We start from the raw sequence: 112,780 nt of genomic DNA, 5'->3' as shown, positions 1-112,780 counted from the left end.
TGCGGCGGCTGCAAGGCCGCGCTCACCCAGGACCTGGTCGGCGCCGAACCCGGCGAAGGCGGCTTCATCGCCGACTGGATGTCGCTGTTCGACGAGGCCCGCGTGCCGGTCGTCGCCGAGCACGGCACCCATGGCCGCGAGGCCGAACGGGCGATGGAACTGGCCGGGGTCAAGGCCAGCCTTGCCAACCTCCGCACCTTCCCCTGCATCCGCCGCAAGGAGCGCGACGGCGACCTGCGGCTGACCGGCGCCTTCTTCGCCATCTCCGACGGCCTGCTCCACGTGCTTGACGAGAGCACCGGGGAATTCAGCCCGGCGCAATAAGCCGCTGGCATGACGGATAACGAAAAAGGGCGGCCCTTGCAGGCCGCCCTTTCCTTTGTCCGTCAGGTTGGCCGGATCAGCCGCCCTTGGCCTTCTGGGCCGCGTAGATCGACCACATCCGGGCGATCGGCTGGCGGATCCCGCCCACCTTGGCGAAGGTCGCCTGGGCTTCAGCATATTTGCCCTGATCGAACTGGGCGATGCCGAGGCGGGTGAGCGCGCGATCGGCATCGATGCCGGGCTTGGCGAGGGCGATCTGGTAGAGCGCCTCGGCCTTGGCCGCATCGTCGTAGCTGAGGAAGGTATCGGCCCCGGCCATGACCACCGTCCCGGTCGCCGCCGGGGCGCGGGCATCGCGCTCCAGCGCGGGCAGACCGGCGCGGTCCGCCGCGAGACGGGCCTGGGCCTGGGCGCGCCCGTCGGTCACGAAGACGTCCTTGGGCGACAGCTTGCCGGCGGTCACGCCCTGGTCGATCACCTTGAGCACCTCGCCGGGAGAACGGCGCGGGTCGGCGGCCTGGATGTATTCGGCATAGTCATTGGTGTCGCGCAGCGAACCGGTGCGCCGGCCCAGCCGCATGACGTCGAGCGTTTCCTGCGCCTGGTATTTGCCGGCGGCGCGGGCCAGGCTGATCGTGTCGCCCCAGTTGTCGGTGCTGGGATTGACCGCGACATTGCCCATGGCGAAGCGGAAGGCCTGGTCGTACATCTTGGACCGGTAGGCGATCGACAGGCCGCGCAGGTACCATTCCTTGGGCGCCGGGTTGCCCGCGGCGGCGCGGGTCTCGATCGCCTTCCACAGGGTGTCGAGCCCGGCCTGGACCTGGTTCTGGCCGAAGTAGGTTTCCGACAGGAGCGCCGGCAGGTCGGGATCGGTCGCCCCGGCGGCCTGCGCCTTGAGGAGAGCGGCCTGCGCGCCGGCATAGTCCTTGGTGTTGAGCTTGGCCGCGCCGAGGAAGAAGGCGAACTTGCCGAGATCCGCGCCTTCCAGCCGGCCGGAGTTGACCGACAGTTCGAGTGCGCGCGCCTGGAGCGCCTGGTCCTTGGTGAGCTGGCTGATGCCGATGCCGAACTGGCCGGCGAAGAACTGGTCGTCCGGGGTCTTGGCGGCGGCGACCAGCGCTTCCCAACGCGGCAGCAGGGCGGCGGCCTTGGCGGCATCGCCGGCCTTTTGGGCCGCGCCCAGTTCCGTCTGGAACGGCCCGGCGAGCGCCACGAATTCCTTCGACAGCTTGGGCGGGACCGGCTTTGCCGCCGGCGGAGCCGCCAGGGCAACCGAGCCGGCCGCGCCGAACGCGCCGAATGCGAGCGCCGCCGCCAGGGCGGTGCGGGCGATGAGCCTGGATTTACGGACCATTATGCCTTTCATCTCCTTTCGCCGGGCGCCCCTCCGGAGCGAACCGGCCGGACTAGCCCCAGAAACTTCCGCCCCCGCAGATGCCGGGCAAACGGCAGTTTGGCAACCGCGCTTGCGCTAATCGCGCATGGTTGAACGCCGATTGAATGGCCGCCGTGCCCGATATTCACGAAGCGGCCCGCCGCGCGCGCGCCCGCACTGTCCGCAGGCGGGCAAGAGGTGTGGAAAAATGGGCCTGCGCGCCCTATCCGGCCGGCACGCCGCTGGCCTTGGCCGGCGGCATGGCCTAGGCAGACCGTTCCGCCATTTCCGTCCGAACAACATAAAGATCCCGCGCCCGTGAGCGACACCACCGACATCATCGATCCTGCCGCGCAGCCGGGTGGCCAGCCGGGCGAATTCACCCGCGTCGACATCGTCGACGAGATGAAGACCAGCTACCTCGACTACGCGATGAGCGTGATCGTCAGCCGTGCGCTCCCCGATGTGCGCGACGGGCTGAAGCCGGTCCATCGCCGCATCCTGTTCGCCTCGAACGAGGGCGGGTTCGTCGCCGGCAAGGCCTATCGCAAGAGCGCCAAGATCGTCGGCGACACCATGGGTAACTACCACCCCCATGGCGACGCCTCGATCTACGATGCGCTCGCCCGGATGACCCAGCCCTGGTCGATGCGCGTGCCGCTGATCGACGGCCAGGGCAACTTCGGCTCGATGGACCCCGATCCGCCGGCCTCGATGCGCTACACCGAGGCGCGCCTCGCCCGCGTCGCCAATTACCTGCTCGAGGATCTCGACAAGGACACGGTCGACTTCACCGAGAACTACGACGGCTCCCGTCAGGAGCCGACCGTCCTGCCCGCGCGCTTCCCCAACCTGCTGGTCAACGGCGCCGGCGGCATCGCGGTGGGCATGGCCACCAACATCCCGCCGCACAACCTGGGCGAAGTGATCGACGGCTGTCTCGCCATGATCGAGAACCCGGCTATCACCACCGAGCAACTGATCGAGATCATCCCCGGGCCGGATTTCCCCACCGCCCCGCTGATCCTGGGCAGCGCCGGCGCGCGTTCGGCCTATCACACCGGGCGCGGCTCGATCATCATGCGCGCCCGCCACGAGATCGAGGAAGGCCGCGGCGACCGCCGGTCGATCGTGCTCACCTCGATTCCCTACCAGGTCGGCAAGTCGGGCCTGGTTGAAAAGATCGCCGAGGCCGCGAAGGACAAGCGGATCGAAGGCATTTCCGACATCCGCGACGAATCGAGCCGCCTGGGCGTGCGCGTGGTCATCGAGCTCAAGCGCGATGCCACCCCCGAGGTCGTGCTCAACCAGCTGTGGCGCAACACCCCGGCCCAATCGAACTTCCCGGCCAATATGCTGGCGATCCGGGGCGGACGGCCGGAAATCCTTTCGCTGCGCGATATCATCGCCAGCTTCATCACCTTCCGCGAGCAGGTCATCACGCGGCGCACCAAGTTCGAGCTGAACAAGGCGCGCGACCGGGCGCACATCTTGCTCGGCCTGGTCGTCGCGGTCACCAACCTCGATGAAGTGGTGAAGATCATCCGCGGCGCCCCCAATCCGGCCGCCGCGCGCGAAGCCCTGCTCCGCCGGGAATGGCCGATCGGCGACATCGCGCCCTATATCCGCCTGGTCGAGGCGATCGAGCCGAATGCCGAGCAGGAGGGCGGCACCTATCGCCTGTCCGAAGCCCAGGTGAAGGCGATCCTCGACCTGCGCCTGCACCGCCTGACCGCGCTTGGCCGCGACGAGATCGGCGACGAGCTGAAGGAACTGGCCGCCGCGATCGAGGAATTCCTCGCCATCCTGGCCGACCGCAAGAAGCTCTATGCGGTGATGACCGAGGAGCTGAACCAGGTGAAGGGGCTCTACGCCACCCCGCGCCTCTCGGAAATCGCGCCGGCCTGGGACGGGATCGACGACGAGGACCTGATCGAGCGCGACGACATGGTCGTGACCGTAACGCTGGATGGCTACATCAAGCGCACCCCGCTCTCCACCTTCCGCGCCCAGGCGCGCGGCGGCAAGGGCCGCGCCGGCATGGCGACGAAGGACGAGGATGCGGTGGCGACCATGCTGGTCACCTCCACCCACACCCCGGTGCTGTTCTTCTCCACCGCCGGCAAGGTCTATCGCCTGAAGGTGTGGAAGCTGCCCGAGGGCGGCCCGGCCACGCGCGGCCGGCCGATCGTCAACCTCCTCCCCGCGCTCGACAAGGACGAGACCATTGCGGCGGTCCTCCCGCTGCCCGAGGACGAGGCCGAGTGGGGCAAGCTCCACGTGGTCTTCGCCACCGCCAAGGGCAATGTCCGCCGCAATTCGATGGACCTGTTCACCAACGTGCCCAGCAACGGCAAGTTCGCCATGCGGTTCGAGCCGAATGAAGACGGAAGCCCCAGCGATGATCGCCTGATCGGCGTCGCCCTGCTGGAGCCGACCGACGACGTGCTGCTGGCCAGCCGCCAGGGCAAGGCGATCCGCTTTGCCGGCGACGACGTGCGCGAGTTCCAGAGCCGCACCTCCACCGGCGTGCGCGGCATGGCGCTCAAGGGCGACGATGAGGTGATCAGCCTCTCGATCCTCCACCGCGTGGGCACCACTGCGGAAGAGCGCGAGGACTATGTCCGCTTCGCCCCGTGGAAGGGCGAGAAGGAAGGCGAACCGGCAATCTCCGCCGAACGCATGATCGAACTGGCGCAGCGTGAGCAGTTCATCCTCACCGTCTGCGCCAACGGCTACGGCAAGCTGTCGAGCGCCTATGAATACCGCCGCACCGGGCGCGGCGGCCAGGGCATCACCAATATCGACAATATCGGCCGCAACGGCCCGGTGGTCGCCAGCTTCCCGGCCACCCAGGCCGACCAGCTGATGCTGGTGACCGACCAGGCCAAGCTGATCCGCCTGCCGCTCGAAAGCCTGCGGGTGATCGGCCGAGGCTCTGCCGGCGTGCGCCTGTTCAACGTGGCTGAGGGCGAACACGTGGTCAGCGCGGTGCGGCTGGACGAGCAGGAAGAGCCGGAAACCCCCGCCGAACAGGAAGCGGCGGAAGCGACGGCCGCCCTGCCCGGCGGCGATGAAACCGAAACGTCGAGCCACAACGACGACGCTATCGGCGAGGCCGAGGGCGAGTAAGGCCAATTTCTCCCCGCTCGCGGGGAGGGGGACCGCCGGAACGGCGGTGGAGGGGGGCTCCGGCCGGCGCATCGCCTGGCCGACAGCCCCCTCCGTCAGCCTGCGGCTGCCACCTCCCCACGAGTGGGGAGGACTGGATAATGGCGAGGACCAATCGAACCGATGCCCCACCCCACAATCGCCTACAAGGTGCTGACCGCCGAGCAATGGACCCGGTTCCAGCAGGACGGCCAGTTCACCGGCGCCCCGGTGGACCTGGCGGACGGTTACATCCACCTCTCCACCGCCGAACAGGTGGACGAAACTGTCGCCAAGCACTTCGCCGGTCAGAGTGGGCTGGTGATCGCGGCGGTGAACCTCGCGGCGTTGGGCGATGCGGTAAGGTGGGAGCCTTCGCGCGGCGGCGCGCTGTTTCCGCATATCCACGCGACGCTGCCGCTCTCCGCGCTCATCGTCCATGCCCCACTAGAATGGCTGGACGGCGAAGGGGTTCGCCTGCCCGAATGAGCGGATTCGGGGCGGCCAACAAAGGCCGCCCCGATCGCCTCACATCACGTCAACCGCCTTGCTGACGAGGATGTTCACCGAGACGCGGCGGTTCTGGGCGCGGCCTTCGGGGGTGGCGTTGTCGGCCGCGGGATCAGCCTTGGCCATGCCGGTGGGGGTGAGCATCCGGTAGGGCTTCCAGTGGCAGGCCTGCTGGAGATAGTTGATCACGCCGGAGGCGCGCTTTTCGCTCAGCGTCTGGTTGTATTCGTCACCGCCGACCGAGTCGGTGTAGCCGACGACCAGCATCAGGGCATTGTCGGTGCCCTCGGCCTGGGCGGCGACGTTGCACAGGTCAGCCTTGGCGCTGGGCGAGAGCGCATACTTGCCGGTGTCGAAATAGACGTTGGTCGTGCCCTTGACGTTGTACTTGTCGATATCGCCCATCCGGCCGCGCAGCGCCTCGGTGGCGGCGGCCTGTTCGTCGAAGCGCTGGGCGGTGCCGTTGTGGATCATGTTGGCGGTCTTGAAATCGCCGTTCTTGAAGGTGACCTGCGCGGCGACGAGGCCGCTCGGTCCCTGCAGGGTCTTGACGGTGACCGGCAGGCCATTGAGCAGCGAGGCCGGGCCGATATTGGCGTTCTTGCCGCCGAACAGCCCGCCACCGGCCTTGACCTTGGTGAACTCGGCGATGGTGATGGTCTGGGCCGTGCCATCGGCGGCGGTGACCTTCATCCTGTCGGCATTGCGCGCGGTGATGATGCCCTTGACCTCAGGCCCGGCGGGCAGCTGCGAGGGATCGGGCAGGCGCTCGCCGGTGACGACGATATTGGGATCGGCAACACCGGGCTGCTGGGCCGAGAGGGCGCCGGCGGCCGGCAGGGCGAGCAGGGCGAGCAGGAGGGATCCTGAGGTTCGGGAAATGACGCGCATCGGGCTTGTCCTTGAATAACTGCGACTTGCGCTGCCGCCTGTTCAGGTCGGCCTTGCTGGTACATGAACGCACCGGGCCGTGTCATGGTTGCCGCGGGCAAGCGGACCGGCACTTGCGGTGAGTTGAGCCGTGCAGGATGCGGGGTGGGCATCGGCGCGCGAAAACGGTAACGGCGCTGGCCATGGCACATGACATCCACATCATCGGCGGCGGCATGGCCGGAAGCGAAGCGGCATGGCAGCTGGCACGGCGCGGCTGGCGGGTGCGCCTGTCGGAAATGCGCGGAACGGGCGAGCGCTCGCCCGCCCACCAGACCGACCACCTGGCCGAGCTGGTCTGCTCCAATTCGTTCCGCTCCGACGACAGCGAGAAGAACGCCGTCGGCCTGCTCCACCACGAGATGCGCGAATGCGGCTCGCTGATCATGGCGGCGGCGGAAAAGGCGCGCGTGCCCGCCGGCTCGGCCCTGGCGGTCGACCGCGAGGTGTTCTCGGCCGAGGTCGAGGCCGCCCTCACCGCCCAGCCCGGCCTCGAGCTAGTGCGTGAGCGGGTGGATGCGCTCCCCACTGCCGGCCTGACCATCGTTGCCACCGGCCCGCTCACCGCCGAGGCGCTGGCCCACAGCATCGGCGCGGCCACCGGGGCCGACAGCCTGGCCTTCTTCGATGCCATCGCCCCGATCGTCTACCGCGAGAGCATCGACATGGATGTGGCCTGGATGGCCAGCCGCTGGGACAAGGGCGCCGAGGCCTCGATCGCGCTGGGCGGCGACGGGCGCGATTACATCAATTGCCCGATGACCAGGGACCAATATCTCGCCTTCCGCGAGGAACTGCTCGCCGGCGACAAGAGCACGTTCAAGGAATGGGAGGCCAATACCCCCTATTTCGATGGCTGTATGCCGATCGAGGTCATGGCCGAACGCGGGGTCGATACCCTGCGCTTCGGGCCGATGAAGCCGGTGGGACTGGATAACCCGCACTGGGCCACGCCCGAGCACCCCAATGGCCGCTGGCCCCATGCCGTGGTCCAGCTGCGCCAGGACAACGTGCTGGGCACGATCTGGAACATGGTCGGCTTCCAGACCAAGCTCAAATATGCCGAGCAGCAGCGCATCTTCCGCACCATCCCCGGGCTGGAGAACGCCGAATTCGCCCGGTTCGGCGGGCTGCATCGCAACACCTTCCTCAACAGCCCCACCCTGCTCGACCGGCAATTGCGGCTGAAATCGGCGCCCCACGTGCGCTTTGCCGGCCAGATCACGGGCTGCGAGGGCTATGTCGAAAGCGCGGCCGTGGGCATGATCGCCGGGCTGATGGCGGCGGCCGAACTGGCGGGCCGGGAATGGAGCGCCCCGCCCCGCACCACGGCCCTCGGCGCACTGCTTGCCCATATCACCGGCGACGCCGAGGCGGAAACCTACCAGCCGATGAACATCAACTTCGGCCTGTTCCCGCCGCTCACCGAGGTGAAGAAGAAGCAGCGCAAGGAAGCCTATACCACGCGCGCCAAGGCCGAACTCGCCCCCTGGACCGCCACCCTGCCGGCCTGACGCCCCAGCCTGACGCCCAAGCCTGCTCCTCCGGGGGCTTTCCCACGAACGTCCTGACTGGCGCCGATCCGGCGTACGGTCGATCCGTGCCCGGCTTGTGCAAGCAAAGGGGGTGACAGTTGGATAATAAATTAATAGAGTAAATTCGCGTGACTTTGCCGCGACCCGCGAAGTCCCACACCGAACAGGGAGGAATTCATGAGGAAGTTTGTTCTCGCGTCACTGGCAAGCATGGCCGTGGCCACGCCGGCGCTTGCTGATGATGGTAGCTGGACCGGGGCTTATGGCGGCATTTCAGCAGGTTACAGCAGCGCCTCCTCGCGTTCGGAGGCGAGCCTGGGCGGCCAGTGGACCCTTATGCCGGCGGCCCAGGCCGCTCAGGTGACCAGCAACCTGTCGACCAAGCAGACCACCCACAACGGCGCGATCGGCGCGCACATCGGCTACAACTACCAGACCGGCGACGTGGTCCTGGGCGCCGAACTGGAAGCGACGACCCTTGGCGGCAGCGCCGTCCGGTCGAGCGGCCTGGTCACCTACAGCGCCACCCAGAACTACACCTTCACCAATTCGGTCGATCCCAAGAACCTGGTCGCGCTCAAGGCGCGCCTCGGCGTCGCCATGGGCGGCACGCTGGCCTATGTCGCCGCCGGCTGGGCCTGGGTCGATTCCTATCAGAGCGCGGGCATCACCGGCACCGATCTCAATGGCCTGGGCCTGCTCGCCAACGGCAGCTACCGTAAGCTGGGCGAAAACCAGAAGACCCGCAACGGCGTGATCGTCGGCGTCGGCCTGGAGCAGCGCCTCAGCTCGCGGTTCTCGATCCGCGCCCAGTATGACTATACCGACCAGGGCACGATCACCTACGCCACGGCCTACCTGCCCAACAGCCTCAACACGGTTCCGGCCTACACCGAAACCATGAACCAGAACCTGCGCGTCCACCTCGTCCGCGCCGGCGTCAGCTACCACTTCTGAGCAGGTGATCCTGCCCGGCGGGGATCAGGGTGCCTGATCCTCGTCGCCATCGTCAGCGCCGGCCCCGCCCCGTGGCGGAGCCGGCGTTTTCGTTGTGCCCGGCGCGCATTTGCAGGCTGGCCTCGCGTGCGGTCGGGGCTTGGTCGCGGCAAACTCGGTCCGGTCAAGCTGGCCGTCGCCATTGACATCGGCCCCCTTGAAGCGGTTGGAACTGCGAACCGCCCATTCGTCGAAGGTCAGCAGGTTGTTGCCGTCGACATCGAGCTTGCGGAAGGCCGCGGCGCGGGGGGTGAGCATTTCCACCCGGCTGATCCGGCCATCGCGGTTGCGGTCGAGCCGGTCGAAGCGGCGCTGCTCGCGCGTGGCCTCGCTGGCCTCGGGCAGGGCCGGCCCGCTGAGACCCCGCCCGTCGGCCGAGGGCAGTGCCAGGTCGCCGCCGGCCGGCCCGGCCAGGGCCAGGACCGGCAGCTTGCCCGGATCGATCGCCGCGCGCCCCTGCCACCAGAACAGGCCCGCCGCGACCAGTATCAGCGCCCCGAATGCCCCCAGAACAGTCCGGTTCATCACCCACACCCCCGCAAATATACCTAAGGCGGGGTGTTAACCGGAAATCGATTGGCGGGCCACACCGCTCTTGGCCCTGGCGCGGTGTTCAGCGGCCGAGCAGGCCCAGTCGGACGGCCGCGAACCAGGCGCCGGGGCTGTAGAGCCGCGCCGCATCGCCCCGCCGCGCCGCGCGCAGGGTCACCCCGGCCAGCACCGCCAGCGGACGCATGGCGCGATCGATCGGGGCGAGCGGGCCATCGCCCGGCAAGCGGCCGGCAGCGCCATGGGCGGGATCAAGCGCAAGCTGCGCCAGCGACCATTCGCGCGCCATGCCGGCAATGCCATGCTCCGCGCTGCCGAGATGCCGGGCCAGACCGGCCAGCGCCGCCGCGCGCCCCTCGGCGAAGCGGGCGAAGGCCGCCTTGTCCAGCGGCGGCTCGCCCAGCAGGGCTTCCCAGCCATCGACCAGCGGCACAAGGCCCGCCGGGTCGCGCCAGCCGGCCAGCCGCGCCAGCAACGGCTCGCCCCGGGGCCAGCCGGCCGGATCGGCGGCGAGCCGGTCACGCCACCAGGCCAGCTTCAACTGGGCGAGGATCGGTTCGCGCGCGGTGCGGACCACGCCCGCCAGCCGCGCGTCGAGCGCCAGCAGGGTCAGCCAGCCATCGCGCGCGCGCGGCGGCGCATAGGCCAGAGCCAGCCGCGCCAGCGGGTCCAGCGCGGCGGCCGGATCGCCCGTACCTTCCGCGTCCTCAGCGATAGCAGACCTGCCGGACGGCCCTGGCGATCCTGTCGGCATCGATCAGCGCCGCCTTTTCGAGGTTGGCCGCATAGGGCAGCGGCACGTCCTCGTCGCAGACGCGCAGGACCGGGGCATCGAGATCGTCGAACCCTTCGGCCATGCAGATCGTGATGATCTCCGAGGCGATCGAGCAGACCGGGAAGCCTTCCTCTGCGACGACCATGCGGTTGGTCTTTCGCAGGCTGGCCAGAACAGCCTCCTTGTCGAGCGGACGCAGGGTTCTGAGGTCGAGCACTTCGGCCTCGATCCCCTCGCCGGCGAGCTGCTCGGCTGCTTCCAGCGCCAGGCCCACGCCGATCGAATAGGATACGATGGTGACATCGCGCCCTTCGCGTACGACCCGGGCCTTGCCGATCGGCAGGACGTGATCGTCGAGTTCGGGCAGCTCGAAGGAGCGGCCATAGACCAGTTCGTTCTCGAGGAAGATCACCGGATCCTCGCTGCGGATCGCGGCCTTGAGCAACCCCTTGGCATCCGAGGAATCATAGGGCGCGATCACCACCAGGCCGGGCACGCTGGCATACCACGGCGCATAGTTCTGGCTGTGCTGCGCGCCAACGCGCGACGCGGCCCCGTTCGGCCCGCGGAACACGATCGGGCAGCGCATCTGTCCGCCAGACATATAATTGGTCTTGGCGGCCGAATTGATCAGGTGATCGATCGCCTGCATGGCAAAGTTGAAAGTCATGAATTCGACGATGGGGCGAAGCCCGCCCATCGCCGCCCCGGTGCCGATGCCGGCAAAGCCATATTCGGTGATCGGCGTGTCGATCACCCGCCTGGGGCCGAATTCATCGAGCAGGCCTTGGGTGACCTTGTAGGCGCCTTGATACTGGGCCACTTCCTCGCCCATCACGAAGACCCGGCCATCGCGGCGCATTTCCTCGGCCATGGCATCGCGCAAGGCCTCGCGCACGGTGACAGACTTCATGTTGGTGCCCGCGGGAATGGCCGGATCGGCCACCGGCGCGGCGACGACAACCGGCTGCACGGCAATGACGGGCACCGCGACCGGAGCCGGAGCCGGAGCCGGCTCCTCGATCACGGCGGCAGCGGGTGCGGCAGAAACCGGCGCGTCCTCGCCGGCCATGGCCGCGATCACCGTGCCGACCTTCACCCCGGCGGTGCCTTCGGGCACGAGAATCTTCTCCAGCGTGCCTTCGTCAACCGCCTCGAATTCCATGGTCGCCTTGTCGGTCTCGATCTCGGCGATGATGTCGCCCGAACGGATCGTGTCGCCTTCCTTGACCAGCCAGCGGGCCAGCGTGCCTTCTTCCATCGTGGGAGAAAGCGCGGGCATCTTGAGTTCGATTCCCATCAGTAGCGCTCCACCAGGACGTCGGTGTAGAGTTCGGACGGAGCCGGCTCGGGCGAATTCTCGGCAAAGTCGGCCGCTTGCGAAACCTGCGCGCGGATGCGCTTGTCGATCTCCTTGAGCCGGTCCTCGGCCACGCCGCGCGCCATCAGCTCGGCCTTGGCGGCTTCGATCGGATCGTGCTTCTCGCGCATTTCCTGAACTTCCTCGCGGGTGCGGTATTTCGCCGGGTCCGACATCGAGTGCCCGCGATAGCGATAGGTGTGCAGTTCCATCAGCACCGGCCCGTTGCCGCCGCGCACATGGGCCAGCGCCACTTCGGCCGCGGCGCGCACTTCCAGCACGTCCATGCCGTTGACGTTGATACCGGGAATGCGGAAGGCCGTGCCCCGACGGTGGAAATGGGTTTCCGCCGAACCGCGGGTCACCGCCGTGCCCATGGCATAGCCGTTGTTCTCCACGACGAAGACAATCGGCAGGTTCCACAAGGCGGCCATGTTGAAGGTTTCATAGACCTGGCCCTGGTTGGCCGCGCCATCGCCGAAATAAGCGAGGCACACGCCGCCGTCCTCACGATACTTGTGCGCGAAGGCCAGCCCCGCGCCAAGCGGCACCTGGGCGCCGACGATGCCGTGGCCGCCGTAGAACTTGTGCTCGGTGCTGAACATATGCATCGAGCCGCCCTTGCCGTGGCTGATCCCGGCGGCGCGGCCGGTCAGTTCGGCCATGATCACCTTGGGATCGATCCCGTAGGCCAGCATATGGCCGTGATCGCGGTAGCCGGTGATGACGCTGTCATGCCCTTCGTTGAGCGCTGATTGCAGGCCCACCGCCACGGCTTCCTGGCCGATGTAGAGGTGGCAGAACCCGCCGATCAGGCCCAGGCCATAGAGCTGGCCGGCGCGTTCCTCGAAGCGGCGGATCAGCAGCATCTGTTCGTAGAAGCGCAGCAGTTCGGCCTCGCTGGCGTCGTAGCGCTTCGTCGCCTCGAAATTGTCCTGCAGGGCGCGCAAGGCCGGCAGCGAATCATCCTCCGCCTCGGGCCGGCCGCCTTGCTGGGCGGTGCTCTTCGCGGGCTTTGCGGTGGCCGGCGCGGCAGCGGTCTTGCGCGGCGCGGCGGCCTTGGATGCGGGCTTGGCCAAGTTCAAATTTCCCCCGGAGGCTGGGCTGACTATGCGGGGTCTATAGAGAATTCCCGCCGAACAGGGAAATCCTCCATACGTATTTTGTTATCAGCGCGCGCAACATTCAATCCCGCACCGCAGCAGAGGCCCAGTGCGCCGCATGGCGCGGTTACCTCAGCATCATCACCATCTCGTCAGGGTGGACGACGTTGAGATTGCTGCGGAGCAGTTCGCCGGCCAGATCGGGATCGGCATGGCGCGGATCGAGCAGGGCGACGCGATTCTTCAGCTCGTCGCGCTTGAGGGTGAGCTGCTCCACCTGCTTCTGCCGCTGGTCGAGCGTACGCAGGTTTTCGCTCCACGCCAGGAGGCCGCTGGGGCCGGCCACGCACCAACCCGCCATCAGCACCAGGGCGGCGATGGCCACGCCCATGCTGACCCGGTCACGGGCAAATTTCGGTTCGGAGCGGCTGCGCTTCATGTTGTCACAGAATCACAACACCATCCTGCTGACAAGCGATTTCAACACGAAATCGCAACCAACCCCCGATCCCGCTGCGATCAGGGCGTGCCAGGCGCCAGTTGATCGCCGCCCAGCACGCGGTAGAGGGTGATCCGGCTCCGCACGCTCGCCAGCCGCGAGGCCACCTCGGCACGCTGCGCGGTATAGAGGCTGCGCTGGGCATCGAGGCTTTCCAGCGACGAGGCGACCCCGCCGCGATAGCGCGCCTCCACCAGCAGGGCGGTGTCGGCCGCTGCCGCCGTGCGGCGTTCCACCGCCGCCAGCTCGTCGGCCATGGTCCCCTGCCGGGCCAGGGCATCGGCCACTTCGCGGAACGCGGTCTGCACCGCCTTCTCCCAGGTGGCGAGCGCGGTCTCGCGCTGGGCCTGGCTCACCCGGACATTGGCCCGCGCGCTCCCGCCAGAGAACAGGGCATAACCGGCATTGCCCCCCAGCGTGCTGGTCAGCGCGCCGGGTTTGAACAGCCCCTCGAACGAATTGGCGGCAAGCCCGACCAGCGCGGTCAGCGAAAGGCGCGGGAACAGCTCGGCCCGGGCCACGCCAACATCGGCATTGGCCGCGCGCAGGCGGTATTCGGCCGCGATCACGTCGGGCCGGCGCAGCAGCACGTCCGAGCTGGTCCCCGCCGGAACCGAGCGCACCGAGGCGCCGACCGAGGCGAGATCACCCGGCAGCAGCGCCGGATCGACCGGCGCGCCGACCAGCAGCTCGACCAGGTTGCGATCCTGGGCCAGCGCGGTGGTCTGGGCGGCGAGGTCGGCCTCGGCGGTCGCCAGCACCTGTTCGGCCTGGCCCACGTCGCTCCGCGCGGCCACCCCGCCGCGCAACAAGGCCCGGTTGAGCGCGACCGAGCGGCGCGCGGCCACGGCGGTCTGCTGCGCGATTCGCAACAGTTCGGCGTCGGCGGCGTGATCGGCCCAGGCATTGGCCAGATCGGCGACCAGCCCCAGCCGCACGGTCCGCGCCGAGGCCTCGGAGGCGAGCGCCGTCTCCTGTTCGGCGCGGGTCGCATTGGCGAGGCGACCGAACAGGTCGAGCTCGAAGGCGCTGATCCCGCCCGAGGCGGTCCACGCCGTAACCGGCCCGCCGGCCTCGGTCGAGCGGCGGGTGGCCCCGGCGCCCACGCCAACCTGGGGCAGCTGCGCCCCGCGCTGCACGTCAACCCGGGCACGCGCCGCTGCCAGGTTGGCGGCGGCCACCCTGAGGTCGCTGTTGTTGGCCAGTGCCTGGCCGACCAGCGCCTGAAGCCGCGCGTCGGTGAACACCTCGCGGTAGCTGACCACCGGCAGGGCCGCCTCGGTGCGCGCCAGGTAGGCATCGCCCACCGGCCAGGAATCGGGCACCGGTCGCGCCTCACGTACGTATTTCGGCGCCAGCGAACAGCCGGCCAAGGCCAGGGCCAGCACGGGGGCCAGCACGGGGGCCAGCACGAAGGGAACCGCCCGCCTCATGCAGCCGCCTCCGGCCGGCCGCTGCCGAACCGCCGCTTGAGCGCGCGCAGCCCATCGCGCACCCCGCGCCGCACCAGCACGAAGAACAGCGGGATGTAGAAGATCGCCAGCAGGGTCGCGCTGAGCATTCCGCCGATCACCGCCGTGCCGATGGCCACCCGGCTGTTGGCCCCGGCCCCGCTGGCCAGCGCCAGTGGCATGACCCCGAAGATGAACGAGAAGCTGGTCATCAGGATCGGGCGCAGGCGGATGCGGGCGGCGGCCAGCGCGGCATCGATCACCCGCGCGCCCTTGCGCTCGGCCTGTTCGGCGAATTCGATCATCAGGATCGCGTTCTTGGCGGCCAGGCCCATGGTGGTGAGCAGGCCGATCTGGAGATAGATGTCGTTCTGAAGCCCACGCAGGGTCACCGCCAGAACCGCGCCGATGAGGCCCAGCGGGATGACCAGAACCACCGCCACCGGGATCGACCAGCTCTCGTAAAGCGCGGCCAGGCACAGGAACACCACGACCAGAGACAGTGCATAGAGCAAGGGCGCGCGGCCCGAACTCAGGCGCTCCTCATAGGAGGCGCCGGCCCAGTCCACGTCGGTGCCGGGCAAGCGGGCGGCGATTTGCTGGATCGCGTCCATCGCCTGGCCCGAGCTTACCCCCGGCGCAGCCTGGCCCTGGATCTCGAAGGCCGGAACGCCATTGAAGCGCGAGAGCGAATTGGGCGCGGTCGCCCAGCCCAGCTTCGAGAAGGCGGAAAACGGCGCCATGGCGCCATTGCCGGTCCGCACGTACCACTGGCCCAGGTCCTCGGGCCGCGCGCGATACTGGGCATCGCCCTGGACGAAGACCCGCTTGACCCGGCCCTGATCGACGAAATCGTTCACGTAGCGGCCGCCCCAGGCGGTCGCCAGGGTGGTGTTGGCATCGGCGGGACTGATCCCGTAGGCGGTCATCCGGGGCGGATCGACCGCAATGCTGAGCGTCGGCTGGTCGGGCAGGTCAGTGGCGCGCACGCCCTGGAGCCGGCGGTCGGCGGCGGCATCCTGCAACAGGCGATCGCGCGCGGCGAGGAAGGCGGCGCGATCCATCCCGCTGGTGTTGAGGAATTCCATGGTGAAGCCGTTGCTTGCTCCCAGCCCGCGCACCACCGGCGGCACCAGCACGAAGACCTGGGCATCGCGCAGGCCGCCGAAGGCCTTGGTGGCACGCTGGGCGATCGCCTCGACCCCGCCCTCCTTGCCCGGGCGATCCTCCCACGGCTTGAGATTGAGGAAGCCCTGGACGGTGTTCTGCCCGCTCGGCCCGGCGGCGCCTCCGCCGACCAGGGTGAAGATGCCGGCAGTGGCCTTCTCCTTGCCGACGAAATAGTCCTCGATCGATCGCGCCGTAGCGAGTGAGCGCTCGGTGGTTGCGCCGGCCGGAAGCCGTCCCTGGAGCATCAGCACGCCCTGGTCCTCGGTCGGCAGGAACCCGCCGGGCAGGCGCGTGAACAGCACCACCAGCACCAGCACGACCAGTCCGTAGATGCCGAGGTACCGCCACTTGGCGCCCACCACCGTGCCGATGGCGCCGACATAGCGCGCGGTGCCCTCGCGCAGGGTGCGGTTGAACCAGCCCAGCCCGCGTCCCACGCGCGCATGAACCGCCGGCAGACGCGCGGCCAGCGCCGATGGCTCGCCCTCGCCCTCGGCCACGGGCGGGCGCAGCAGGGTGCTGGTCAGCGCCGGACTGAGGATCAGCGCCACCAGCACCGAAAGCACCATGGCCGAGATGATGGTGAGCGAGAATTGGCGATAGATCACCCCGGTCGATCCGCCGAAGAAAGCCATCGGCAGGAACACCGCCGACAGCACCAGGGCAATCGCCACCAGCGCCACCTGGATCTCGCGCATCGACTGGATGGTCGCCTCGCGCGCGGTCATGCCCGGGTTCTCGTGCATCAGCCGCTCGACGTTCTCGACCACCACGATCGCATCGTCGACCAGGAGGCCGATCGCCAGGGCGAGGCCGAACAGGGTCATGGTGTTGATGGTGTAGCCGGCGAGATAGAGGATCGCGAAAGTGCCCAGCAGCACCACCGGCACCGCGATGGCCGGAACCAGCGTCGCCCGCCAGCTTTGCAGGAACACGAACATCACCACCACCACCAGGGCGATCGCCTCGAGCAGCGAGACCACCACCTCGTGGACCGAGAGCTTGATGAAGGTCGTCGTGTCCGAGACATAGTCGACCCTGAGGCCGTCGGGCATCTCCTTCGACAGCTCGATCACCTTGGCCTTGACCAGTTCGGCGGTCCGCAGCGCGTCGGCGCCCGGTGCCAGCGAGATCGACAGGCCGGCGGCCGGATGACGATCGTAGCGGCCCACGGCGCTGTAGTTTTCCGCGCCCAGTTCCACCCGCGCCACGTCCTTGATCCGCACGCTGGAACCATCGGGCAGGGTCTTGAGGATGATCGCGCCGAACTGGTCGGCGGTCTGGAGCCGCGAACTGGCGGTGAGCGTGGCATTGAGCATCTGCCCCGGCGGAGAGGGCATCCCGCCCACCTCGCCGGCGGCCACCTCGGTGTTCTGGGCGGTAATCGCGTTGACCACGTCGCCCGGCATCAGCGAAGCGGCGGCGAGGCGCTGCGGATTGAGCCAGATCCGCATGGCATGGGGCGAGCCGAACACGGTGACATCGCCCACGCCTGCCACGCGCGAGAGCGGGTCCTGGAGGTTGGAGGACAGGTAATCGGCCACGTCGCGATTGGAACGCTGGTCGGTCACGTCATAGACCGACAGCAGCAGCAACTGGTCGGCGGCCGACTTGGTGACCCGGACCCCCTGCTGCTGCACCTGCTGGGGCAGGCGCGAAAGGGCGGTGGCCACCTTGTTCTGGACCTGGACCTGCGCGGTATCGGGATTGGTGCCCTTGGCGAAGATCGCGGTGATCGTCACCAGCCCGCGTGAGCTGGATTGCGACGAGAAGTAGAGCAGCCCGTCAAGCCCGGTGAGCGCCTGTTCCAGCGGCTGGGTGATGCTGGTTTCCAGCGTCTGGGCCGAAGCGCCCGGATAGCTGGCGCGGACATTTACCTGGACCGGCGCGATGTCGGGATATTGCGAGACCGGCAGCGACAGCACGGCGCCCAGCCCCGCCATCATCACCACGATCGCCAGGACCCAGGCGAAGATCGGCCGGTCGATGAAGATCCGCGACATCGCCGCCGCTCAGCCGCGACCGGCCGCGCCAGCCGCGCCGGCCCCACCAGCGCTTGTCGGCGGCTTCAGGCGCTCGGGGCTGGAGGCCGGCACCGGCTTGACCGTCATGCCATGCTTGAGCGCGGCCACGCCCTGGACGATCACCCGGTCACCCGGGTTCAGCCCGGCGGTCACCACCCAGTCGGCGTTGAGCGTGCGGTCGGCGGTCACCTTGCGGCGCTCGGCCTTGTTGCCCTTCGCCACCACGAAGACGAAGGCATCGCCGCCGATATCGCGCATCAGCGCGGAATCGGGCAGGATATAGGCCGCCGGGTTCACCGCCTGGTCGAACCGCGCCTGGACGAACATCCCCGGCAGCAGCAGGCCTTCGGGATTGGGAAAGCGCGCGCGCAGGGTGATGGTCCCGGTCGCCTCGTTGACCATCATCTCGGAAAACTGGACGATCCCGGCCAGGGGATATTCGCTGCCATCCTCCAGCGCGAGGTGGACCGTGGCGCTCCCCGCGCTCACCCCGCCGCCGGCCAGCGCACGCTTGAGCGCAAGCAGCTCCGCGCTCGATTGCTGGACATCGACATAGATCGGATCGACTTGCTGGATCACCGCCAGGGCATCGGCCTGGTTGGCGTTGACCAGAGCGCCGGTGGTGAACAGCGAACGGCCGATCCGCCCGGAAATCGGCGCCGGCACCGTGGTGTAGCGCAGGTTGATCCGCGCCGTTTCCAGCGCCGCCCCGGTCTGGGCGACAGCCGCGCGGGCCTGGCGCGCCTGGGCCAGGGCATCGGTATATTGCTGGCGCGAGATCGCTTCCATGTCGGCCAGCGGACGGAACCGCTCGGCCTTGACCGTGGCAGCCTCGGCCCCGGCGCGGGCCGCTTCGAGGTTGGCGCTCGCCTGGTTGACCGCGGCGCGGTAGAGGCTGGAATCGATCTGGAACAGCGGCTCGCCCTGCCGCACCGTGCCGCCCTCGGCGAACAGCCGGGCGCGGATCACCCCGCTCACCTGCGGGCGCACCTCGGACGTGGCAAAGGCAACCGTGCGCCCGCCAAGCTGGGTCTGCACCGGCACCGCGGCAGGCTGGACAACAACATAGCCAACGGTCGGATCGGGGCGCTTGTGCTCGTCCCCGCCCTTGCCGCACCCCGCCAGCAGCGCCAGCGCGGCAGCGGCAATCAGCCCGGCGGTCCGCCGCCCGCCGGCTGCCCGCATCCCCGGCATTTTTCCGATCGAAGGCTGCAAACCCTTCATCCCCCACGGTTATTCAGGATCATCGGCCCTTGCGCCGGATGATGCCCGCGGCAGTCCTCTAAGCGCCATTCGTCTGGTTTGGAAACAGCTTGTTTGGCGCCGGCGACACTTTGCGACACGCCCCGCCCCCTTGCCCCGCCCAGGGGCACGGATCATGCGGCACGCCGGGCGGCGCTGGCAATCCGTTCGTAATCGGCGAAAAGGCGGGTGAAATGCTCGGCCATGGTCACCACCGGCACCGGCTCGCTGCTCAGCGGCACCGCGCCGGCGAACAGGTCAAGGATCGCCTGGGCGGCGGCCTGGGCATTGCCCGCGGCATAGCGCACCCCGGCCCCGCCGCCGGCATGGTCGGCCGCGCCGCCGCGATCGGGCACGATCACCGGAATGCCGCTGGCCCGCGCCTCGGCGGCGGCCATGCAGAAGGTCTCGGCCTCGCAGCCGTGGATCAGCGCGTCGGCGCTGGCGAGCAGGGTGGCGAATTTCACCCGGTTGCGCTCGGGCGAAAGCAGGCGGATGTGCGGGTTGCCGGCGATCTGGGCCAGCAGGCGCCGCTTCTGGCTGCCCGCCCCCAGCACGATCAGGCCCAGCGGCAGGCTGTGGCTTGCCGCCTCCACCGCATCGACCACCATCGGCAGGCGCTTTTCCGGCGCAAGTCGCCCCACGCTGATCAGGAGATGGGCCTCTTCGGGCAGGTCGCACAGGGCCAGCAGGTCGCGCCGCACGGCCGCACTGCGCCGCTCCGGCCCGAACAGGCCGGCCTCGATCCCCATCGGGTGGAGCACGGCATTGGCCACCCCGCCCTCGAGCAGCCGCTCCTGCAATTCGCGGCTGGCGCAGACCACGGTATCGAAGGCCTGGCCGAGATCGCGCAGGTGCTCCCAGAAGCGCTCGAACCGCCGGTCGATCGTCTCGCGGCTGAGCACCCCGCCAAACCAGCGATAGGCATAGGCCGAAAGCGGGTCGGCGTGCATGATCAGCGCGCGCGGCGCCGCGCCCGGCCAGCGCCCGACCATTGAGGCGCTGCGCCAGGGTGAGCTGGCCTCGAGGAAATCGGGCGCCTCGGCCGAGATGGCGGCATGGAGGCGCGGCTCGTCGTCGAAATACCAGTACTTGCGATCAAGCGGAAAGCGCGGGCTGGCCAGCTTGACCACCCGCGCGCCCGGCCCATGGCCGATCACCTCGTCATGGTCGCCCGGCGCGATCACCACGATCTCGTGGCCCAGCCGGGGACCGATGGCGAGCTTCTGCTCGATGTAGGTCTTGACGCCCCCGCCATGCGGCGAAAGGAACGCGCAGACATCGACGATCTTCATGGAGACCGCCCTTAGAGGCCGCTCACTTCTTGTGCAACGGCGCGAAGGACATCAGCCCCGAGCGGTAGTTCATCACCACGGTGATGCGCGAAAGCCCGGCGGCGGTGACCACCACGCTGGCCCGCGACGCCTTGGGCTTGCTCACCCCCAGCCGGGGATTGCCGGAAAAGCCGATCCCGTCGACCGAAAGCCCGAACTTGCGGTTGCCGTCGCGGTCATGCAGCACCGAAACGGCATAGGTGCCCGGCCCGGGAATGCGGACGCACAGCTCCACCGGATTGCCCGCTCCCACCGGCTGCTCCACCCGGCGGAAGACCTTGCCTTCCGCAACCAGGATATTGTCGTCCTGGAGGAAATCCTTGTCGTTGGCCGGATAGACCTCGAGCTTGAGGTTGCCGTTGTGGTCCTTCAGCCCGTCGATCCGCACCAGCAGGGCCGGCCCGGCCTCGCCCGAGCGGCAGCGCCCCTCTGCCTTGCCGAGATCCGGAGTGGACGGAATGATCGCCCCGGCCGGGGCCAGCGGCACCAGCCCCGCCAGGACTGCCGCCGCACCCGGGGCCATGAGCCCTTTTGCGAACATCCTCTTCACTCAAGCCCTCCTTCGCGTCTCGACCAGCCCGGCCAGTCCCGAAACCACGCCGGCGACCACGTGGCTGCCCAGCGTGATGGCGGCCATCAGGGTCATCAGGGCGGCGATCTCCAGATCATGGCCAAGCAGGAAAACTGCGATCCCGGCAAACACGATATCCTTGTTCGGCAGGAAGGGAAGACGCGATACCAGCATCCGCAAGGTTGCCAGCACCAGCCACAGTCCCAGCGAGACCTGGTGCAGGACGAGGTGCCAGAGCAGGGCTGAAAACAGGATGAACAGCACGGTGCGGATCACGTGCAGCCCGGTGATGAACCACAGCTCGCGCCGATCCAGCGAAAACAGCTTCTTGCGGAACAGCAGGATCGCGCAGGAGGTGAGCAGCACCACGCCCAGCGAGAGGAACACCTCGCGCGTCGGCAGGCCAAGCTGGCCCGAGGCGATCAGCGGCCAGGCGAAGACCAGCATGACCAGGGTGACGCCATTGCCGGTCAGCGCCGAAAGGATCGCCACGTCCTTGACCGCGCCGAAGGGCGCCGCCGCCATGGTCCCGCGCGCCCGCGCCCAGGCGTAGAACTGGGCCTCGCCCAGATAGCCCAGCACCAGCTCGTTGCTGACCTGCTTGCGGACCAGCGCGGCCACGCCCGACAGGAAGGGAATGTCCCAGAGCCGGCGGAAGATCACCCATTCCAGCAGCGGCGCCTGCATATAGAACACCAGGTAGACCACCCAGAACAGCGCCGTGCGCGGCAGCATGGCGCTGACCGTGTCCAGCCTGAGGTCGCGGTAGGCAAAGGCCGCGGCAAAGACCACGACCGCCGAGAGCACCACGCCCACCAGGCCGAACATTCCCCGGCTGGCCGACGGGCCGGCACCTTCGCCGGCGGCCGCGGCCGATGCGGCGAATTCGCCGGGCGAAAAGCCCTCGGGATAGCCCGGACTGTCATGAAGAGCGGGTTCGATGGTCTGCATATCCCGATGTGCCACGCTTGCTGCGCCACATAACCCGGTGACGAGACCCGCGGCCGTACCCCGTCCGACCTGCCCTTGCCGACAATCCCCTCCGGCATCGGGCGCGTTGCTGGCTCGCGTGCAGCGAATTACAGCGCCGGTCTTTAGTGCCCGGGGGGCGTTGTGCAAGCGGCAATCAGCGATGTAGCCCCAAGGTTGCCGCGAGTTCATCCCCGGCTGACCAGCCATGGACTTGGCGGAAAAGGAAAATCCTCAGCGTCGCAGATCGGCGTAGCGCGCGGCCGGGCGGCGGCGGGCGAAGCTGGCGAAGGTCCGGCCGATCGAATCCACCAGGGCCGGCACCGTGGTATCACCGGGATGAACCGCGATCCGCGCCACCGACAGCCCATGAAACGCCGTGCGCGCCAGCGCGGCGACCGCCAGCGAACTCAACTGGCGCGGCACCGAGCGGCTCGCCCAGGTCACCACCGGCCCACGTGCCAGAACCGCGCCGCTGCGCGGATCCCAGACCTTCATGTGATCCTCGGCCAGGGGGAAATCGCTGGCTGCCAGCGCCGCCAGCGCGCCCGGCCCGTAAAGCCAGGCCGGGGCGATGAACCCGGCGCTCGCGCGCCCGATCGCATCCTCGATCAGCGCCCGGCCATCGGCCATGCGCCGGGCGGCCTCGTCCTGCGACAGACCCAGGAACTCCCCTTCCCCGGCGGTCATGTGCCGCGCCTTGAAGCTGGTGAGGCCCGAATGGTCGGCCATGTCCTTGTGGAACCAGCCGTGGACGAACATCTCCACACCCTGATCGGCCCAGCCGCGCAGCCGCGCCCGGAAGGCCGCCGCTTCGCCCAGCGGCGCCAGCCCCCAGTGATCGGGCACCACCAGCATGGCAAAACGCCCCTCGCCCAGCACGCCGCCGAGCAGGTCCACCAGCCGGTCCACCTCGCTCTCGAAGCGCGGCCCCACATCGTGGATCGAGGCGAGCAGCAGCTTGTCCACGAAGATCAGGCCGCCCCGGCGAAATGCCAGCGCAGCGTCTCGCCGGCCAGCCAGGGCACCACCGCCCCGCCATCGGCGGCGATCCGCTCGGGCACCAGGCATTCGGCCCGCTCCAGCCGCACCCGGCCCTCGTTGAGCGGCAGGCCATAGAACCTTGGCCCGTTTTCCGAGGCAAAGGCCTCCAGCCGGTCGAGCGCACCCTCCTCCTCGAACACGGTGGCATAGCTTTCCAGCGCATGGGGCGCGCAGAAGATGCCCGCGCAGCCGCAGGCCGATTCCTTGGCGGCAACCTGGTGCGGCGCGGTATCGGTGCCGAGGAAGAACTTCGCGCTCCCCCCTGTCGCCGCCGCGCGCAGGGCCAGGCGGTGCACTTCGCGCTTGGCCACCGGCAGGCAATAGGCATGGGGCCGGATGCCGCCGGCGAACAGCGCGTTGCGGTTGATCATCAGGTGGTGCGGGGTGATCGTCGCGCCCACGTTCGGCCCGGCGCTCTCCACGAACTGCACCGCCTCGCGGGTGGTGATGTGCTCGAACACCACCTTCAGCGCCGGGAAGTCCTTCAGCACCGGCCCCAGCACCCGCTCGATGAACACCGCCTCGCGGTCGAAGATGTCGATCTCGCCATCGGTCACCTCGCCGTGGACGAGGAACGGCATCCCGATCTCCTGCATCCGGTCGAGCACGGGATAGATGTTGCGGACATCGGTCACGCCGTGGGCCGAATTGGTCGTGGCGTGGGCGGGATAGAGCTTGGCCGCCGTCAGGATGCCCAGCGCGAAACCCTGCTCCAGGTCAGCGGGATCGGTTCCGTCGGTAAGATAAAGCGCCATCAACGGGCCAAAATCGCTGCCCTTGGGCAGGGCGGCCATGATCCGGTCGCGGTAGGCGGCCGCCCCGGCCGTGGTGGTCACCGGCGGCGCCAGGTTGGGCATGACGATGGCGCGGGCAAACTGGCGCGCGGTATGGCCCACCACGTCGGCCAGCATCGCGCCGTCGCGCAGGTGAACGTGCCAGTCGTCCGGGCGGCGGATGACAAGCTGGGCGGGCATGGCAGGCGTTTCGGCACTCATGCGCGCGCCCTTAGCGCAGGACGCCGCCAAAGGCCAAACCTCCATCGCCGCCCCGATGCCCGGCGCGGTTTTCCGCGGCGCCCCGGGCTGCTAGGAGCCAGGGATCAGGCGGCAGGAAAAGCGCCGCCAGAAAAGATCGGGAGAGCAGGATGAAGGCCGTCATCATCGAGGAATTCGGCGCGCCGGTGCAACTGCGCGAGGTCGAACCCCAGCCCGTCTCCCCTTGCGAAGTGCGAATCGAGGTCGGCGCCAGCGGCATCTGCCATTCCGACTATTCGATCGCCAGCGGCCAGTATCCGGCCATGACCATCCCGCTCGTGCTCGGCCACGAAGGCGCCGGCCGGGTGATCGAGGTCGGCTCCGCCGTCCGCCGCGTGGCCCCGGGCGACCGGGTGATCTGCACTTTCGTTCCGGCCTGCGGGATCTGCTGGCAATGCCTGAGTGGCCGCTCGCACCTGTGCGAAACCAACGGCAAGGTCGAGAAGCCCAAGCTGATGTACGATGGCCGGCTGATCGCCGCGCTTTCGGGCCTTGGCACCATGGCCCCGCTGATGACCGTCCACGAAACCAACGTGGTCAAGGTGGAGACGGACCTGCCCGATGAACAGCTCGCCCTGATCGGCTGCGGCATCACCACCGGGGTCGGATCGGCGCTGTGGACCGCGCGGGTCGAACCCGGGGCCAGCGTGGCGATCTTCGGCTGCGGCGGGGTCGGCCTTGCCGTGCTGCAAGGCGCGCGCATCGCCGGCGCGGCCGAACTGATCGCGGTCGATCCCTTCGCCTCCAAGCGCGAGATGGCCCTGGCGATGGGCGCCACCCACGCGATCGATCCCACCGCCGAAGACCCGGTCGCCCGGATCCGCGAGATCACCCGCGGCCGGGGCGCCGAATATACCTTCGAGGTGATCAGCACGCCGGCCACCATGCGCCAGACCTATGACGCGGCCTGCAATGGCGGCACGGCAACCATGGTCGGCTCGCTCTCCCCCTCGCTCGAACTGGCCCTGCCGGCCAATGGCATCCACCTCACCGGCAAGCGCCTGCTCGGCTCGGCCTATGGCTCGGCCCAGGTCCAGCGCGATATGCCGCGTCTGGTGGCCCTGGCCGAGGCCGGCCGGCTCGACGTCGGCTCGATGGTCTCGCGCCGGATCAGCCTTGGCGAGGTCAACGAGGCGTTCGATGCGATGAAGCGCGGCGAGGTCGTGCGCTCGGTGATCACCAGCTTCTGATGGGCATCGCCGCGCTCCCTGCTCGGGAACGCGGCGTTGACTTGGCGCGCGCCGGATCGATAAGCGCGGCCAAGGAAAAGGAGCCAGCCGCCATGCCGATCACCATCGAACACCAGGGCGCGGTGGCGCTCATCACCATCGATCGCCCCGAACGCAAGAACGCGATCACCCTGGCCATGCGCGCCGAGATCGAAAGCGCCTTCCGGGCGGCCGACGATGATCCGGCCGTGCGCGCCATCGTGCTCACCGGCGGCGGCGGCGATTTCAGCGCCGGGGCCGACGTGTCGGAAATGGGCGAAGGCGGGATCGGCCGCTCGCTCTACCGGGTGGGAATGCTCCACCGCATGGCGCGCGGCGTGGCCGGCACCGGCAAGCCGGTGATCGCGGCGGTGCGCGGCGTGTGCATCGGGGTGAGCTGGTCGCTGGCGCTCGCCTCCGACATGGTCATCACTGCCGCCGACGCGCGGTTCCAGTTCGCCTTCCGCCACATCGGCCTCGCCCCCGATGGCGGCGCGGCCTTCCTGCTGACCCGCTATCTCCCGCTCCAGCGCGCCAAGGAAATCATGTATTCGGGCCGCTTCGTCTCGGGCCAGGAAGCGGTCGATCTCGGCCTCGCGCTCGAAGCCCTGCCGGCCGATGATGTCCTGCCCCGTGCCCTCGAACTCGCCCAGTCGCTGGCCCAGGCGCCCACCCTCGCGCTCACCATGGCCAAGCGCCAGTTCGACGCCGCCCCGGTGCAGACCTATGACCAGGCGCTGGAATTCGAGAAGTCGATGCAGGCACTGATGCTCGAAAGCCGCGATTTCCGCGAAGGCAGCAGCGCCTTCAAGGAAAAGCGCAAGCCCAGCTATACTGGCGAATAACCGCACCGGGCCGGCGATCCCGTCAGGGTTCGCAAGGCCGGCTGGCCGCCCGAGCTTGTGCGTGGCAAGCCAAGGTCGCGGATGCGACCGCCCGGCGTTTGAGGGCAATAGGGGAATGGTGCGCCCGACGGGATTCGAACCCATGGCCCCCAGATTAGGAATCTGGTGCTCTATCCTGCTGAGCTACGGACGCCCGCGGCCCTCATAGGCACGACCGCCGGGCATGGCAACGGGGGCAAACGCGGCGCTAATTCGCCTTGTCGGGCGGCACCACCGGGAACAGCACCGGGGCCACCGCGATGCCTTCCTCGATCAGCTCGCGCGCCTCATCGGCGGTGGCCTGGCCGTGGATCGGGGCCTGGTCCTCCTCGCCATAATGCATGGCGCGGGCCTGCTCGGGGAAATCGTCGCCCACCCATTTCGACGCCTTCAAGGCCTCGGCCTGGGCGGCGGCATAGGCGCGCAGCAGGGCGGCGGCCTGCGGCGGCAGGCTGGGGGCGCCCGTGGCGACCGGCGTCTTGGGCTGCGGGGGTGCGGACGAACCGCCCTCGCCCCGGCTCTCGCGCGCCTGCACCGGCATCTGGTTGCCCTTGCGCGGCACGGCCGGGGCCATCACCGCCTTGGCAACGTCCGCCGCGCCGCAGACCGGGCATGACAGCAGCCCGCGCTCGCGCTGCTGCTCGAAATCGGTCGAGGAGCCAAACCAGCCCTCGAACCGGTGCCCCCCTGCGCGGCATTCGAGATCGTAGACAATCATGCGCCAGCCTATGTGGCGATCGGCCGGCGATTGGCAAGGCTCGGCAACTGGGTGCGAACCTCGGCCACACGCGCAAGGTCGATTTCGGCAAAGCCCAGCCCCGCCCGGCCACCATCGTCGGCCCCGCCCATGTCGAGCAGGACCTCGCCCCACGGATCGATCACCAGGCTGTGCCCCCAGGTTTCGCGCCCGTCCTCGTGCCGGCCAACCTGGGCTGCGGCGATGACATAGGCGCTCGCCTCCACCGCCCGGGCGCGCTGGAGCAGGTGCCAGTGGGCCTGGCCGGTGGGCACGGTGAAGGCGGCGGGAATGGCGATCACATCGCACCGGCGCTGCCCCAGCGCCTCGAACAGCGCGGGAAACCGCAGGTCATAGCAGATCGCCAAGCCCAGCCGGCCGACCGGCGTATGCTCCACCACCGCCAGGTCCTCGCCCGGGGCATAGGCACTGGATTCACGCCAGGATTCGCCGGTGGCCAGGTCAACGTCGAACATATGGATCTTGTCATAGCGCGCCCGGATCGCGCCGGCCGGATCGATCACGAAGGCGCGGTTGGCATAGCGCCCATCGCCCCGGTCGATCGCCAGCGAGCCCAGCGCGATCCACAGGCCGCAGCCTTGCGCGGCCTCGCGCGCGGCCGCCAGCACCCGATCGTCGTCTTCGCCCACGATCGCCCGCGCCGCCCGCTGGCGGTCCCGGTCAATGATGTTGGTCATCTCGGGCGTGAACAGCATCGCCGCGCCGCCATCCGCGGCCTCGCGCGCCGCGGCGGCCACGCGGGCGGCATTGCCGGCGGGATCGATCCCGCTGGTCATCTGCAACAGGGCAACCCGCGTTGCCACGGCGCTCAAGCCGCCAGCAGGGGATCGAGCTTGCCGGCCCGGTCCAGCGCATGGATATCGTCGCACCCGCCATAGGCCACATCATCGATGAACACCTGCGGAACGGTGCGCGCGCCGGGATTGCGCGTGGCCATTTCGGTCCGCTTCCTGGTGTCCATGGTCACGTCATATTCGGTATAGGCCACCTGCTTGCCATCGAGCAGGGACTTGGCCCGAACGCAGTAGGGGCAGCCCCACTGGGTATAGATTTCCACCTTGGCCATCGTGCTCCTTCGCTCCCGCCGCGGGAGCCGATCCTGGCCCGGCGGGAACCTGCCCGCCCGGGTCTTGAAACGCGGCTCGGCTACCATATCTCCCCAGCCGTGTCATGCACCGGCCAGCCCGTCGCGAACGAGGGCGAAGCGGGCATGATGCGCTGCCGCGATGCCGATCGGGTCGCGGCAGGCCTGAAATTGCTCACCTGAGGATTTTTGCCATGAACCGTCTTGATTTCACGCCCTACCGCCGCAGCACGGTCGGCTTCGACCGCCTGTTCGACCTGCTCGAGAATTCCTCGCGGGCCGGCACCGGCGACAATTACCCCCCCTTCAACATCGAGCGCCGGGGCGAGGATGCCTATCGCATCACGCTCGCCGTCGCCGGGTTCAAGCCGGCCGATCTCGAAATCACCGCGCAGCAGAACCTGCTCGTGGTCCAGGGCCGCAAGGCCGAGGAACAGCCCGCCGGCCAGTTCCTCCACGTCGGCATCGCCCAGCGCGGCTTCGAGCGGCGCTTCGAGCTGGCCGATTTCGTGCGGGTGGACAATGCCGGCCTCGAGGATGGCCTGCTGGCGATCGATCTGGTGCGCGAAGTGCCCGAGGCGATGAAGCCGCGCAAGATCGCCGTGAACGCCCAGCAGCCGCTGAGCGTGGTCGCCACCCCGCCGCACAGCGAAGCGGCCTGATCCGGCGCGATCTGAAGAAAGCCCTGGCCGGCATGGCAGCCGGCTGGAAAATATTCGGGGGCGGGTCTGGGAGGACCCGCCCCCGCGACGCTTGCGCGCCGCCCGGTCCCTTCACGATCGTCCGGGTCGCATAAGACGATCGATCGAGGACAAGCCAAGATCGATGGCCCCATAATGGGCCTCCCGAACAGGGCCTGCCGTTCCCGTTCGACTATTTGCATTGCACCGGAACTTCAAGGCGACCTGTCCCGGGCGGTAAAACCGATTGCATCGGCTGTCGTTGGCGCAGGGATTGGCGTTGCTAAGCCTGCTTGGCAAGCCCTTTTCAACCATCTCCACGTGAATTTACATTTGCAGCTCAGCCCGCTCCCTATCGGACACAGACCTTGCCGAAGGATTGCCCAGCGATTACCGGGATTTGCTTAGCCTTGCGCGGCAAATACTTGACAATACTGTCAATTGCCCGCGCCGATCAGACCAGCCGGGCCTGGAGCAGCGCCGCCCCGATGAAGCCGGCGAACAGCGGATGCGGATCGAACGGCCGGCTCTTGAGCTCGGGATGAAACTGCACGCCCACGAACCACGGATGGTCCGGGCGCTCAACGATCTCAGGCAGCAGGCCATCGGGCGACATCCCCGAAAAGACCAGCCCGCCCTGCTCCAGTGCCTCGCGGTAGCCGCAGTTCACCTCGTAGCGGTGGCGGTGGCGCTCGCTGATCTCGGTCGTGCCGTAGATGCTCGCCACGTGGCTGTTGCCAGCCAGCTTGGCCGGATAGGCGCCCAGCCGCATGGTGCCGCCCAGGTCCCCGCCCTCGGCCCGCGTCTCCAGCCCCTCGGCGGTCATCCATTCGGTGATGATACCCACCACCGGCTCGTCGGTCGGGCCGAATTCGGTGGAACTGGCCCCGGCAATCCCCGCCGTGTTGCGCGCACCCTCGATGCAGGCCATCTGCATCCCCAGACAAATGCCCAGGAACGGCACCTTGTGCTCGCGGGCGAAACGCACCGAGGCGATCTTGCCCTCGGTCCCGCGCTCGCCGAATCCGCCGGGCACCAGAATGCCGTGCATCGGTTCGAGATGGGCGGCGATGGTGCGATCGTCCTCCTCGAACAGTTCGGCGTCGAGCCAGCGGATGTTGACCTTGACCCGGTGGGCCATGCCGCCATGGACCAGCGCCTCGTTGAGGCTCTTGTAGGCGTCCTGCAGGCCGACATACTTGCCGACCACGCCGATCGTCACTTCGCCTTCCGGGTTCTGGAAGCGATCGACGATGTCCTCCCAGCGGGCCAGCTCCGGCGCCGGGGCGGTCAGGCCGAAGTGGCGCAGCACCTCGTTGTCCAGCCCCTCGGCATGATACTGGAGCGGCACCGAATAGATGCTCGAGGCATCGAGCGCCGGAATCACCGCTTCCTTGCGGACATTGCAGAACAGCGCGATCTTGGCACGCTCGCCATCCGGGATCGGCTTCTCGCAGCGGCACAGCAGCAGGTCCGGCTGCACGCCCAGCGCGGTCAGCTCGCGCACCGAATGCTGGGTCGGCTTGGTCTTCAGCTCGCCAGCCGCCGCGATATAGGGCACCAGGGTCACGTGGACCGAACAGGTCTGCTCGCGGCCCAGTTCGTTGCGAAGCTGGCGCAAGGCCTCGATGAACGGCAGGCTTTCGATGTCGCCCACCGTGCCGCCGATCTCGCAGAGCACGAAGTCGAGGTCGTCGACCTCGGCCACGGCGAATTCCTTGATCGCGTCGGTCACGTGCGGGATCACCTGGACCGTGGCGCCCAGGTAGTCGCCGCGCCGCTCCTTGGCGATGATCTGCTGGTAGATCCGCCCGCTGGTGATGTTGTCGGACTGGCGCGCCGAAACCCCCGTGAACCGCTCGTAGTGGCCCAGGTCAAGGTCGGTCTCGGCGCCGTCGTCGGTCACGAAGACCTCGCCGTGCTGATAGGGGCTCATCGTGCCCGGATCGACGTTGAGATAGGGGTCGAACTTGCGAATCCGCACGCGATAGCCGCGCGCCTGGAGCAGCGCCGCGAGGCTTGCCGCCATGAGACCCTTGCCGAGCGAGGAGACCACGCCGCCGGTAATGAAAATGAACCGCGCCATGGGAATCGAGCCTTAATCCGTTGGGGGGGAGCCGGGCAAGCGGGCGGAGACGGTTTGCGGGGGTAAATCCACAAGTCGTCCGATCCGGGTGCGCCTCTGGCTGCGCCCCGCGCCGGTCTTCCGATTGCAATCAGGTGCCGGACGGGCCGGCGAACGAGTTGGGCCGGAGCTTCAGTTCCGCGCCGGAGCCGGAGCCGGCGCGTTGGCCGGCGCCTGAGCCGGGGCTGCCGCGTTCGGGGCCGGGGCCAGCGGGTCGAGCGGCGCCTGGACCGGCGCCTCGCGCTTGAGCGAGGTATCGATCGAGCGCCCGCCCGAGGTATTGGCCGCCAGCGCCGCCAGCACGATCGAGAGCACCACGAAGGCGCCCGCCAGGATCGCGGTGGTGCGGGTGAGGAAATCGGCCGCGCCGCGCGCCGACATGAAGCCGGTGGGGCTGCCGCCGGTCCCCAGGCCACCGCCCTCGGACTTCTGCATCAGGATGACGCCAACCAGCAGCGCGGCGACGATCGCCTGGACGACCATGAGAAAAAGGAACAGCGACATGAAACCCACGCAGGTAATAGGGAATGGGGGCCGTCTAGGCGCGCGCGCCGCCCGGCGCAAGTCACGAGGACAGAACCTGTCCTCCCGCGCCGCCCGGCCCGTGCCGGAACGACAGAAAACGGGGCCGAAAACCGGTCGGAAAAACCGGGCCGGCTCAGGCCTCGGCCGCGATCCCCGCCGCCGAAACGATCGCCAGGAAGCTCTCCGCGGTCAGGCTCGCCCCGCCCACCAGGGCGCCGCCCACGCCTTCGGCCGCCAGCAGGTCGCGGGCATTGTCGGCATTGACCGAGCCGCCGTAGAGAATCCGCACACCCCGGCCCACTTCGCCGTAAAGCTCGGTCAGGGTCGCGCGGATCGCGCGATGCATGGCCACCACGTCGGCCACCGCGGCCACCCGGCCGGTGCCGATCGCCCAGACCGGCTCATAGGCCACCGAAATCCGCCCCGGCGCGATTTCGCCGGCCAGCTCCGCCGCCGGCATCGAGGCCCGGACCTGGGCCTTGACCACGGCCTCGGCCTCGCCGGCATCGCGCTGCGCCAGGGTCTCGCCCACGCAGACGATCACCCCCAGCCCGCAGCCCAGCGCGGCCTCGGCCTTGGCCTTGACCAGTTCGCTCGTCTCGCCATGGTCGGCGCGGCGCTCGGAATGGCCCAGGATGGCGAAGCTCGCCCCCGAATCGTCGAGCATCGCGGGCGAGATATCGCCGGTATGGGCGCCCTTGAGCGCCACGTGGCAGTCCTGCCCGCCGATCCCGATCGCCTGGGCCTCGCCGGCCATGGCCTGGATCAGGGTGAACGGCGGGGCCAGCGCCACCTGCACCGCCGGGTAGCGCCCGGCCGCGCGGTCGATCGCGCGCGCCTCGGGCAGCATCGCCCGGGTGCCGTTCATCTTCCAGTTTCCAACGATATAGGGCCGGTGAGGCATGACGATTCCCTGTGTGTGCAAGCCGGTCTGGCGGCGCCAGACCCCCCGGCCGGCACAGCCCGGGGCGACTCCCGCCCGGCGGTCTTGGCGCGCTGCTAGTCCAGCCGTGGCCGCCATGTCAAAAACGAAAGGCCATCGTTTTCCCCGGTCGGGTCCGGAAAACTTGTCGTTTTGCGACAAATGACCGATTCGCCCCGGCCCCGCCGCGCATTTGCCGCCGCTCCGCCCGCGTCGCGCCCATGCGGTTGCGAACCGGGCGATTGGCTCCTAAAGCCGCCCCAATCGCGAGCGCGCACGCCCGCATCCTGCACAGCCGAGGCGACAGACCGCTCCATGCTCAAGACTCTCCGCTCGCTCAAGAACTCCAAGCTCGGCATCGTCGCCGCGATCGCCTTCCTGGTGATGATCGGCCTGTCCTTCGCCGCCGGCGACATTTCCAGCAGCCAGCAGTTCGGCGGCGTCGCCGGGGGTGACCGGGTGGCCACGGTGGGCAACCGCAAGCTCTCCACCGCCGAGCTGGCCAGCGCGGCCACCAATGCCCTCGAACAGCTCAAGCAGGAGAACCCGCGCCTGTCGATGAAGGCCTATGTCGCGGGCGGCGGGATCGAGAATTCGCTCACCCAGCTGATCGACCGCGCGGCGATCTCGGTGTTCGGGGCCAGCCACGGGGTGATCCCCAGCGAACGCCTGGTCGATAGCGAGATCGCCAAGATCCCGGCCTTCCAGGGGCCGGACGGCAAGTTCAGCGAAGCCGCCTACAAGGCGCTGCTCGCCCAGCGCGGCCTCAACGACAAGGCCGTGCGCCAGGATCTCACCGATGGCCTGGTCGCCCGCCAGTTGCTGGTTCCCGGCGCTTTCGGCGCGCGGATGCCGACCGAAGTGGTCCGCCGCTACGCCGCACTCCTGGCCGACCGCCGCTCGGGCGCCATCGCCCTGCTGCCCGCGGTCGTCTTCGCACCCAGCCAGGAGCCGAGCGCCGCCCAGCTCGCCGCCTTCTACACCGCGCACCGGGGCGCCTATATCCGCCCCGAACGCCGCACGATCCGCTACGCGGTGTTCGACGAGAGCGCGATTCGCAACGTCCCGGCCCCCACCGAGGCCGAGATCGCCGCCCGCTACAACGCCAACAAGGCGCTCTACGCCCCGAGCGAGGATCGCCGGCTCTCCCAGCTCGTCCTCCCCTCCGAGGCCGAGGCCCGCGCCGCTGTCGCCTCGGGCCAGAGCCTCGAAGCCCTCGCCGCTGCCCGCAGCCTCGCCGTCGCCCCGCTCGGCCCGATCGGCCGCGCGGCGCTTGCCGCCCAGGCCAGCCCGGCCGTGGCCGATGCCGCCTTCGCCGCCCAGCAGGGCAAGCTGGTCGGCCCGGTCCGCAGCCCGCTCGGCTGGATGGTCGTGCGGGTCGATGCCATCGCCGCCCGCCCCGGCAAGACGCTTGACCAGGCCCGCGCCGAAATCACCGCCGATCTCGCCGCCCAGAAGAAGCGCACCGCCCTGTCCGACTTTTCGGCCAGGATCGAGGACGAGTTCGACAAGGGCGGCTCGCTGGCCGACGTGACGAAGGAGCTTGCCCTCCCGATCAAGGAAGCTGGCCCGCTGACCGCCGACGGCAAGGTCTATGGCGTCGCAAACCAGTCCGCCCCGGCCGAGCTCGCCCGCGTCGTCGCCACCGCCTTCTCGATGGAGCACGAAGGCCAGCCGCAGCTTGCCGAAGTGGTCCCCGGCAAGACCTTCGTGGTCTTCGACGTGACCCGGATCGTCCCCTCGGCCGCCGCCCCGATCGCCGAGATCCGCGCCCAGGTCGTGGCCGACTACAAGCTCGAACAGGGCAACACCGCCGCCAGGGCCGCCGCCGAGAAGCTGCTCGCCGCGCTTCGCAAGGGCACCGACCTGCAAGCCGCCCTCGGCGCGCTCGGCCAGCCCGGCCTGCCCCCGGCGCAGAAGCTCGAGATCAGCCGCCAGGAACTGGCCCAGCAGGGCCGCGGCACCCCGCCGCCGCTCGCCCTCCTGTTCTCGATGGCCCAGGGCACGGCCAAGATCCTCGCCGCGCCGCAGGGCCAGGGCTGGTACGTGGTGAGCCTGGCCAGGATCGTCCCCGGCTCCGATGCCGCGGTCGCCCCGGTCCTGGCCGATGCCACCCGCGAACTGTCGGGCGTCACGGGGCGCGAATATGCCGAGAGCCTGCGCGTCGCCATGCGCGAGGAAGTTGGCGCCAAGCGCAACCCGGCCGGCATCGCCGCAGTCCGCCGCCAGCTTGGCGGCGAGGGCAACTGATCGCCGTCCGATGACCGACCTTTCCGACAACGCCCCGGAAAATTCCGCTGCTGCCCTCGCCCAGCTTGCCGCTGGCCAGCCTGCGCTGGTCTGGCGCAAGCTCATCGCCGATACCGAGACCCCGGTTGGCGCGGCGCTTAAGCTGTTCGAGGACGGACGCGGCGATTTCCTGCTGGAATCGGTCCAGGGCGGCGAAGTGCGCGGCCGCTATTCGCTGCTGGGCCTTGCCCCCGATCTGGTGTTCCGCGCCACCGGCCACGCCTGCGAGCTGAACCGCCTCTGGCAGACTGACCGCGCGGCCTTCGCCCCGCTGCCCGGCGATGCCCTGGCCGAACTGCGCGGCCTCGTGCAGGCCTGCCGGATCGACGTGCCCGCCGAGCTGCCCCCGGCTCTGGCCTGCCTCGTCGGCTATTTCGGCTACGAGACAATCGGCCTCGTCGAAAAGCTGCCCCGCGCGCCCCAAAGCGCGCTCGAACTGCCCGATATGCTGTTCGTGCGCCCCACCCTGATCCTCGTGTTCGACCGCCTGTCCGATGCGCTGTGGTGCGTCGCGCCGGTCTGGCCCGAAGGCGGCGCGCCCCAGGCGCTTGTCAGCGCCGCGGCCGACCGGATCGATGCGGCCCTCGCCCGCCTCGCCCAGCCGATCCCGCCCGCGCCGCGCCTCGCCGACCTGCCCGATCCGGCCCGCACCCCGGTGGTCGATCCCGCGCGCTACCGCGAGATGGTGCTGCGCGCGCAGGACTACATCACCGCCGGCGATATCTTCCAGGTCGTGCTGGCCCAGCGCTTCACCGCGCCCTTCCCGCTGCCCGCCAGCGCGCTCTATCGCGCCCTGCGCCGCATCAATCCCTCGCCCTTCCTCTATTTCCTCGATCTGCCCGGCTTCGCCCTGATCGGCTCCAGCCCGGAAATCCTCGTCCGCGTGCGCGATGGCGAAGTCACGATCCGCCCCATCGCCGGCACCCGTCCGCGCGGCGCCACGCCCGAAGAGGACGCCGCGCACGAAGCCAGCCTGCTGGCCGATCCCAAGGAACGGGCCGAACACCTGATGCTGCTTGACCTCGGCCGCAACGATGTCGGCCGGGTCGCCGCCAAGGGCACGGTCAAGGTCACCGAAAGCTACACGATCGAGCGCTACAGCCACGTCATGCACATCGTCAGCAACGTGGTCGGCCAGCTCGACACCGCGCACCACGATGCGATCGACGCCCTGTTCGCCGGCTTCCCCGCCGGCACCGTCTCGGGCGCGCCCAAGGTCCGCGCCTGCGAGATCATCGCCGAACTGGAAGGCGAGACCCGCGGCGCCTATGCCGGCGGCGTCGGCTACTTCGCGCCCGATGGCTCGGTCGACAGCTGCATCGTCCTTCGCACCGGCGTTCTCAAGGACGGCGTGCTCCATGTCCAGGCCGGCGCCGGCATCGTCGCGGATTCGGTGCCGGAAAGCGAACAGGCCGAGTGCGAAAACAAGGCCGGCGCCCTCTTCGCCGCCGCCCGCGAAGCCGTCCGGGTGGCCAGCGAGCCCGGCTTCGGGCAATAAGGCCAGCAGATGATCCTCGTCCTCGACAATTACGACAGCTTCACCTGGAACCTGGTCCATTACCTGATGGAACTGGGCGCGGAGGTGGAGGTCGTCCGCAACGATGCGCTCACCGCCGCCCAGGCGCTGGAAACCGGCGCGCAAGGCTTCCTCATCTCGCCCGGCCCCTGCACCCCCACCGAGGCCGGGATCAGCCTTGATCTGGTCGGCGCGGCGGCGGACAGCGGCAAGCCGCTACTCGGCGTCTGCCTCGGCCACCAGTCGATCGGCCAGTATTTCGGCGGCAAGGTGGTGCGCGGCGGGCTGATGCACGGCAAGACCTCGCCCGTCACCCACGATGGCACCGGCGTCTTCGCCGGGATCCCCTCGCCCTTCACGGCCACGCGCTATCACTCGCTGATCGTCGATCCGGTGCCCCAAGTCCTCGCAGTCAACGCCCGCTCGGATGATGGCCACGTCATGGGCTTCCGCCACCGGTCGCTCCCGATCCACGGCGTCCAGTTCCACCCCGAATCCATCGCCACCCAGCACGGCCACGCCATGCTGGCCAACTTCCTCAGGCTGTGCGGCCTCACCCCGGCCGAAGTGGCGGACCACACCCTGCCATGACCGGGGGCATGACCGCGCTGCCCCCGATCACCGCCCACCCCCTGGCGGAGGACGAGGCCGAATACCTGTTCGGCCAGATGCTCGACGGCGCGCTCGCCGACGAAGACATCGCCCGCTTCCTGGTGGACCTGTCGGACCGGGGCGAAACCGCCAGCGAGATCACCGGCGCCGCCCGCGCCATGCGCGCCCGGATGATCGCGATCACGGCCCCGGCCAATGCCATCGACGTCTGCGGCACCGGGGGCGATGGCCACCACACGCTCAACGTCTCCACCGCCGTCGCCATCGTCGTCGCCGCCTGCGGCGTGCCCGTCGCCAAGCACGGCAACCGCGCCGCCAGTTCCCTGTCCGGCACCGCCGATACCTACGAAGCCCTCGGCCTCGATCTCGCCCATGCGCCCGAACGCGCCGAGGCGACCCTCGCCGATCTCGGCATCTGCTTCCTCCATGCCGGGCTGCACCACCCGGCGATGGGGCGGATCATGCCGATCCGCAAGGCGATCGGCCGGCGCACGATCTTCAACCTGCTCGGCCCGCTCGCCAACCCGGCGCGCGTTACCCGCCAGCTCGTCGGCATCGCCCGGCCCGCCTATGTGCCCATCTATGCCGAAGCGATCAGCCGCCTCGGTACCGAGAAAAGCTATGTCGTCTCGGGCGACGAAGGGCTTGACGAACTGAGCCTCGCGGGCGGCAACGAACTGGCCGAGGTGACCAGCGGCGATGTCGTCATGCACCGCGTTTGCAGCGCCGATGCAGGGCTGATGCAGGCGCCGGTCGAAGCGATCCGTGGCGGCGATCCGGCCCACAACGCGGCCGCCCTGCGCGCCCTGCTCAAGGGCCAGCCCGGCCCCTACCGCGACGCCGTCCTGTTCAACGCCGCCGCCGCCCTGCGCGTCGCCGGCGAAGCGGCCGATTGGCACGCCGGCGTGGAAGAAGCCGCCGAAACCATCGACAAGGGTCTCGCCAACACCCTGCTCGACTGCTGGATAGCCGCGCTCAAATAGAAACCCTGCCCCGTTCGTGTCGAGCGAAGTCGAGACACCGGGCGGAACCAAGGGTGGTTCGCGCAAAGGCGCAAAGACGCGGAGGGGCCGCGCGAAGCTGCCGCGTAGCGGCCGTTTCATCAAGCCGCCGTATAATCCGCGTGGAAGGGAGAGCGCGGCTTCGCAGTAGCCATCTCCGCGCCTCTGCGCCGTCGCGCGCACCTTCTTCTTCTTCGCACCTTTGCGCCTTCGCGCGAACCCGATCCCTTCCACTGCCGCCGCCGCGCGAACCAATCTCTTGCACCCGTGCCCCGCCAGAGGCATGGCGTCCGGCCATGACCGACAAGCTCGCCGAAATCTGCGCCGCCACCGCCGCCGAAGTCGCCCGCCGCAAGCCGCTGCGCTCGCTGGCCGATTGCGATGCCGCCGCCACCCAGCAAAGCCCCCCGCGCGGCTTCGAGGCGGCCCTGCGCCGCGCTTCCGCTTCAAGCTATGCCCTGATCGCGGAAATCAAGAAAGCTTCGCCCTCCAAGGGATTGATCCGGCAGGACTTTGATCCGCCCGCCCATGCCCGCGCCTATCAGGCCGGCGGCGCCACCTGCCTCTCGGTGCTCACCGATGCGCCCTTCTTCCAGGGGCATGAGGACTATCTGGTGCAGGCCCGCGCCGCCTGCACCCTGCCGGTGATCCGCAAGGATTTCATGGTCGATCCCTGGCAGTGCGCCGAGGCCCGCGCCATCGGCGCCGATGCCATCCTGATTATCGTCGCCGCCCTGTCCGACGCGCAGATGCAGGAAATCGAGGCCGCCGCGCGCGAACGCGGGATGGACGTGCTGGTGGAAGTCCACAACGAGGCCGAAATGGCCCGCGCCCATGCCCTGAAGTCGCGGCTGATCGGCATGAACAACCGCGATCTCAAGCGCTTCGTCACCGATCTGGCAATCACCGAACGCCTCGCCCCGCTGGCCCCTGAAGGCGCCCTGCTGGTTGGCGAAAGCGGGATCAACACCCACGCCGATCTCGTCCGGCTGGACAAGGCCGGGGTGCGCTGCTTCCTCGTCGGCGAAAGCCTGATGCGCCAGGCCGATGTCGAAGCGGCCACCCGGGCGCTGCTGCACGGCTGAAAGCGCCTGTCCTGCAGGGCTCCGGTCTGGCACAATCAAGCCATGGACCCCGCTTGTGCTCCGTTCGCTGCTGCCCGCCCGCCGGCCTCAATGCCGGCCCAATCACCGAGGCACGCGACAGGGCCGATTTTTCCCGCCAGAACCCTGTCAACTTCGTCAACTTCGTCAGGAAACCGGCCCCACCCATGAACAAGCTCACCCACCTCGACGAATCCGGCAAGGCCCGCATGGTCGATGTCGGCGGCAAGGCCGAAACCATCCGCGAAGCCGTGGCCACCGGCCGCATCCGGATGTCGCCCGCGGCCCTCTCCGCGATCCGCGATGGCGAAGTACCCAAGGGCGATGTCCTTGCCGCCGCCCGCATCGCCGGAATCATGGCCGCCAAGAAAACCGCCGAGCTGATCCCGCTCTGCCACCCCCTCGCGCTGACCTCGGTCACCCTGAATTTCGCGGTCGAGCCCGGCGCCCTGCGCGCCACGGCCAGCGCCCGGCTGACCGGCCGGACCGGCGTTGAAATGGAAGCGATGACAGCCACTTGCGTTGCACTCCTGACAATTTACGACATGGCCAAGGCAATCGACAAGGCCATGGTCATCGAGGAGGTCCGCCTCCTCGCCAAGAGCGGCGGCAAGTCGGGCGACTGGACCGCGCCGGCCCATGGCCCGGGGCCGGCCCGCTGATGGCCCTCCTCCCGCTCGACGAAGCCCAGCGCCGCCTCCTCGCCCTTGCCGCGCCTCTGCCGGTCGAGCGGGTCGATGTCCCCGGCGCCCTGGGCCGCTACCTTGCCGAACCGCTGCGCGCCCGCCGCGCCCAGCCCGCCGCCCATGCCTCGGCGATGGATGGCTATGCCGTGGCCGGAACCGACCTTGCCGGCCCGTGGCAGGTGATCGGCGAAAGCGCCGCCGGCCATCCCTTCCCCGGCCAGCCCGCCCCCGGCGAAGCGGTCCGCATCTCCACCGGCGCCCTGCTCCCCGCCGGCTGCGACACGGTGATCATCCAGGAAAACACCGCGCGCGACGGCCAGACCCTGCGCCTTATCGCTCCCGGCCCGGCTGAGGCCCAGCGCCACGTGCGCCGCTGCGGCTCCGATTTTGCCCGCGACGATGAACTCCTCCCCGCCGGCACCCGGATCGGCCCGGCCCAGATCGCCCTCGCGCTCGCCGCCGGCCACAAGCACCTCGCCGTGCGTCGCCCGCCGCGCATCGCCGTGATCGACAGCGGCGACGAACTCGCCGCCGATCCCGAAAGCTGCGCCCCCCACCAGGTCCCGGCCAGCAACGGCGCGATGATCGCCGCGCTGGTCGCCGCCATCCCCTGCGAGGTCCGCCGCATCGGCCCCGTTGCCGACCGGCTGGAGGATCTCACCGCGGCCCTCGCCCAGGCGGAGGATTGCGACGTGGTGGTAACCACCGGCGGCGCCTCGGTTGGCGATCACGATCTGGTCCGCCCGGCACTGGCGAACTGGGGGGCCGAGCTTGATTTCTGGAAAGTTGCGATCCGCCCGGGCAAGCCGCTGATGGTCGCGCGGCGCGGGGCGCTGCTGGCGGTCGGCCTGCCCGGCAATCCGGTCTCCTCGATGGTGACCGCCTACCTGTTCCTCTTGCCCCTCCTGCGCGCCCTGCTCGGCGCGGCGCAGCCGCTGGCGCGCGCCCTGCCCTTCACCCTCGCCGCCGATCTCCCGCCCGTGGGCGACCGCCGCGAACTGGTGCGCGCCGCGATCGACGCCGAGGGCTGCCTTTCCCCCGTCCGCACCCAGGACAGCGGCGCGCTGGGCGCCCTCGCCGCGGCCCAGGTGCTGATCGACCGCCCCGCCGGCGCAGCCCCGGCGCCGGCCGGCGAAACGGTCCTGGCCTATCTGCTCGAAAATGGCGGACTTGCTTGACGGCCCCGCCAAAGTTGCTTACTTGTTCCGCGTTCGTTCACTGAATGATGCTGATGCAGGCTCCTTTTCGGCCTGATATCGGCATCATCGCCGCGGGAGTGATAAGGCAATGCTGACTCGCAAGCAGCATGAACTGATCCGGTTCATCCAGGAGCGGCTTGAGGAAACCGGCGTTTCCCCCTCGTTCGAGGAAATGAAGGAAGCGCTCGATCTCAAGTCGAAGTCGGGCGTTCACCGCCTGATTTCCGCGCTGGAGGAACGCGGCTTCATCCGCCGCCTGCCCAACCGTGCCCGCGCGCTGGAAGTGCTGCGCCAGCCCGATGATGTCAGCGCCCGGATCACCGCCCCCAAGGCGCCGCCCGCCCCGGTGCAGGCCGCTCTCGCCAAGCCCGCTCCGGCAGCCCGGCCCGAACCGGCGAACGACGTGATCGAACTCCCGCTGCACGGGCGGATCGCCGCCGGCGTCCCGATCGAGGCGCTGGAAACCACTGCCACCTTGCCCGTTCCCGCCGCCCTGCTCGGCCCGGGCGAACACTATGCCCTTGAAGTATCGGGCGATTCGATGGTCGAGGCCGGCATCCTCGATGGCGACTATGCCCTGATCCGCCGGACCGACAGTGCCCGCGATGGCGAGATCGTCGTCGCCCTCGTCCGGGGGGAGGAAGCCACCCTGAAATACCTGTTCCGCGAAAAGGGCCAGGTCCGCCTCGATCCGGCCAATTCCGCCTACGACCCGCAATATTACGGGCCGGGCGAAGTCCAGGTCCAGGGCAAACTGGCCGGCCTGCTGCGCCGCTATCACTGACCTTGCGGCCAGCGCGGCCACGGCACGTCCATTCGCCCGCGGATGGCTGGATGCAGCCGTCGCAGGCGAAGCCGAAGCCTGAACCGGCCGGACGCTGAACGGCGCCCGGGGCCGGCCAAGGTTGAATGGCGGGCGCTGTGATCGAGCGGCGCGGGTTGCGCGGTTACGGCCCGGGTAGCGCGGCTATGGCGCGGGCTGGCGGGGCGACGCGGTTCCGGCGGCTTGGGCCTGTGCGGTGGCCGGGGCGGTGGCCTGAGCGGCGGACTGGGCAGTGGCCGGGGTGGTGGCCGGGCCTTCGGGTTGCGATGGGCCTGGTCGGTTCCACGCGGGGCGGGCCGGCGGCGGGCGCCACCAGCCGTGGTCGCCCTGGCTGGCGGCAACGGTGGTCATCCGGCCATGGTCGAGATCAAGCGCCACGCCGCCGCTTTGCGCCAGCATCGCGCGATCGAGCTTGAGCACGGCCGGGCGGCAAGACCTTGGCAGCCAGCGGTCGGCCACCACGATATCGGCCCGCTCGCAGGCAGCGGCGAGATCGCGCATGGGGACCGGGGCGCTTCCCCGGGCCAGCAGGAGCCGCCAGCTTCGCCCGCCGCGCGCGATAGTCAGGGCGCAGAAATCGGCGTTGCAGCGGGCGCCGGGCCAGGTTTCGAGCGGCACCACGTCACCATCCATGCCGGCCAGTTCAGCCAGCTTTTCGCGGGCGAAATCGCTGCGGGTCTCGCGCAGGACCACCAGCTTGCCCGGCACCAGGCGCGCGAAGCCGACATGGTGGCCATCGCCCGAGACCAGCACGTCGGGCGGGCTGAGCATGGCAAGCCAGGCCGTGCCGGCCGCCACCGGAACCAGGCCCAGCAGCCGCGCTCGCCCGCTCCACAAGGCCAGCCACAGGCCGCCGGCGAGGAACAGGGCATAGCTGGCCCCGCCCATCGCCGGCAGGGTGGTGACCGCGCCGGGCTGCGCGGCGACGATCCGGGCCAGCGCCAGAAGCAGTTCGAGCGATTGGCCAACCGCCCACCACGCCGGCCACCCCGCCCCGCCCAGATCCATGACCAGCGCCAGGGCGATCAGCGGCATGGTGACGAAGGTCGTCAGCGGAATGGCGATGACATTGGCGAGCGCGCCATACACGCCGGCCCGGTGGAAATGGTAAAGCCCGATCGGCAGCAGGGCCAGTTCGATGGCCACGCCGGTCAGCAGGATTACAGCAAGGTGGCGCGCGCCGGCCAGCCACCACGGCTCCTCGCGCCGGGCGGCGAAGTGGCGCATCCACCCGGCCTGGTGCAGCGCGACGATGGTCAGCACGGCTGCGAAACTGAGCTGGAAACTGGGGCCGACCACGGCTTCGGGCCAGGCCAGCATCACCGCGAAGCCGGCCGCGGCAAGCAGCCGCAGCGACAGCGGTTCGCGGCCCAGGGCCACGGCCACCAGCACCAGCAGGGCGCCCGCGACGCTCCGCACGGTCGGCACTTCCGCGCCTGTCAGCACGGTATAGCCGATCCCTGCCAGCGCCGCCGCGCCTGCGGCCACCAGCGGCAGCCGCAGGCGCAGCGCCACCCACGGCCACAGGGCAAGCAGTCGCAGGACAATGAGGTAGGTAGCGCCGATCACCGCGCTGACATGAAGCCCGCTGACCGAAAGCAGGTGGGTAAGGCCCGAATCGCGCATGGCCGCTTCGTCCGCCTCGGCAATGGCGCCGCGATCGCCGCTGGCGAAGGCCGCCGCGATGCCGCCAGGCGAGCCGGCCAACTGCAGGTGGATATGGCGGGACAGGCCGCGCCGCATCTGCGGGAGCAGGTGCTGGCCGGGCGCCGGTGTGATCACCTGCACTGGCCCGGTGGCCGTGCCGGTCGCGGCGAGGCCGGTGAACCAGGCCGCTCGGGCAAAATCATAGCTGCCAGGCAGCATCGGCGGGGCCGGCGGTATCAGCCGGCCCTTGAGCCGCACCATGGCGCCTTCGCTGGCCGCCGGATCGTCGAACCGGGCCGGCACGTTGAGGCGCACGCGCACCACCCGGTCGGCCGGGAGCCCGGCCTCGCCCGGGCCGCCCGGCGCGCGCATCGCCAGGACCAGGCGGGTGCGGCCATCGGCGGGTTGCTCCTCGCGCGAGAGGACCATGCCGGCGACGGTCGCGGCCAGCGGTCGATCGAGCCCGGGAGTGCCGACAAGGGCAGACTTGGTCCACACCGTGCCGCAGCCGGCGGCCACGGCCAGCGCCAGCGCCGCCACGGCCTGGCGCAGGTAGGGCAAGCGGCCATCGCGGTGCAGCACGATGAGCACCGCCCCGGCGAGAACGGCACAGGCCGCGACCAGCGCCAGCCATTGCCAGGCGTGCGGCAGGGCGAACCAGGCGGCGATCCCGCCGCCGAAGCCCACCGCCAGCCATGGCGCCCGATCGAAGCCCGCGGTTGCCAGAAAATGTTCCGCGCGCTCCAGCGTGCTGGACAAGGTCGCGCGGCTGCGCCAATGGGCCTGTTGCAGTGCAGCGCCGGAGGGCAGGCGGGACTCGGCAGGCCACGGCTGTGCCGCGATCCCAGGGGTCTCGACAGGTGCTGCATCGCGGGTCATGCGCGAGATAGGACAGGAAGCACGCAATGATGGCAAGCGGCACGGCGTCAGGCGAAGCGACCGGTGGTCGACCCGCCGCCTCGCGCCCCGTGGTCACCCGCTTCGCGCCCTCGCCCACCGGCTATCTCCACATCGGCGGCGCCCGCACCGCCCTGTTCAACTGGCTGTTCGCCCGCCATCACGGCGGCAAGTACCTGCTCCGCATCGAGGATACCGACCGCGCCCGCTCGACCGAGCCGGCCATCGCGGCGATCTTCGACGGGCTGGACTGGCTGGGCCTGGACGGCGACGAGACGCCGGTCATGCAGTTCGCCCGGTCGGAGCGCCATGCCGAAGTGGCGCGCCAGCTGCTCGAATCGGGCCACGCCTACCGCTGCTATCTTACCCAGGACGAACTCGCCGCCCGCCGCGCCAAGGCCCAGGAAGAGCGCCGCCCCTTCCGGATCGACAGCGAATGGCGCGATGCCCCGGCCGATGCCGCGCCGCAGGGCCAGCCCTTCGTCGTGCGGATCAAGGCGCCCAGGGAAGGCGAGACGATCATCGACGATCTCGTCCAGGGTACGGTCACCGTGCGGAACGAGGAAATCGACGATTTCGTGATCCTGCGAAGCGACGGCACACCAACCTATATGCTGGCCGTGGTGGTCGACGATCATGACATGGGCGTGACTCACGTGATCCGCGGCGACGACCATCTCAACAATGCCTTCCGCCAGCTCGCCATCCTCCACGCGATGGACTGGCCGGTGCCGACCTATGCCCACGTGCCGCTGATCCATGGCGCGGACGGGGCCAAGCTGTCCAAGCGCCACGGCGCGCTGGGGGTCGATGCCTATCGCGACGAAATGGGCATCCTGCCGGAAGCCCTGTTCAACTACCTGCTGCGCCTCGGCTGGGGCCACGGCGACGACGAGATCATCGCGCGCGACCAGGCCGTCGCATGGTTCGACATCGCCCATGTCGGCAAGAGCCCGTCGCGGTTCGACCTGGCCAAGCTCCAGAACCTCAACGGCCACTACCTGCGCGAAGCCGACGATGCCCGCCTTGCGGCGCTGGTCGCATCGCGCATGGCCGGAGCGCCGGACCTGGCCCTGCTGACCAAGGCCATGCCGGTGCTGAAGGTGCGGGCCAAGGATCTGGGTGAACTGGCCGCCGGCGCTGCCTTCCTCTTCGCCGTGCGCCCGCTCGCACTGGAGGAGAAGGCCGCCACGCTCCTCACCGCCGAGGCGCGGGACCTGCTCGCGCGGCTGGTGCAATCACTTTCGACCCAATCGGACTGGACAAGCGCGGCTCTCGAAGCCACTCTCAAGGCGCTTGCGGCCGAGTGGGGGCTCGGTCTCGGCAAGCTCGCGCAGCCCCTGCGCGCCGCCTTGACCGGACAGACGACTTCCCCGGGAATTTTCGATGTTCTGGTTCTGCTCGGCAAGGACGAAAGCCTGGCGCGGATTGCCGCCCAGGCGGAACCTGCCGAACACGCGTGACAAGAAGGAGTTGCACAGGTGGGTAATGTGAAGCTGAGCGCCGAGGGCAAGGAATTCGACTATCCGGTCATGAGCGGCTCGGTCGGCCCGGACGTGATCGACATCCGCAAGCTCTATGGCCAGACCGGGATGTTCACTTTCGATCCCGGCTTCACCAGCACCGCGAGTTGCGAAAGCGCACTCACCTACATCGATGGCGATGAAGGCGTGCTGCTCCACCGCGGCTATCCGATCGGCCAGCTGGCCGAGCAGTCGAGCTTCATGGAAGTATCCTACCTGCTGCTCAACGGCGAACTGCCGAGCAAGCCGGAACTGGATGCCTTCACCCGCACGATCTCGCGCCACACCATGGTGCACGAGCAGTTGAGCAGCTTCTACAAGGGCTTCCGCCGCGACGCTCACCCGATGTCGATCATGTGCGGCGTGGTTGGCGCTCTCTCGGCCTTCTACCACGATTCCACCGACATCGCCGATCCGCTGCAGCGCCGCATCGCCAGCCACCGCCTGATCGCCAAGATGCCGACCATCGCGGCCATGGCCTATAAGTATTCGGTCGGCCAGCCCTTCGTCTATCCGGACAACAGCCTGAGCTACACCGGCAACTTCCTCAAGATGACCTTCGGCGTGCCGGCCGAGGAATATGAAGTGATCCCCGCTGTCGAAAGCGCGATGGACAAGATCTTCATCCTCCACGCCGACCACGAGCAGAACGCCTCGACCAGCACGGTGCGCCTTGCCGGTTCCTCGGGCGCGAACCCGTTTGCCTGCATCGCCGCCGGCATCGCCTGCCTGTGGGGTCCCGCCCATGGCGGCGCCAACGAAGCTGCGCTCAATATGCTCAAGGAAATCGGCACGCCCGACCGGATCCCGCACTATATCGAGCGCGCCAAGGACAAGAACGATCCGTTCCGCCTGATGGGCTTCGGCCACCGCGTCTACAAGAACTACGACCCCCGCGCGATCGTCATGCAGCAGACCGTGCGCGAGGTGTTCGACGCGCTCAAGGTCAACGATCCGCTGTTCGAGACCGCGCTGGAACTGGAACACCTGGCACTCAACGATCCCTATTTCATCGAGAAGAAGCTGTTCCCCAACGTCGATTTCTACTCGGGCATCATCCTGAACGCGATCGGCTTCCCGACCGATATGTTCACCGTGCTCTTTGCCCTGGCCCGCACCGTGGGCTGGGTGGCGCAGTGGAACGAGATGATCTCCGATCCCGGTCAGAAGATCGGGCGCCCGCGCCAGCTCTACACCGGCCCGACCCAGCGCGATTACGTGCCGGTCGACAAGCGCTAAGCGTCGTGAGAGGCGCGGCCGCCAGCCCAGGTGCCGATTTCTCAAGAGAAATCGGTTGGCCGCGCCAGCTCCATACCGGCCCGACCGAGCGCGACTGCGTTCCGCTCGACAGGCGCTGACAAGCCATGCGCCCGGTCCTCAAGGTCGTCGGCATCCTCGCGGTGGTGATGGGCCTGCTGTGGATCGGGCAGGGCACAGGCGTGGTCATGTGGCCGCGCTCAAGCTTTATGCTGGCCCAGCGGCAATGGGCATGGAACGGCGCCATCCTTGCGGGGATCGGCGCCGTCGTGCTGTGGGTGTCACGCCGCCGCGGCTGAGCTGGCGGCCGGCACGCTGAGGATGAACCGCGCGCCCTGCCCCGGCGCGCTCTCCACCGAAAGCTCGCCGCCCATCGCGCGGGCGAGCCGGCGCGAGATATAGAGGCCAAGGCCCGAGCCGCCATCGCCGCTGCGCCCGAGCCGCTCGAATTTCTCGAACACGCGGGCCTGCTGGGCGGCATCGAGGCCCGGCCCCTGGTCGGCGACGATCACGCGGGCAAAGCCGCCGTCCTGCTCCAGCCTGATCCACACTTGCGAGCCTTCCGGCGCATAGCGCAGGGCATTGCCGATAAGGTTGAGCAGGACCTGGAGCACACGGCGGAACTCGGCCGTGGCGGCCAGGCTTTCGCCCAGCTTGGGGGCATCGATCTCGATCCCGCGCTCGCGCGACTTGACGCCGAGGATGCCGGCGGCCTGCCGCGCCACTTCGGCAAGGTCGATCCGATCGGGCGAGGTGGTGAATTCTGCCGATTCAACCACTTCCAGATCGGTCAGGTCATCGATCAGGGCGAGCAGGTGCTGGCCGGCGGCGGCAATGTCGGCCGCATAGCCGCTGTATTCCTCGGCCAGCGGCCCCATCAGGCGGGAGCGGATGGTCTCGGCATTGGCGACGATCCGGGCGATCGGCTGGCGCAGCACGGGGGCAACCTCACGCCCGATCATCCGTGCCGGCTCGCTTCCGGTCTTGCCCTTGCCATGGCTGGCGCCGATCTCGGCCGGCGTGGGGAACGGGGTATCCGCGACGAAATGCAGTTCGAACCCGGTGGGCGCGCCGGCCGGTTCGCCAACCGGGAGCAGGACGGCCCGCCAGGCCCGTTCCGAACCGGCAATCCGCACCGGGGCGCCATCCAGCAGGCGCCAGTGGAGCGGCTGGTGATGGGCGCTGCCCTCGATCGTGACGAATTCGGTCCACGGCCGGGCCGGCTGGGTGATCATCCGTTCAGCGAGGCCCGCAAGGTCTGGGGCATGACCCTCGGCCACGACCACGCATTGCCGTGCATCGAGCCGGGCCGTGAATTCCGCGGTCTGGCGCGCCAGCCTGGCCCGGCGGCGGGCCGCGACCCGTTCATCCTCGGGCGTGGCGGGCAGCGTGTGCCATTGCCGCACTGCGATCTGGCAGCCGCCGTCGGCACCGGCCACGGGCTCGATCTCGACCCAGGCGGTGACCATCTCGGAACCGTCCTGCGCGATCAGCGGGGCGGCGCGCTTCAGCCCGGTGGCGCAGGCGCGCTCGACCGCCTCGCGCAGGGCGGGAATGGCCAGGGCGCCGGGCAGTTCTCCGCCGCAGCGCAAGTGCAGCCCGAGCAGCGGCTCATCTGCATCCACCAGCCGGCCTTGACCGTCGGTGGTGGCGCGGGCCAGCACGGCGCCGCCATCGGCGGGGGGCAGCCCGGTCATGCCTCGGCTCCGGCGAGCAGGGCGGCGGCGCGGGCGGCGGGAAGGTCGAGCCAGTCGCCCGGGAGGGCCGAATCAGGGTGGATCAGAGCGACCGCCGATCGGGCGGCCTCGGCCGGAATGCCCGCCGCGCGCAGCAGCAGGCCCAGCCGCAGGTCCTGTCCCGCCGCGCCAGCGAGCACCGCTTCCTCGCGCGGGACGCCGGCGCGCTGGGCAAGCGCGGTGGCGAACAGCGCGAAGCCGGCGCGGGCCGGATCGAGCAGGGCGCCCTCGTCGCTGGCGGCGCCGAGCACCAGCCGGGCGAGCTGCGCCAGGCGCGTGCGGCCCTCGTCATAATCGGCGCGGCGCCTGGCCGCCGCTTCGTTGCCGCCCGGCCCCATGGCATCGGCCAGGGCGACCAGCGCCTCGTGCATCGCCTCGGCCGGGAGTTCGGCGGCGACCGCCTCCATCCGCCGCTGGCGCGAGACGAAACGGGCCTGGGCGGCCAGCGCGTTCATCGCCAGGGCCGCCGTTTCGGCATCACCCGCCATTCGCGCCTCGATCAGCGGCGAGAGCACGGGATCGAGGCCGGCGCCAGCCAGGCGTTCGGCCACGCGCCCTTCGAGCGCCAGGGCATGGCAATGGGCCAGGACCGCCGGCCGGGCGCCGAGCGCGGCGGCGAGCGCCGCGGACAGGTCCTCGCCGCCGTCGCGCAGCAGGTCGGCGGCGAGCGCGGCGAGCAGCGCCCGGGTGCGGACGACCAGTTCCTCGGCCAGGACCGGCGCATCGTCGCCGCCGACCAGTTGCGGCAGCAGGGTGCCCAGGGCCGCGCGCACCCGCTCCTCGCGGGCAAGCTGGGCGAGCAGCGCCTCTGTTGCCCCCGGGCCGCTGCCGGGCATCATGGTATCGGCAAGGTTCATGGGAATCGCATAGCCTTGCGCGGTTAAGCTCGCGTTAGTGCGCTGCTCCGCCCGGACCCGTCGTTGCGGTGGCTGAGCACGAGCCCGGCCAGCAGCAGCAGCAGGACCAGGGCGAGCAGGCCCGGCGCGATCACCCCACCGGCGGCCATCAGCGCCAGCAGCAGGCACAGGAGCAGGCGATCGGCCAGCCACGCGCTCCACCCGGCGGGAAAGGCGCGTGGCAGGAGCCGGACCAGGCCCATCAGCACCGCCGGGGCAAAGCCGCGTTCGAGCAGGGATTCCCCCGGAAGCGGCGCGCGGGCGAGAACAAGGATGGCCACGATCAGCAGGTCGAGCACCCCGGCCGAGACCACGCTGCGCCAGGCCGAGCCGAGCCGCACGGCCAACGCCTCGCGCTGGAGCCGGCCGAGCAGGGCCGCGGTGCGCTGCAACACGCAGCCGAACCCGATGCAGACCAGCCCCAGCCAGGCCAGGCCGAACCAGGCGAGGCCAAAGCCGGCCAGGGCGATGAGATAGCCGGTGCCATAGGGCACCAGCAGCCCGGTGGCATTGGCATGGAGCACGGCGGGGCCGAACCGGCGGGCGAGGTAGCGGGCGAGCAAAGGGCCGGGCGTAGGCGGCCCGCCGGAGGTGTGGCGAACCATCCAGCCGTCTTCCGCCGCCTGGGCCTCGGCCTCGGTGCGGACCAGCAGCCAGCGGCCGCCCGCGCGCACCTCATCGGGCACCGGGCGCTGGGCAACTCCGGCCTGAAGCGCGATCCGCAGCAGCGCCGATCCGGCATCGGCATCGGGCGGCAGGTCCATCAGCCGATCGACCAGGCGCCCGGGAACCAGCATCAGCCCGGCGCTGGCATGATTGAGATCGATCCGTTCGAATCCGGCGGGAATGCCGCTTTCAGCCGGCTGGAGGAACACCGCCTGCCCGGTGCCGATCAGGCGCAGCGCATCGCCGGTGGTGGGCAGCAACCCCTCGGCCAGGACCAGCACTTCGTCGGCGGCGGAGACCAGCGGCGAGAGGCCGCGCGAGCCGGTGAGCACGTGGAACGCGGCCCCGCCGCGCTCACTCTCCCGCTGGAGTTCGGCCATCTCGGGCAGGTATTCGCGGGCCATGACGACAATCCGGCCGCAGCCGGCCGCCAGGGCCAGCGTGACCTGGTGGCGCGCCAATTGCGCCCCACCCACGCGAAGCAGGCCCCGCGGGGCAGGATGGCCGGGACCGGCCGGTTCGATAATGCTCAGCAGTGCGACCCGCAGTTTCCGTCTCCAGCGCGAGGCCGCAAAGTCTTAGGGCCGGACCGCGATCCTGCCAATAGCCAGAAGGTGCCGTTTTCCGGTGCGTTGCCCGCCGGCCTGATGATAGCCGGCCTGATGATGACCGGCCTGATGATGACCAGTCCGATCCGTGGTCAGGCGCCCAGGAACCCTTCGTGGAATTGCCGCAGGCGGCGTAGCACCACCGGATCGCCCGGCGCGCCGTCGATCGCCTCCTCGGCGAGCGCGATCAGCGCCTCGGCATGGAAGCTGCCGGCAATCCCCTTGAGCCGCTGGGCCGCGACCTGCCAGTTGGCATCGCAGCGCGCGCGGCCCAGCAGATCGATCTGGCGCGCGATGCTTTCGGCGAAGGCCTGCTTGAGTTCGGCGAACAGCGCCGGATCATCGCCGGCGGCGGCCGCGATCGTCGCGTCGAGTGAACCTGCCTCATATGCCATGCGCCCAAGCGTAGGGTGCTAGCGTTAAGGTGGGGTTTATCGCCGGCCGAACCATGATAGGTTGCCAGCCATGACCGGGGGATCACGCATCGTTGCGTTCGGGGGTGGTGGCGAAACGCCGCTGCCCAATGGAAACATGGCCGATGGAAACATGGCCGAGGAAAACATGGCCGAGGCCCAGGGGGCCAGCGAGCCGGCCGAAAGCGCCGTGCCCGCCGATTCGCCCGGCGCGCCGGAAGATGAAGCGGCCCAGGCCGGCGGCCGTGGCTGGCTGGCCCCTGCCCTCGCCCCTGCCCTCACCCTTGCCACGATCGCCGGCTGGAGCCTGTTCTTCGGCTGGGCCATGCGCCACCGCTTCGCCGCCGGGATCACCCCGAGCGATGGCGTGGCGCTGATCGGCAACTGGTCACTGCCGGTCCTGCTGGTCTGCGTGGTCTGGCTGATCACGCTTCGCACCAGCCGGCGCGAGGCGGCCCGTTTCGGCGATGCCGCCCGGATGCTTGGCGCAGAGGCCGGCGCGCTGGAGGGACGGCTGACCGTGGTCAACCGCGAACTCAGCCTCGCGCGCGAATTCATCGCCGCCCAGGCCCGCGACCTCGATTCGCTCGGCCGGCAGGCGGGCGAACGCCTGTCCGCCCATGCCGACCGGCTCCAGGCCCTGGTCCACGACAATGGCGCCCAGGTGGAAGCCATCGCCACGGTCAGCACCACCGCGCTCGACAACATGGAGCGCCTGCGCGGGCAATTGCCGGTGATCGCCAGTTCGGCCAAGGACGTGGCCAATTCGGTGGGCCATGCCGGGCGCACGGCGCAGGGCGCGCTGGACGGGCTGACCGAGGGCTTCGGCAAGCTGGAGGTCGCGGGCGCCGGCGCACAGGAGCGCACCACGCAAATCCACGCCCGGATCGAGGATTCGCTCGCCGTGCTCGACGGGCGGCTGGCCCAGGTCCAGGCAGTGGTCGCCGCCCGGATCGAAGAACTTGAACACCGCGGCGCGGCGCTGCGCGAACGGATGGCCGCTGATGAGGCCGACGCGCTCGACGCGATCCGCCGCCGCGGCCAGGCCCTGTCCGATGAAGTAGGCCGGACCCGCACCCAGTTGGAGGCCCACGAAGGCGAGGCCCTGACCTCGCTGCGCGCCCGGCTGGCCGGTCTGCGCGATGAAAGCGCCGCCCTCGCCCGCGCCCTCGCCGAAGCCCAGGCCGGCGCGGTCGCCGGTCTGGAAGCCGATCGCGAGCGCGTGGAAACCGCCTTGCGCGAAATGCTCCAGCGGCTCGACCAGCTTGACCGCGATGCCCTGGCCGCGGCCCAGGCACGGATCGCCTCGCTCTCGACCGAGGCCGGCAATTTCGACACGCGGCTGGCCGAACGCAACCGTCAGTTCGCCGCCGAGATCGAGGAACGCCTCACCGAAGCGGCCCGCCGCCACGATGCCGAAGTGGCGCGGATCGACGGGCTGTTCAGTCAGTTTGACGATGGCATCGCCGCCCGCCAGGCCCGGCAGGCCGCCAGCCAGCAATCCCTGGCCCAGCAGGGTGAGGCCATCGCTGCCCGGCTCGAGGGTCTGAGCGAGCGGATCGCCGCGATCTCGGCCTTCGGCAACCAGGCGGAGGAAAGCCTTGGCACCGGCCTCCAGCTCCTGGCCGAACGGCTCGCCTCAAGCCGCGAGGCGCTGTCGGGCACCGATGCGGCGATCGCCCGGCTGACCGAGGGGGCCGTGCGCCTGCTCGAACTGCTCCAGGCCGGGACCGATCAATCGCGCGATCAGCTGCCTGCCGCGCTCGCCTCGGGCGAGGCGCAACTGGTCACCTGGGAACAGCGGCTGCGCGAACTCAATGCGCTGGTGGCCGAGGCCACGGGCCATGGCGCGAGCCTGTCAGCCAATGTCGCCCAGACGCGCGAGAGCCTGGCCGGTGCCATGGCTGAACTGGGCACGCTGGGCGCTTCGCTGGATGATCGCCTGGCCAGCCAGGGCAGCCAGGTGACGCAGCTGCGCGATGGCCTGGCCGAACTGGAGCGCGCCAACCTGGTGGCCGCCGAAGCCGCCCAGGGCCAGCTCGCCAGCGCCACCGCGGCCCTCGCTGAAGCCGCCCGCGCCGCCGTCGCCACGCTCGGCACTGATGCCGAAGGCGCTGTCGCCGGCTTTGCCGATCGGCTGGGCGAAGAAAGCGCCGCCGCGATCGACAGGGTGATGCGGAGCCGCATCGCCGAAACGGTGGGCCGGCTCGAACAGGCAGCCGGTCATGCCGCCGGCGTCAGCCGCGAGGCCGCGCTGCAGATGCGCGACCAGCTCGCCCGGGTCGACGAACTGGCCGGCAATCTCGAGCGCCGTGTCGCCCGCGCCCGCGAACTGGCCCAGGAGCAGGTCGACAACGACTTCGCCCGCCGCGTGGCCCTGATCACCGAGAGCCTCAATTCCAACGCGATCGACATCGCCAAGGCGCTCTCCACCGAGGTTACCGACACGGCCTGGGCGGCTTACCTGAAGGGCGATCGAGGGGTCTTCACCCGCCGCGCGCTGCGGCTGGTCGATCTCAACGAGAGCCGCGAGATCGCGCGCATCTACGAGGATGACGGCGAATTCCGCGATCACGTCAGCCGCTACATCCACGATTTCGAGGCCATGCTGCGCCAGTTGCTGTCCACCCGAGACGGCCACGCGCTGGGGGTCACCCTGCTCTCGTCCGACATGGGCAAGCTCTACGTGATCCTCGCCCAGGCGATCGAGCGGCTGCGGAGCTGATCCGGCACGGGCGCCGTCCCGGGAACGATCCGGGACGGCGGCCCTATCGCGGCCGCTCGGGATAGAACCGGCTGACGTCAAGATCGGCGGCGGTGATCCAACCGTTGACGTAGTTGAAGTAGTAGAGCGCGAACAGGACCAGGCTGACCACGGTGGCCCGGCGCGCGATGCGGCGCGGGTTGAAGTTCACCGGCGCGCTGTCGGCATGGCCGCGGGCCACCGCGCTGTTGTCCTCATCCGGCGTGCGGACGCCGAAGGGCAGAACGAGGAAGGCCGAAAGCACCCAGAACAGGCAGTAGATCGCCGATATCGAAGTCCACCGCATGGCCTCAGCCCTCCACCAGCATGACCTGCACCTGCGGCTTCTTGCCCGACCAGCGGGTGGCGGCGCGGCGGGCGGCGAGCCGGGCAGCCTCGGTGACCGCTTCGCTGTCCTTGCGCGCGCCGCCCTTGAGCTTGCCGACCGCGTTCATCACATCGGCCTGGGCTTCGGCGCAGAAGGCTTCGTAATCCTCTTCGAGCGGCAGGCCCACGCCGGCAACCTTGGCATGGCCGCGCCCGTCGAGCGCGACGATGACCAGCCCGTTGAAGGCCAGGCGCCGGCGCATGATGATGCCCTGCCCGTCGGCCGGCGCGATGATATCGCCATCGAGCACCAGCCGCCCGGCGCGCACTTCACCGAACTTGCCCGGCTTGCCCGGCGCAAGGCGGACGAGATCGCCGTTTTTCTGGACCACCTGCTTGGGAACGCCGGCCTGCTTGCCCAGCCGCGCCTGCTCGCTCATGTGGCGCATCTCGCCGTGGACGGGCAGCAGGATTTCCGGCCTGATCCAGCTGTAGAGCGCGAGAAGTTCGGGCCGTCCGGGATGCCCGGACACGTGGATCGGGCTTTGCCGGTCGGTCACGATCGTGATCCCGTCGCCGGCCAGCTTGTTCTGGATGCGACCGATGGCGATCTCGTTGCCGGGGATCTGGCGGCTGGAAAACAGCACCACGTCGCCGCGCTCCAGCGAAATGTCGTGGTGGCCATCGGTGATCCGGGCGAGTGCCGCGCGCGGCTCGCCCTGCCCGCCGGTGGCGACAATCAGAACATCGCCGCGCGGCAGGTCCATGGCCGCATCGGCCCGGATTATCTCGGGAAATCTCTTGAGATAGCCGCTGGCCTGGGCCGCCTGGATGATCCGGTCAAGTGAGCGCCCGGCCACGCACAATTGCCGGCCACTGGCCTCGGCCACCTCGGCCAGGGTTTGCAGGCGCGCCACGTTGGAGGCGAAGGTGGTGACCAGAACCCGCTTGCCGCGATGCTTCTCCACCTCGGCCAGCAGCCCGCGCTTCACCCCGCCTTCCGACCCCGAAGCCTCGGGATTGAACACGTTGGTCGAATCGCAGACCAGCGCCAGGACGCCCTCGTCGCCGATGGCGGTCAGTTCCTCGCTGGTCGCCGGCTGGCCGATCAGCGGCTCGTCATCGAGCTTCCAGTCGCCAGTGTGGAACACGCGGCCATGGGGCGTCTCGATCACCAGGGCGTTGCCCTCGGCGATCGAGTGGGCCAGCGGCACGTAGCGGATGCCGAACGGCCCCAGGTCGAAGCGGTCAAGGTGGTCCACCACGTTGAGCTGGACCCGCGAGGCGATCCCCGCCTCCTCCAACTTGGCCCGCACCAGCCGCGCGGTGAAGGGCGTGGCATAGAGCGGCACGCCCAGTTCCTCGGCGAAATAGGGCACGGCGCCGATGTGATCCTCGTGGGCATGGGTCAGGACCACGCCAATCAGGTTTTCCCGCTCGCGCTCGATGAAATCGAGATCGGCGAAGACCAGGTCCACGCCGGGATATTCGTTGCCGCTGAAGGTCATGCCGAGATCGACCATCAGCCACTTGCCGTCACACCCGTAGAGGTTGACGTTCATCCCGATCTCGCCCGATCCGCCCAGCGCGCAGAATAGGAGCTCCTTGCCCGGTGTCATGCCTTGAAAACTCCTGTCACTGGCCACAAGCCCGCTGTGCAAGGATGGCCAGTCCGTTCAGGGTAAGATCGGCGTCGACGGAATCGAAGATGTCCGTCTGTTCGTCGAACAATACGGCAAGCCCGCCGGTGGCGATCACCTTGGCCGGGCGTCCGATCTCGGCCTTCATTCGCGCGATCAGCCCTTCCATCATCGCCACATAGCCCCAGAACACACCGATCAGCATCTGATCCTCGGTGTTGGTGCCAATCACGCTGGTGGTTTTCGGCGCACCAATGGCGATCCGGGGGAGCTTGGCGGTGTTGCCGACCAAGGCATCGAGCGAGAGATTGATCCCCGGCGCGATGATCCCGCCCTTGTAGGCGCCATTGAAGTCCACCACGTCGAAGGTCGTCGCCGTGCCGAAATCGACGATGATGAGATCGCCCCCGTGCGCCGCATGGGCCGCCACGGAATTGACCGCGCGATCCGCGCCGAGCGAGGCCGGCTGGTCGATATCGAGATCGATCCCGTAGGTCGCGGCACCAACCCCGGCCACCAGCGGGGTCACGCCGAAATACTTGTCGGCCAGGACCTCGATGTTGTGGAGGGCGCGCGGCACAACGGTGGAGACGATGATCTGGTCGATATCACCGCGCGCATGACCTTCCAGGACCAGCAATTGCGAAAGCCACACGGCATATTCGTCGCCGGTGCGGCGTGGATCGGTGGCGATGCGCCAGCGGGTACGGATCGCCGGGCCGCCCGGGGCGGCAAGGTCGATCAGCGCAAAGACGACATTGGTGTTCCCCAGATCGATCGCCAGCAGCATGGTTCGCGTTCCCTATTCGGCCCGGCCAGGCGGGGCGAGACGCACCTCGCCCGCCTGGATCGTGCGCTTGGTGCCGTCGCCAAGGGTCAGGATCAAGGCTCCGGTTGAATCGAGGCCGGCAAAGGTGCCCGCCAGCGGCGCCTCGCCCGGCTCGCCCACCAGCAGCGCGGTGCCCGCAGGATGCGCCGCAATGGTCCAGCGCGCAACCAGCGCCTCCAGCCCTGCGGCGCGCCACAGCGCGAGTTCGGCGGCGAAGGCGGAGGCGAGAGCCTGGGTGAAGCCATCCCGATCGGGTGCCGGGCCGAAGGCCGACAGCGCAACTGTCTCGCGTCCCGGTACTTGCGGCGCCAAGGCGAGGTTGGCCCCGATCCCCACGATCACGGCATCGCCTGTGCGTTCCAGCAGGACCCCGGCGAGTTTGGCTCCGGCTACCAGCACATCGTTCGGCCACTTGATCTCGGCGCGCAGCGGCGGCGGAACGAGCGGCGCCAGCGCGGCATGGACCGCCAGCCCCGCCACCAGCGCCAGGCTGGGCAGCGGCGGATCACCGGCGCGGGCATGGACCACGGTCGACCCCATGAAATTGCCCGCACCATCGAGCCAGGCCCGGCCCTGGCGGCCCCGGCCGGCGGTCTGCCGGTCGGCCACCAGCCAGTCCCCCTCGGGCACCGGCTCGCCGCCCGCGATCCGGGCCGCGATCTCGCCGTTGGTCGATCCGGTTTCGGGGACGAAAGCGATCAAGTGATCGGGAACAGGGCCGCGGCCGCCGTTGCGGACAGGCCGCCCAGCCACTTCGTCAGCAGGTAGCCCAGCGGCGAAAGGATCAGGCCTGCCGCCACCAGGATCGCCCGGTGGGCGAAATCGCTCGTCCCCGCGACCCGGCTGGCCGGCTCGTCGAAGTACATCACCTTGACGACCTTGAGGTAGTAGAAGGCACCGATCACGCTGGCGGCGATACCGATCGCGGCCAGCGGCACGAAACCTGCGGCAACGGCCGCCTGGAACACCACGAACTTGCCCCAGAACCCGAACAGCGGCGGAATGCCCGCCAGGCTGAACATGACCACCGCCATGCCCGCCGCCAGCCACGGCCGGGTGCGCGAGAGACCGGCGATGTCGGCGAAGCCCTCTACCGGATTGCCCTCGGCATCCTTGAGCAGCAGCACGACCACGAAGCTGGCCACGGTCATCACGACGTAGATCGCCATGTAGGTCAGCATGGCCGCGGCACCCTGCGGCGTCGCCACCGCCAGGCCGATCAGGATGAAGCCGACGTTGTTGATAGAGGAATAGGCCAGCAGGCGCTTGATGTTCTGCTGCCCGATGGCGCCGAGCGCGCCGATCACGATCGAGGCCACGGCCACGAAGATCACGATCTGCTGCCAGGCGCCCGCCTGGCCGGCGAAGGCGACCAGCGCCACGCGCATCAGCATGGCCATGGCACCCACCTTGGGCGCGGTGGCGAAGAACAGGGTGACCGGCGTGGGCGCGCCCTCATAGACGTCGGGCGTCCACATATGGAACGGCACGGCGGCGATCTTGAAGCCGATCCCCGCCAGCACGAAGACGATCCCGACGATCATGCCGAGCGAAAGCCCCCCGCTCATCGCGGCGCTGATGCCATCGAACTGGGTGGTCCCGGTGAAGCCGTAGGTCAGGCTGATGCCGAACAGCAGGATGCCGCTGGCCAGCGCGCCGAGCACGAAATACTTGAGGCCGGCTTCGGCCGAACGGTCGTCGCTGCGAAGGAAGGCCGCCAGCACGTAGCTGGCCAGCGAGTTCATCTCGAGGCCGATGTAGAGCGTGAGGAAATCGGTCGCCGAGACCATCATGCCCGTGCCGAGCGCGGCGAGCAGGACCAGCACCGGGAATTCGGCGCGCATGGCCCGGACCCGCTCGAAGAAGGCCGGGGCAATCACCAGGGTGAGCGCGGCCGAACCATAGATCAGCAGCTTGGCGAAGCTGGCGAAGGCGTCGGCGCGGAACTGGCCATAGAACACTTCGGTCCCCGGCCCCATCGCGCCGCCGCACAGCGCCGGCGCGACCAGCGCCATGGCCCCGACCAGCACGGCCACCGCCACGATCGAAATGGCGCGCGAAGCCTTGTCGCCGCACCAGGCGGCGGCGAGCAGCAGGACCAGGCCCGCCAGGCTCAGGATTTCCTCGGAGGCGGTCAGCCGGAGCGCGTGCGACCAGTCCATCAGTGAGCCCCCTCATGGGCGGCCGCGGCAGCGGCATTCTCGTGATCCACCGCTTCGGGGGCGGAATCGCCCTCGCCTGCGGCAACGTGTTCAACAGGCTTGCCGGCGGTCGGCTGCGCGTCGCCAGCCGGCTTGGCGCGGGCCAGGCGCGCATCGAGCGCGGCAATGTCCTTACGCATCGGCGCCAGGAACGATTCCGGATAGACCCCCATCCACAGCACGGCGAGGCCGAGCGGCACCACCATGGCCATTTCGCGGAAGTTGAGGTCGGTCATGGCCGCGGCATCGGCTTGCTTCTGGTCCCCGAAGGCCACGCGGCGATAGAGGTAGAGCATATAGGCCGCGCCCAGGATGATTCCCGTGGTGCAGACCAGCGCCACCCACGAAGACACCTGGTAGATCCCGCCGAGAGAGAGGAACTCGCCGACGAATCCGCTGGTGCCGGGCAGGCCGATCGAGGCCATGGTGAACAGCAGGAAGAACAGCGCATAGCGCGGCATATTGATCGACAGGCCGCCGTAGCGATCGATCTCGCGGGTGTGCAGGCGATCGTAGATGATGCCCACGCAGAGGAACAGCGCGCCCGAGACGAGGCCGTGGCTCAGCATGACGATCATCGAGCCTTCCAGCCCCTGCACGTTGAAGGCGAACAGGCCGATGGTGACGATGGCCATGTGGGCGACCGAGGAATAGGCGATCAGCTTCTTCATGTCGTGCTGGACGAGGGCGATGAGCGAAGTGGCCACCACCGCGATCATCGACAGCGCGAAGACCAGCCAGGCGAACTGGGCGCTCGCCTCCGGGAACATCGGCAACGAGAAGCGGATGAAGCCGTAGCCGCCCATCTTCAGCAGCACGCCGGCCAGGATCACCGAACCGGCGGTCGGCGCCTGGACGTGGGCGTCGGGCAGCCAGGTGTGGACCGGCCACATCGGCATCTTCACCGCGAACGAGGCGAAGAAGGCCAGGAACAGCCAGGTCTGCGCGGATGGCGCGAAATCGTAGGCCATCAGGGTCGGGATGTCGGTGGTGCCGGCTTCATGCGCCATCCACAGCATCGCGATCAGCATCAGCACCGAGCCGAGCAGGGTGTAGAGGAAGAACTTGTAGCTGGCGTAGATCCGGTCCTGCCCGCCCCAGATCCCGATGATCAGGTACATCGGGATCAGGCCGGCCTCGAACATGATGTAGAACAGGTAGAGATCCTGGGCCGTGAAGACGCCGATCATCAGCGTTTCCATGAACAGGAAAGCGGCATAGTATTCGCCCTGTCGCCTGGTCACGCTCTCCCAGCTCGCGCCGATGCAGATCGGCATGAGGAAGACCGAGAGCAGGATCAGCATCAGCGCGATGCCGTCGATCCCGAGCGCCCAGGAGAAGCCGGCGAACAGCGGCACGCGTTCCACGAACTGCCACTGGGCGCCGCCCACGTCGTAGCCGCTCCACAGCACCAGGCCGAGCGCAAGGTCGATCAAGGTCGCGGCCAGCGCGATCTGGCGGGCCGCGCGGTCGCCTGCGACGAGGCTGGCCACGGCGCCGACCAGCGGCACCAGGACCATGGCCGAGAGGATGGGAAAGCCGGTCATATTAGCGCACCACCACCCAGCTGATCCCCATCACCAGACCGATGAGCATGACCAGCGCATAACTGTAGAGATATCCCGACTGGACCCGCTGCGCGACGCGCGAACCCTGCGCCACCACCCAGGCCGCGCCGTTGGGGCCGAACCGGTCGATGATGCCGACATCGCCCTGCTTCCAGAACACCCGGCCGAGCCAGAAGGCAGGCCGCACGAACAGGAAGTTGTAGAGCTCGTCGAAATACCACTTGTTGAACACAAACTTGTGCACGACGCCGAGCTGCTCGACGAAGGCTTCCGGAAGCTTGGGGTTCTTCAGGTAGGCATACCAAGCCGTACCGAAGCCGATCGCCATGACCGTGAACGGCGCCCACTTCACCCACACCGGCACGCCGTGCATCTGGTGGATCAGGTGTTCGCTGAAGACAAGGCTGCCCTTCCAGAACTCGCCCGTGCCTTCGCTGATGAAAGCGTGGGCGAAGACGAAGCCGGCAAACACCGCGCCAAGGCTCAGGAGGCCGAGCGGCACCAGCATCGAGAGCGGGCTCTCGTGCGGATGGTAGCCGGCGGTGCCTTCGCCGTGGTGCGGATCGGGCACGTGATGGTGCGCGTCGGGGTGCGACTGCTCCTCATCGGCGTGCTCGTGATGGCCGTGGACAGCGTGCTGAATGTGCTCCGAAGCGGCCCAGCGCGGCTTGCCGTAGAAGGTCAGGAAAACGAGGCGCCAGGAATAGAAGCTGGTCATCAGCGCGGCGGAAATGCCGCACCAGAAGGCGAAGGAGCCCAGTTCGGTGCCGCTCGCGAAGGCCGCTTCGAGGATCGAATCCTTCGAATAGAAGCCGGCGAAGCCAAACACGTCGGCAATGCCCACGCCGGTGATCGCCAGTGTTCCGGCCATCATCGCCCAGAAGGTCAGCGGGATTTCCTTACGCAGCGCGCCATAATAGCGCATATCCTGCTCGTGGTGCATCGCATGGATCACCGAGCCCGCGCCCAGGAACAGCAGCGCCTTGAAGAAGGCGTGGGTGAACAGGTGGAACATGGCCGAACCGAAGGCGCCAACGCCCGCCGCGAAGAACATATAGCCAAGCTGCGAGCAGGTCGAATAGGCGATGACCCGCTTGATGTCCCACTGGGTCGTGCCGACCGTGGCCGCGAAGAAGCAGGTGGCCGCGCCGATGAAGGTGACGAAGCCGAGCGCGGTCGGGCTGGTGGCGAACATCGGGGAAAGGCGGCAGACCATGAACACGCCGGCGGTCACCATGGTCGCCGCGTGGATCAGGGCCGAGACCGGGGTCGGGCCTTCCATCGCGTCGGGCAGCCAGGTGTGCAGGCCCAGCTGGGCCGACTTGCCCATGGCGCCGATGAACAGCAGCACGCACAGCACGGTCATGGTGTCGAAGCGGTGGCCGAGGAAGCCGATCGTGCTGCCGGCCATTCCGGGGGCAGCTTGCAGGATCGCGTCGATCGAAGTGGTCTGGAACACCAGGAAGGTGCCGAAGATGCCGAGCATGAAGCCGAGGTCACCCACGCGGTTGACCACGAAGGCCTTGATCGCGGCGGCGCAGGCCGAGGGCTTGCGGAACCAGAAGCCGATCAGGAGATAGGAGGCCAGGCCCACCCCTTCCCAACCGAAGAACATCTGCACGAGGTTGTCGGCGGTCACCAGCATGAGCATGGCGAAGGTGAACAGCGAGAGGTAGGCGAAGAACCGCGGCTGGTCCTCCTCCTCGTCCATGTAGCCCCAGCTATAGAGGTGGACGAGCGCCGAGACGCTGGTGATGACCACCAGCATGACGGCTGTCAGCGTGTCCACCCGCAGCGCCCAGTCGAAGGTCATCGCGCCCGACTGGACCCATTTCAGGACGGGCACGACGCTCTTTTCGGCATGGCCGGCAAGGAACGAGAGGAAGATCGGCCAGGACAGCGCGCAGGACGCGAACAGCGCGCCGGTGGTGACCACCTTGGCGGGCACCTTGCCCAGCGCCTTGTTGCCAAGGCCGGCGACGATCGCTGCCAGAAGCGGCAGGAACACGATGAAGAGGATCGGATGCACCTCTGATTACCCCTTCATCCGGTTCACGTCGTCAACCGCGATCGAGCCACGGCCACGGAAGTAGATCACGAGGATCGCCAGGCCCACCGCCGCTTCGCCGGCGGCGACCGTCAGCACGAACATGGCGAAGATCTGGCCGGTCAGGTCGCCCAGGAAGCTCGAGAAGGCGACCAGGTTAAGATTCACCGCCAGCAGGATCAGTTCGATCGCCATCAGGATCACGATGATGTTCTTGCGGTTGAGAAAGATGCCGAGCACGCCGAGCACGAACAGGATCGAGCTGACGACGACGTAGTGTTCGATGCCGATCATCAGAGCTGGACCCCCTTGCCCACTTCCGGCGAAACGTTGCGCGTGGCCTCTTCCGGCCGGCGCGCAACCTGCTTCGACACGTTCTGGCCGCGCACGTCACCACGCTGGCGGTGGGTCAGCACGATCGCGCCGATCATCGCCACGAGCAGGACAATTCCGGCCGCCTCGAACAGAAACAGGTAGCGCGTGTAGAGCAGCGCGCCGATGGCCTCGATGTTCGACTGGCCGGCGACAACGGCGGCATGGCCGTCGGGCTTGCCCAGCTTCAGCGCACCCGCGCGATAGGCGCCCGCGCCCAGCACCAGTTCCATCAGCAGGACCAGCGCGAGGGCGAAGCCCAGCGGGAAATTCCGGATGAACCCGGCCCGCAATTCGGCAAAGTCGATGTCGAGCATCATGACCACGAACAGGAACAGCACGGCCACGGCGCCGACATAGACGATGACCAGCAGCATCGCGATGAACTCGGCGCCGACGAGGACCATCAGCCCCGCCGCGTTGAAGAAGGCCACGATCAGCCACAGCACCGAATGGACCGGGTTGCGGGCGAGGATCGTCAGCGAACCGGCGGCAATGCACAGGACCGCGAAGAGATAGAAGGCAAAGGCCTGGATCATGGTGCGCGCCCCCTATCGATACGGCGCATCGGCTTCAAGGTTCGCGGCGATCGCCCGCTCCCACTTGTCCCCGTTCGCAAGCAGCTTGGCCTTGTCGTAGAGCAATTCCTCGCGCGTTTCGGTCGCGAATTCGAAGTTCGGCCCTTCGACGATGGCATCGACCGGACAGGCTTCCTGGCAGAAGCCGCAGTAGATGCACTTGGTCATGTCGATGTCGTAGCGCGTGGTGCGGCGGCTGCCATCCTCGCGCGGCTCGGCCTCGATGGTGATCGCTTGGGCCGGGCACACCGCCTCGCACAGCTTGCAGGCGATGCAGCGTTCCTCGCCGCTGGGATAGCGGCGCAGGGCGTGCTCGCCGCGAAAGCGCGGGGAGAGCGGGTTCTTCTCGAACGGGTAGTTGATCGTCGCCTTGGGCTTGAAGAAGTACTTCAAGGTCAGCCAGTGCGCCTTCACGAACTCCCACAGCGTGAAGCTCTTGATGAGCTGGGCAGCGGTCATGCGAAGTGTCCGGTAAGCATGAGGTAGCCGCTGACGAGGAACACCCACAGCAGCGAGACGGGCAGGAACACCTTCCAGCCCAGCCGCATTAGCTGGTCATAGCGATACCGGGGCACGGTCGCCTTCACCCAGCTGAACACGAAGAAGAAGAACAGGATCTTGGCCAGCAGCCAGACCACGCCCGGGATCAGGTAGAGCGCCGGAATGTCCAGCGGCGGCAGGTAGCCCCCGAAGAACAGAGTGGCGTTGAGCGCGCACATCAGCAGCACGTTGGCATATTCGCCCAGCCAGTAGAGCGCGAAGCTCATCGAGGAATATTCGGTCTGGTAGCCCGCCACCAGCTCGCTCTCGGCCTCGGTGAGGTCGAACGGGGCGCGCTGGGTTTCGGCCATGCCGGAGATCAGGAACATCACCCACATCGGGAACAGCAGCGGGTTCGCCACGAAGCCGTTGATCAGCCAGACGTGGTCCTTCTGCGCCTCGACGATTTCCTTCATGTTGAAGGAGCCGGCCCACAGCACCACGCAGATCAGGATGAAGCCGATCGAGACTTCATAGGAGATCATCTGGGCCGAGGCGCGCATGGCCGAGAAGAACGGATATTTCGAGTTCGACGACCAGCCCGCGATCACCGTCCCGTAAACGCCCAGCGACGAGATCGCCAGGATGTAGAGCAGGCCGACGTTGATATCGGCCAGGATCGCGCCCGAATTGAACGGGATCACCGCCCAGGCCAGCAAGGCCACGGTGAAGGTAACGATCGGCGCGAGGACGAACAAGCCCTTGTTCGCGGCCGAGGGGATGATCGTCTCCTGCAGGAAGACCTTGAGGCCGTCCGCGAAGGACTGGAGCAGGCCGAACGGGCCGACCACGTTGGGGCCGCGCCGCAGGGCCATGGCCGCCCAGATCTTGCGGTCGGCATAGATGATCATGGCCACGCCCAGCAGCAGCGGCAGGGCGATCAGCAGGGTCCCGCACAGGGTGGCGATGGCCCAGGCCCATTCGTAGGACAGGCCTAGCGATTGGAAGAAGCTGGTCATTCCGCTGCCTCCGCGAAGTCCTGCCCGTGGAGCAGTTCGGCCGAACAGCGCTGCATCGTTTCCGAGGCCCGTGCGATCGGGTTGGTGAGATAGAAATCGGCGATCGGATAGGCGATCACGCCTTCCGCCTTCCCGCCCTTGGGCGCCTTGGGCAGCTTGCCGTAATCGGCGAGGCCTTCCGTGCCCAGTGCCGGGACCGCCTTGGCCATCGCCGCGCGCAGCTCCTCGAAGCTGTCAAACCCGACCGAGACCTTCAGCGCATCGGCCAGCGCACGCAGGATCGTCCAGTCCTCGCGCGCATCGCCCGGCGCGAAGACGGCCTTCTCGGCGAACTGCACCCGGCCTTCGGTGTTGACGTAGGTGCCCGCCTTCTCGGTGAAGGCGGCGGCCGGCAGGATCACGTCGGCCGCGTGAGCGCCCTTGTCGCCGTGGTGGCCGATGTAGACGATGATCGAATCCGAGAACTTCGCGTAGTCCACCTCGTCGGCGCCGAGCGAAAGCAGTAGCTTCGGCTTGGCGGCAACGATATCCGCGATGCCGCCCTTCTGGGCATAGCCCAGCATCAGCCCGCCCATGCGGCTGGCGGCCATGTGCAGCACGTTGAAGCCGTTCCAGGCGGAGCCGTCGTCCAGCGTGCGGACGAGGTTCCAGTCCTCGGCAAGCGCCAAAGCCGGGCCGAGCGCGCCCTTGGCAAGCCCAGCCCCGCCGAGGATCACCGCCGGACGGGCCGCGCCCTTGAACACTTCGCCGACATGGGCCGGGAGCTTGCCCAACACGGCGGCGTCCTCACCGAGGAATTCGGCCTGGAACGTGGTTTCCCACTGCGGCCCGACCACGAAGACCCTGGCGCCGCGCTTGACCGCCTTGCGGAGCCGCGCGTTCACCAGCGGCGCTTCCCAGCGCACATGGCTACCCACGATCAGGATCGCGTCGGCGTTTTCGATGCCGGCCAGCGTGGTGTTGAAGTTGACCGCGGCGAGGTTGTCCGCCGCATAGCTCATGCCCGTCTGCCGGCCTTCCAGCAGGCTGGAGCCGAGCGCGGAAACCAGCGCCCTGGCGGCGAACATCGTTTCGCAATCAACGAGATCGCCGGCAATCGCGGCAATGCTGCTGCCCGGCTTGACCTTGGCGACTGCGGCGAAGGCCTCGTCCCAGCTGGCGGCGACCAGCTTGCCGTTCTTGCGGAGCCAGGGCTGGTCCAGCCGGCGCCTGGTCAGACCATCGACCTCGAACCGCGCCTTGTCGGAGATCCACTCCTCGTTCACGTCATCGTTCACACGCGGAAGGATCCGCAGGACCTCGCGGCCCCGGCTGTCCAGCCGGATATTGGCGCCGATCGCGTCGGAAACGTCGATCGACAGCGTCTTCTTCAACTCCCACGGCCGCGCCTCGAAGGCATAGGGCCGGCTGGTGAGCGCGCCGACCGGGCACAGGTCGATCACGTTGGCGCTCATCTCGTGGCGGGCGGCGCGTTCGAGATAGGTCGTGATCTGCATGGCCTCGCCGCGATAGAGCGCGCCGATCTCGTCCACGCCGGCGATCTCTTCCGAGAAGCGCACGCAGCGGGTGCAATGGATGCAGCGCGTCATCGTGGTCTTGATGAGCGGCCCCATGGTCTTCTCGGTGACCGCGCGCTTGTGCTCGTGATAACGCGATTGCCCGCGCCCATAGGCGACCGACTGGTCCTGCAGGTCGCATTCGCCGCCCTGGTCGCAGATCGGGCAATCGAGCGGGTGGTTGATGAGGAGAAACTCCATCACCCCTTCGCGCGCCTTCTTGACCATCGGGCTGTCGGTCTTGATCACCTGGCCTTCGGCGGCCGGCAGGGCGCAGCTGGCCTGTGGCTTGGGCGGCCCAGGGGCGACCTCGACCAGGCACATCCGGCAATTGCCGGCAATGGAGAGGCGCTCATGATAGCAGAAGCGCGGCACTTCCTTACCGGCCAGCTCGCAGGCCTGGAGCACGGTGGCGCCCGCCGGAACTTCGAGTTCGACGCCGTCTACGGTGACTTTAGGCATAGTATACCCCCTCGCCGTTGAGGGTGTTCCAGTCGCGAGTTTGTTGCCCTCGCATCCGAACTGCACGACCAGCTTCAAGCTGCATTTTGACGTCTTCCAAAGTGTCAAACTCGTCGTAGTCGCAAGCGCGGTTTGTCTTCACGCCGGCCTTGCGGACCAGATACTTTCCGTCGCGCGCCCTCGGCGCTACTTCAAAGACCTCGGCCTTGCCTTTGTCCGCCCCAAATGGCTTTGTATGGACTTTCCAGATGCGCGACAGGCTCACTCCGCCGCCTCCCGCACGTTCGCTTCGATCCGGCGTTCCAGCTCGGGGCGGAAATGGCGGATCAGGCCCTGGATCGGCCAGGCGGCCGCGTCGCCCAGGGCGCAGATCGTGTGGCCTTCGACCTGCTTGGTGACCTCCTGGAGCATATCGATCTCCTCGACAGCCGCGTCGCCCGTCCGCAGCCGCTCCATCACCCGCCACATCCAGCCGGTGCCTTCGCGGCACGGCGTGCACTGGCCGCAGCTTTCGTGCTTGTAGAAGTAGGACAGGCGCGAAATGGCGCGGACGATGTCGGTCGACTTGTCCATGACGATGACCGCCGCCGTGCCGAGGCCGGAGCCGACCGCCTTGAGGCCGTCGAAGTCCATCGGCGCGTCCCAGATTTCCGCGGCCGGAACCAGCGGGACCGAGGAACCGCCGGGGATCACGGCGAGGAGATTGTCCCGCCCGCCGCGAATGCCGCCGCAATGCTTCTCGATCAGTTCGCTGAACGGGATCGACATCTCTTCCTCGACCACGCAGGGCTTGTTCACGTGGCCCGAGATCTGGAAGAGCTTGGTGCCCTTGTTGTTCTCGCGCCCGAAGGAGGAGAACCAGCCAGCGCCGCGCCGCAGGATCGTCGGCGCAACGGCGATCGATTCCACGTTGTTGACCGTGGTCGGACAGCCATAGAGGCCCGCGCCGGCCGGGAACGGGGGCTTGAGGCGCGGCTGGCCCTTCTTGCCCTCGATGCTTTCGATCATCGCGGTCTCTTCGCCGCAGATGTAGGCGCCGGCGCCGCGATGGACGAAGACGTCGAAATCGTAGCCCGAACCGCAGGCGTTCTTGCCGACGAGGCCGGCGTCATAGGCCTCGGCTACGGCGGCAAAGAGAGTTTCGGCCTCGCGGATGTATTCGCCGCGAATGTAGATGTAGGCGGCCCGCGCGCCCATGGCGAAGCCCGCCACCAGCGCGCCCTCGATCAGCTTGTGCGGATCGTGGCGGATGATCTCGCGGTCCTTGCACGAACCCGGCTCTGATTCGTCGGCGTTGATGACCAGGAAGCCCGGACGGTCCGCCTTGTATTCGCGTGGCATGAAGGACCACTTCATGCCGGTCGGAAAACCCGCCCCGCCGCGGCCGCGCAGGCCCGAATCCTTGATTTCCTGGACGATGGCATCGCGGCCCTTGGCCAGCAGCGCCTTGGTGTTGTCCCAGTCGCCGCGCACCTGAGCCGCCTTCAGGTTCCACGGCTGGTAGCCGTAGACGTTGGTGAAGATGCGGTCCTTGTCGGAAAGAGCCATGGCTTACCACTCCCCCCGGTAATCGTGATTTTCCGAAACCATCGCGACAAGCGTGGTCGGCCCGCCGAGCGGTTCGACCGTATGCCGCCCCGGCTCCTGCGTGCCGGCCTTGGGCGTTTCGCCCCGCGCCAGCGCATCGAGCACCGCGCCCAGCCGCTCGGCCGTCAGGTCCTCGTAGTTGTCGTCATTGATCTGGACCATCGGCGCCGAGGCGCAGTTGCCCATGCATTCAACCTCGGTGAAGGTCCACAAGCCGTCGTCCGATACCCCGCCGGCGGGCATCCCGCGCCTGGCGCAGGCGGCGATCAGGTCGTCGGAACCGCGCAGCATACATGGCGTGGTGCCGCAGACCTGCACGTGGAAGCGGCCGACCGGCACGAGGTTGTACATGGTGTAGAAGGTGGCAACCTCGACCACGCGGATGATCGGCATGGCAAGCAGGTGCGCGACATATTCCATCACCGGGATCGGCAGCCAGCCTTGCGTCTGCGTCTCGGCGCCGACCTGGCGCTGGGCGAGATCGAGCAGCCCCATCACCGCCGACCGCTGGCGGCCTTCGGGATAGCGCGCGATGATTTCCCTGGCCTTGGCCTGGTTGGCCTCGGTGAAGGTCCAGGCGCCCCAGCGGGCGCGCAGGTCCGGGCTGTCCGGCTCGAGATGGCGATCAGCCATTCTGGCGCCCCCTGCGCTTGAACCACAGGTCCTGCCCGTAGAGCACCCCCTCGAAGCCGCCAATGGCCGAGATCAGCATCGGCAGCGTGTCGCTCAGCTTCACGCCCATGAACAGGGCGACGAAATACCCGGCGGCCAGCGCCAGCCCGGTCAGCGCGGCCCAGACGCGCATCAGGTCGAAAGTGGTCTTCACCGGATGAACTCCACGCGAGAGCACTTGCCCCCCTCGAAAGAATAGACTGCGATGACCTCGAACGGCTCGACCAGCGCCGACCCGTCGGTGGCCGGGCCACGCGTCACGTATTCGCGAAACAGCACGTAATCGCCGATCACCTGGCGCTCGCGGATTTCCGCCTTGTTCTGCGGCCAGCGGGCGAAGGCGGCGGCAAGGCCCGAACGCGTGCCTTCCTTGCCCTCGCGCAGCACGTCCCCGCGATAGTTCGCCTCGCAGGCCGCGTCGGTCATGAAAGAGACGTAGGTATCGACATCCTGCGCGTTGTAGGCGGCCAGCATGGCCTCTGCGGTTGCCAGATTGCTCAACGGTCACACTCCCCGAACACCACATCGATCGCGCCAAGAATGGCGGTCGCGTCGGGCAGCATATGGCCCTTGCTCATGAAATCCATCGCCTGCAGATGGCTGAAGGCGGTCGGCCGGATCTTGCAGCGGTAGGGCTTGTTGGAGCCGTCCGACACCAGATAGACGCCGAATTCGCCCTTGGGGCTTTCGGTGGCGACATAAACCTCGCCCTCGGGCACGTGGAAGCCTTCGGTGTAGAGCTTGAAGTGGTGGATGAGGGCTTCCATCGAGGCCTTCATCTCGCCGCGCTTGGGCGGGGACACCTTGCGGTCGCTGCTCGCCACCGGACCCACCGGCATTTCGGCCAGGCACTGCTTCATGATCCGGGCGGACTGGCGCACTTCTTCCACGCGGACCATGAACCGGTCATAGCAATCGGAATTGGTGCCCACCGGAATGTCGAACTCCATCCGGCCGTAGACATCGTAGGGCTGCGATTTCCGCAGGTCCCAGGGAATGCCGGCTGCGCGGATCATCGGGCCGGAGAAGCCCCAGGCCAGCGCGTCATCACGGCTGACCTTGGCGATATCGACATTGCGCTGCTTGAAGATGCGGTTATCGACCACCAGGCTCATCGCATCCTCGAACAGCGGGAACAGGCGCTCGTCGATCCAGTTGCCGAGATCGACCAGCAGCTTTTCCGGCACGTCCTGGTGGACGCCGCCCGGGCGGTACCAGGCGGAGTGCATTCGCGCGCCCGAGGCCCGCTCGAAGAAGTTGAGGCAATCCTCGCGGATCTCGAACAGCCACAGGTTCGGGGTCATCGCGCCCACGTCCATCACGTGGGAGCCGAGGTTGAGCATATGGTTGCAGATGCGGGTCAGCTCGGCGAACAGCACCCGCAGGTACTGGCCGCGCAACGGAACCTCCAGGTTCAGCAGCTTCTCGATGGCCAGCACGTAGCTGTATTCCATCGCGAGCGGCGAACAGTAGTCCAACCGATCGAAATAGGGCAGCGCCTGAAGGTAGGTCTTGTGCTCGATCAGCTTCTCGGTGCCGCGATGGAGCAGGCCGACGTGCGGATCGATCCGCTCGATGATCTCGCCATCAAGCTCCATCACCATCCGCAGCACGCCGTGGGCAGCCGGATGCTGAGGCCCGAAGTTGATCGTGTAGTTGGTGATGACCTCGTCGCCGGTGGTGGGCGACTCTTCGATCGAGAAGCTCACGCCCCGTCTCCGTCAGTCTTCTTGGCACGGGCCCGCTTGGGCTTTTCAGCGGCATCTGCCGGCGCGGGTTCGGCCTTGGCCACCGGAGCAGGCGCCGGGGCCGGGGCCGGCGCGGGCGGCGCCGGCGGGGTGGCCGCCTTCTCGTCACCCGGCAGCACGAGTCCTTGTGCTTCCTGGCCGGCGCCTTCCCAGGGGCTCATGAAATCGAACGAACGCAGATCCTGAGCCAGCTGGACCGGCTCGTAGACCACGCGCTTGTCCTCTTCCGAGTAGCGCAGCTCGACATGGCCGGTCAGCGGGAAGTCCTTGCGGAACGGGTGCCCCTCGAAGCCATAGTCGGTGAGGATGCGGCGAAGGTCGGTGTTGCCGGCGAAGATCACGCCGTACATATCGAACACTTCGCGTTCCAGCCAGCCGGCCACCGGCCACAGCCCGGTCACGCTCGGCACCGGCGTATCTTCCGCCGCGCCGACCTTGACCATGATCCGGCTGTTCCTGGTGACCGAGAGCAGCATATAGACGACTTCGAAGCGCTCGGTGCGCGACGGATAGTCGGCCCCGGCGATCTCCATCAACTGCTGGTATTCGTGATCGTCGCGCAAGGTCCGCAGCGCATCGACGACAGCATCGCGGCGCACGGTGATCACCACCTCGCCGAAGGCGTCCTTCGCGGCCACCACCTTGTTGCCCAGCGCGGCGACGAGCGCATCGCACAGCCCTTCGGGCTTAACGAAACGCGGGGCGGAATGCAGGATTTCAGCCATGCTCAACGCTCCCCATCACCGTTCGAGCGTGCCGCTGCGGCGGATCTTGCGCTGCAATTGCATCACGCCATAGAGCAGCGCCTCGGCGGTCGGCGGGCAGCCGGGCACGTAGATATCAACCGGAACGATCCGGTCACACCCGCGCACCACCGAATAGGAATAGTGATAGTAGCCGCCGCCATTGGCGCACGAGCCCATCGAGATCACGTACTTGGGCTCCGACATCTGGTCGTAGACCTTGCGGAGCGCCGGGGCCATCTTGTTGCACAGCGTGCCGGCCACGATCATCACGTCCGACTGGCGCGGCGAGGCGCGCGGGGCAACGCCGAAGCGCTCCATGTCATAACGCGGCATATTCACATGGATCATCTCGACCGCGCAGCAGGCAAGGCCGAAAGTCATCCACCACAGCGAGCCGGTGCGCGCCCACTGGAACAGGTCCTCGGTGCTGGTGACGAGGAAGCCCTTGTCCGAGACTTCGCTGTTCAGGCTGTCGAAAAACGCCTGATCCGGGGCAACGAGGGCGCCGCCCGGGGCGGGAGAAAGGGGAGACGTGGCCATGCTATTCATTCCCAATCCAGCGCGCCCTTCTTCCACGCGTAGGCGAAGCCGATCACCAGTTCCGCGAGGAAGACCATCATCGTCAGCCAGCCGGCCCAGCCGGTTTCCTTCAGGCTCACCGCCCAGGGAAACAGGAACGCGGCTTCCAGGTCGAAGACGATGAACAGGATCGCCACGAGATAGAAGCGCACGTCGAACTGGCTGCGCGGATCCTCGAAGGCCGGGAAACCGCACTCGTATTCCGAATTCTTGTCGGCATTGGGGTTATGCGTGCCGGTCAACCGGGCAACGCCCATCGGCAGGAACACGCAGATCGCCGAGATCGCCAGCGCAACGGCCAGGAAGATCAGGATCGGCAGATACTGGACCAGATAGGAGGAATGGTCGACCAAGTGGGCTGACTCGCCTTGCGGAACTACCGGGGCGCCCTAGTCCCGCCCCGCGCCATGTGCAAGTGGGCCAGGCCGCTCAATCCGCCAAAATGCCCAGCCGTTCCCCCCGCGATCGCACCGGTGTGGAACCGATTGCCCTGTTGCCGGGGCGCGCTCAGGGGTTGCCGGAACCCCACAGGGCGCCTTCGGTGACAAACCCGGCGCGACCCGCCACCTCGAACTTGCACCAGCCATTGGCGCAGGCGCCAAGCTTGCCGGTCACCCCGGGTTCCAGGCGCCACAGCAGCCGGGCCGCGGGGTCGGCGGATTCACGCATCTCGACCAGCCCGCCCCCGTCCCTGGGGGCGACCACGATGGCCCCGCGCTCGGGCTTGAGAAAGCGCGCCAGCATCCAGCCGCGCGCGCCGTCCGGATCCTGGACCAGCCGCCAGCCCTCCATCTTGCGAAGGACCTTCATCGGGAGGTCTTCACGGTGATAGCGGAACGAGGTGCGATAATCCTCGCCTGGCCCCACGTGCATATTCACCTGCCTGGCGCGAAGCGAGGCCCAGTAGGGCACCGTGTCATTGTCGGCGGCGTGGGCCGGAACGCAGGCCAGCGCCGCCGCGAGCATGAGCGCCGCGGTGGTCACGGCGCGCCGGAAAGGGCTGCAAGAAGTCATGCCGTTCCATAACCACGCCCGGCCGGCCGCATCAACCGCCATGCGCTGCCGGGATCGTTCCATTTCCACACTGTAACGTTCGGCAGCTTGCGCGAGTTCGGGGCAATGGCCTAAGCGCGTGCCCAATCGCGACCGGGAACCCGGCGCCAGGAGGGACTTCGATGACCAAGACATCTGCGCGCCTCACGGCGCTTGCCGGGCTGTCGGCGCTTGCCGCACTGCCCGTTGCCGCCCACGCCCAGGCCGCGACCGAGGCTCTCGCCGACGTGGCCGACAGCGGCGACACCGCCTGGATTCTCGTCTCCTCGGCCCTGGTCATGCTGATGGCCGCGCCCGGGCTGACCCTGTTCTACGGCGGCCTGCTGCGGGCCAAGAACTTCCTCTCGGTCATGGTCCAGTGCGGCGCGATCGTCGCCGTGGCCTCGCTCCTGTGGATCGTGGTCGGCTATACCCTTGCCTTCGGGCCGGTGACCAACGGCTGGATCGGCGGGGGCAGCCTTGCCATGTTCAACAACCTGGGCAACGTGCGCCAGGGCTATGCGGTGCCGGAAAGCGCCTATGCCCTGTTCCAGATGTGTTTTGCCGCAATCACCCCTGCGCTGATGGCCGGCGCCTGGGTGGATCGCGCGCGGTTCGGCTGGGTCGTCACCTTCTCGGCGCTGTGGGGCCTGGTGGTCTATGCCCCGGTCGCGCACTGGGTCTGGGGCGGCGGCTGGCTGGCGACCAAGCTGGGCACGCTCGATTTCGCCGGCGGCATCGTCGTCCATACCACGGCCGGCGTGTCCGCGCTGGTCGTGGCCGCCCTGCTGGGCAAGCGCATGGGCTTCCCGAAAACCCTGATGCTCCCGCACAGCCCGGCGCTGACCATGGCTGGCGCGGCCCTGCTGTGGATGGGCTGGTTCGGCTTCAACGGCGGCTCGGCCCTTGCCGCCAACGACGACGCGGCCTCCGCGATCATCAACACCCACGTGGCCGCCTGCGCCGCCGCCCTTGCATGGCTGGCGATCGAACGGATCGCAGTGGGCAAGCCCACCTCGGTCGGTTTTGCCACCGGCGCGGTCGCGGGTCTGGCCACGGTCACCCCGGCGGCCGGCTTCATCTCGCCGGGCGCAGCGATCCTGTTCGGAATTGCCGCCGCGGCGATCTGCTATCCGATGATCCAGCTGATCAAGTTCCGCCTCAAGATCGACGATTCGCTCGACGTCTTCGCGGTCCACGGCGTGGGCGGCATCACCGGCTCGATCCTGCTCGCCCTGTTCCTTTCGCCCGCGGTAGGCGGCACCGGCTATGCCCAGCACATGGGCCTTGCCAGCCAGCTCGTCGCCCAGCTCGTGGGCGTGGGCGTGGTCGCGGTGTTCTCGGCCGTCGCCACCGCGGCGCTGGCGCTCGGCGTCAACCTGGCGATCCCGATGCGCGTCTCGGAAGACGAGGAACGCGAAGGCCTCGACCTCACCAGCCACGGCGAACGCGCCTGGGAGATGGATTGAGTGATCCGGCGGAGGCTGCTTGTGCGGCCTCCGCTCCCGAATTGAACCAAAAAAGCCGCCAGGGATCACTCCCGGCGGCTTTTTTTGTATTGCCTGAAGTTAACCTCAATCCCCGGTGAGGATGCGATCGACCAGTTGCTTAACGGTTGGCGTGAAGTTGTTGGAATAAAACGGATCCTGCTTGAACCGGTAGGCCGCGTGGCCGGCGAACATCAGGTTCCGGTCGATGTCGCCACCGTGGGCGATGTCCTGCAGGGTCTTCTGGATGCAGAAGCTGCGCGGATCGGCCAGGCGCCCGGTGGTATAGTCGTCATGGTCCTTCCACGACGAGAACCCGCAGTGCGAAAGACAGCCCATGCAGTCCTTCTGGTCCTGCTGGATTTCGTCGCGCTCTTCCGGCGAGACGAAGATGATCGTGTCGTCCGGCGTCCGCAGGCCGTGGGTGAAGCCGGCGCCATACCAGGCGCGGGCGCGATCGAGGTCGGCCGGGGCCACCCAGAAGTTCTTGCCCTTCACGCCGACATCGAGCTGCACCGTGTGCTCGCCCGCGGAAACCCGGGAATAGGGAATCTGCCGCTCGGACCGTGCTTCAAGGCTACGCAGGAACGGATTGCGAACCGCCGAGCTGTAGAACCCGGTGGGCGAGAAGCGGTGCAGCAACACGTCACCCGGGTCGAGCGTCCGCAGGTGGTCCTTCCAGCCCTGCGGGATCGGGCTTTCCTGGGTCAGCAGCGGGCGGGTGCCGAACTGGAAGGCGATCGAACCCAGTTCGGGATTGTCGATCCAGTCGTTCCACTCGCGCAGGAACCAGACCCCGCCGGCCATGACGATCGGCACGTTGTCGGGCACGCCCTCGGCGCGCATGGTATCGCGCAGGGCCTTGACCCGGGGATAGGGATCTTCCGGCTGGCGCGGATCCTCGGCATTGGACAGGCCATTGTGCCCGCCGGCCAGCCACGGGTCTTCATAGACCACCGCGGCCATCAGATGGGCCACCTTGTGATAGGCCCGCTTCCACAGCGCGCGGAAGGCGCGGCCGGAGCTGACGATCGGCAGGTAGTGGACATTGAAGCGCTGGGCGATTTCCGAGAGCTTGTAGGGCATCCCGGCCCCGCAGGTCACGCCGGTGACCAGGCCCCGGGCCTGCTCCAGCACGCCTTCGAGAACCTGCTGCGCGCCGCCCATTTCCCACAGCACGTTGATGTTGATCGCGCCCTTTCCGGACGCGATCTCATGAGCGCGGCGCACCTGCTCCACCGCGCCGTCGATGGCATAGGTGATCAGCTGTTCGTGGCGTTCGCGCCGGGTAAGCTGGTCATAGACCTGGGGCACGATCTTGCCCTCGGCGTCATAGCTGTCGGCGTTGACCGCGCTGACCGTGCCGATCCCGCCGGCCGCCGCCCAGGCGCCCGAGCTCAAGTGGTTGGTCGCCGCGACGCCCTTGCCACCTTCGACCAGCGGCCACACTTCGCGGCCGCCATAAAGGATCGGTTTGAGTCCCTTGAAAGTCATTCGAGTCCTACTTTCCGCCGGAGCCGTCCGCCACGATCATGACGGCCCCGCCCCTGCCGCGAGCGCCCCTGCCGCATTCGCAGCCAACCGGCAAGGCCTGATGGCGGAGGGTGCCGGACGCGGTCCCACCGCCTCGAACCGGGCGTAGTACCCTGACAGCCCCGGATTACGCGCAAACGCGGCAAGGCGAAAGCCCAGTGCGGCGAACTCGCAGAACAGCAGGTCGGGCGGTGTCCCATGGCTCGCGGTCGGCCGGTCGGCATCGACCACCACCACCGAACCGCCCGGCTTCAGCGCCGGCCGCATATGCCACAGAAAGGCATAGGGTTCAGCCACTTCGTGATACATATGAACCATGAAGATGCGATCGAACGAGGCTTCCGGCAAGCGCGGATCATCGGGCGTACCGAGCCTGATCGAGACATTGTCGAGCCGCTCCTTCTCGATCCGCCGGCCCAGCCGCTCGATCGCGCCGGGATCGATATCCACGGCCAGGACGCGGCCCTTGTCGCCCACCTTGTCGGCCAGGCGGACCGTGTAGTAGCCCTCGCCCGCGCCGATATCGGCAACGGTCATCCCCGGGGAAATATGCGACCATTCCATTACCAGCCGGGCCTCGCCCAGGTGGTCGCGCTCGTCCTCGGTCGAGAATTCGTTGGACACGATGCGCGCAACCGGCCGGTCCGCGCGGGGAAAGCCGCGGGCGCTGGCCGAGCGCCCCGCGTCGGGATCGGCAGCGGGCCTGCAACCGCCCTGCAACGCCACTGCAAGCGCCAGCACCGCCACTACAAGACGGCGCCGTCCGCGCATCAGTCGACGTCCTCCACGGCGACCTTCTCGCCGGTCACCCGCTGGGCCAGGGCGGCGGCCATGAACGGATCGACCGCGCCATCGAGCACGTCGGACGGAGTCGGGCTGGTCACCCCGGTTCGCAGGTCCTTGACCATCTGGTAGGGCTGCAGGACATAGGAGCGGATCTGGTGGCCCCAGCCGATGTCGCTCTTGGAGGCGTGCTCGGCGCTGGCGGCTTCCTCGCGGCGCTGCATCTCGGCCTCGTAGAGCCGGGCCTTGAGCATATTCATCGCGATTTCACGGTTCTTGTGCTGCGAACGGTCGACCTGGCTGGCGACGATGATGCCCGATGGCACGTGGGTGATGCGGACCGCCGAATCGGTGGTGTTGACGTGCTGGCCGCCCGCGCCGGAAGCGCGGTAGGTATCGATCTTGAGGTCGGCCGGGTTGACATCGACCGAGAAATTGTCGTCGATCACCGGGTAGACCCAGACCGAGCTGAAGCTGGTGTGGCGGCGGGCGGACGAATCGTAGGGGCTGATCCGGACCAGGCGGTGCACCCCGCTCTCGGTCTTGGCATAGCCATAGGCGTTTTCGCCCTTGATCAGGATCGTGGCGCTCTTGATGCCGGCCTGCTCGCCGGCCTGGTATTCGATCACGTCGACCTTGAAGCCGCGCTTTTCCGCCCAGCGAGTATACATCCGCAGCAGCATCTCGGCCCAGTCCTGGCTCTCGGTGCCGCCGGCACCGGCGTGGACTTCGAGATAGGTGTCGAGCCCGTCGGCCTCGCCGGCGAGCAGGGCCTGGACCTTGTCGGCATCGGCGCGTTCGGCCAGGGCGGCAAGCGTGGCATGGCCTTCATCGACCGTGGCGCTGTCGCCCTCCATCTCGCCCAGCTCGATGAATTCGACCGCGTCGGCCATTTCGGAAGAGATCGACTTGACCGTGCCGATAGCGGCATCGAGCCGGCGCCGCTCCTTCATCACGGCTTCGGCTTCCTTGGGATTGTCCCAGAGCTTCGGGTCTTCGACCCGCGCGTTCAGCTCGTCGAGCCGGCGCAACGCGCGGTCCCAGTCAAGGAACTTGCGGACGAGCGCCAATGCAGCCTCGATCCGGTCGATATGGGCCTGCCCTTCGGCACGCATGGTTGGTCTACTCCGTGAATTCGAACGGCCCGATTAGCGGAGCGGCGTGGTTTGTAAAGGCAACCGGCGCGCGAAACCGAGCTACTTGCCCTTCAGCCCGCGCACCGCTTCCAGGGTCAGGCGGACGTGGTCGCGGTAGTCGAGATCGGAGTGAACCAGGACGATCCGGCCGTTGCGGGCGATGACATAGGAGGTCCGGTCGGTCAGCCCGACCGGCAGCCCCGCGCGGACCAGCGCCACGTCATAGGCCTTGATCACCGCCGGCGTGGCCGTGGCGACGGCGAACTTGCCGCGGCAAGCCTCGGTCGAGAACTTCTGCAAGGTCGGCAGGTCATCGGCCGACATCCCGATGATCGTGGCCCCGGCCTTGCGGAAATCGTCCGAGGCTTCGGAGAAGGCATGGGCTTCAAGGGTGCAGCCTTGCGTGAAGGCCTTGGGATAGAAGTAGAGGACGACCGGCCCCTTCCTGAGCGCCTGCTTCAGCGCGAAGGCGAAGGGCTTGCCATCGAGCGCGCCCTGGGTGGCGAAATCGGGCGCCGTGGCGCCGACCGGAAGGGCGGCGTGAAGCGGCCCCGCAATCGACAGGGAGGAGACAAGCGCAACCAGCGCGGCGAGCGGGATGAGGCGGCGAACCATGAGCGCAGGATGACCCCGTTCGGGGCCGAGGTAAAGCCATCGCTATCGGCCCGCGTCAGCCAGGCTGCGCGACGCTAACCAAATCTTTGCCCCGACGCCCTAGGATTGGGACCGCTTGCAATTGCTTGAGGCCCGCCGTTTGCCCAGCTCACCGTCTGATCCGGTTCCGGCCCGCCTGGCCGTGCTCGACGGCCTGCGCGGGGTCGCGGCGATTTGCGTGATCGGCTACCACGAGGCCGGGCTGCATGGCGGCGTGGGCCTGCTCGGCACCAGCTACCTGGCCGTGGATTTCTTCTTCCTGCTGAGCGGCTTCGTCCTCACCCGCGCCTTCGAGGCCCGCTTCGCCACGGGCATGACCACCGCGAAGTTCATGCTGCTGCGCGCGCGGCGGCTCTATCCGCTGATGGCGCTGGCCGCAGTGATCGGCGCCATCGAAGTGCTGCTGCGCGCCCCTTCCGCCAACCTGCCCACGGCCCTGGTCCGGCACCTGCTGTTCCTCCCCGTGATGGAGCCGGGCCGACAGCTGTTCGAGCTCAACGGCGCGCAGTGGTCGCTCCTGCTCGAACTGATCGCCAACCTCGCCCACGTGGCGCTGCTCTGGCGGATGTCGACCCGGCTGGTCGGGCTGGCGAGCGCCGCCTGTGCGATCCTCCTGCTGGGGTTCGGCCTGCATTACGGCACCCTCAACCTGGGCTGGACCGGATCGGGCGCCTGGCTTGGCCTGGCGCGGGTGGGCTGCTCCTATGGCCTGGGCATCGTCCTTGCCCGGGTCCTGCCCAGCCGGATCGCGCCAACGGGCATGACCTGGCGCCTGCCATTTGCGCTGCTCCCCGCCGCGATCCTCGCCAGTGCCCTGGTGCCCGGCGAGCGCGGCGCGGTCGTGGCGCAGTGGCTTACCGTGGTCCTCGCCTTTCCCGCCATCTTCCTGGTCGCGCTGGGCGCCGAGGCCGGAGCGCGGGCCAATGCCTTCCTGTCATGGATCGGAACGCTGTCGTTCCCGCTCTACGCCATCCACCTGCCGCTGCTGATGCTGCTGGGCCAGGCCGCCGCGGGGCAGCCGGCATCGGCCTGGCTGCGGGCAGGCTCGCTCCTGGCGGTGCTGGCCGGCGCGATGCTCTTGAGCCGGACGCTGTCCGCCCCTCGCCGGCCGGCCGGCAGCCAGGCCGATCGCCCCGTCGATCACCCTGGCGCCGTTCCGGCGGTCAGGCTGGCTCCGGCCCCGGTCGGGGTTCGGGCCGAACCCTGAGCCAGCCCCGGCCCCTGCGGGCCAAGGCACGGCTGCCTTCGCCAGCGATACGGGGGCAGCGGACGATCGCGGCTAGTAGACCGCGCCCTGCTGGTCGACGAATTCGGCGCCTTCCTGTTCCTGCGGCTCGGCCGGGGCGCCGCCGCTGGCCTTGGCTGCACGAAGCTTGCGGATCGCGGCGAGGATCGCGTCGCGCTGGGCGGCGAGCTGGTCGAGGCGGGTGGCCCGGTCAGGCTCGGTATCGGCCTTGAAGGCTTCCCAGATGATCTGCGACTTGGGATCGTCGGTCGGTTCGCCCTCGAACACGCGCTTGCCGGTGGTGCGATCGACCTTGACCAGGCGGACATCGGACGGGGCGGCGAAGGGCGTGTGGTCCCACCGCGCCCGCGTGGCCAAGATGAAGTCCTTCATGATCGGCGCGGCAAAGGTGCCGCCCTGGGCATAGCCGCCCAGCGAGCGCGGCTGATCAAAGCCGATGTAGACCCCGCCGATCAGGTTGGTCGACCCGCCGACGAACCACACGTTGGTCGGGCCGGAGGTGGTGCCGGTCTTGCCGAACAGCGGCAGGCCCAGATCGCGCAGGCGCGTGGCGGTGCCGCGCTGGACCACGCCTTCGAGCATATGGACCACCTGGTAGGCGGTGCGCGCATCCAGCACCTGGCGCCCGCGCAGGGCGAGGCGCGGCATCGGCTTGCCGTCATAGTCGGCCATGTTGCAGCCGGTGCACTGCCGATTGTCGCCCCGCCAGATCACCTTGCCCTGGCGATCCTGGACATAGTCGATCATCGACTGGGCATATTGCACGCCGTGGTTGGCGAGCGCCGAATAGGCATTGACCATCTGGGCCACGGTGGTGTCGCCCGCCCCCAGGGCATAGCTCAGGTAAGGCTCGTACTTGCCGATGCCGACGCGGCTGATGGTCCGCACCACCCGGTCCATGCCCGTATCGTTGGCGATGTGCACGGTCATCAGGTTGCGCGACTGTTCAAGCCCCCAGCGCATGGTGTGAATGCCGCCCGAGCCCTTCATGTCGAAGTTGCGGAAGCACTTCTGGCCCAGCCCCGCGCCCTGGTAGACGCAGAAGGTCTGGTCGGGGACCATGGTGGCCGGGGTCATCCCGTAGTCGAGCGCGGTGGCATAGACGAAGGGCTTGATGGTCGATCCCGGCTGGCGCAGGGCTTGCGTCGCCCGGTTGAACGAGCCCAGCCCGGCGTCGAACCCGCCGGCCATGGCCAGCACCCGGCCCGAATGCGGGCTTTCCACCACCATGCCGCCCGACACTTCGGGCACGAGCCGCACGGCCCAGGCGCTTCCTTCGGGCGCCGCCGCGATCACGTCGCCGCGCTGAAGCCCGTCGGGCAGGCTGGTCAGCGGGAAAGTGCCGCCATCGGGAAAGCCGATGGTCGCATTCTGCCCATCGCGCGCGGTGACCACCCCGATCCGCCAGTCCTGATAATGGATCGAGAGGTTGCTGGCGATGAGCTGGGTCTGCCAGTCATCCTCGCCCAGCTTGAAATGGGCGACCGGGCCGCGCCAGCCCTTGCCGGCATTGTAGCGCAGCAGGCCGCCGCGCAGGGCATCGAGCGCCGCCTTCTGCAACTGCGGATCGAGCGAGGTGCGGACCCACAGGCCGCCGGCATAGACGCTGTTCGGCCCATCCTCGGCCTTTTCGCCATACTTGTCGATCAGGCGGCGGCGCACTTCCTCGACGAAATAGCCGACCGAGGGATCGTAGCTTTCCACCCGGCGCGGGATCAGGCCGAGCGGCTGGGCCTTGGCCTCGCGCACCTGCTCGGCCGAGGCCCAGCCGTTCTTGCCCATCTGGTCGAGCACCCAGTTGCGCCGCTCGATCGCGCGGTTGGCGAATTTGGCGCGGCTGTAGGTTTCAGGAGCCTTGGGCAGGATCGCCAGGAAGGCGGCCTGGTGCAGCGCCAGCTGGTCGACGTCCTTGCCGAAATAGGCCTGGGCCGCGGCCTGGACGCCGAAGCTCTGCCGGCCGAGCGGGATCTCGTTGAGATACAGTTCGAGGATCTGCTGCTTGTTGAGCACGCCCTCGATCCGCCGCGCCAGGATCATTTCCTTGAGCTTGCGGGTGACCGAATATTCGTTGCCGATCAGGATGTTCTTGGCAACCTGCTGGGTAATGGTGGAGCCGCCGCGCGCCCGCGCGCCCGAGCCCAGCTTCATCCCGTAGTCCGCCACCGCGCCAACGAAACCGATATAGTCGATCCCGCCGTGGCTCCAGAAGGTCTTGTCCTCGGCCGAGAGGAAGGCGTTGATCACCGGCTTGGGGAAATCGACGAAGCGCAGTTGCACGCGCCGCTCGCGCGCATAGGAATAGACGACTTCGCCATTCACGCCGCGAACCATGGTGGGCAAGGGCGGCTGGTAGGTCAGCAGGCTGTCGGCGCTGGGCAGGTTGCGGCCGATGGTGGCCCAGACGAGCAGGTAGGCGGCCATGACCGCGCCGAGCAGCAGGCTGGCGATTCGGAAGCGGCGGTCATCGCGCCACAGCTGCGAAATGCGGGTGCGGGCCGCTTGCCACGTGCCCGCCGCCTGGCGGCGGAGGTGGAGGTGCTGGTCCTGCGGGGGAAGCTCGTCGGCCATGTCGGGCAAGCCTATAGTGTCAGACCCGGCGCACGGCTAGTCGCCAGTACCGGTGGGATCGGGCGTGGCCGATGGTGCGGGAGGCTCCGCCGGCAGGGCGACGGGCGGCGGGGCCAGGCGGCGCGCGAAGTGGACGCGGATGGCGCGGGCGGTGACCTCGGCGAAGGCCTCGCGCCCTTCGGGCGAGGCGAGCCGCGCGGCATCGCCGGGATTCGACAGGTAGCCGGCCTCGAACAGGACCGAGGGGACGTCGGCCGATTTGAGCACGATGAAGGCGGCCGACTGGATCGACCGCTCCCGAAAATCGATCTTCCCCGCCCCCTCGCGCAGGACCAGCCGGGCGAATTCCTCCGCCCGGGCCGCGCTCTCGCGCTGGGACAGGTCGACCAGGATCGCGCTGACAGCGTCGCTCTGCCCGGACAGCGCGACGCCGTTGACCGTGTCGGCGCGGTTTTCCGAGGCCGCGATCCGCACCGCCTCCTCGTTCGAACCACGATTCGACAGGGTATAGAGCGTGGCCCCCCAGGCCTCGGGGTTGGTCGCGCTGTCGGCGTGGATCGAGATGAACAGGTCGGCCTTGAGCTCGCGGGCAATGGCCGCGCGCTCGGGCAGGAGCAGGAAGCGGTCGGCATCGCGGGTCAGCGCCACGCGCACCCCGCCATCGGCCAGCAATCGCGCCCGCAGCGCCTCGGCCAGGGCCAGAGTCACCGCCTTTTCCTGGAGCGCGCCGGCCCCGGCGCCGGGATCGTGGCCGCCGTGGCCGGCATCGATCACCACCAGCGGGCGGCTGGCATCGAGCGGCCCCTCGACGGGAGGGAGGCCAAGCTGCCCCCCGGCGGGCAAGGGAATGCGTAGCACATAGTCGCGCCCCGCGCCCGGCGCGGCGAAGTAGCGGTCGGCCACCATCAGGGGGGCGACCACCAGCGCGAGGCCGCACAGGGCGACCAGCAGCAGCAGCAGGCGATGAGCAACAAGACGCATGAGCCGATCACGGTTAGGGCCAGAGCGCTCTCGCCGCAATCGCCTGGATGGACGGAACCACGCGCGCAAGTGCCTTGCCGGGCCGGAAGGTCGATGCTAGGCAAGCGGACCGGGGCAGATCCGCCGCGGCCCTCCCCACAGGCCTTTTCGCCAGACAAATGGCTGAATAGGCGTGGGAATTGAGGATCGCAGCCCTTCCCCGACCGTTCGGACCAGTGTCGTCCGGCGGATCATGAACGAGTTGATGCCGCTATGAGAAGCCCTGTCCAGTTCCGGAGTTCGACGCCCCAGAGGGCGACGATGCCGGTGGCGGACGGGTCCCTTGCAATCGCGCGCTTGCTATCGCCGCGCCTTCTCCTTTCGGCAGACACGCCTATCCCGAACCACCGTTTCGCCGCCCGCGCACCCGCGCGCCGCGGCGCTTACCCGAACAAACGCGCCAGCCTGCTGCTTGCGGCACCGCCCCCGATCGATCGGGGGCCAGCCCATGCGGCAAGGCGCGCCTGGAGACTATTTGATGACCACGCGCATGCTTATCGATGCGCGCCACCCGGAAGAAACCCGGGTGGCGGTGCTGAAGGGCAACCGGATTGAGGAATTCGACTTTGAATCTGCTGAACACAAGCAGATCAAGGGCAATATCTATCTCGCCAAGGTAACCCGGGTCGAACCGTCGCTTCAGGCGGCGTTCGTCGATTTCGGCGGCAACCGGCACGGGTTCCTCGCCTTCAGCGAAATCCATCCCGACTATTACCAGATCCCCAAGGAAGACCGTGAGCGCCTGCTCGCGGAAGAAGCCGCCCATGCCGAGGAGGAGGCCGCGCTGCGCGCCGTCGCCGAGGGCGAGGAAGACTTCGTGGGCGACGACGAGCTGGGCGAGAGTCTGGCCGACGATTTCGCCGGGACCGACCACGATCACCACGATGGCGACGACTTCGGCGGCATCACCGAGATCGACACCTCCGAGAAGGACGAGGTTGCCACGATCGAGGGCGGCCATGTCGAGAACGGCTTCGACCATGAAGGCGATGAGGCCGAGGACGGCGAAGACGGCCGCGATGAGCAGCCGCGCCAGCGTGGCCGTCGCCGCCAGGGCGGCAGCGGCCGGGGCCGCGCCCACGCCAAGGAAGCCGACGAGCTGCGCGCCAAGCGCATGGCGCTGCGCCGCCGCTACAAGATCCAGGACGTGATCCACAGGCGCCAGGTCCTGCTGGTCCAGGTGGTCAAGGAAGAGCGCGGCAACAAGGGCGCCGCCCTCACCACCTACCTCAGCCTGGCCGGCCGCTACTGCGTGCTGATGCCCAATTCGAGCCATGGCGGCGGGATCAGCCGCAAGATCAGCTCGGCCGCCGACCGCAAGCGGCTGAAGTCGATCATCTCGGAGATGGACCTGCCCAAGTCGATGGGCTGCATCGTCCGCACCGCCGGCCTGTCGCGCACCAAGACCGAGATCAAGCGTGACTTCGACTATCTCGCCCGCCTGTGGGACGAGATCCGCGAGAACACGCTGAAATCCGCCGCGCCGGCGATGATCCATTCGGATTCCGACCTCATCAAGCGCGCCATCCGCGACATCTACAACCGCGACATCGAGGAAGTGGTGGTCGAGGGCGAAGGCGGTTATCGCGCCGCGCGCGACTTCATGAAGCTCCTGATGCCGAGCCATGCCCGGCGGGTGAAGGCCTATGCCGATCCGGTGCCGTTGTTCCAGCGCTACGGCGCCGAGGACCAGCTCACCGCGATGTATGATCCGGTGGTCCAGCTCAAGAGCGGCGGCTACCTGGTGATCAACCCCACCGAGGCGCTGGTCTCGATCGACATCAACTCGGGCCGCTCCACCAAGGAGCACGGCATCGAGGCGACCGCGCTCAACACCAACCTGGAAGCCGCGCGCGAGATCGCCCGCCAGCTGCGCCTGCGCGACATGGCCGGCCTGGTCGTGATCGACTTCATCGACATGGAATATGGCTCGAACGTCCGCAAGGTCGAGAAGGCCATGAAGGACGCCCTGAAGGACGATCGCGCCCGCATCCAGGTCGGCCGCATCTCGGGCTTCGGCCTGATGGAAATGAGCCGCCAGCGGCTGCGGACCGGCGTGCTCGAAGCCACGACGCGCGGCTGCCCGCACTGCGACGGCACGGGCCTGGTCCGCACCGCCTCCAGCGCCGGCCTTTCCGCCCTGCGCCTGATCGAGGACGAGGCCGCCAAGGGCCGCGGCACGGTGATCACGCTCTATGCCTCGACCGAGGCCTCGATTTACCTGCTCAACGCCAAGCGCGCCGACCTCCACGAGATCGAGCATCGCTATGGGGTGAAGGTGGAAGTGATCCCCGAGGGCGAGAACGAGGGCGCCAAGATGCGCGTCGGCTCATCCGGCCCGCGCCCGACCACGATGCCCAGGTTCGAGCCGATCGTGGAGCCCGAAGACGATTTCCTCGACGAGGAAGAGTTCGAGGGCGAAGAGGAGGAAGCCGAGGCCGAGGCCCGTCCCGAAAGCCGTGGCGGCCGTGGCGAGCGTCGCGCGCGCGATGAGGACGAGGATGGCGAAGGCGGGCGCCGCAAGCGCCGCAAGCGCCGGCGCGGCGGTCGCAACCGCAACCGCGGCGAGGATGGCGAAAGCGAAGGCGAAGCTGACGGCGAGGCCGAAGGCGAAACCGAGCGCGATGGTGAAGGCGAAGGCGACATCGGGGAAACCGAAGGCGCCGAAACCCGCCGCGAAGCCGATGACGAGGATGGCGAGGACGGCCCGCGCAAGCGCCGCCGCCGCAGCCGTCGCCGGCGCGGTGGCCGCAACCGCGGCGAGGATGGCGAGCAGCAGGCCGAAGGCGAAGCGGGCGATGACGCCGGCGAAGCCGAAGCCGCCGCGCAGCCGGACGAGGCTCCGGCCGAAGCGCCCGTCGTTGCCGAAGCTGAAGCCGAACCGGCCGAGGAAGCCCCCAAGAAGCGGGTCCGCCGCCGCAAGGCCGCCGAACCGGTGACCGTGGAAGCGCCAGCCGCCGAAGCACCTGTTGCCGAAGCTGCCGTCGAAGCCCCGGCCGAGGCTGCCGCCGAGGAAGCGCCGGCCAAGCCCAAGCGCACCCGCAAGAAGGTCACGCCGGCAGCCGAGGCCGCACCGGCCGAAGCCCTTGCCCCCGAAGCGGCCGTTGAAGCCGCCGCCGAGGAAGCGCCGGCCAAGCCCAAGCGCACCCGCAAGAAGGCTGCCGCCGCCGCCGAGGCCGAAACCCCGGCGGTCAGCGTCGCGGCCGCTCCGGAACCGGCCAGCGAACCTGCCGCCGACACCGCGGCCAGCGCCGGGGCGGACGATGCTGACGGCGCATCGCCCCGCCGGGGCTGGTGGCAGCGCACCTTCGGCGCCTGACCTTCCGGCCAGGATCATGACAGCGGCGCGGAGGAGCAATCCTCCGCGCCGTTTTCATGTCCTGCCCTGCCCCGCACGCCCCAACCAACACGCGCCAGCCCGGACGCGCCCGCGCCCACGCGCGCGTCCGCCCCAATCACCGGGCCGGTCGACGGAAAAATTTACACGTTAGCCGGTGCTGGAAACCATTTCTAAACCCTGGATTGGCGATTGTCCGCCAGCGGGTCGCGCCGCAGCCAGGGGGCTGGCATGACGTTTCTGCGCGCCTTGGTCGGCGATCGCACGGCCAATGCAACCGTCTTTGTCGCCATGATGTCGCTTCTCCTGATCGGCGCGGCGGGTGCCGCGTCGGACACGATCCAGTGGACCCTACTCAAGCGCAAGCTTCAGCGCCAGGCGGATTCGGCCGCGCTTTCGGGCGCCATGGCCAGGATGTCGGGCGGCAGCGTCACCGCGGCCGCCAATGCCGAGATCGCCCGCTACACCGCGATCACCCTGCAAGGCAGCCCGACGATCGAGAATGCCCCGTCCACCGGAGCATATGCCGGCAATGCCATGGCGGTGCGGGTCAAGGTCACGGCCAACGCCTCGCTGCCCTTCTCCCAGATCTTCCTCGGTTCGGCCGCCACGATGACCGCCGAATCCACCGCCATGGCCGTGGGCAATGGCGACTATTGCGTTCTCGCCCTGGAAACGATCGACGCCACCGGGATCAAGGTGAGCGGCAATGCCACGGCCACGCTGGGCTGCGGCATGGCCACCAACGCCCAAGGAACCAAGGCGATCGAGGTCACCGGCTCCAGCACCGTCACGGCCACCTCGCTCATGGCGGTGGGCAACATTTCGGTGAACGGCAATGGCTCGATCGGCTCCACCGCGCTGCTGCCCTATGCGCTGGTCCAGTCCGATCCCTTCGCCAGCCTGCCCACGCCGGCCGTTCCGACAGGCTGCACCACGCGGCTGCGGGTCAATCCCAACGAGACGCTGGCCGTGGCCAACCCCACCGGCACCGCCTGTTATGCCGAGATGGACCTGAAGGGCACGGTCACTTTCGCGCCGGGCATCTACATCCTCAACGGCGGCGACCTCAAGCTCAACGCCACGGCCGATGTGAGCGGAACCGGGGTGGTCTTCATCCTCACCAGCGACCAGATCGTCAGCAACCCGAGTTCCGTTGCCAACCTGTCGATCAACGGCGGGGCCAGGTTCAATGTCTCCGCACCCACCAGCGGAGCCTATGCCGGGATCTTCCTCTACCAGGATCGGCGCGCCGCCGACGATTCGGGCACCAACGACGTTTCGGGCAATTCCACCTCGTTCATGCAGGGCACGATCTACTTCCCAGCCCAGCGCATCAAGTTCACCGGCAATTCGGGCATGAACACCAATTGCCTGCAGATCGTGGCACGGCGGGTGGAATTCACCGGATCGAACACGGTGACCAACACCTGCCCGGCCAATTCGGGCGCGGGATCATTCAGCGGCTACCAGGTGCGGCTGGTCAACTGAGCGCGCCCCGGAGCGCGGCCGGGCGGCCAGGGGTCAACATTCTCAGCATCGACGGCTCATGCCCTTGCCCTCGCTGGTCGAATTGCTAGAGGGGACCCAATTCCATTTCTGACGGACCGGGCACATGGCAACCTTCACGCTCCCCAAGAACAGCAAGATCTCGGCCAAGGGCCGTGTTCACAAGACCGAAGGCGCCACCAACACCAAGACCTTCACCGTCTACCGTTACGATCCCGACAGCGGCGAGAATCCGCGCTACGACAAGTTCGAGATCGATCTCGACCAGTGCGGGCCGATGGTTCTCGATGCGATCATCAAGATCAAGAACGAGATCGATCCCACCCTCACCTTCCGCCGTTCCTGCCGCGAGGGCATTTGCGGTTCGTGCGCGATGAACATGAACGGGCGCAATGGCCTGGCCTGCACCACCGCGATCGAGGACCTGAAGGGCGATGTCCGCATCACCCCGCTGCCGCACATGGAAGTGATCAAGGACCTGGTCCCCGATTTCACCAATTTCTACGCGCAGTACGCCTCGATCCGCCCCTGGCTGCAGACCGTGAGCACCACGCCCTCGGGCAAGGAGCGCCTGCAATCGCCCGAACAGCGCGAGAAGCTGGATGGCCTGTATGAGTGCATCCTGTGCGCCTGCTGCTCCACCTCGTGCCCGAGCTACTGGTGGAATTCCGACAAGTTCCTTGGCCCGGCGATCCTGCTCCAGGCCTATCGCTGGCTGGCCGACAGCCGCGACGAGATGACCGGCGAGCGGCTGGACGAGCTGGAGGATCCCTTCCGGCTCTATCGCTGCCACACGATCATGAACTGCGCCAACGTCTGCCCCAAGGGGCTTTCGCCGGCGCGCGCGATCGCGGAAATCAAGAAGATGCAGGCCGAGCGCCACCTCTGACGAACGGTCCGCCGTGAGCGGCCTTCAATGAGCAGGCTTGTCGCCCGTTACCAGGAGCTCGTGGCCGCGGGCGAACTGCGGCCTGATCCCGAACAGGCCGCCGCCGCCGCGCGGCTGGCCGCCTTGCAGGACGAACTGGAGGCGCCGCCCGCCTCGTCCGGGCTGATCGGCCGGCTGATCGGACGCAAGGCCGCCGCGCCGCGTCCGCGCGGGATCTATATGTGGGGCGGGGTCGGCCGGGGCAAGTCCATGCTGATGGACCTGTTCCACGATACCCTGGCCATCCCGGAAAAGCGCCGGGTCCACTTCCACGCCTTCATGCTCGAAGTCCACGCGGCCCTGCGCGAAGAGCGCAGGAAGGAAAGCGGCGATCCGATCCCGCCGGTTGCCGCCGCGCTTTCGCGCGGCCTGCGCGTGCTCGCCTTCGACGAGATGGTGGTCAACAACAGCGCCGATGCCATGATCATGAGCCGGCTGTTCACCGCGATGATCCTCAACGAGGGCGTCACCGTGGTCACCACATCAAACCGCGCGCCCGGCCAGCTCTACAAGGACGGCCTCAACCGCGAGCATTTCCTGCCCTTCATCGCCCTGATCGAGCGCGAGCTCGACGTGCTGACGCTGAACGGCCCGACCGACTACCGGCTCGATCGCCTGACCGGGATCGACACCTGGTATTGCCCGCTGGGCGATGAGGCGACGGCGAAGGCGCGCGAGGCCTTCTTCCGCCTGACCGACTATCCGCCCGAGGACAGCGCCCACGTGCCCGGCGGCGAGCTGGAGCTGGGCGGCGGGCGCAAGCTGTTCGTGCCGAAAAGCTTCAAGGGCGTGGCCGTCTTCAGCTTCCGGCGGTTGTGCGAGGAAGCGCGCGGGGCGAGCGACTATCTGGCCCTGGCCCAGACCTATCACACGGTGATCATCATGGGCATTCCGCGCCTTGGCCCCGACCGGCGCAACGAAACCGCCCGCTTCAAGACCCTGGTCGATGCGCTCTACGAGAACAAGGTCAAGCTGATCGCGGCGGCCCAGACCCGTCCGGAAGACCTCTACGATCCCGGCCCCGGCGGCGACGAGGATGGCCGGTTCGAGTTCGATCGCACGGTCAGCCGCCTGATGGAAATGCAGAGCCGCGACTACCTCGCGCTGGGCCACGGCGAGGATTGACGCCCGCGCTCCGGCCCGGCGGTTTCGCCGGAACGGTTCGTCTGATCGCAAAAACCGAACGGTCCGCGCCGGAATGGCGGCGCATTTGCTTGAAAGTAACCCTTTGCCTGCCCAGTGTGAGGCCCGGGACACTATTCGGGATCGCATTCGTCATGGAATTCAGCAGGCGCCGGCTGCTCGGCGCGTTCGCCGTCGGTGGCGCCAGCTTGGCCCTGCCGCGTTCGATGGGGCCGCAGGCCGCCTTCGCGCAGGACTATGGCGGCCTTTCGCGCACCATTCCGGGCTTCGGCTCCGAAGGCCTGCCGCGCCCGCTCGACCTGGCCGAAACCGCCGCCGGGCAAAACCGCTTCGCCTCGGTGCTCCTGCCCCAGGCCCAGGCCGCGCTCGATCGCCATGGCCATGCGATTGCCAACCGCGATCTCATCGGCCTGGTTGATTTCTCCGCGCCGTCGAAGGCCGCGCGGTTCTACCTGGTCGATATGCCGGGCGGGCAGGTCGTTTCCACCCACCTCGTCGCCCATGGCCGCGGCTCCGATCCGGCCAATTCCGGCTGGGTCGAACACCTCTCCAACCGCCCCGGCTCCAATGCCTCGTGCGAGGGCGCCTTCCTCACCGGGCAGACCTATTATGGCCAGCATGGCCGCTCGCGCCGCCTCGCCGGGCTTGATCCCGACAATGACCAGGCCGAGGCGCGCGGCATCGTGATCCACGCGGCGGACTATGTCTCGCCGGCCATGGCCGCCAACCAGGGCCGCGTCGGCCGCAGCCAAGGCTGCTTCGCGGTCTCGCGCGCCGAGATTGGCGACGTGCTGGAACTGCTCGGGCCAGGTCATCTGCTCTACGCGGTGAAATAGCGCTCCCGCCCGGTGCCCGGCCCCGCTAACAGGCGGCAATGAGCAGAAACCCGATCTACCGCGCCATGGGCACCACCGTGTTCGAGGAGATGTCGGCGCTGTGCCGCGACGGCAGCCGGATCAATCTTGGCCAGGGTTTCCCCGACGACAATGGCCCGCTCCCCTTGCGCGAAGCCGCCGCCCGCGCGCTGGTTGAGCGCTCGAACCAGTATCCGCCCTCGGCCGGCCTGCCCGAACTGCGCGCGGCGCTGGCCGCCTTCTACCGGCGCCGGCAAGGCCTGCCGCTTGCCCCTGACCAGTTCGTGGTCACCTCGGGCGCGACCGAGGCCGTGGCCGCCGCGATCCTCGCCGTGGTGACGCCGGGCGACGAGGTGCTGGTCTTTGCCCCGGCCTTCGATCTCTATGCCCCCATCGTGCGGCGCGCAGGGGGCACACCGGTCTTCGTGCCGCTCCACCCGCCGCACTGGACCTATGATCGCGAGGCCATCGCCACGCGGATCACGCCGCGCACCCGCGCGCTCATCTTCAACGATCCGCTCAATCCCACCGGCTCGGTGGCGAGCGCGGCCGAGCTGGCCATGCTGGCTCAGCTGTGCGCGGCCCACGATCTCGTGGCGATCTGCGACGAGGTGTGGGAAGCGGTGCGCTTCGACGGCCAGCCCCATCGCTCGCTGCTCACCTTTCCCGGCATGGCGGCGCGCGCGATCAAGATCGGCTCGGCCGGCAAGCTGTTCGGCCTCACCGGCTGGAAGATCGGCTGGATGGCCGCCGCGCCGGACCTGACGCAGGTTCTGGCCCGCGCCCACCAGTTCCTCACCTTCACCACGCTTCCCGCCACCCAATGGGCCGTGGCCGAAGGCCTCGCCCGCGACGACATCCTGGCCGAGCGGCTGGCCGGCTGGGCCGCAACCCGCTCGGTGCTGAACGACCTGCTGGCCGAGGCCGGCTTCGCCGTGCTGCCCGGCCCGGCGACCTGGTTCACCTGCGTGGACCTTGCGGCCTCGGGCATCGCCCTTGCCGACAGCGAATTTGCCGCCCGCGCGGTGATGGAAGGGCGCGTGGCCACCATCCCGCTGTCCGCCTTCCTCGAGCCGGGCGAGACCAGCACGATCGTGCGCCTGTGCCACTGCAAGGCGCCCGAGGTGCTGGAAGAAGGCGTGCGGCGCCTGGCGGCGTTTCGGGAAACGCTTGGCGCCTGACCGGGTCAGGCCTGCTCCAGCGGCGCGGTGCTGACCCCCAGCGCGGGAATGCCGATCGAGCGGCGGCCGCCATAGTCGGTGCGGACCACGATCAACGCCGCTTTCTCGTAATGCTCCAGCAGCCGGCGCACCCGCCCGGCCGAGCTGGTGCCGTAGATCCGCGCCAGCTCCGCGTCTTCCGGGCATGGCTCGCCCAGTTGCGCGGCGCGGGCAATCACCAGGAAGGGGGCGAGCAGGTCGTCGGCCACATCGCCCGCGATGGCGACAATCTGCGCCCAGCCCGGCTCTTCCGGCACGCAGCCGGCCACCGCCAGGGCAAAGCGGCGGCGGAACTGGGCAAGGTCCATGCCATGGCCGGCGATCCGCGCCATCCGGCAGCGCAGGGTGAAATCCTGGAACAGGGCCGGCGCGCCCTGGAAGGTGCAATCCGGCTCGGCGGCCATGTCGGCAAGGATGGTGGCCAGCTTCGCCGCGGTTTCCTCGGCCGCGAACAGCGCGCCCTGGGGCTCGGGCTCGACCTGCTCGGCGGTCGGCACCTGGGCCTCGATCTGGCCGAGCAATTCGTCGCTGGCGACCGGCGGCGCCTCGGCCACGATGGGCAGCGGCGGCGGCGGCGCCACCACCGGCTGGTCATGGAGCAGCGTGGCCATATCCTCGGAACTGGCCGTGGGCAGCGGCATCAGGCCCGAGATCGAGGTCTTGGCGCGGGTGCGGACCTCGCCGATCCTGACCGCCACCGGGCGCCGGCTGATCGCCGGGCCAAGGCCAAGGAAATGCCCGCGCGCCAGATCGCGGATCTGCTCGGCCTGGCGACGCTCCATGCCGAGCAGGTCGGCGGCGCGGGCCATGTCGATATCGAGGAAGGTGCGGCCCATCAGGAAGTTGGAGGCCTCGGCTGCCACGTTCTTGGCCAGCTTGGCCAGGCGCTGGGTGGCGATGATCCCGGCAAGGCCGCGCTTGCGGCCCCGGCACATCAGGTTGGTCATGGCCGAAAGGCTGACCCGGCGCGCGTCCTCGGCCACGTCGCCGGCGGCGGCGGGGGCAAAGAGCTGGGCTTCGTCGACCACCACCAGCGCCGGATACCATTCCTCGCGCGGGGCATCGAACAGGGTGTTGAGGAAGGCGGCGGCACAGCGCATCTGGGCATCCACCTCCAGCCCGTCGAGCGCCAGGACCACCGAGGCGCGGTGCCGACGGATACGGGCGGCGAGGCGCACGATCTCGTCGCCGGCATAGGCGGCGGCATCGATCACGACATGGCCGAACGGCTCGGCCAGCGTCACGAAATCGCCTTCGGGATCGATCACCACCTGCTGCACCAGGCCCGCGCTTTCTTCCAGCAGCCGGCGCAGCAGGTGCGACTTGCCCGAGCCGGAATTGCCCTGGACCAGCAGGCGGGTCGCCAGCAGTTCCTCGATGTCGATGCGGACAGGCGCGCCCGAGGGATCGGAGCCGATGATGACGGAAGGATTCACCGCTCCTCCCTTGCCCCTCGCGCCCGCCGGCTCAACCGCGCGGGCGGCCTTATCCCCAATCGGGCGACAGGCCGTAGCGCGGGGGGCCGCTTGGCGCTATGCCGGGGCGATGGCCGAGATCGTCAACCTGCGCCTTGCCCGCAAGGCCCGCCGCCGCGCCGATGCCGCCCAAGGCGCCGCGGAAAACCGTGCCCGCTTCGGCCGGAACAAGGCCGAACGCACGCGCGATGCGGCCGAGGCCGAGCGGCTCGCCCGCACGGTGGAAGGCGCGCGGCGCGAGCCCGAAGCGCCGGAGCAGCCCTGATGCGGAGCACCTTCGACGGCGTCACGGTCCGCCTCTACCACCTGGCCGACGAGCCGGGCATGGCCGGGGCCACCACCCTCATCTACGGCACGCTGGAAGAGGCGATCCGCCTGGCCGCCAGCCAGCCCGAGGAGGTGCAGGCCGGCCTGTTCATCGCCACCGACAACGACGTGATCGCCTGGGCCGACCTCAGCGACAGCCTCTGAACCGCAATTCCGGCACGGCGAGGGCGCGGATGCACCAAGTCCAAATGATCCGGATTAGACCAATCTCGCGGTCAGCAACTTGCCGTTCAGGTAACATGGTGAACAATTGTAAAATATGACGACAGCGGGACTGCGCGGGATGCAGGTTCTGCTAGGGCCACGCCGGGGTCGCGCCTTGAGCCATGGAGAGTTGCGCTGCTGCGGCAGCCCGATGCAATGAAAGTCGCCATTCTCGACAAGGACCCCACGTTCCGCCAGGCCCTGGTCACGCTGGTGGAAGATGCGGGATTTCACAGCACGAGCTTCCAGAGCGGGCGCGAACTCATGCGTTCGCTCCAGCGCGACGGCCATGACCTGCTGGTGATCGACTGGGACCTGCCCGATCTTTCCGGCCCCAACCTGCTCGAAGGCGTCCGCAACCAGGTGGGGTTCAACCCGCCGCTGCTGCTGCTCACCGCGCCGCTGGCCAGCCCCGACCTGGCCCTGGCCCTTCGCACCGGGGCCGATTGCGTGCTGGCCAAGCCCTGCACCCATGAAGTTCTCGCCGCCCAGGTGCTGGCCCTGGCGCGCCGGTCGACCAATTGCAGCGAACTGGCGGTGGAAACCTTCGGCGAGTTCCGCTTCGAACTGCCGACCCGGCGGCTGATCATCAGCGGGCGGGCGCTGCATCTCACCCCCAAGGAATTCACCCTTGCCCTGCTGTTGTTCCGCAACCTCAACCGGGCGGTTTCGCGCAGCTACATCCTGGAAACGGTCTGGGGCATCGACCCGGCGCTTTCCACCCGCACGATCGATATCCACATCTCCAAGATCCGCACCAAGCTCGGCCTGCGGCCCGAATCCGGCTACCGGCTGAGCCCGGTCTACGGCTTCGGCTACCGGCTTGAGGAATATGCCGGCTGAGGCCGACTGCTTGGCAAGCGCGAAACGGCCACCCATATCGCGCGGATGAGCGAAACCCTGATCATCGCCTGTCCCGCCTGCGCCACCCGCAACCGTGTCCCGGCCGAGCGGCTTGGCTCGCAGGCAACCTGCGGAACCTGCCACAACCCCCTGTTTTCCGGCCATCCGGTTGAGCTGACCTGCGCCAATTTCGCGGCCCATGCCGACAAGAGCGACCTGCCCCTGCTGATCGACTTCTGGGCGGCCTGGTGCGGGCCATGCCGGCAGATGGCCCCGGCCTTCGCCCAGGCGGCGGGCAAGCTGGAACCACGGCTGCGGCTCGGCAAGCTCGATACCGAGGCCGAGCAGCAGCTCGCCGCGCGCTTCGCCATCCGTTCGATCCCGACCATGGTGCTGGTCCATCGCGGCCGGGAAATCGCCCGCCAATCGGGCGCCATGCCGGCCGAGGCCATCGTGCGGTGGGCCGGGCAAGCGCTCGCATCGGCTTGAACCACGGCATTTTCAGCCGGAAATCGCGCAAGTGCCCTGCCCCGCCCGAACCGGCCCCGGGGTATGGCCGTTGACCTTGCCCGCGCGGTGGGCTTGGGTGCGGCGATGACCGCTGCGCCCCCTTGCGACGAAGACCAAGCCGCCCTGCGGCTGGCCCTGGCCGTGCCCGGCACCGCGCTGTGCACGATCGTGGGGATCGATGGCTCCTATTCGCGCCGGCGCGGCGCGCAACTGGCCGTGGCCCCCGATGGCCGCATGGCCGGGAGCCTGGCCGACGGCTGCCTCGAACGCGAACTGGCCACCCGGGCGCGGCAGGCTTGGGCGGAAGGCTCGGGGCCGGTGCTGCTGCGGTTTGGCGCCGGCTCGCCGTTCATCGATTTTCGCCTGCCCTGCGGCGCCGGGATCGACGTGCTGCTCGATCCCGCGCCGGATCGCGCGGACATGGCCGCCGCCCTCGCCCGGCTCGATGCGCGCCAGCCCGCCGCGCTGCCCCTGCCCGCGCCCTCGCCTCTGGCCGAACGCCGTTTCCTGCCTTCGCTGCGGCTGGTGGTGCTGGGCGCCGGGCCGGAACCGGAAGCCTTGGTCCGTCTTGCCCAGGCCCATGGCCTAGGGGCCGCGCTGCTGGCGCCGGAGCGCGACCTTGCACTGGGCCGCGCGCCCGACCTTGCGCTCGATGCGTGGAGCGCGGTGGTGCTGTTGTTCCACGATCACGAATGGGAGCCGACCCTGGCCGATTGGGCGCTGCGCTCGCCGGCCTGCTACATCGGCGCCCAGGGCGGAAAGACCGCGCGCGAGGCCCGCGCCGCCCGCCTCGCCGCCATGGGCCACGATGCCGCGAACCTGGCCCGCCTGCACAGTCCGGTAGGCCTGATCCCCCATGCCCGCGATGCTGCAACGCTCGCGCTCTCGATCCTGGCCGAAGTGGTCGCCACCTACGAACATCTGCGCGACTAGGCCCGCCAAACGCAACCGGCCCGCCGCGCCCCCCGGTATGCAGGAGCGTGACGGGCCGGCGTTCCTCCCCAGGAACTGGTGCGTCCGATCAGCGCCCGGCGGCGCTGCCGAGGCGGTGATAGAGGTTCGAGAACTTCACCGATTCGGGCGAATCCTCGTGGGCCTTGAGATAGAACAGCACGGCCTGGCTGATCAGCTTGAAGTCCTCGGTGGAGAGGACCGCACGGGCACGGGCAGGTTCGCTCATCTTCGTTCTCCTTCGCTGTGGGGGCCGGCAATCGCGCCGGCCACCCGGTCAGAATGCCTCAGGCGGCAAACTGGTTCATCGTGTTGGCGGCGCCGCCAGCCTTGAGCGCGGCCTCGCCGGCGAAATATTCCTTGTGATCGTCGCCGATGTCGGAGCCGGACATATTCTGGTGCTTCACGCAGGCGATGCCCTGGCGGATTTCCTGGCGCTGCACGCCCTTGACGTAGCCGAGCATACCGGCCTCGCCGAAGTATTCCTTCGCCAGGTTGTCGGTGCTGAGCGCGGCCGTGTGGTAGGTCGGCAGGGTGATCAGGTGATGGAAGATGCCCGCCTCGCGCGCCGAGTCCTTCTGGAAGGTGCGGATGCGTTCGTCGGCCTCGGCCGCCAGCTCGCTGTCGTCATAGTCGACGCTCATCAGCTTCGCCCGGTCATAGGCGCTCACGTCCTTGCCGGCCTGCTCCCAGGCATCGAACACCTGCTGGCGGAAGTTGAGCGTCCAGTTGAAGCTGGGCGAATTGTTGTAGACCAGCTTGGCATTGGGAATGACCTCGCGGATGCGCGAAACCATGCCGCCGATCTGGCCGATGTGGGGCTTCTCGGTCTCGATCCACAGCAGGTCGGCGCCGTTCTGGAGCGAGGTGATGCAGTCCAGCACGCAGCGGTCCTCGCCGGTGCCGGGGCGGAACTGGTAGAGGTTGGAGGGCAGGCGCTTGGGGCGCAGCAGCTTGCCGTCGCGGCTGATCAGGACATCGCCGTGGCCGAGACTGGCCGGATCAACCTCGTCGCAATCGAGGAAGGCGTTGTACTGGTCGCCGATGTCGCCGGCCTCGCGGACATAGGCGATCTGCTTGGTAAGGCCGGCGCCGAGCGAGTCGGTGCGGGCGACGATCACGCCATCATCAACCCCCAGTTCCATGAAGGCATAACGGACCGCGCGGATCTTCGCGAGGAAGTCCTCGTGCGGAACGGTGACCTTGCCATCCTGGTGGCCGCACTGCTTTTCATCGGAAACCTGGTTCTCGATCTGGATGCAGCAGGCGCCGGCCTCGATGAACTTCCTGGCAAGCAGATAGGTCGCCTCCGCATTGCCGAAGCCGGCGTCGATATCGGCGATGATCGGGACAACGTGGGTCTGGAAGGCATCGATCTTGCCGAGCAGGCGGTGGATGCCGACCGCATCGCCCGCTTCCTTGGCGGCATCCAGCTCGCGGAACAGGCCGCCCAGCTCACGCGCGTCGGCCTGGCGCAGGAAGGTGTAGAGTTCCGCGATCAGGTCGGAGACCGAGGTCTTCTCGTGCATCGACTGGTCGGGCAGCGGGCCGAATTCGCTCCGCAGCGCAGCGACCATCCAGCCCGAGAGGTAGAGGTAGCGGCCTTTGGTCGTGCCGAAGTGCTTCTTGATGGAGATCATCTTCTGCTGGCCGATGAAGCCGTGCCAGCAGCCGAGCGACTGGGTGTAGTTGGCCGGATCGGCATCATAGGCGGCCATGTCGGCACGCATGATCTTCGCGGTATAGCGGGCGATGTCGAGGCCGGTGCGGAAGCGGTTCTGCAGGCGCATCCGCGCAACGTTGGCGGCGTCGATCCCGCTCCAGGTTGCAGCGTTGGGGGTGATGGTTTCCTGCGCGGCGGTGATGGTCTGCGAATAGGTCACGGGCGAATCCTCATCGGGGAAGCGGCTGATGCCCTTCGCTAACGCAGCATGAGGCGGCGCGAACAGGCCCGGCGGGGTGCGCTTGTCAAACTTTACATCTATTCTTTGTAAAGTTGTGGAGCTATGACAACCACACAAACACCCCTTGTAAGGTTCCGTCGATGAGCCAGGCCCGCCCCCTCTATCTCGGCCCCCGCATCCGCCGCCTGCGCCGCGAACTGGGCCTCACCCAGCAGGCCATGGCGGCCGACCTCGATATCTCGCCCTCCTATGTCGCCCTGATCGAGCGCAACCAGCGCCCGGTGACCGCCGACCTCCTGCTCCGCCTCGCCCGCACCTACCGGCTCGACGTCAGCGAACTGGCCGGCGAGGATTCCGCCGACGATGCCCGCCGCGTCGGCGAGGTCATGCGCGATCCGCTGCTGGCCGACATCGACCTGCCGGCGCTGGAAATCGCCGATCTCGCCACCTCGTTCCCGGGCGTGACCGAAGCCTTGCTGCGCCTTCACGGCGCCTACCTGCGCGAGCAGCAGGTTCTGGCCGATCGCCAGCTTGGCCGCGAGGCGCACGATCCCGCCGCGCCCGATCCGGTGCGCGAGGCGCAAGGGTTCTTCGCCGCCCAGCGCAACCACTTCCCCACCCTCGATGCCCACGCCGAGGAACTCGCCATCGAAATCGCCGAGGACGGGGCTGCGGCGGAATGGCTGCGAAAGCGCAAGGGCGTGCGGGTGCGCTACCTGCCGCCCGAGGTCCTGGTGGAATCGGTCCGCCGCTTCGATCGCCACAACCAGCAATTGCTGATCGACGACACGCTCGATATGCCCACCCGCAAGTTTCAGGTGGCGGTCCACATCGCCTGGTCCACCATGCGCGAGGAGATCACCGCCATCGCCCGCGCCGCCGGGCTGTCCGGCCGCTCGGCGATCGCGCTGGTTCGCCGCAACCTTGCCGCCTATGCCGCCGGCGCCCTGGTCATGCCCTACGATCGCTTCGCCCGCGCCGCCCAAGCCCGCGGCCACGATGTCGCCGCCCTGTGCGGGCTGTTCGGCGCCAGCTTCGAGCAGGTTGCCCACCGGCTGACCACGCTGGGCCGGCCCGGGCAGGAAGGCGTGCCGTTCTTCTTCCTGAGGGTGGACCCGGCCGGCAACGTCTCCAAGCGGCTCGACGGCGCCGGCTTTCCCTTTGCCGCGCAGGGCGGCGGGTGCCCGCTGTGGTCGATCCACGAGGCCTTCCGCCGGCCCGGCGAGATCCTGACCCAATGGCTCGAACTGCCCGACGGGCAGCGCTTCTTCTCGATCGCGCGGACCGTGGGGGGAGAGGCGCGGCACGTTGGCGCGCCGGGGGTGATGCGGGCCGTGGCGCTCGCCTGCGCGGCCGAACACGCGCCGCGTCTGGCCTATGCCAGGGGGATCGACCCGGCCGGCGTGCCGGCCACGCCGATCGGGATCGGCTGCCGCCTGTGCCAGCGCGCGGCCTGCACCGCCCGCGCCCTGCCCCCGATCGGCCGCGAACTGGCCGCCGACGACCAGCGCGCCGGGGCCGCGCCCTACCTGTTCAGCGAAGGGTGATGCCGGAATCGCGCCGGGCCAATGGTGGGCCGGCGCCGGTCAGCCGGCCCGGGGCTGCCAGCCCGGCTCGACCCTGCCCCAGTGGAACAGGACAACCTCGCGCTCGACGAACAGCCAGCGCCCTGCCACGCGGATGAGCTGGTCACGATAGACGCCCGAGCCGATCAGGCTCTCGCCGCCATCGCCGTTCTTTCGCATCTCGATCGAGCTGACCGCGCGGGCGCTGTCGCCGCTGATCTCGATCATGATGTTGTGGATCATCGGGACGGTCTGCCCGGCGGGGATCGCCGCGTAGAACGTGTCCATCGCCGCCCGGCCGCGCACCGCGTTGCCGCGCAGTCCTCCGCCCGGCGCCTGGATGAAGGCCCCATCGGGGGTGAACAGGTCAGCCGGCGAAAGCCCGTGGGCCACCCGCAGCGAATAGGCATGGATGATGTCGCGGATCAGCTCGCGGTCAACCAGTTCGCGCAGCACCGCCTCGGCCGGCTTGCCGGCAAATCCGTCGATCCGCCCATCGAACAGGTCTTTCGCGGCCTTGCCGATCCCGTTCTGCCCGCTCATCCGCCCAGTCTCCCCCGCGCCAAGTCCCGGCACCGCCACGGCCGGCCCACCGGCCATGACCGCGACCAGCGCACCGCCAGTCAACGCGCCCTTGGTCAACACCTTGCGCCGTGAAATCCGCTTCGCGCCCATGCCATCCTCCCCGCGCCCGCCATGCCCCTGCGCCATGATGCGCGGCGCGAAAGGCCAGGGCCATTCCGGCCGGATCAGCGCAGCGAGACGACGTTGTCCGAAACGCGCGGATCCCGGCGATCGCCGCGATACTGGGTGGCCATCGGCTCATCGGCCACTTCGACCACGTGGACGGCATCGAAGCCGTTGAACGCAGTTTTCATCGCCGCGCCATAGGCGCCCAGCATCCCGATCTCGACATAGTCGCCCGCGGCCACGTCGGCCGGCAGCATGAACGGCCCCTTCATGTAGTCGCCATCGTCGCAGGTCGGGCCGTAGAAGGCGAATTCCTCGTCCGCGTCGGCGCGGCCTTCGTTCAGGCACTTCACCGGGAAGCGCCAGCCCAGGTGCGCGGCATCGAACAGCGCGCCATAGGCGCCGTCGTTGATGAACAGCTCGTCGCCCCGGCGCTTCTCCACCTTGACCACGATCGAGTTGTATTCGGCGCACAGGGCACGGCCCGGCTCGCACCACAGCTCCGACGAATAGGAGACCGGCAGCGATTCGGCGGCGCGGTGGATCGCACCGAAATAGTCCTCCAGCGGCGGAGGCTCCATGCCCGGGTAGATCGACGGGAAGCCGCCGCCAACATCGACGATGTCGACCGTGACCGAGGCATCGACGATCGCCGCGCGCACGCGCTCCAGCGCCTGAACATAGGCAAACGGGGTCATCGCCTGCGAACCGACGTGGAAGCAGATGCCCAGGCTGTCCGCCACCTGGCGGGTGGCCTGGAGCAGCGGCGCCGCATCGGCCAGGTCGATGCCGAACTTGGAGGCCAGACTCAGCTCGGAATATTCCGAAGAAACGCGCAGGCGCACGCACAGGGCCAGATCCTCGGCCGGCTGGCCATCGGCATTGGCCGTGGCGGCCACGATCTTGTCGAGCTCTTCCTGGCTGTCGAGGCTGAAGGTGCGAACTCCGTGGACCTTGTAGGCCTCGGCAATGGCGCCCGCGGTCTTGACCGGGTGCATGAAGCACAGCGTGGCCTCAGGCAGCGTGGCGCGAACCATGCGGACCTCGGCGATCGAGGCCACGTCATAATGGGTCACGCCGGCGGCCCACAGCGCGAGCAGCAGATCGGGCGACGGGTTGGCCTTCACGGCATAGAGCGACTTGCCCGGAAACTTCTCGACGAAGAAACGGGCAGCCCGGTGCGCGGCCTGGGGGCGATTGAGAATAACGGGTTCGTCGGGCGCGAGCGCGCGAACTACAGCCGATGCGTCAGGATAGCTGTGCAACTCAAGGGACCCCCAATAGGCCTTTCGGCCAGAAACAACACAAAGCTGCCTTGCGGTTTGGAAGTCCCCATGGGGCAGCGAGAGGGGGCGATATAGGGCGCATCTCCGCGATCGCAAACGAAAAATGGCTCCGCGGTTTCCGGGGGGCGACAGGGGGTGGAAAACTGGCGGAAATGCGTGGTTTTTGGCGGGGTTTGGCGGAGGAGAAATCGGATCGTTTTGTGTCGGCTGGGGTGCCCCGAAGAGCGACTCGGAAGGCGTGCCGGCGGCGGAATGGTTCACGCGGCGGCGCGGAGGAGAAAAGGGCGCGCGCAAAGGCGCAAGGAGGTCGCGCGAGGCGGCGAAGCCGCTTTCAGTTCAAACGGCACGAAAGATGAGTGGCCTTGCGGCCCGCCCCAACTCCTTTGCACCTTTGCGCCTTTGCGCGAGGAAAATTTGCCGCGCCTCCGCGTGAACCCGAAAATTCAGCTCAGCCGATCGCGGAAGGTCTCCCAGCCAAACCGCTTCACGCATTCCAGCGCATCGGTTTCCGAATCCCACAGCCAGATCGAGGGCAGCGGCACGCCGTTGAAGGTCGTGGTCTTGACCATCGAATAGTGCGCCTGGTCAAGGAAGGCGAAGCGCGTGCCCGGTTCGGGCGGCTCGGGCAGGACATAGTCGCCGATCACGTCGCCCGCGAGGCAGGAAGGCCCGCCGAGGCGCACGGCCTCGCCCTCGTCCGCCGGATCGCGCTCATTCAACAGGGCCGGGCGATAGGGCGCCTCGATCACGTCGGGCATATGACAGGTGGCCGAAATGTCGGTGATGGCCACCGGCATGGCATTCCAGGCCACGTCGAGCACCGTGCCCACCAGGATGCCCGCATCGAGCGCCACGGCCTCGCCCGGTTCGAGATAGACCTGCGCCCCGGTATCCTCGGCCATGTCGCGCAGGAACTGGACCAGCTCGTCGCGCTGGTAATCGGCGCGGGTGATGTGGTGTCCGCCGCCCAGGTTGATCCACGAGAATTCGCCGAAGAACGGCTCCAGCTTGTCGAACACCACGTCCCAGGTGCGCGCCAGGGGCAGGAAATCCTGCTCGCACAAAGTGTGCATATGCAAGCCGTCGATCATGGCCATGTGTTCGGCCGTGAGCTGGTCGATGGGAAAGCCGAGTCGCGAATGAGGGGCGCAGGGATCGTAGCGGGGCACCTCGCCCTCGGCGTGCATCGGGTTGATGCGAAGGCCGATGTCGAACTGCTCGCCCATGGCGCGGGCGACCTCGATGATGGGCAAGAACCGTTCGATCTGCTGGGGCGAATTGAAGATCACGTGATCCGACAGGCGCAGGATCTCGGGCAGGTCCTCACCCTTGTAGGCGGCGCAGTAGGTGGCGATCTCGCCGTCGTAGAACTCGCCCGCCAGCCGCGCTTCCCACAGGCCCGAGGTGCACACGCCATCAAGGTATTCCCCGATGATCGGCGCCACCGACCACATCGAGAAGGCCTTGAGCGCGCCCAGCACCTTCGCACCCGACCGCTCGCCCACATCGGCCAGCACCCGCAGGTTTGCGCGCAGGCGGGCAGCGTCGACCACGAAGGCGGGGCTATCCACGCGGTTGAGATCGAAGTGGGCAAATGCGCCCGGATCGCCGGCTCTGGTTTCCATGAACGCCGCCTAGCGCATCACGGCCAACTGGTCCTCCCCATTTTTGCGAAGCACAAATGGGGAGGCGGCAGCGCAAAGCGCTGATGGAGGGGTCAGCTCCGCTTGCAATACCGAACGAGCGCTTGGGCAATGGCCTCGGGAGATTTCAGCACGTCCGCAGCCGGAACACGGACAACCTCCAAGCCAAGCCCCCGCAGTTCCGCATCCCGGCGCTGATCGCGTTCCGGCGCACCGGCCATGTCGTGCGAAATCCCATCGATCTCGATACCGACCTTGGCCGCCGCGCAATAGAAATCGACCACATAACCACCCACCGGATGCTGCCGGCGGAACACCACCCCGTCGGGCGCGCCACGCAGCAGGTTCCACAGCAAGACTTCGGGCAGCGACATCTGCTGCCGCAACTGGCGCGCTCTCGGGACATTCCGGGGCTGTTTCTGGCGCGGCAAGTACCCCTCCGTCAGGCGCTGACGCGCCTGCCACCTCCCCATTTATGCTATGCAGAAATGGGGAGGATCACATCGCCGCACCAATCCTCTCCATTTTCCCCCGAGCTTGTCGAAGGGGCAAATGGGGAGGTGGCAGCCCGCAGGGCTGACGGAGGGGCAAACCCCTCAGAACGCCAACGGCCCCGCCAATTCCTTGCAGGTCCACGGCAGGCCGTGCTGGTTCAGCATGGCCATGAACGGATCGGGGTCCATCTGCTCCATGTTGAACACGCCGTCACCGGCCCACGCGCCGGTCATGATCATGGCCGCGCCGATCATCGCGGGCACGCCGGTGGTGTAGCTGATCGCCTGGTTGCCGGTCTCGCGATAGGCATCCTCGTGGTCGCAGATGTTGGAGATGTAGAAGGTCTTCTCGCCAGACCCGTCCAGCGCCTCCCCGGTGGCGATGTCGCCGATGTTGGTCTTGCCCTTGGTGGTGGGGCCAAGCGTCTCGGGCTTGGGCAGCACGGCGGCGAGGAACTGGAGGGGCACGATTTCCTGGCCGTTATAGATCACCGGGTCGATCCGGGTCATGCCCACGTTCTGCAGCACGGTCAGGTGCTGGATATAGGCATCGCCGAAGGTCATCCAGAAGCGGCCGCGCTCCAGTTCGGGCAGGAAGCGCGCCAGGCTTTCCAGCTCCTCGTGGTACATCAGGTACATATTCTTGGGGCCGACGCCCTCGAAGTCGAACTGCTCGCGGATGGTCATGGCCGGGGTTTCCACCCACTGGCCCTTGTTCCAGTGCCGCGCGGGCGCGGTCACTTCGCGGATGTTGATTTCCGGGTTGAAATTGGTGGCGAAGTGCTGGCCATGGTCGCCGCCGTTGCAATCGAGGATATCGAGGCTGCGGATGGTCCTGAGCTTGTGCTTCTTGAGCCACATGGCGAACACCGAAGTCACGCCCGGATCGAAACCGCTGCCCAGCAGCGCCATCAGACCCTTCTCGCGGAAGCGGTCATGCAGGTCCCACTGCCACTTGTACTCGAACCTGGCCTCGTCGCGCGGCTCGTAGTTGGCGGTGTCGAGATAATGGGTGCCGGTCTGGAGGCAGGCCTCCATGATCGCGAGATCCTGATACGGGAGCGCGAGGTTGACCACCAGCCTGGGGCCGATCTGGCGGATCAGGGCGGAGAGCGCGGGCACGTCCTCGGCATCGATCGCGTAGGTATCGATCACCTGCCCGGTGCGCTGCTTCACGGAAGCCGCGATCGCATCGCACTTGGCCTTGGTGCGGCTGGCGAGGCTGACGTGCGGGAAGATGTCCGGGTTCATCGCCATCTTGTGAACCGCGACCGAGCTGACGCCGCCGGCGCCGATGACCAGAACCTTGCTCACCTATCGTTCTCCTGTGCGCGGCGGGATTCCCGACCTGCGAAGTGCGCCCATATAGACGGCGCGCCGCGCATCACAACATCGCTTGGATGACAGGCCTGTGGCAGCCGGTTCAATCGCGGACGAACAGGCTGGCCAGCTCGACATGGGTAGACCAGCGGAACTGCCCCACGGGGCGCACCTCGGCCAGCCGCCAGCCCGCCTCCACCAGCAGCGCCGCATCGCGCGACCAGCTGGAGGGATTGCAGCTGACATAAACGATCCGCCCCACGGTGCTGCCGGCCAGCCGCTCCACCTGCTCGCGCGCGCCGGCGCGCGGCGGGTCGAGCACGACCGCGGCGAAGCGGTCCAGTTCCTCGGGCAGCAGCGGATTGCGGAACAGGTCGCGGTGCAGCGCATGAACCTGGACTTGCGCCCGCGCCGCGGCCTCCTTGCAGGCCATATGCGTGTCGCGTGCGGCCTCCACGGCCAGGACCTTCACCTCCGGCGAGGCCAGCGCGAAGGCGAAAGTCCCAAGGCCGGCGAACAGGTCGGCCACGGTCGCGCAGCCGGCCAGCCATTCGCGCGCCGCGCCAACCAGCGCAGCCTCGCCATCGGCGGTCGCCTGGAGAAAGGCGCCGGGCGGAAACGGCACCGCCACGCCCGAAAGGGTCATCGTCGCCGGCTCCGGCTCCCACACCGTTTCCGGGCCATAGCCGCCATCCATCGTCAGCCGGGCAAGGCCGTGGAGGCGGGAAAAATCGAGCAGCAGTTCGGTGGCGGCCAGGCCTTCGGCGGCCAGCCCCTTGATCCCCAGGTCCACGCCCTGGTCCACCAGGGTCAATTCCACGTCGGCCGCCAGCTTGGCGTGGGCGTGCTTGCCGCCGGGCCGGCCCTTCGCGGCCTTCTTGCCCGCGCCCCCTCCGGCACCTTGGCCCAGCCGGATCAGCAACTTTCGCAGGTGCGGCAGGATCGCAACCAGTTCGGGCGCCAGCACCGGGCATTCGGCCAGTTCGACCACCCGATGCGAGCGGGCCTCGCGGTAGCCGATCACCACGCGCCCCTGCGAGCTTTCCGCCCGAAGCGAGGCGCGGCGGCGGCTGCCCGGCGGGGAAAGGTGCGGCGGCAGGAAGCGCTCGGCCCCCAGCCCCTGCGAGCTGGAGGCATTGGCCACGCGCGCTTCGACGAAGCCGGCCAGACTCTCCTCGTCCAGTTGCTGCAACTGGCACCCGCCGCACTGCGCGAAGTGGCGGCAGACCGGCGCCACGTGATGCGGCCCCCATTCCAGCGTGCCATCGGGCAGCAGCAGGTCGCCGGGCGCGGCGCCCCAGGCAAACCGGCCCGAGGCGGTGATGCCATCGCCCTTGGCGGCAATCCGCAGGATTTCCTCGGGCTCGGGCATGATCTGGTTATCGCTCACAGGAATGGCCATCGCTCACAGGAATGGATTGGCGGTCACAGGCAGGCGGTGAAGGCGCGGCGGACTTCGCCGGCCAGGTCGTCGGCGCAGAAGGCCTTGCCGGCACGGCGCGCGGCCTCACCATGGAGCCAGACCGCCTCGCAGGCGGCGGCAAAGGGTTCAAGCCCGGTGGCCAGCCGCGAGGCGACGATCCCCGCCAGCACGTCGCCGGTCCCGGCGGTGGACAGCCAGACCGAGGCCCGCATGGCAAAGGCCGCGCGGCCATCGGGTGCGGCGATCACCGTGTCCGGCCCCTTGGCGAGAATGACCAGGCCGGTGGCCACGGCCAGCGCCCGCGCGCGATCAAGCTTGGTGCCCACGCCATCGAGGCCGAAGGCCCGCTCCAGAGCGGCCAGTTCGCCATCGTGCGGAGTCGCCACGCCCGCGCCGCAGGCGTCCCCGCGCCGCAGGAGCACGAGCGCATCAGCATCAAGCACCAGCCGGTGCCCGGAAGCGAGCGCCGCCGCCAGCCGCACCCGCGCCGTGCCATCGCGGCCAAGCCCCGGGCCGACCAGCGTGGCGGCAATCCGGTCATCGGCCAGGGCATCCACCAGCGGGCGCGGGTCGACCACCAGCGCGGCGGTGCGCGGCTGGGCCGCGCGGCCATCGGTGGCAAGGCGAACATAGCCCGCCCCGGCCCCCATCGCCGCCGCGCAGGCCAGTTCGGCCGCGCCCGGCATGGCTCCGCCCACCACCGCGAGCAGCCCGCGCCGGTACTTGTGGGTTTCGGCATCGGGCATGGAAACCACCGGGCGCGCGACCACGCCGGGCGCGCCGGCAACCGCCGCACAGCCAATGCCGACCAGCCGCAGCGCGCCCATCGCGGCCGCCGCCGGCATCAGGAAATGAGCCTGCTTCCACGCGCCCAGCGCAATGGTCATCAGGTTGTCGGGCAGGCCGGGGTTCAGCGCCACGCCGCTGTCGCTCTCGATTCCGCTCGGCAGGTCTACCGCGATCACGGCGTGATGGCGCGCGGCCAGCCGGGTAAGCAGGGCCAGCAGTTCGTCCGCCAGCGGGCGAACCAGGCCGCTGCCGAACAGGCAATCGACCAGCAGGTGCCCGTGGGCCTCCGTCTCCGGCCCCAGCACTTCGCCCTGGTAGAGCGCGCGGGCATTCCTCGCCGCGTCGGTCCGCGGCTCCAGCGCGGCCACGACCCGCACCTTGCCGCCCCGTTCGCGCAAGGCCTCGGCGATGACATAGCCATCGCCGCCATTGTTGCCGGGGCCGCACAGCACGGTCACCGGATGCTGGGCGGCCAGGCGCCAGACCCATTCCGCCGCGCCGCGCCCGGCCACCTGCATCAGCGCATCGACGCTGGTCCCGGCGCGGATCAGATCGTCCTCGGCCGCGCGCATGGCGGCCACGGTGAGAACCTGGTCAACGGGCTCCATCGGACTTCACCTTGAACGGAAAGCGATAGCGATCCTCGCCCACGGCCACTTCCAGCAGGTCGCCGGCAATCGCCTGGCGCGCCGATTCGGCGCCATCGGCGGCGGCCAGCCCGGCGCCATTGGCGAGCACGGTGAAGCTGCGGAACCCGCCATCGGGATGGTGCACCACGAGCAGTTTCTCGCCCCCGCGATCCGCGCGTTCCAGCGCGCAGACCGCCTCGAACCGCGCCCCGACGCCCAGCGCGCAGGCGATCTTCTCCGCACCCTCCGCCGCGCCCGAACCCGCGCCCGGCTCGCCGCGCGAACAGGCGGCCAGCAGCGCCAGTGCGGCGGCGGCGAACAGGACCGGCCCCCGGCGCATCGTCAGCCGCGCTTCAGCTGCGAAACGTCGCGCACCGCGCCGCGCGCGGCGCTGGTGGTCATCGCGGCATAGGCGCGCAGCGCATCGGACACCTTGCGCGGACGCTCCTTGGCCGGGTGCCAGCCGGCGGCCTGCTGCGCGGCGCGGCGGCGGGCCAGTTCCTCGTCCGACACCTGGAGGGTGATGGTGCGGCCCGGAATGTCGATGGCGATTACGTCGCCGTTCTCGACCAGACCGATCGTGCCGCCTTCGGCCGCTTCGGGCGAGACATGGCCGATCGAGAGGCCCGAGGTGCCGCCCGAGAAGCGCCCGTCGGTCAACAGGGCACAGGCCGCGCCCAGCCCCTTCGACTTGAGGTAGGAGGTGGGATAGAGCATTTCCTGCATCCCGGGGCCGCCGCGCGGCCCTTCGTAGCGGATCACCACCACGTCGCCGGCCACGACCTGCCCGGTGAGGATCGCGGTCACGGCGGCATCCTGGCTTTCGTAGACCTTGGCCGGGCCGGTGAACTTGAGGATCTTGTCGTCCACCCCGGCAGTCTTCACGATGCAGCCATCGGCCGCGATATTGCCGGTCAGCACCGCCAGCCCGCCATCCTGGCTGAAGGCGTGTTCCTTGCTGCGGATCACCCCACCCTCGCGGTCAAGATCAAGCGCGTCCCAGCGCCGGTTCTGGCTGAAAGCCACCTGGGTGGGCACGCCGCCGGGCGCCGCCTTGAAGAATTCCTGCACCGAGGGGCTGTTGGTCCGCTTGATGTCCCACAGGTTGAGCGCATCGCCCAGCGTGCGGCTGTGGACCGTGGGCAGATCGGTGTGGAGCAGCCCCGCCCGGTCCAGCTCGCCCAGGATCGCCATGATCCCGCCGGCGCGGTGAACGTCCTCCATGTGGACGTCCTGCTTGGCCGGCGCGACCTTGGACAGGCACGGCACCTTGCGGGAGAGCCGGTCAATGTCGGTCATGGTGAAATCGACCCCGGCCTCGTGGGCGGCGGCCAACAGGTGAAGCACGGTGTTGGTGGAACCGCCCATGGCGATATCGAGGCTCATCGCGTTCTCGAAGGCGCCGAAGCTGGCAATCGAGCGCGGCAGGGCCGAGGCATCGTCCTCATCATACCAGCGCTTGCACAGGTCGACCACCAGGCGCCCGGCCTCCAGGAACAGGCGCTTGCGATCGCCGTGAGTGGCAAGTGTTGACCCATTGCCCGGCAGCGAGAGGCCAAGGGCTTCGGTCAGGCAGTTCATCGAATTGGCGGTGAACATTCCCGAGCACGAACCGCAGGTCGGGCAGGCCGAGCGTTCGATCGTCTGCACTTCCTCGTCGGTGTAGTGCTCGTCATCGGCGGCGGCGACCATGGCATCGACCAGGTCGAGCGCCACTTCCTTGCCCTTGAGGATCACCTTGCCGGCCTCCATCGGCCCGCCCGAAACGAACACCACCGGAATGTTGATCCGCAGGGCCGCCATCAGCATCCCGGGCGTGATCTTGTCGCAGTTGGAGATGCACACCATCGCATCGGCGCAGTGGGCATTGACCATGTATTCGACGCTGTCGGCTATCAGGTCGCGGCTGGGGAGCGAATAGAGCATCCCATCATGGCCCATGGCGATGCCATCGTCGACCGCGATGGTGTTGAATTCCTTGGCGACGCCGCCCGCCGCCTCGATCTCGCGGGCGACCATCTGGCCCAGGTCCTTCAAGTGGACATGGCCGGGGACGAACTGGGTGAACGAGTTCACCACGGCGATGATCGGCTTGCCGAAATCGCTGTCCTTCATGCCTGTGGCGCGCCACAACCCGCGCGCACCCGCCATGTTGCGGCCGTGAGTGGTGGTGCGGGAACGATAGGCGGGCATGGGCTGGCTCCGGTGAATTGGCAGGCAACGGATATGGAGGTTCGGCCCTAGACCGGCAAGGCGCGAAGGTCGAACGGGAAAATTCGGCAGGCCCGCCGGCGTCGTCCCGGGTTTGACCAGGGACCGTTGTCCGACGCGGAGCTGGGAGGGTGTGTGCCGGATGCGGCGCAGCTTCGCCATCGCTCACCGGTCCCGGGTCAAGCCCGGGACGACGATCAGCCCATCGCCAAAGCCACCGCGCTGGCGATCCGCGCCAGCCGTTCGGCCCAGCGGGCCTGGCCGGCGGGGCTGTCGATCTCGTCCTGGCGCACTTCCACGCCCAGGTAGGGCCGGCCTTCGGCTTCGGCGTGGCGGTTCATCGTATAGTTGAGTTCCACGCCCGAATAGGGCTGCTGGTCGCCCACGCACAGGCCTTCCGCTTCCAGCAGGGGGATGGCGAGGCGGGCAGCGCGATCGTCGCGGTTGTAGAGCACCCCGACCTGCCACGGACGCGGCTTGTCGCAGGTCCGCAAGGCGGGCGTGAAGCTGTGGAGCGAGAGGATCAGCGCGGGCGGCGTGTCGCCCAGCACCCGGTCAAGCGCGGCATGATAGGGCGCGTGGAACCGGGCGAGGCGCTCCGCCCGCCCGGCCATGGTCAGCCGGTTGCCGGGAATTTCGTGGCCATCGCTGAATTCGGGCACGGCGCCCGGCGCTTCGGCGTTGCGGTTCACGTCGCAAACGAGGCGGCTGACCGCGCACTGGAAGGCTGCCATCCCGGGCCGCGCCGCCATGAGCCCGCCGACCGCGCCCACCCCGATATCGAGCGCCATGTGCTGGATGAGCAGGGCCGGATCGATGCCCAGCGCAATGTCGGCCGGCACATGATTGCTGGCGTGATCGGACACGACAAGTATCCCACCAAAGCGCGGCTGACCGATGATGCGGTGTGTTTCAGACAACATTCCCATGATCCGTTCGTGTCGAGCGAAGTCGAGACACCTGGCGAAACGTGTCCCGACTTCGCTCGACACGAACGGGCAAGCCTTAGCGCAGATTTCCGGCCAGCCGCCACCACTGCGCCGGCAGCCCCGCCGCTGCCGCATCGCGCTGAGCGGCGCTGTCGAACAGCGCAAAGCAGGTCGCCCCGGAACCCGACATCCGCGCCAGCCAGGCCGGCGTGGCGCGCAGGGCGGCCAGCACCTCGGCAATCTCCGGGCACAGGGCGATGGCGGGGGCTTCCAGGTCGTTGCGCCCAGCCAGCGCGATTTCCCGCGCCGTTCCCATGGGCAGCGGCCCACGGTCGATCCCGTCCCAGGCCTTGAACACCGGCCCGGTCGCCAGCGGCACGCGCGGGTTGACCAGCAGCACCGGGGTTCCGGCAAGGTCGGTCGGCCCCGGTTCCAGCTCGGTCCCGGTGCCGCGCCCCAGGCAGGTTTCGCTGCGAACGCAGGCCGGAACATCGGCGCCCAGCCGGGCGGCGCGCGATGCCCAGTCATCCGGCCAGCCATGGCTGCGTTCAACCAGCCGGAACACCGCGCCGGCATCGGCCGACCCGCCGCCAAGTCCCGCCGCGACCGGCAGGTTCTTCTCCAGCGTGATCGCCAGCCCTTCGGCGCGCGGCAGCACGGTGAGCGCCTGCATCACGATATTGTCGAACGGATCGCTAAGCGCCCCGGCGAATTCGCCCGCCACGCGCAGCTCGTCCAGCGCCGAGGCGCGCGCCGCCAGCCGGTCGCCGGCATCGACGAAGGCGAACAGGGTTTCCAGCTCATGATAGCCATCCCCCCGCCGCGCGCGGACGTGCAGCGCGAGGTTGAGCTTGGCATAGGCGGTTTCGTGAAGGCTCATCTTTCCTCCCCGGATCGGGGAGGATGTCAGCCGCCCCTCGCCCCTTCACATATTCGGGTAGTTCGGCCCGCCGCCGCCTTCCGGCGTCACCCATTCGA

The 112,780-nt window shown here is 68.5% G+C and carries 103 protein-coding genes and 1 tRNA gene (2 of these 104 running past the window's edge); 34 read left to right on the top strand and 70 right to left on the bottom strand.

Annotated features, from left to right (window positions below; genetic code table 11):
- A protein-coding gene (locus ACFOD9_RS08615) for a carbonic anhydrase (RefSeq protein WP_379509674.1) crosses the window boundary here: on the top strand, positions 1-324 show its end. 330 nt of this gene lie to the left of the window's left edge; only the last 324 of its 654 coding nucleotides appear in the window; its start codon lies off the left edge, out of view; its stop codon occupies positions 322-324.
- A gap of 76 nt (positions 325-400) precedes the next feature.
- On the opposite strand, the gene ACFOD9_RS08610 is transcribed toward ACFOD9_RS08615, so the two are convergent.
- Entirely contained in the window at positions 401-1,681 is a 1,281-nt protein-coding gene (locus ACFOD9_RS08610) for a hypothetical protein (protein ID WP_379509673.1), read from the bottom strand.
- A 426-nt stretch (positions 1,682-2,107) separates the two neighbouring features.
- Between ACFOD9_RS08610 and gyrA the strand changes: the two genes are divergently transcribed.
- Together gyrA and ACFOD9_RS08600 are read left to right on the top strand one after the other, a co-directional pair.
- Positions 2,108-4,834 carry a DNA gyrase subunit A gene (gene gyrA, locus ACFOD9_RS08605; protein WP_379509969.1) on the top strand — a complete coding sequence of 909 codons (2,727 nt, stop codon included), beginning with the start codon at positions 2,108-2,110 and terminating at the stop codon, positions 4,832-4,834.
- A 162-nt stretch (positions 4,835-4,996) separates the two neighbouring features.
- Positions 4,997-5,341: a DUF952 domain-containing protein gene (locus tag ACFOD9_RS08600; protein WP_379509672.1), complete on the top strand. Its 345-nt coding sequence runs from the start codon at positions 4,997-4,999 to the stop codon at positions 5,339-5,341.
- 39 nt (positions 5,342-5,380) lie between these two features.
- Here ACFOD9_RS08600 and ACFOD9_RS08595 read toward each other — a convergent pair whose 3' ends face one another.
- Positions 5,381-6,253, bottom strand: coding sequence for an OmpA family protein (locus ACFOD9_RS08595; RefSeq protein WP_379509671.1), 873 nt, complete (start codon positions 6,251-6,253; stop codon positions 5,381-5,383).
- A gap of 182 nt (positions 6,254-6,435) precedes the next feature.
- On the opposite strand from ACFOD9_RS08595, the gene trmFO reads away from it, so the two are divergent.
- Both trmFO and ACFOD9_RS08585 read left to right on the top strand, forming a co-directional pair.
- Positions 6,436-7,806 carry a methylenetetrahydrofolate--tRNA-(uracil(54)-C(5))-methyltransferase (FADH(2)-oxidizing) TrmFO gene (gene trmFO / locus ACFOD9_RS08590; RefSeq protein WP_379509670.1) on the top strand — a complete coding sequence of 457 codons (1,371 nt, stop codon included), beginning with the start codon at positions 6,436-6,438 and terminating at the stop codon, positions 7,804-7,806.
- Positions 7,807-8,004: 198 nt separating this feature from the next.
- Entirely contained in the window at positions 8,005-8,784 is a 780-nt protein-coding gene (locus tag ACFOD9_RS08585) for an outer membrane protein (protein WP_379509669.1), read from the top strand.
- Between the two features lie 24 nt (positions 8,785-8,808).
- On the opposite strand, the gene ACFOD9_RS08580 is transcribed toward ACFOD9_RS08585, so the two are convergent.
- From ACFOD9_RS08580 to pyrC, 13 genes are all read right to left on the bottom strand, one after another.
- Complete coding sequence (locus ACFOD9_RS08580) at positions 8,809-9,348, bottom strand: hypothetical protein (protein ID WP_379509668.1); 540 nt, start codon at positions 9,346-9,348, stop codon at positions 8,809-8,811.
- Positions 9,349-9,436: 88 nt separating this feature from the next.
- The gene (locus tag ACFOD9_RS08575) at positions 9,437-10,126 is read right to left on the bottom strand and encodes a hypothetical protein (RefSeq protein WP_379509667.1); all 690 of its coding nucleotides are present in this window, start codon (positions 10,124-10,126) and stop codon (positions 9,437-9,439) included.
- Positions 10,080-11,447 (bottom strand): pyruvate dehydrogenase complex E1 component subunit beta, encoded by a 1,368-nt coding sequence (locus ACFOD9_RS08570; RefSeq protein ID WP_379509666.1) that lies wholly within the window; start codon positions 11,445-11,447, stop codon positions 10,080-10,082. The genes ACFOD9_RS08575 and ACFOD9_RS08570 overlap by 47 nt, the downstream gene beginning before the upstream one ends.
- Positions 11,447-12,466 (bottom strand): pyruvate dehydrogenase (acetyl-transferring) E1 component subunit alpha, encoded by a 1,020-nt coding sequence (gene pdhA / locus ACFOD9_RS08565; RefSeq protein ID WP_379509968.1) that lies wholly within the window; start codon positions 12,464-12,466, stop codon positions 11,447-11,449. The genes ACFOD9_RS08570 and pdhA overlap by 1 nt, the downstream gene beginning before the upstream one ends.
- Before the next feature lie 271 nt (positions 12,467-12,737).
- Positions 12,738-13,049: an FtsB family cell division protein gene (locus ACFOD9_RS08560; RefSeq protein ID WP_379509665.1), complete on the bottom strand. Its 312-nt coding sequence runs from the start codon at positions 13,047-13,049 to the stop codon at positions 12,738-12,740.
- 80 nt (positions 13,050-13,129) lie between these two features.
- On the bottom strand, positions 13,130-14,542 hold the full coding sequence (locus ACFOD9_RS08555) for an efflux transporter outer membrane subunit (RefSeq protein WP_379509664.1): 1,413 nt from the start codon (positions 14,540-14,542) through the stop codon (positions 13,130-13,132).
- Positions 14,539-17,733, bottom strand: coding sequence for an efflux RND transporter permease subunit (locus tag ACFOD9_RS08550; protein WP_379509663.1), 3,195 nt, complete (start codon positions 17,731-17,733; stop codon positions 14,539-14,541). The genes ACFOD9_RS08555 and ACFOD9_RS08550 overlap by 4 nt, the downstream gene beginning before the upstream one ends.
- 9 nt (positions 17,734-17,742) lie before the next feature.
- Positions 17,743-18,939, bottom strand: coding sequence for an efflux RND transporter periplasmic adaptor subunit (locus ACFOD9_RS08545; RefSeq protein ID WP_379509662.1), 1,197 nt, complete (start codon positions 18,937-18,939; stop codon positions 17,743-17,745).
- Positions 18,940-19,130: 191 nt separating this feature from the next.
- The gene (locus ACFOD9_RS08540; protein WP_379509661.1) at positions 19,131-20,291 is read right to left on the bottom strand and encodes a glycosyltransferase; all 1,161 of its coding nucleotides are present in this window, start codon (positions 20,289-20,291) and stop codon (positions 19,131-19,133) included.
- 22 nt (positions 20,292-20,313) lie between these two features.
- Complete coding sequence (locus ACFOD9_RS08535) at positions 20,314-20,853, bottom strand: DUF2141 domain-containing protein (protein ID WP_379509967.1); 540 nt, start codon at positions 20,851-20,853, stop codon at positions 20,314-20,316.
- Positions 20,854-20,880: 27 nt separating this feature from the next.
- Positions 20,881-21,852: a hypothetical protein gene (locus tag ACFOD9_RS08530; protein ID WP_379509660.1), complete on the bottom strand. Its 972-nt coding sequence runs from the start codon at positions 21,850-21,852 to the stop codon at positions 20,881-20,883.
- A gap of 252 nt (positions 21,853-22,104) precedes the next feature.
- A complete protein-coding gene (locus ACFOD9_RS08525; RefSeq protein WP_379509659.1) occupies positions 22,105-22,839 on the bottom strand; it encodes a DUF2334 domain-containing protein in 735 nt (244 codons plus the stop codon).
- Between the two features lie 5 nt (positions 22,840-22,844).
- A complete protein-coding gene (gene pyrC / locus ACFOD9_RS08520; RefSeq protein WP_379509966.1) occupies positions 22,845-23,888 on the bottom strand; it encodes a dihydroorotase in 1,044 nt (347 codons plus the stop codon).
- 170 nt (positions 23,889-24,058) lie between these two features.
- Here pyrC and ACFOD9_RS08515 point away from each other — a divergent pair, with 170 nt between their 5' ends.
- Both ACFOD9_RS08515 and ACFOD9_RS08510 read left to right on the top strand, forming a co-directional pair.
- On the top strand, positions 24,059-25,138 hold the full coding sequence (locus ACFOD9_RS08515) for a Zn-dependent alcohol dehydrogenase (protein ID WP_379509658.1): 1,080 nt from the start codon (positions 24,059-24,061) through the stop codon (positions 25,136-25,138).
- Positions 25,139-25,230: 92 nt separating this feature from the next.
- Positions 25,231-26,001 (top strand): enoyl-CoA hydratase/isomerase family protein, encoded by a 771-nt coding sequence (locus ACFOD9_RS08510; protein WP_379509657.1) that lies wholly within the window; start codon positions 25,231-25,233, stop codon positions 25,999-26,001.
- A 116-nt stretch (positions 26,002-26,117) separates the two neighbouring features.
- Here the strand turns inward: ACFOD9_RS08510 and ACFOD9_RS08505 are convergent.
- From ACFOD9_RS08505 to grxC, 4 genes are all read right to left on the bottom strand, one after another.
- A tRNA-Arg gene (locus ACFOD9_RS08505) sits at positions 26,118-26,194 on the bottom strand.
- 54 nt (positions 26,195-26,248) lie between these two features.
- Entirely contained in the window at positions 26,249-26,758 is a 510-nt protein-coding gene (locus ACFOD9_RS08500; RefSeq protein ID WP_379509656.1) for a DUF1178 family protein, read from the bottom strand.
- 8 nt (positions 26,759-26,766) lie between these two features.
- Entirely contained in the window at positions 26,767-27,609 is an 843-nt protein-coding gene (locus ACFOD9_RS08495) for a carbon-nitrogen hydrolase family protein (RefSeq protein WP_379509655.1), read from the bottom strand.
- On the bottom strand, positions 27,606-27,863 hold the full coding sequence (gene grxC / locus ACFOD9_RS08490) for a glutaredoxin 3 (protein WP_379509654.1): 258 nt from the start codon (positions 27,861-27,863) through the stop codon (positions 27,606-27,608). Before grxC ends, ACFOD9_RS08495 begins: the two co-directional genes overlap by 4 nt.
- A 212-nt stretch (positions 27,864-28,075) precedes the next feature.
- Between grxC and ACFOD9_RS08485 the strand changes: the two genes are divergently transcribed.
- Positions 28,076-28,543, top strand: coding sequence for an Hsp20 family protein (locus ACFOD9_RS08485; RefSeq protein WP_379509653.1), 468 nt, complete (start codon positions 28,076-28,078; stop codon positions 28,541-28,543).
- Positions 28,544-29,015: 472 nt separating this feature from the next.
- On the opposite strand, the gene ACFOD9_RS08480 is transcribed toward ACFOD9_RS08485, so the two are convergent.
- The 3 genes from ACFOD9_RS08480 to tpiA all read right to left on the bottom strand — a co-directional run bounded on the left by ACFOD9_RS08480 (position 29,016) and on the right by tpiA (position 32,115).
- Positions 29,016-30,647 carry a CTP synthase gene (locus tag ACFOD9_RS08480; RefSeq protein ID WP_379509652.1) on the bottom strand — a complete coding sequence of 544 codons (1,632 nt, stop codon included), beginning with the start codon at positions 30,645-30,647 and terminating at the stop codon, positions 29,016-29,018.
- A 171-nt stretch (positions 30,648-30,818) separates the two neighbouring features.
- Positions 30,819-31,184 (bottom strand): preprotein translocase subunit SecG, encoded by a 366-nt coding sequence (gene secG, locus ACFOD9_RS08475; protein ID WP_379509965.1) that lies wholly within the window; start codon positions 31,182-31,184, stop codon positions 30,819-30,821.
- A 160-nt stretch (positions 31,185-31,344) separates the two neighbouring features.
- On the bottom strand, positions 31,345-32,115 hold the full coding sequence (gene tpiA, locus ACFOD9_RS08470; RefSeq protein ID WP_379509651.1) for a triose-phosphate isomerase: 771 nt from the start codon (positions 32,113-32,115) through the stop codon (positions 31,345-31,347).
- Between the two features lie 333 nt (positions 32,116-32,448).
- Between tpiA and ACFOD9_RS08465 the strand changes: the two genes are divergently transcribed.
- The 8 genes from ACFOD9_RS08465 to lexA all read left to right on the top strand — a co-directional run bounded on the left by ACFOD9_RS08465 (position 32,449) and on the right by lexA (position 41,323).
- Positions 32,449-34,383: a peptidylprolyl isomerase gene (locus ACFOD9_RS08465; RefSeq protein ID WP_379509650.1), complete on the top strand. Its 1,935-nt coding sequence runs from the start codon at positions 32,449-32,451 to the stop codon at positions 34,381-34,383.
- A gap of 10 nt (positions 34,384-34,393) precedes the next feature.
- Positions 34,394-35,920 (top strand): anthranilate synthase component I family protein, encoded by a 1,527-nt coding sequence (locus tag ACFOD9_RS08460; RefSeq protein ID WP_379509649.1) that lies wholly within the window; start codon positions 34,394-34,396, stop codon positions 35,918-35,920.
- Between the two features lie 9 nt (positions 35,921-35,929).
- A complete protein-coding gene (locus ACFOD9_RS08455) occupies positions 35,930-36,529 on the top strand; it encodes an anthranilate synthase component II (RefSeq protein WP_379509648.1) in 600 nt (199 codons plus the stop codon).
- Between the two features lie 8 nt (positions 36,530-36,537).
- Positions 36,538-37,533, top strand: coding sequence for an anthranilate phosphoribosyltransferase (gene trpD / locus ACFOD9_RS08450; protein WP_379509647.1), 996 nt, complete (start codon positions 36,538-36,540; stop codon positions 37,531-37,533).
- A gap of 314 nt (positions 37,534-37,847) precedes the next feature.
- Positions 37,848-38,636, top strand: coding sequence for an indole-3-glycerol phosphate synthase TrpC (gene trpC / locus ACFOD9_RS08445; RefSeq protein ID WP_379509646.1), 789 nt, complete (start codon positions 37,848-37,850; stop codon positions 38,634-38,636).
- Positions 38,637-38,821: 185 nt separating this feature from the next.
- Positions 38,822-39,316 (top strand): cyclic pyranopterin monophosphate synthase MoaC, encoded by a 495-nt coding sequence (gene moaC, locus ACFOD9_RS08440; RefSeq protein WP_379509645.1) that lies wholly within the window; start codon positions 38,822-38,824, stop codon positions 39,314-39,316.
- Positions 39,316-40,518: a molybdopterin molybdotransferase MoeA gene (locus ACFOD9_RS08435; RefSeq protein WP_379509644.1), complete on the top strand. Its 1,203-nt coding sequence runs from the start codon at positions 39,316-39,318 to the stop codon at positions 40,516-40,518. Before moaC ends, ACFOD9_RS08435 begins: the two co-directional genes overlap by 1 nt.
- A 109-nt stretch (positions 40,519-40,627) precedes the next feature.
- Positions 40,628-41,323 (top strand): transcriptional repressor LexA, encoded by a 696-nt coding sequence (gene lexA, locus ACFOD9_RS08430; RefSeq protein WP_379509643.1) that lies wholly within the window; start codon positions 40,628-40,630, stop codon positions 41,321-41,323.
- Between the two features lie 183 nt (positions 41,324-41,506).
- Here the strand turns inward: lexA and ACFOD9_RS08425 are convergent, their stop codons facing one another.
- Positions 41,507-43,768, bottom strand: a complete 2,262-nt coding sequence (locus ACFOD9_RS08425) for a ComEC/Rec2 family competence protein (protein ID WP_379509642.1) — start codon at positions 43,766-43,768, stop codon at positions 41,507-41,509.
- A gap of 149 nt (positions 43,769-43,917) precedes the next feature.
- Between ACFOD9_RS08425 and gltX the strand changes: the two genes are divergently transcribed.
- From gltX to ACFOD9_RS08410, 3 genes are all read left to right on the top strand, one after another.
- Complete coding sequence (gene gltX / locus ACFOD9_RS08420) at positions 43,918-45,369, top strand: glutamate--tRNA ligase (RefSeq protein WP_379509964.1); 1,452 nt, start codon at positions 43,918-43,920, stop codon at positions 45,367-45,369.
- A gap of 18 nt (positions 45,370-45,387) precedes the next feature.
- The gene (locus ACFOD9_RS08415) at positions 45,388-46,668 is read left to right on the top strand and encodes a citrate synthase (RefSeq protein ID WP_379509641.1); all 1,281 of its coding nucleotides are present in this window, start codon (positions 45,388-45,390) and stop codon (positions 46,666-46,668) included.
- A 125-nt stretch (positions 46,669-46,793) separates the two neighbouring features.
- Positions 46,794-46,985: a hypothetical protein gene (locus ACFOD9_RS08410; protein ID WP_379509640.1), complete on the top strand. Its 192-nt coding sequence runs from the start codon at positions 46,794-46,796 to the stop codon at positions 46,983-46,985.
- Here the strand turns inward: ACFOD9_RS08410 and ACFOD9_RS08405 are convergent.
- The 4 genes from ACFOD9_RS08405 to ACFOD9_RS08390 all read right to left on the bottom strand — a co-directional run bounded on the left by ACFOD9_RS08405 (position 46,968) and on the right by ACFOD9_RS08390 (position 50,987).
- Positions 46,968-48,383 (bottom strand): sensor histidine kinase, encoded by a 1,416-nt coding sequence (locus ACFOD9_RS08405; RefSeq protein ID WP_379509639.1) that lies wholly within the window; start codon positions 48,381-48,383, stop codon positions 46,968-46,970. The genes ACFOD9_RS08410 and ACFOD9_RS08405 overlap by 18 nt on opposite strands.
- Entirely contained in the window at positions 48,380-49,279 is a 900-nt protein-coding gene (locus tag ACFOD9_RS08400; protein ID WP_379509638.1) for a hypothetical protein, read from the bottom strand. Before ACFOD9_RS08400 ends, ACFOD9_RS08405 begins: the two co-directional genes overlap by 4 nt.
- Positions 49,280-49,302: 23 nt before the next feature.
- Positions 49,303-50,445: a hypothetical protein gene (locus ACFOD9_RS08395; protein ID WP_379509637.1), complete on the bottom strand. Its 1,143-nt coding sequence runs from the start codon at positions 50,443-50,445 to the stop codon at positions 49,303-49,305.
- A 239-nt stretch (positions 50,446-50,684) separates the two neighbouring features.
- Positions 50,685-50,987, bottom strand: coding sequence for an Hpt domain-containing protein (locus tag ACFOD9_RS08390; protein ID WP_379509636.1), 303 nt, complete (start codon positions 50,985-50,987; stop codon positions 50,685-50,687).
- 136 nt (positions 50,988-51,123) lie between these two features.
- On the opposite strand from ACFOD9_RS08390, the gene ACFOD9_RS08385 reads away from it, so the two are divergent.
- Positions 51,124-53,730 carry an ATPase gene (locus tag ACFOD9_RS08385; RefSeq protein WP_379509635.1) on the top strand — a complete coding sequence of 869 codons (2,607 nt, stop codon included), beginning with the start codon at positions 51,124-51,126 and terminating at the stop codon, positions 53,728-53,730.
- 43 nt (positions 53,731-53,773) lie between these two features.
- Here the strand turns inward: ACFOD9_RS08385 and ACFOD9_RS08380 are convergent, their stop codons facing one another.
- The 22 genes from ACFOD9_RS08380 to ACFOD9_RS08275 form a co-directional block, all read right to left on the bottom strand.
- Positions 53,774-54,055, bottom strand: coding sequence for a DUF1467 family protein (locus ACFOD9_RS08380; protein ID WP_379509634.1), 282 nt, complete (start codon positions 54,053-54,055; stop codon positions 53,774-53,776).
- A gap of 4 nt (positions 54,056-54,059) precedes the next feature.
- Positions 54,060-55,694, bottom strand: coding sequence for a ribonuclease J (locus ACFOD9_RS08375; RefSeq protein ID WP_379509633.1), 1,635 nt, complete (start codon positions 55,692-55,694; stop codon positions 54,060-54,062).
- 16 nt (positions 55,695-55,710) lie between these two features.
- The gene (locus ACFOD9_RS08370) at positions 55,711-56,505 is read right to left on the bottom strand and encodes a type III pantothenate kinase (protein ID WP_379509632.1); all 795 of its coding nucleotides are present in this window, start codon (positions 56,503-56,505) and stop codon (positions 55,711-55,713) included.
- A gap of 12 nt (positions 56,506-56,517) precedes the next feature.
- On the bottom strand, positions 56,518-57,246 hold the full coding sequence (locus ACFOD9_RS08365) for a biotin--[acetyl-CoA-carboxylase] ligase (protein ID WP_379509631.1): 729 nt from the start codon (positions 57,244-57,246) through the stop codon (positions 56,518-56,520).
- Positions 57,243-58,706, bottom strand: coding sequence for an NADH-quinone oxidoreductase subunit NuoN (gene nuoN / locus ACFOD9_RS08360; protein ID WP_379509630.1), 1,464 nt, complete (start codon positions 58,704-58,706; stop codon positions 57,243-57,245). Before nuoN ends, ACFOD9_RS08365 begins: the two co-directional genes overlap by 4 nt.
- A complete protein-coding gene (locus ACFOD9_RS08355; RefSeq protein WP_379509629.1) occupies positions 58,706-60,292 on the bottom strand; it encodes an NADH-quinone oxidoreductase subunit M in 1,587 nt (528 codons plus the stop codon). The genes nuoN and ACFOD9_RS08355 overlap by 1 nt, the downstream gene beginning before the upstream one ends.
- A gap of 1 nt (position 60,293) precedes the next feature.
- The gene (nuoL, locus tag ACFOD9_RS08350) at positions 60,294-62,342 is read right to left on the bottom strand and encodes an NADH-quinone oxidoreductase subunit L (RefSeq protein ID WP_379509628.1); all 2,049 of its coding nucleotides are present in this window, start codon (positions 62,340-62,342) and stop codon (positions 60,294-60,296) included.
- A gap of 6 nt (positions 62,343-62,348) precedes the next feature.
- Complete coding sequence (nuoK, locus tag ACFOD9_RS08345) at positions 62,349-62,654, bottom strand: NADH-quinone oxidoreductase subunit NuoK (protein WP_379509627.1); 306 nt, start codon at positions 62,652-62,654, stop codon at positions 62,349-62,351.
- Complete coding sequence (locus ACFOD9_RS08340; RefSeq protein ID WP_379509626.1) at positions 62,654-63,271, bottom strand: NADH-quinone oxidoreductase subunit J; 618 nt, start codon at positions 63,269-63,271, stop codon at positions 62,654-62,656. Before ACFOD9_RS08340 ends, nuoK begins: the two co-directional genes overlap by 1 nt.
- A gap of 12 nt (positions 63,272-63,283) precedes the next feature.
- A complete protein-coding gene (gene nuoI / locus ACFOD9_RS08335; RefSeq protein WP_379509625.1) occupies positions 63,284-63,769 on the bottom strand; it encodes an NADH-quinone oxidoreductase subunit NuoI in 486 nt (161 codons plus the stop codon).
- Positions 63,766-64,809 carry an NADH-quinone oxidoreductase subunit NuoH gene (nuoH, locus tag ACFOD9_RS08330; RefSeq protein WP_379509624.1) on the bottom strand — a complete coding sequence of 348 codons (1,044 nt, stop codon included), beginning with the start codon at positions 64,807-64,809 and terminating at the stop codon, positions 63,766-63,768. Before nuoH ends, nuoI begins: the two co-directional genes overlap by 4 nt.
- Positions 64,806-66,827: an NADH-quinone oxidoreductase subunit NuoG gene (gene nuoG / locus ACFOD9_RS08325; RefSeq protein ID WP_379509623.1), complete on the bottom strand. Its 2,022-nt coding sequence runs from the start codon at positions 66,825-66,827 to the stop codon at positions 64,806-64,808. The genes nuoH and nuoG overlap by 4 nt, the downstream gene beginning before the upstream one ends.
- Complete coding sequence (locus ACFOD9_RS08320) at positions 66,820-67,092, bottom strand: hypothetical protein (protein WP_379509622.1); 273 nt, start codon at positions 67,090-67,092, stop codon at positions 66,820-66,822. The genes nuoG and ACFOD9_RS08320 overlap by 8 nt, the downstream gene beginning before the upstream one ends.
- Positions 67,089-68,375, bottom strand: coding sequence for an NADH-quinone oxidoreductase subunit NuoF (gene nuoF / locus ACFOD9_RS08315; protein ID WP_379509621.1), 1,287 nt, complete (start codon positions 68,373-68,375; stop codon positions 67,089-67,091). The genes ACFOD9_RS08320 and nuoF overlap by 4 nt, the downstream gene beginning before the upstream one ends.
- Positions 68,376-68,378: 3 nt before the next feature.
- Entirely contained in the window at positions 68,379-69,047 is a 669-nt protein-coding gene (gene nuoE / locus ACFOD9_RS08310) for an NADH-quinone oxidoreductase subunit NuoE (RefSeq protein WP_379509620.1), read from the bottom strand.
- Positions 69,040-69,240, bottom strand: a complete 201-nt coding sequence (locus ACFOD9_RS08305) for a hypothetical protein (protein ID WP_379509619.1) — start codon at positions 69,238-69,240, stop codon at positions 69,040-69,042. The genes nuoE and ACFOD9_RS08305 overlap by 8 nt, the downstream gene beginning before the upstream one ends.
- Entirely contained in the window at positions 69,237-69,587 is a 351-nt protein-coding gene (locus ACFOD9_RS08300; RefSeq protein WP_379509618.1) for a nuclear transport factor 2 family protein, read from the bottom strand. The genes ACFOD9_RS08305 and ACFOD9_RS08300 overlap by 4 nt, the downstream gene beginning before the upstream one ends.
- Complete coding sequence (locus tag ACFOD9_RS08295) at positions 69,584-70,795, bottom strand: NADH-quinone oxidoreductase subunit D (RefSeq protein ID WP_379509617.1); 1,212 nt, start codon at positions 70,793-70,795, stop codon at positions 69,584-69,586. Before ACFOD9_RS08295 ends, ACFOD9_RS08300 begins: the two co-directional genes overlap by 4 nt.
- Positions 70,792-71,559: an NADH-quinone oxidoreductase subunit C gene (locus ACFOD9_RS08290; RefSeq protein WP_379509616.1), complete on the bottom strand. Its 768-nt coding sequence runs from the start codon at positions 71,557-71,559 to the stop codon at positions 70,792-70,794. Before ACFOD9_RS08290 ends, ACFOD9_RS08295 begins: the two co-directional genes overlap by 4 nt.
- A 15-nt stretch (positions 71,560-71,574) precedes the next feature.
- Positions 71,575-72,129, bottom strand: coding sequence for a NuoB/complex I 20 kDa subunit family protein (locus tag ACFOD9_RS08285; RefSeq protein ID WP_449290022.1), 555 nt, complete (start codon positions 72,127-72,129; stop codon positions 71,575-71,577).
- Complete coding sequence (locus ACFOD9_RS08280) at positions 72,126-72,512, bottom strand: NADH-quinone oxidoreductase subunit A (protein ID WP_379509614.1); 387 nt, start codon at positions 72,510-72,512, stop codon at positions 72,126-72,128. Before ACFOD9_RS08280 ends, ACFOD9_RS08285 begins: the two co-directional genes overlap by 4 nt.
- Before the next feature lie 154 nt (positions 72,513-72,666).
- Entirely contained in the window at positions 72,667-73,173 is a 507-nt protein-coding gene (locus ACFOD9_RS08275) for an SH3 domain-containing protein (RefSeq protein ID WP_379509613.1), read from the bottom strand.
- 161 nt (positions 73,174-73,334) lie between these two features.
- Here ACFOD9_RS08275 and ACFOD9_RS08270 point away from each other — a divergent pair, with 161 nt between their 5' ends.
- On the top strand, positions 73,335-74,660 hold the full coding sequence (locus ACFOD9_RS08270) for an ammonium transporter (RefSeq protein ID WP_379509612.1): 1,326 nt from the start codon (positions 73,335-73,337) through the stop codon (positions 74,658-74,660).
- A gap of 105 nt (positions 74,661-74,765) precedes the next feature.
- Here the strand turns inward: ACFOD9_RS08270 and ACFOD9_RS08265 are convergent, their stop codons facing one another.
- From ACFOD9_RS08265 to ACFOD9_RS08250, 4 genes are all read right to left on the bottom strand, one after another.
- Positions 74,766-76,172 (bottom strand): NAD(P)H-dependent flavin oxidoreductase, encoded by a 1,407-nt coding sequence (locus ACFOD9_RS08265; protein ID WP_379509611.1) that lies wholly within the window; start codon positions 76,170-76,172, stop codon positions 74,766-74,768.
- Between the two features lie 36 nt (positions 76,173-76,208).
- Positions 76,209-76,982: a class I SAM-dependent methyltransferase gene (locus tag ACFOD9_RS08260; protein ID WP_379509610.1), complete on the bottom strand. Its 774-nt coding sequence runs from the start codon at positions 76,980-76,982 to the stop codon at positions 76,209-76,211.
- Entirely contained in the window at positions 76,982-78,109 is a 1,128-nt protein-coding gene (gene prfB, locus ACFOD9_RS08255; protein WP_379509609.1) for a peptide chain release factor 2, read from the bottom strand. Before prfB ends, ACFOD9_RS08260 begins: the two co-directional genes overlap by 1 nt.
- 81 nt (positions 78,110-78,190) lie before the next feature.
- A complete protein-coding gene (locus ACFOD9_RS08250) occupies positions 78,191-78,745 on the bottom strand; it encodes a peroxiredoxin (RefSeq protein ID WP_379509608.1) in 555 nt (184 codons plus the stop codon).
- 121 nt (positions 78,746-78,866) lie between these two features.
- Between ACFOD9_RS08250 and ACFOD9_RS08245 the strand changes: the two genes are divergently transcribed.
- Positions 78,867-79,991 carry an acyltransferase family protein gene (locus ACFOD9_RS08245; protein WP_379509607.1) on the top strand — a complete coding sequence of 375 codons (1,125 nt, stop codon included), beginning with the start codon at positions 78,867-78,869 and terminating at the stop codon, positions 79,989-79,991.
- Positions 79,992-80,063: 72 nt separating this feature from the next.
- Here ACFOD9_RS08245 and ACFOD9_RS08240 read toward each other — a convergent pair whose 3' ends face one another.
- Both ACFOD9_RS08240 and ACFOD9_RS08235 read right to left on the bottom strand, forming a co-directional pair.
- Positions 80,064-82,598, bottom strand: coding sequence for a penicillin-binding protein 1A (locus ACFOD9_RS08240; RefSeq protein WP_379509606.1), 2,535 nt, complete (start codon positions 82,596-82,598; stop codon positions 80,064-80,066).
- A 36-nt stretch (positions 82,599-82,634) separates the two neighbouring features.
- The gene (locus ACFOD9_RS08235) at positions 82,635-83,579 is read right to left on the bottom strand and encodes an N-acetylmuramoyl-L-alanine amidase family protein (protein WP_379509605.1); all 945 of its coding nucleotides are present in this window, start codon (positions 83,577-83,579) and stop codon (positions 82,635-82,637) included.
- Between the two features lie 517 nt (positions 83,580-84,096).
- On the opposite strand from ACFOD9_RS08235, the gene ACFOD9_RS08230 reads away from it, so the two are divergent.
- The 6 genes from ACFOD9_RS08230 (at position 84,097) to ACFOD9_RS08205 (ending at position 92,570) form a co-directional block, all read left to right on the top strand.
- Positions 84,097-86,937, top strand: a complete 2,841-nt coding sequence (locus tag ACFOD9_RS08230) for an Rne/Rng family ribonuclease (protein ID WP_379509604.1) — start codon at positions 84,097-84,099, stop codon at positions 86,935-86,937.
- Between the two features lie 249 nt (positions 86,938-87,186).
- The gene (locus tag ACFOD9_RS08225; RefSeq protein ID WP_379509603.1) at positions 87,187-88,446 is read left to right on the top strand and encodes a pilus assembly protein TadG-related protein; all 1,260 of its coding nucleotides are present in this window, start codon (positions 87,187-87,189) and stop codon (positions 88,444-88,446) included.
- Between the two features lie 124 nt (positions 88,447-88,570).
- Positions 88,571-89,353, top strand: coding sequence for a succinate dehydrogenase iron-sulfur subunit (locus tag ACFOD9_RS08220; RefSeq protein WP_379509602.1), 783 nt, complete (start codon positions 88,571-88,573; stop codon positions 89,351-89,353).
- A 27-nt stretch (positions 89,354-89,380) separates the two neighbouring features.
- Complete coding sequence (gene zapE / locus ACFOD9_RS08215) at positions 89,381-90,517, top strand: cell division protein ZapE (RefSeq protein ID WP_379509601.1); 1,137 nt, start codon at positions 89,381-89,383, stop codon at positions 90,515-90,517.
- Positions 90,518-90,669: 152 nt separating this feature from the next.
- Entirely contained in the window at positions 90,670-91,371 is a 702-nt protein-coding gene (locus ACFOD9_RS08210; RefSeq protein ID WP_379509600.1) for a murein L,D-transpeptidase catalytic domain family protein, read from the top strand.
- A 38-nt stretch (positions 91,372-91,409) separates the two neighbouring features.
- Entirely contained in the window at positions 91,410-92,570 is a 1,161-nt protein-coding gene (locus ACFOD9_RS08205) for an aminotransferase (protein ID WP_379509599.1), read from the top strand.
- Positions 92,571-92,575: 5 nt separating this feature from the next.
- On the opposite strand, the gene ACFOD9_RS08200 is transcribed toward ACFOD9_RS08205, so the two are convergent.
- Positions 92,576-94,045: an ATP-binding protein gene (locus tag ACFOD9_RS08200; protein WP_379509598.1), complete on the bottom strand. Its 1,470-nt coding sequence runs from the start codon at positions 94,043-94,045 to the stop codon at positions 92,576-92,578.
- Positions 94,046-94,154: 109 nt separating this feature from the next.
- On the opposite strand from ACFOD9_RS08200, the gene ACFOD9_RS08195 reads away from it, so the two are divergent.
- The 5 genes from ACFOD9_RS08195 to ACFOD9_RS08175 all read left to right on the top strand — a co-directional run bounded on the left by ACFOD9_RS08195 (position 94,155) and on the right by ACFOD9_RS08175 (position 96,901).
- Positions 94,155-94,349, top strand: a complete 195-nt coding sequence (locus ACFOD9_RS08195) for a DUF4169 family protein (protein ID WP_379509597.1) — start codon at positions 94,155-94,157, stop codon at positions 94,347-94,349.
- Positions 94,349-94,555 (top strand): hypothetical protein, encoded by a 207-nt coding sequence (locus ACFOD9_RS08190; protein ID WP_379509596.1) that lies wholly within the window; start codon positions 94,349-94,351, stop codon positions 94,553-94,555. Before ACFOD9_RS08195 ends, ACFOD9_RS08190 begins: the two co-directional genes overlap by 1 nt.
- Positions 94,556-94,771: 216 nt before the next feature.
- The gene (locus tag ACFOD9_RS08185; RefSeq protein ID WP_379509595.1) at positions 94,772-95,458 is read left to right on the top strand and encodes a response regulator transcription factor; all 687 of its coding nucleotides are present in this window, start codon (positions 94,772-94,774) and stop codon (positions 95,456-95,458) included.
- Between the two features lie 45 nt (positions 95,459-95,503).
- The gene (gene trxC, locus ACFOD9_RS08180) at positions 95,504-95,947 is read left to right on the top strand and encodes a thioredoxin TrxC (protein ID WP_379509594.1); all 444 of its coding nucleotides are present in this window, start codon (positions 95,504-95,506) and stop codon (positions 95,945-95,947) included.
- A 105-nt stretch (positions 95,948-96,052) separates the two neighbouring features.
- Positions 96,053-96,901: an XdhC family protein gene (locus tag ACFOD9_RS08175; protein ID WP_379509593.1), complete on the top strand. Its 849-nt coding sequence runs from the start codon at positions 96,053-96,055 to the stop codon at positions 96,899-96,901.
- Between the two features lie 88 nt (positions 96,902-96,989).
- Here ACFOD9_RS08175 and ACFOD9_RS08170 read toward each other — a convergent pair whose 3' ends face one another.
- Both ACFOD9_RS08170 and ACFOD9_RS08165 read right to left on the bottom strand, forming a co-directional pair.
- The gene (locus tag ACFOD9_RS08170) at positions 96,990-97,148 is read right to left on the bottom strand and encodes a hypothetical protein (protein ID WP_379509592.1); all 159 of its coding nucleotides are present in this window, start codon (positions 97,146-97,148) and stop codon (positions 96,990-96,992) included.
- A 58-nt stretch (positions 97,149-97,206) separates the two neighbouring features.
- The gene (locus ACFOD9_RS08165) at positions 97,207-98,802 is read right to left on the bottom strand and encodes an isocitrate lyase (RefSeq protein WP_379509591.1); all 1,596 of its coding nucleotides are present in this window, start codon (positions 98,800-98,802) and stop codon (positions 97,207-97,209) included.
- Positions 98,803-98,963: 161 nt separating this feature from the next.
- On the opposite strand from ACFOD9_RS08165, the gene ACFOD9_RS08160 reads away from it, so the two are divergent.
- On the top strand, positions 98,964-100,370 hold the full coding sequence (locus ACFOD9_RS08160; protein WP_379509590.1) for a helix-turn-helix domain-containing protein: 1,407 nt from the start codon (positions 98,964-98,966) through the stop codon (positions 100,368-100,370).
- A gap of 39 nt (positions 100,371-100,409) precedes the next feature.
- Here ACFOD9_RS08160 and ACFOD9_RS08155 read toward each other — a convergent pair whose 3' ends face one another.
- From ACFOD9_RS08155 to ACFOD9_RS08100, 12 genes are all read right to left on the bottom strand, one after another.
- On the bottom strand, positions 100,410-101,099 hold the full coding sequence (locus ACFOD9_RS08155; RefSeq protein WP_379509589.1) for a nuclear transport factor 2 family protein: 690 nt from the start codon (positions 101,097-101,099) through the stop codon (positions 100,410-100,412).
- Positions 101,100-101,137: 38 nt separating this feature from the next.
- On the bottom strand, positions 101,138-102,343 hold the full coding sequence (locus tag ACFOD9_RS08150) for a type III PLP-dependent enzyme (protein ID WP_379509588.1): 1,206 nt from the start codon (positions 102,341-102,343) through the stop codon (positions 101,138-101,140).
- Between the two features lie 464 nt (positions 102,344-102,807).
- The gene (locus ACFOD9_RS08145) at positions 102,808-103,989 is read right to left on the bottom strand and encodes a carboxynorspermidine decarboxylase (protein WP_379509587.1); all 1,182 of its coding nucleotides are present in this window, start codon (positions 103,987-103,989) and stop codon (positions 102,808-102,810) included.
- Between the two features lie 92 nt (positions 103,990-104,081).
- Positions 104,082-104,393, bottom strand: a complete 312-nt coding sequence (locus ACFOD9_RS08140; RefSeq protein ID WP_379509586.1) for an endonuclease domain-containing protein — start codon at positions 104,391-104,393, stop codon at positions 104,082-104,084.
- Between the two features lie 210 nt (positions 104,394-104,603).
- Positions 104,604-105,815 carry a saccharopine dehydrogenase family protein gene (locus ACFOD9_RS08135; protein WP_379509585.1) on the bottom strand — a complete coding sequence of 404 codons (1,212 nt, stop codon included), beginning with the start codon at positions 105,813-105,815 and terminating at the stop codon, positions 104,604-104,606.
- A 109-nt stretch (positions 105,816-105,924) separates the two neighbouring features.
- Entirely contained in the window at positions 105,925-107,193 is a 1,269-nt protein-coding gene (locus ACFOD9_RS08130; protein WP_379509963.1) for a class I SAM-dependent RNA methyltransferase, read from the bottom strand.
- A 53-nt stretch (positions 107,194-107,246) separates the two neighbouring features.
- Complete coding sequence (locus tag ACFOD9_RS08125) at positions 107,247-108,641, bottom strand: NAD(P)H-hydrate epimerase (RefSeq protein WP_379509584.1); 1,395 nt, start codon at positions 108,639-108,641, stop codon at positions 107,247-107,249.
- Positions 108,628-109,002 carry a hypothetical protein gene (locus ACFOD9_RS08120; RefSeq protein WP_379509583.1) on the bottom strand — a complete coding sequence of 125 codons (375 nt, stop codon included), beginning with the start codon at positions 109,000-109,002 and terminating at the stop codon, positions 108,628-108,630. The genes ACFOD9_RS08125 and ACFOD9_RS08120 overlap by 14 nt, the downstream gene beginning before the upstream one ends.
- A gap of 2 nt (positions 109,003-109,004) precedes the next feature.
- The gene (ilvD, locus tag ACFOD9_RS08115; RefSeq protein ID WP_379509582.1) at positions 109,005-110,855 is read right to left on the bottom strand and encodes a dihydroxy-acid dehydratase; all 1,851 of its coding nucleotides are present in this window, start codon (positions 110,853-110,855) and stop codon (positions 109,005-109,007) included.
- Between the two features lie 215 nt (positions 110,856-111,070).
- On the bottom strand, positions 111,071-111,796 hold the full coding sequence (locus ACFOD9_RS08110) for an N-formylglutamate amidohydrolase (protein WP_379509581.1): 726 nt from the start codon (positions 111,794-111,796) through the stop codon (positions 111,071-111,073).
- Between the two features lie 82 nt (positions 111,797-111,878).
- Positions 111,879-112,682 (bottom strand): 4-(cytidine 5'-diphospho)-2-C-methyl-D-erythritol kinase, encoded by an 804-nt coding sequence (locus ACFOD9_RS08105; protein WP_379509580.1) that lies wholly within the window; start codon positions 112,680-112,682, stop codon positions 111,879-111,881.
- Positions 112,683-112,727: 45 nt separating this feature from the next.
- Positions 112,728-112,780, bottom strand: partial view of an electron transfer flavoprotein-ubiquinone oxidoreductase gene (locus ACFOD9_RS08100; protein ID WP_379509579.1) — the end only. 1,597 nt of this gene lie beyond the right edge of the window; 53 of the gene's 1,650 nt are visible here — the last part of the coding sequence; the start codon falls outside the window, past its right edge; its stop codon occupies positions 112,728-112,730.

Source organism: Novosphingobium bradum (assembly GCF_042646485.1).
In the GTDB taxonomy this organism is placed as follows: Bacteria; Pseudomonadota; Alphaproteobacteria; order Sphingomonadales; family Sphingomonadaceae; genus Novosphingobium; species Novosphingobium bradum.
Note: the sequence above shows the minus strand (reverse complement) of the source record. Positions and strands in the feature narration are given on the sequence as shown.

Bases quoted from the DNA above. Each gene is read 5' to 3' on its own strand.
- nuoI (WP_379509625.1), bottom strand. From the start codon at position 63,769: ATGACCGCTGCCCAGCTCATCAAGAGCTTCACGCTGTGGGAGTTCGTG.
- ACFOD9_RS08195 (WP_379509597.1), top strand. From the start codon at position 94,155: ATGGCCGAGATCGTCAACCTGCGCCTTGCCCGCAAGGCCCGCCGCCGC.
- ACFOD9_RS08160 (WP_379509590.1), top strand. From the start codon at position 98,964: ATGAGCCAGGCCCGCCCCCTCTATCTCGGCCCCCGCATCCGCCGCCTG.
- trpC (WP_379509646.1), top strand. From the start codon at position 37,848: ATGACCGACAAGCTCGCCGAAATCTGCGCCGCCACCGCCGCCGAAGTC.
- ACFOD9_RS08455 (WP_379509648.1), top strand. From the start codon at position 35,930: ATGATCCTCGTCCTCGACAATTACGACAGCTTCACCTGGAACCTGGTC.
- trmFO (WP_379509670.1), top strand. From the start codon at position 6,436: ATGGCACATGACATCCACATCATCGGCGGCGGCATGGCCGGAAGCGAA.
- ACFOD9_RS08610 (WP_379509673.1), bottom strand. From the start codon at position 1,681: ATGGTCCGTAAATCCAGGCTCATCGCCCGCACCGCCCTGGCGGCGGCG.
- ACFOD9_RS08240 (WP_379509606.1), bottom strand. From the start codon at position 82,598: ATGGCCGACGAGCTTCCCCCGCAGGACCAGCACCTCCACCTCCGCCGC.
- ACFOD9_RS08545 (WP_379509662.1), bottom strand. From the start codon at position 18,939: ATGCGGGCAGCCGGCGGGCGGCGGACCGCCGGGCTGATTGCCGCTGCC.
- moaC (WP_379509645.1), top strand. From the start codon at position 38,822: ATGAACAAGCTCACCCACCTCGACGAATCCGGCAAGGCCCGCATGGTC.
- ACFOD9_RS08380 (WP_379509634.1), bottom strand. From the start codon at position 54,055: ATGCGGTGGACTTCGATATCGGCGATCTACTGCCTGTTCTGGGTGCTT.
- nuoK (WP_379509627.1), bottom strand. From the start codon at position 62,654: ATGATCGGCATCGAACACTACGTCGTCGTCAGCTCGATCCTGTTCGTG.
- ACFOD9_RS08500 (WP_379509656.1), bottom strand. From the start codon at position 26,758: ATGATTGTCTACGATCTCGAATGCCGCGCAGGGGGGCACCGGTTCGAG.
- ACFOD9_RS08510 (WP_379509657.1), top strand. From the start codon at position 25,231: ATGCCGATCACCATCGAACACCAGGGCGCGGTGGCGCTCATCACCATC.
- trxC (WP_379509594.1), top strand. From the start codon at position 95,504: ATGAGCGAAACCCTGATCATCGCCTGTCCCGCCTGCGCCACCCGCAAC.
- ACFOD9_RS08290 (WP_379509616.1), bottom strand. From the start codon at position 71,559: ATGGCTGAAATCCTGCATTCCGCCCCGCGTTTCGTTAAGCCCGAAGGG.
- ACFOD9_RS08435 (WP_379509644.1), top strand. From the start codon at position 39,316: ATGGCCCTCCTCCCGCTCGACGAAGCCCAGCGCCGCCTCCTCGCCCTT.
- ACFOD9_RS08515 (WP_379509658.1), top strand. From the start codon at position 24,059: ATGAAGGCCGTCATCATCGAGGAATTCGGCGCGCCGGTGCAACTGCGC.
- ACFOD9_RS08110 (WP_379509581.1), bottom strand. From the start codon at position 111,796: ATGTTGTCTGAAACACACCGCATCATCGGTCAGCCGCGCTTTGGTGGG.
- prfB (WP_379509609.1), bottom strand. From the start codon at position 78,109: ATGCGTGCCGAAGGGCAGGCCCATATCGACCGGATCGAGGCTGCATTG.
- ACFOD9_RS08580 (WP_379509668.1), bottom strand. From the start codon at position 9,348: ATGAACCGGACTGTTCTGGGGGCATTCGGGGCGCTGATACTGGTCGCG.
- ACFOD9_RS08235 (WP_379509605.1), bottom strand. From the start codon at position 83,579: ATGCGTCTTGTTGCTCATCGCCTGCTGCTGCTGCTGGTCGCCCTGTGC.
- ACFOD9_RS08370 (WP_379509632.1), bottom strand. From the start codon at position 56,505: ATGCTGCTGGCGATCGATCTGGGGAACACCAATGTCGTCTTTGCGCTG.
- ACFOD9_RS08130 (WP_379509963.1), bottom strand. From the start codon at position 107,193: ATGCCCGAGCCCGAGGAAATCCTGCGGATTGCCGCCAAGGGCGATGGC.
- zapE (WP_379509601.1), top strand. From the start codon at position 89,381: ATGAGCAGGCTTGTCGCCCGTTACCAGGAGCTCGTGGCCGCGGGCGAA.
- ACFOD9_RS08595 (WP_379509671.1), bottom strand. From the start codon at position 6,253: ATGCGCGTCATTTCCCGAACCTCAGGATCCCTCCTGCTCGCCCTGCTC.
- gltX (WP_379509964.1), top strand. From the start codon at position 43,918: ATGGCAAGCGGCACGGCGTCAGGCGAAGCGACCGGTGGTCGACCCGCC.
- ACFOD9_RS08530 (WP_379509660.1), bottom strand. From the start codon at position 21,852: ATGCAGACCATCGAACCCGCTCTTCATGACAGTCCGGGCTATCCCGAG.
- ACFOD9_RS08375 (WP_379509633.1), bottom strand. From the start codon at position 55,694: ATGACACCGGGCAAGGAGCTCCTATTCTGCGCGCTGGGCGGATCGGGC.
- ACFOD9_RS08205 (WP_379509599.1), top strand. From the start codon at position 91,410: ATGAGCAGAAACCCGATCTACCGCGCCATGGGCACCACCGTGTTCGAG.
- ACFOD9_RS08250 (WP_379509608.1), bottom strand. From the start codon at position 78,745: ATGGTTCGCCGCCTCATCCCGCTCGCCGCGCTGGTTGCGCTTGTCTCC.
- nuoF (WP_379509621.1), bottom strand. From the start codon at position 68,375: ATGGCTCTTTCCGACAAGGACCGCATCTTCACCAACGTCTACGGCTAC.
- nuoN (WP_379509630.1), bottom strand. From the start codon at position 58,706: ATGGACTGGTCGCACGCGCTCCGGCTGACCGCCTCCGAGGAAATCCTG.
- ACFOD9_RS08170 (WP_379509592.1), bottom strand. From the start codon at position 97,148: ATGAGCGAACCTGCCCGTGCCCGTGCGGTCCTCTCCACCGAGGACTTC.
- nuoG (WP_379509623.1), bottom strand. From the start codon at position 66,827: ATGCCTAAAGTCACCGTAGACGGCGTCGAACTCGAAGTTCCGGCGGGC.
- ACFOD9_RS08265 (WP_379509611.1), bottom strand. From the start codon at position 76,172: ATGACTTTCAAGGGACTCAAACCGATCCTTTATGGCGGCCGCGAAGTG.
- ACFOD9_RS08385 (WP_379509635.1), top strand. From the start codon at position 51,124: ATGGCCGATGGAAACATGGCCGAGGAAAACATGGCCGAGGCCCAGGGG.
- ACFOD9_RS08355 (WP_379509629.1), bottom strand. From the start codon at position 60,292: ATGACCGGCTTTCCCATCCTCTCGGCCATGGTCCTGGTGCCGCTGGTC.
- ACFOD9_RS08550 (WP_379509663.1), bottom strand. From the start codon at position 17,733: ATGTCGCGGATCTTCATCGACCGGCCGATCTTCGCCTGGGTCCTGGCG.
- ACFOD9_RS08460 (WP_379509649.1), top strand. From the start codon at position 34,394: ATGACCGACCTTTCCGACAACGCCCCGGAAAATTCCGCTGCTGCCCTC.
- ACFOD9_RS08230 (WP_379509604.1), top strand. From the start codon at position 84,097: ATGACCACGCGCATGCTTATCGATGCGCGCCACCCGGAAGAAACCCGG.
- ACFOD9_RS08210 (WP_379509600.1), top strand. From the start codon at position 90,670: ATGGAATTCAGCAGGCGCCGGCTGCTCGGCGCGTTCGCCGTCGGTGGC.
- grxC (WP_379509654.1), bottom strand. From the start codon at position 27,863: ATGGCCAAGGTGGAAATCTATACCCAGTGGGGCTGCCCCTACTGCGTT.
- ACFOD9_RS08405 (WP_379509639.1), bottom strand. From the start codon at position 48,383: ATGACCGGGCTGCCCCCCGCCGATGGCGGCGCCGTGCTGGCCCGCGCC.
- ACFOD9_RS08270 (WP_379509612.1), top strand. From the start codon at position 73,335: ATGACCAAGACATCTGCGCGCCTCACGGCGCTTGCCGGGCTGTCGGCG.
- ACFOD9_RS08480 (WP_379509652.1), bottom strand. From the start codon at position 30,647: ATGGCGCGGTTCATTTTCATTACCGGCGGCGTGGTCTCCTCGCTCGGC.
- ACFOD9_RS08120 (WP_379509583.1), bottom strand. From the start codon at position 109,002: ATGCGCCGGGGGCCGGTCCTGTTCGCCGCCGCCGCACTGGCGCTGCTG.
- ACFOD9_RS08600 (WP_379509672.1), top strand. From the start codon at position 4,997: ATGCCCCACCCCACAATCGCCTACAAGGTGCTGACCGCCGAGCAATGG.
- nuoH (WP_379509624.1), bottom strand. From the start codon at position 64,809: ATGACCAGCTTCTTCCAATCGCTAGGCCTGTCCTACGAATGGGCCTGG.
- ACFOD9_RS08585 (WP_379509669.1), top strand. From the start codon at position 8,005: ATGAGGAAGTTTGTTCTCGCGTCACTGGCAAGCATGGCCGTGGCCACG.
- ACFOD9_RS08485 (WP_379509653.1), top strand. From the start codon at position 28,076: ATGAACCGTCTTGATTTCACGCCCTACCGCCGCAGCACGGTCGGCTTC.
- ACFOD9_RS08390 (WP_379509636.1), bottom strand. From the start codon at position 50,987: ATGGCATATGAGGCAGGTTCACTCGACGCGACGATCGCGGCCGCCGCC.
- lexA (WP_379509643.1), top strand. From the start codon at position 40,628: ATGCTGACTCGCAAGCAGCATGAACTGATCCGGTTCATCCAGGAGCGG.
- ilvD (WP_379509582.1), bottom strand. From the start codon at position 110,855: ATGCCCGCCTATCGTTCCCGCACCACCACTCACGGCCGCAACATGGCG.
- ACFOD9_RS08410 (WP_379509640.1), top strand. From the start codon at position 46,794: ATGCGCCCGGTCCTCAAGGTCGTCGGCATCCTCGCGGTGGTGATGGGC.
- nuoE (WP_379509620.1), bottom strand. From the start codon at position 69,047: ATGGCTGATCGCCATCTCGAGCCGGACAGCCCGGACCTGCGCGCCCGC.
- ACFOD9_RS08540 (WP_379509661.1), bottom strand. From the start codon at position 20,291: ATGAAGATCGTCGATGTCTGCGCGTTCCTTTCGCCGCATGGCGGGGGC.
- ACFOD9_RS08175 (WP_379509593.1), top strand. From the start codon at position 96,053: ATGACCGCTGCGCCCCCTTGCGACGAAGACCAAGCCGCCCTGCGGCTG.
- gyrA (WP_379509969.1), top strand. From the start codon at position 2,108: ATGAAGACCAGCTACCTCGACTACGCGATGAGCGTGATCGTCAGCCGT.
- ACFOD9_RS08535 (WP_379509967.1), bottom strand. From the start codon at position 20,853: ATGGCCCCGGGTGCGGCGGCAGTCCTGGCGGGGCTGGTGCCGCTGGCC.
- ACFOD9_RS08220 (WP_379509602.1), top strand. From the start codon at position 88,571: ATGGCAACCTTCACGCTCCCCAAGAACAGCAAGATCTCGGCCAAGGGC.
- ACFOD9_RS08185 (WP_379509595.1), top strand. From the start codon at position 94,772: ATGAAAGTCGCCATTCTCGACAAGGACCCCACGTTCCGCCAGGCCCTG.
- ACFOD9_RS08575 (WP_379509667.1), bottom strand. From the start codon at position 10,126: ATGCCGACAGGATCGCCAGGGCCGTCCGGCAGGTCTGCTATCGCTGAG.
- ACFOD9_RS08190 (WP_379509596.1), top strand. From the start codon at position 94,349: ATGCGGAGCACCTTCGACGGCGTCACGGTCCGCCTCTACCACCTGGCC.
- ACFOD9_RS08145 (WP_379509587.1), bottom strand. From the start codon at position 103,989: ATGGAAACCAGAGCCGGCGATCCGGGCGCATTTGCCCACTTCGATCTC.
- ACFOD9_RS08555 (WP_379509664.1), bottom strand. From the start codon at position 14,542: ATGAGGCGGGCGGTTCCCTTCGTGCTGGCCCCCGTGCTGGCCCCCGTG.
- ACFOD9_RS08570 (WP_379509666.1), bottom strand. From the start codon at position 11,447: ATGGGAATCGAACTCAAGATGCCCGCGCTTTCTCCCACGATGGAAGAA.
- ACFOD9_RS08155 (WP_379509589.1), bottom strand. From the start codon at position 101,099: ATGGCGCAGGGGCATGGCGGGCGCGGGGAGGATGGCATGGGCGCGAAG.
- tpiA (WP_379509651.1), bottom strand. From the start codon at position 32,115: ATGCCTCACCGGCCCTATATCGTTGGAAACTGGAAGATGAACGGCACC.
- ACFOD9_RS08465 (WP_379509650.1), top strand. From the start codon at position 32,449: ATGCTCAAGACTCTCCGCTCGCTCAAGAACTCCAAGCTCGGCATCGTC.
- ACFOD9_RS08560 (WP_379509665.1), bottom strand. From the start codon at position 13,049: ATGAAGCGCAGCCGCTCCGAACCGAAATTTGCCCGTGACCGGGTCAGC.
- ACFOD9_RS08285 (WP_449290022.1), bottom strand. From the start codon at position 72,129: ATGAATAGCATGGCCACGTCTCCCCTTTCTCCCGCCCCGGGCGGCGCC.
- ACFOD9_RS08340 (WP_379509626.1), bottom strand. From the start codon at position 63,271: ATGATCCAGGCCTTTGCCTTCTATCTCTTCGCGGTCCTGTGCATTGCC.
- ACFOD9_RS08105 (WP_379509580.1), bottom strand. From the start codon at position 112,682: ATGAGCCTTCACGAAACCGCCTATGCCAAGCTCAACCTCGCGCTGCAC.
- ACFOD9_RS08400 (WP_379509638.1), bottom strand. From the start codon at position 49,279: ATGAACCTTGCCGATACCATGATGCCCGGCAGCGGCCCGGGGGCAACA.
- pyrC (WP_379509966.1), bottom strand. From the start codon at position 23,888: ATGCCCGCCCAGCTTGTCATCCGCCGCCCGGACGACTGGCACGTTCAC.
- trpD (WP_379509647.1), top strand. From the start codon at position 36,538: ATGACCGCGCTGCCCCCGATCACCGCCCACCCCCTGGCGGAGGACGAG.
- ACFOD9_RS08125 (WP_379509584.1), bottom strand. From the start codon at position 108,641: ATGGAGCCCGTTGACCAGGTTCTCACCGTGGCCGCCATGCGCGCGGCC.
- ACFOD9_RS08260 (WP_379509610.1), bottom strand. From the start codon at position 76,982: ATGCGCGGACGGCGCCGTCTTGTAGTGGCGGTGCTGGCGCTTGCAGTG.
- ACFOD9_RS08275 (WP_379509613.1), bottom strand. From the start codon at position 73,173: ATGACTTCTTGCAGCCCTTTCCGGCGCGCCGTGACCACCGCGGCGCTC.
- ACFOD9_RS08225 (WP_379509603.1), top strand. From the start codon at position 87,187: ATGACGTTTCTGCGCGCCTTGGTCGGCGATCGCACGGCCAATGCAACC.